Raw genomic sequence first — 115343 nt, 5'->3', positions numbered from 1 at the left:
CGCACTAACAAGTTCTGGCCAACCGTGAATCGTATCGATGATGTTTACGGCGACCGGAACCTAATGTGTTCGTGTGCACCATTATCAGACTACGAGTAATAATTGCTGCTTAGGCTAGCTACTGCGGCGCTGAATCTCAGCTTTCGTGCTCATTGACAGGAGTCAACTCCGCGCGAAAGCTTTCAATCCGCCTTGCATTAGCTTCGCCAGCAACGCAATTATGGTGTAGTTGGCTTCAGCGAATTTGAAGCAGGAAAAAGCGACCGAAAGGTCGCTTTTTTATTGCCTGCCGCAGGATTCTGCATGCTCTTGACGCTCTTGTATGAGCTACACCTGTGACACGCCGCCTAAGATTTAAATATTAGCGTCCTTGTAGGCTCCCATGTGTTAGAAGGTCACTGGTGCAACGGTTTAGTACAGAGTTATGCTTGTTCTGACATTCCCCAAATACGAGACGCTGGCTGATAAAACAGAGGTGTTACAAGCTTGCCAATAAGCTATTAACAAGCTCGAAACCATACACCTCCATTGAGGTATAGTTATTATACTCAGAGACAGGGATTCGTTTAATTTCTTCCTCTCCCTTATATAGTCCTCCTGCGTAATTAAAGATCCTTAACTCGTCTTTATCTTCGGTCAGGTCTGCATGTCCAATTATCTCCCAAGAACCATTTTTTACATTTTGATTTCCAGTAAATATAACTTTCATCTCTTTCCCCATATCCATGATAGGAAGAGGGCGAAGTACGTCATCACTTTTAAAAACTTTATTATCCTGTATAAATAGGACGCAGAAACCTATTACTTGCTTAAACTTCCCTTTCGGAGCAAAAACAATTTGGCAGATGACAAATTTACCCTCTGTAGGAATAATAAAAATATCACCTTCTTGATATCTCATTTTCAAAATCTTTTACCTCTTAGAATAGAAAGAGCATCACCCAGTATCTTATCACCCCAATCACAACTTTCTACTTTAGAAGGGTTAAATTGTGCCACCATCTTAAATGGTTGTTCGCTTTTTTATATCTGTGATTAATGGTTTGAATTTTATTTCTGCTGAGTTCAGTGGTGCGAAATAGCTTTATCATGGCTTTTGGCAAAGGCATTTCCCAATTGCCTGCCGCAGGCTTTCGCACTGTTACACCAGTGACTCGCCGTAGATACATCCTTGTAGGCTCTACTAAAACATCCATGTTTTAGAAGGTCACTGGTGCAACAATGCCAGTTCTGGTGTAACCATTGAGTGAAGAGTTATGCCTGTCGTGACATTTGTTTCCAACCCCGAGGTGACCATATATACCTTAGCATGTTGTTAACATTTGCTAACTTTTGATAGGTTAAACAGTATTATCACGATATGGGAGGTCATCCATTAGAGCTTGCCCAGGTGTTGCAAGCCAATGCCAAAGCTGTTCCTGTGTTATTACTCCTATTGCTAAACGAAGTAATGCCTCTCCAAGATCATGGCTTTCGACAACGCTTAATCGCCCGCAGTTTGTTATGACAGGAGCAACGCTCGGATCAACTCCTGGATGGCATAAGGTGCAGCAGAATGCATCTCCATGCCCATGAATTTCTGAAGCTGCAAGAACTTCGGTAGCACCATTATAATCAACAAGTTTATCTCCTTTTTTAGATTTTAATTCTAAAACTAATTTTGGAGAGTTTTTTATTTTTAACAAATAATCAGGTGCACCTGTTTTTTGTTTATCATCAATTTTTTCGAATAATATACCTAAAGCTTTTAAAAGGTTTTCTAATGAAACTTCAAAATTATCACCTAGAGAAGAATAGTAACTTTCAAATAGTAAGCCTAAACCACACTGTTTAGCCTTATTTATATGGCGAGTTGCAGCGTCTTTTCTTTGTAATGTTTTCCATTGTCTGCATGCATCCCTTAGCCAGTTTGCTTTCTGGTGAGGAGAAGGTTTAATTTTGTTGAAAACAGATAATCTAATTGCGTCTAATTCTGAGCTTCCTAAACATAATATTTCAGAGGAAGTTATGTTTAACTCTTTAAACTTTAATATTTCATTTCTATTGATTTTAAAATTTTGAGTGCTTTTTACTTTAGATATTGCAGTCATCCAGAGAACATCATCGGGAAGTCCCTCGTTTAGTCTGTAACTTAAACGTCTAATTGTCCTTGGTAACTTCCTAAGCTTTTTCAATAAATCATCATTATTTTGTAAAAAAGAAGGCCTACTAGAAATCGGAACTCTTGTATCAACAGCAGACATTATAATTGTAGATAGTCCTTGCATGACCCATATAAGATTTCTAAACATTTCACTTAGCATTCCAGCTGTTAGATTAGGTAAATATTGCTCTAGTGCTCTAATTTCAAACCCTGAAATCCAATCTAATGAAATTTTAGCTCCATTTATTGCTGGAATATTTGCTTGCCATACTGGCTCATATAGATTTGGGGCATGGTTAGATGGATCGAATAAATACGTTCCCAATGGGTATGGTAGAAATCTAGTAGGCTGTTTACCATCTTGGGCTGTAAACTCTTGACTTGAAAAACATGCTGAGAAAATAAGGAAAGCCAAAGTTTTTTCATCTCTATTATTCAGGCAGTCAATAAAAACATCAATCTTTTTTGTACAATATTCTAATAAGTTAATACCAGTATTAGGTTGAAGGCCACTAAACGCTGTCGCTTTACCTATTTCTGTTGTTATTAATAAACCTGAACCAGTTTTTATAAGCATTCCTTTTGTAGCTAGTTGATCTACAGCTGTTTGGATACAAGATGGCCAATTTTTAAAATTATTTAAATTATTATCAGCTTCCCTTAAGCCGCTTAAAGTGCCACAAATTAAATCTGAAATTGTTGCTACAGAATTGCATAAGCCAGATGCAATTAGTTGAAGTGAAAGTTGCTCGAAACCAGAGGGATAAACTCTACTTTGCAGTGCTGGTAGTGTCGATAAATTCAAGTAATGTCCAGCCAACATTTTGTCAATTGGAGTAATAGCCGTAAAAATTACCCTACCTACTTCATGTTCAAAACCCATTCGGCCAACGCGGCCTGACATGTTATGGAATTCCGCAGCATCAATTGGAATATGCTGTCTTTTATCACCATCCCAGCGTTTCCAAGAAGAGAATACTGCAGCACCGAGTGGAAAGTTAACACCTGCACCAAGTGTAGATGTAGCAAAGACGACATCTAATTTATTTTCTATTAGTTGAGTCTCTATAATATTTCGCTCTTCATCTGTCAAATCAGCACTATGTGAACCTATTCTATGTTCAATTATTCCTGATAGAAACTGATTTGCACTTGTCTCAGGTAACTCCTCAAAAGCCAGGGAAAGCTGTGGACTTGAAGGTGATATATATTTTTCAACAAATAGTTTTGCTAAATCATATGTATCTTGCTTTTTCATACAAAAAACAATAATTGGTGTAGGAGGGGATTCATGTTTTAGTAAATGTGAAACGATTGAAAGTGCATTTGATTCAGTATTTGGTGGTAAAGGCCTGTTTTCCACAATCTCATCAGGTAATGCTGTGCTGCATGAAGCAATAGAGTTTTGCCCCCAACATTCGTAGTTAAGGTGTTTTTCTCGTATAACCTGTTTAACTAATTTAATCCCAAGCCAATTAGCTAGCATTTCAGCGTCACTACTTTGGAGTACCGCAGAAAGTCCAACAAATTGACGCCAGCCTGCAGTTTTTAATAACGTTAGGAGAACCTCAACACTTTGACCTCGATACTTGTCTCCAATTAATTGTATTTCATCACAGACTATAACTGTGTTGCTCATATCTTTAGGAATGCCTGATGCAGATAACATAGCTAGGTACTTTTCGTAAGTAGCAACTAGGAGCCTCGAGTTTAGAGGATCACTTGGTAATTCATTATTTGCATCTTCAATGAGATCCCCAGTCGCAATAACGAGTGAGCTTTGATCATTCTCTAAGAGGGTTGGAAGTAATTGAACTTTGAAATCTGCAAATTTTTGCTTAGCTAACGCTCTATGAGTGACAAGATATACAGTTGTGCAGCCAGCTTGAATGCCATTTGCTAGTCCCCATGTTGCGATTTGGGTTTTACCTGTTGATGTTGGTGAAACAACTAAAATGCTTTCTCCACCACCCACACCAGCTTCAAGTGCTGCAAACTGTACATCGCTAATTGAATAGTTATCGCCCTCTTTATGTACTAAGTTATTTAAGACTACTTCTGTGAGTGAGTGATTTATAGGTAGGTAATTTTTCATAACAGAATCCTTATTTCTTTTATTCAATTTCCTCGATGTAGTTCATGTAATTCAGTTAGCTAAATAACTTTAATTTCCCATCATTTCCCAACCTCGCTTTTACTTAGGCACCTTTGGGCGACTTGGTAGATGATGGTGTCGACCTTTTGCTGGGTAAGGGCTTGGGTTTTAAGTGTTGGGATAGTGCCGACTAATTGTTTGTGGTTCAGCTCTTTATAACAAAGATGTGGGAACGGTGGTTTTGATTGACTTGTGACATACCAGCCGGGGAATACTAGGGCTGGGGTGGCGGCGACGGGGGAGCCTGTGGCCTTGGTTAACCATTGGCTGACCCGTTCTCTTAACAAGAGTGCTTGGCGCTGCGCTTGTTCTATGGGTTTGGTTTCTGTCCACGAGGGGAAGTTTAATCGCCCGTGTTTGTTCTGCGCGCACATCACTCCAATAGTGACAAACATGCTGGAGAGGATGATCACTACCGATAAAAAATTGTTAGTAAAATCTGCCATTTACATCCTTGAAATCAAAAGGTTTAGCATTAATTCCATTACTTACACAGGCTTCCCCTGTGCTGATTTAGCTGGGTGACAGAGGTGGCTGTTAAGAGGGGTGAGGCAGATAACTGATTTGCTTCTTCTTCCCTAAATGGCGTGCTCGATGATTGAGTTCGAGTTTGCCCTGCATTTTCCTGAGTGGTCACACTTTTTACTTTGTGGTCACACTTTAACCCGCTCAATACGGTTTAATCAATGCGCTTTATCACAAAAATGTATTTTAAATAACAACTTGTATACAAGTTACTCTGGGGAAAAGATCTGATAGGTATCATTTGTCGCGTCGCGTTTTTAGATTCTGATATTTTTCCTTACTAAACTTGCCGATCTACACAAGTGTTAAACAAGATTAAGCACTTCATGTAAATAACTACCCGTAGTAAGGATATTTTATATTGCCTCATCGGACCAGTTTTAAGCGTCAACATACTAATTATAATATTTTTTTGAGTTTTTTATCATTATTCTCCCATACTTAATATTTATTCTGATATTGGCTGTGAAAAAACTTATTAGTCTATTGAATTACTAGGTTTCTCAATTTTAATTTTATGGCCAATTTATATGTGTTGATTTTATTTTTGTTAAGGAAATGTATGAATAAGGCTTTATTATTTTTTTCATTAACCCTACCTTTTTCAGCTGCTTGGGCTGCTAATGAAACGTTTAGGGATGATATGGAGAGCCAAACTAGCATATTGGAAACGCTTAGAACTGCGGATATCGATGAGATAGATGATATAGATGAGACAGATGGTCCAGATAACCATTTGGAAGCTGGTCACAGTCATACTTATATTCGTTGTTGGTATAGATTAGATCAAACGCATAATAATCCTGCAACTGAACATAGATGGGCAAAGCAAAAGGACAGTGATGAATATTATTCTATTCAAGGCGCTTGGAGACATAAGCTTTCGGGTAAAAATATGTTTTATACAGAGACGTCACAAGATGAAATCATGCAACGGTGTGTCGATACATTAGGGGTTTCAAGCAACGAAGTCGCAGACATTACCTTCTTTGCTGCTAATGAAAAATTGTCATTTAATCAGACTGTCTGGACGCAAGATAAGGCGGAACAAGGGAATAAAATTAACAAAATTATCGCATTTGGTGATAGTTTGTCTGATACGGGAAATCTATTTAATGGTTCTGAGTGGCGATTTCCAAATCCTAACTCTTGGTTTTTAGGGCATTTTTCTAATGGATTTGTATGGCCGGAATATTTAGCTAAATCGCAGAATATTCCTCTGTATAATTGGTCTGTTGGCGGGGCCGCAGGTATTGATGAATATAAGATTATTCCCGGTTTAGGTCATCAAATACAATCCTATTTTCATTATTTAAAAAAGGCTGAAAATTACCAGCCTGCAAATACGTTATTTACACTTGAAATTGGCCTTAATGATTTCATGAATTATGATCGTGAGGTTAAAGATGTGAGTCAGAACTTAAGTGATGGGTTAAAGCGTTTAGTTGATGAAGGCGGGGCTCAGCATATTATTTTATTCACATTGCCCGATGCTACGCGCGCACCACAGTTCAAGTATTCTACTCAAGAAAACATTGTAAAAATAAAATCAAAAATTGAAGAGTTCAATGGTTTTATTAAACAGCAGGCTCTGTTGTATCAAGCAAAAGGTATAGATCTAGTGTTGTTTGATGCTCATTCTATCTTCGATGAAATTATTCAAAACCCTAAAGAGTATGGTTTTGTTAATGTCACAGATGCTTGCTTAGATATCAATAGAGATAGTAGTAAGGATTATTTGTTGTCACACAGCTTAACAAAAGATTGCGCCTACTATGGCTCTGATAAGTATCTGTTTTGGGGGATCACTCATCCAACGACTGCCGTGCATAAAGTTTTTGCGGATAAGATTATTGAAACAGGTTTTTTTAATCGTCATTAACAGAAGAATAGTCGGTGAGTAAGATATTTTGGTTAAATATATCTCTAAATAATCAATAATATGGAGGTAAGCCAGTCAAAGCTGCTTTACCTCCATGAGTCAATTGAGTCAGTTATAATTTAAGCCAGTAAAGCCACATCTTTTTGTATTTTTTAGCACCGCTGTTAAATTGCCCGAATAATGCTGATACTTTGAACAGTGGTGAAATCATGTTACTTGACGTGTTGCTCGCCGAGTAGAATGAGCTGCTAAGTAGTATTAGCTAGCTTATGCTTTGTTTTATTGAAGAAATTGCTCGCACGGCCAATCGTGAAGACAAGTATTAAAGGTGCGTTTGGGGAAGGCCGCTTTAAATCTCAAGCGCTGTTAGACGAGTAAGCGCTGCTCGCTTACATGATGTACATGAATTCAAAAAGCAGCATAAGGGTAAAAAATCGACTCAAGCTTAACATCCTTAAACTCAGGATGTGTAGTGTTCATGGATTTAGTTTATGTTTAGTCCGCGGTCAGTATGATTGGCGACTCTTCAGCAGCGTGAGTTTTTGCAGGTAAGGCTGCATGTATAGTGCTGCGAATAAGCTCTAGCTGATAGCTGCGTTTGGCATCGAAGCGGATTAATGGCAGTTTGGCGTTTTCGCAGGCTTGCTCGATGAGGAGGTCGCGTTGCTGAGTACGTGTTTGCTTATGGCTTTTATCGTCGAGTTCGATGGCGGCGATAACTTCAAGTGTATTTTTGTCGCAGAGTAAGTAATCGAAGTGCTTGGCTGAAATTCTATTAAAGGCAATTTGCCAGTGTTTGCGGTTCATGCCTTTTTCTGGGGTGATAACGTCGGCGATACGCACTTTGCCCAGAACTCGGTATTGTTCGCCTACAGCTTGATCTAATATCCCGAGAAAGGAGCGTTCAGCACTGGAAAATAGGGCATCTTGTTTACGGTAGCGATAGTTATTATCTGAAGATGGGATAAGCAGATTAGTGAAAATGCGTAAGAGTAGCGGCACGAAAATGATAATCGCCAAACCCAGCCCGATAAGTATTAATTGATTCGAATTCATCATTACATCCTTGTTTAGTATTGTCATTGTAACTTGCTAAGTACATATCCGTTAGTTACTAGTATTTTTATGCCAAAAATAATGAGTCTTTGAGTGTAGTGATTACATCTTGTTAGCCACTACATCAACAGTCGTACCGATATTATCAGTACGCATACGTCTTAACGATAAAACGCTTCAACTGTGCCTTTTACTGCGAGTAAAAGAGGTTGGCCGCGACGGTCTAAGATTCATTATTGATGGCCATTTATTTTAATGTTTTATGCACTTTAGTTTTCGATTTTTTGAGTTATGCTAAATGCAACATATAAATTTGCGGGTATCTCTATGTATTTTAAAAGTATCCTTGTTTCGTTGCCTTCTGTCTACGCAATTTTGTGTGTGCTTGGTTGTGGTTTTTTCGCGGGCATCTTCGCGGGCATCATTGTCGCCGCTGAGCTGCAATCGGCTACTTTTTCTAACGTGTTGCGTGCCGATTTTCGGCATCGTCCTCCTGAGATGGTGCTTGATGAGCGAACTAATACTATGACGAGTCCGTTAAAGGATATTCTTGAGGAAGCGGCGGCTAAGGTCGGTTATCGCGTCGAATGGAGCGCGCGTCCTTTTGCTCGCAGCATTCATGAGTTGCGGGTAGGCACGGTCGACATTGTGCCGCGCACGATACGAGACTAAGAGCGAGAGGCATTTGTACGGTTTCTTGGTCCTATCGGCACTCAGACTCGCGATATTTTGTTTCTCGTAAAAGCCGGCGAGGAAGGACGGATTAAGTCCTATGAGGATTTGTATCAGGTTACTGTAGGGGTTAAACGGGGCACAGTTTATTTTGAGCGTTTTAATACAGATCCCGCGCTACGTAAAATTGAGTCTACCGATGATGAAAACATGGCTCGCATGTTTATCATGGGGCGTTTTGACACTATGGTGGTGCTCGATCGTGCCGCCATTGAGAATGCCTTCAAGCAGCTCGGTTACGATCGTTTTAGCTATGCCGATTACCGTCAGTCAAATCGGATCGAACATTATTTTGGTATGTCCCGTAACTCTACCCATGCTGCTATTTTCGATGAACTTAATCGGGCGCTGCTTGATATGGCTGCATCGGGCCGTGTAAAACAGATTTACCAGGCCTATGGTTTAGCCGCAGAAGTAGAATAGGCAAACAAAAACGGCCAATATTAATTGGCCGTTTTTATGATCCAGCTCTTTGCGCTAAAGCTTAACGATAAAAGGCTTCAACTGTGCCTTTTACTGTGAGCAAAAGAGGTTGGCCGCGACGGTCTAATAATTCATTATGGATGGCCATTTATTTTGTTTTTATTTTGTCTGCCATTTATTTTTTTTATAAACAAAATGCTTGCTGCGATAGGGATGATTTGTTATTACTGGCGCATGAAAAAAATATACGTAAGCGCAATTAACACCACCACTACCACCACGAGAATTCTCGGGGGGTAGTTTTTTGCGTCTTTAAAAAAACCCTCTGAGCGAAATCGCCAGAGGGTTTTTTTATACCTTGGTTTTGTATTTCGCTCAGATTTTACTTAGGAGAGAATGATGAAAACACATCGCGAAATTGCAGAACAACTTGACCTATTTCACTCTGAACCACAGGCGCCGGGTATGATTTTTTGGCACCCGAATGGCTGGGCGTTATTCCGAGACATTCAAGAGCACATGAGGCGCGTGTATCGCCGAAATGGTTTTGAGGAAGTGAACACGCCTGTTTTTATGAAGAAGGAGTTATGGCAAACGTCTGGGCATATGGACATGTTTGCAGAGAACATGTTTTTCGGTGGCGGAAAGGAAAACATGGATGAATATGTGTTAAAACCCATGTCTTGTCCTGCCCATATTTTGCTGTTTAAGCGCGGGGTACATAGCCATAGAGATTTGCCACTGCGACTATTTGAGTTTGGCTTAGTGCACCGTAATGAATCCTCAGGCTCGTTAAATGGTTGCCTGCGCGCACGCCAGTTCACTCAGGATGATGCCCATGTTTTTTGCTGTTGGTCTCAGGCAGAGGAGGAGATACGTGGTTTTCTCCAGCGTGCAAAGCAGGTTTATGGTGATTACGGCTACCATAATTTAGACGTAAAAATATCGACTAAACCTGAGAAGGCATTAGGCAGCGATGAACAATGGTGCCGAGCACAAAAGCTACTGGATTCAGCCTGTCAGATTGAGGGCTTTGATGCCGAGTATCAAGCTGGCGAAGGGGCTTTTTATGGTCCCAAAATTGAATTGTCACTGACAGATTCTATGGGAAGACGCTGGCAGTGTGGAACTATCCAGTTTGATTTCAATTTGCCTGAAAGATTCGATGTTCACTACACAAATGAGCAAGGTGAATTCGAACGGCCAGTGATTATGCACCAAGCTATGTATGGTTCTATCGAGCGTTGGTTGGGGATTCTCTTGGAAGTCTCACAGGGTAACCTGCCGGATTGGTTGCATCCCGTGCCTGTTGCTATCGCTTCAGTGAATGAGTCAAACAGCCAATTTGTCCGTCAGTTAGCCGCACTATGTTTAGCACGAGACATGCGAGTGTTGATTGATATCAGTCAACACTCAGTTGCCCGCAAAATGAAACGTTTTCACAAGCAAAAAGTGCCTTATATCTTAACGGTTGGGGATAAGGAGGAGGCTGAAAATAGGGTTTCAGTTAAGTGCCGCAAAGACGGTGTGATGACACACATCCCTCTTTTTGAATTAGCTGACTACCTCGCGGATAAACTAGAATGCAAGCTATAACGTAAGGAAGACTGTGTTTGTTATCTAAGGCTAGCTAGGGTTCCCACGGCTAGCCTTTACTCATTTTATGATCCCGCTCTTTGCGCTAAAGCTTAACGATAAAAGGCTTCAACTGTGCCTTTTACTGCGAGTAGCAGTGGTTGGCCGTGGCGGTCCATGATTTATTGCGGATGACCATTTATTTTTTGTTTAAATTTTTTCAAAGGTAACATTTTTAGGAGGGAAACTATTAGGTAATGATCCTGATCTTATTTTTCTTAACAATAAACCAGTCAATAGAGAGGTTATATTTTCATCAAAATATTCTACATCTGGCGATCTAGATGCGATTATTGCAGTGCCCCATGTCTCACTGTCTTTTAGATCGGAAACAACCCAAAATATGCAATCACCATTATCCGTTACGCCTATTGGTAAAAGGCCATTAATTTCTGGATAGAGGTTATATTTAAAATACTCTGGGTCTTCATTATTAAGGTAATTGAAATCCTCAATGATTGATTTCTTCTGCTCAAAAAAATCAAGGTCACAATTCGTAGTAAATGGATTGAATATCGCTATAAAATCGGCAATTCTTCCTGTGCCATAACGATTAATAAACGCAATGTAATCCCGGGGAAAACTAAGACCTTCATCTATAGAAGGCCAAACGTTACCAATCCCAGATTCATTAGGGAAGTTAGGGGGAACTAAAATGCTATTTAATACAGATAGGGTCATGATCTACATTCCACGAGGATTAAGAAGAGTAATGTTTTCAAAGAAACCACCACTACCTTGAGCATTCACTGTTATACCTGCCGGTATTCTGGAAGGACCTTTATATATTGGAGTTACCGAGACATCAACTATTTCTCCTCTCTCTCTAACGCTTTTCTCTAGCGAATCCCCAAATAAACTTAATGATATTCAAATAAGTAGGCATGCATAATGCTATTTGATTTAATCCATTTCGCCAAAAACCGACTAGATAGCTGTTCCGAATAGTCGTTCACTGCACTGGTGCAGTTTCAGCAAGTAGTATTGAATTAGTATCATTTGCTGCTGGGCAAACAAAAACGGCCAATTAGATTGGCCGTTTTTATGATCCAGCTCTTTGCACTAAAGCTTAACGATAAAAGGCTTCCACTGTGCCTTTTACTGTGAGCAAAAGAGGTTGGCCGCGACGGTCTAAGGATTTGCTTGGCACTTTTACCCAACCTTCACTGATGCAATATTCTTCGACATCAAAACGCTCTTTGCCGTTGAGCTTAATACCGATATCGTGCTCGAAAATTTCTGCCACATGGTGTGGGCTGCGTGGGTTAACGGAAAGGCGATCCGGTAAAGCAGGTAATGATGTTGTGTCGGTCATGGTCGTGATCTGTCGTTGTCTATAGTGAAAAAGCGTGCGCTATTGTAGGCAATCCCAGCGCAACGCTCAAGACTTTAACTGTGACTGATTACGCGCCTTGCGTTACAAGGTTAGGTTGTCCTGTTAGGACACCGCTGTTAGGACACTGCTGTTAAGACACTGTGCCGCAGCTGGAAAAGGCTTTCAGCACTCGGCCGTTTTCTCTGCCCATGACTGAGCGCAAATAAACCTTGGCTAATGTGTCGGCATTGATTGCACTAAAACCGGAAAAATAGTCCAGATAGCTCGCTAACGATTCGCTTAATACCGTTGGGCTGACAATGTTTATTCGCTGCTGCGCAGGTAATTCTCCCGCGACGGCGGTAACAAAATGCTCAAGTGCGCCATTGATTGTGGCGGCACTGATGCCATCTTTTACTGGGACATCGGCAATAATGCCACTGGTCAGTGTAAAACTCCCCCCAGCGTTGAGGTATTGGCTACCTATTTGCACTAACTGTATTTGCCCCAATAACTTACTTTGGAGCCCTGTATACCAGTCTGCTTGGGTCATAGCGTTGAAGGGTTTAAACACGACATCACCCATGGCCGAAATCATTGCATCGACTTTACCGATTTTTTCTAGCCCTTGATGGAGTGAATGTTCATTCCGAATGTCTATCAGGACATCCCCCGTTGTTCGCCCTACCTGAATAACTTCATGCTGAGTTGAATGAAATAAGCGGACTATGGCTTGTCCGATTGTGCCTGATGCACCCACTACGACTATTTTCATGACATGCTCCTAAATTGAATACGAATTAAGGATAGTCTGGTTAATTAAATAGAAAAAGCGCATATAATCACCACATTGTCTCGTTAATGGGTTTAATTGATGAATCTCACTCATCTGCAGTCATTTATGCTGGTTGCCAAAATGCACAGTTTTAGCGCTGCGTCTGAACAACTCGGCGCTTCTAAAGGCTTAGTGTCGCGGCATGTTAAATCCCTTGAAGATGAAATGGGTTGTCAATTACTCCACCGAACCACTCGGCGAGTATCAATGACCGAAGCAGGGCAAGCGTTATATGGTAAAGCCTGCGAAATCGAGAGGCTGGCCAATGAAGCTGGACATTTAGTGCAGGATTTAACGCAGGACTCCTGTGGCACTTTAAAATTTACCGCCCCAACGGAACTGGGCAAAAAATTGCTGAGTCCTATGCTGCTCCAGTTTATTGCTACGTATCCTCAAGTGAAACTCGAACTGTGTTTTGAGCAGAATATTCAAGATGTTGAGTTCGGCAAGTTTGATCTCGCCTTAAGAACAAGCATTGCGCACAGCGATAATCTGATCGCCAAATATCTTGGCAGAATTCGCCATGTTTTAGTGGTTTCGCCCGCACATCCCGCAGCCGCAGAGGTTCGTCACCCTGATGATTTACGCCATTATCGTCTATTGTCTTCGGGCGAAACTCAGTGGGTGTTTGAACCGCTCGCAGGGGACAGTCTCACACTCACTTTTGAGCCTGCACTGTGCAGTTCAAACTATGCCACTACGCATTTGCTTACTTTGAGTGGTATAGGTATCGCTAGCCTGCCTTATTATTTGGTAGAGGAGGATATCGTTCAGCACAAACTCACTTTGCTCGTTCCCCAATGGCTATGCTATCCACATGAGTTGTATATGGTTTATGCCAAGCAGAGCCATTACCCAAAGAAGCTGCGCGATTTACAACATAAGCTACAAACTTGGTGCGAAATTCACTCAAAATATGTGGGTTAATGAGTCATACCAATCACATTAAATATCTAATCAGTTCAGAGCCTCACAGGCATTTCAATCCAAGGCGCATTGACGCAGAAATGGTCATTCCCTTTTAAGTCAATGCAACACGGGAGTGGGATGCCTGTGAGGCTCCCGAAGGGCGGGTTTCAACACGCTTTATACTGCGTTTAAGGCTTTCGACAGAGCACCACTATGCCTTCAAGCCTTCGCCTTGTCTAAAGCGCGTTGAACTCCCGCTGAATGAACAGATATTTAATACGATTGGTATCAAAGCGTAATCGCATCAAATCTTATCCGGCGGAGGGCGGAGCTTTTAGAATAAAGTGAGGCAGAGTACACTGCCGCGCATTGAATTTTTGTATTTGAATGTAAAGTCGAGCATGCTTTTACCCATGCAGGCATAAAAGAGCGGCGATGAACCAAGCGTTATGAACGACGACATTAGTATCTCGCTGCCCTCGCTGATTCATCGAATTGGGCGGGAGGCGGTTAAACAAGCTCAAGCGATTGCAATCCAATATGATTGCGAGCTTAAGCGTGTGCGCCGTTCGAGAAATTGGTGCATTGTTGGCGCGGCGATCAAGATCCAATCCTGCACCGCTCGTTTACAAGCCGAGCAGCTACTGATGAACGATGGAAAATTTCGTTATATTATTCAAAAACTTGAGTCAGCTTTGCTACAGCATGCAGACAAACTTGAACCATTAGACGCTAAGCTGATTCGGCTTATCACAGACAATCCTGCGATTACCTTAGGTGAGTTGATGCAATTGACTCAATGCACAGTCACAGAGGCCAGATTGGCACGTTTTCAAGCTGACTCTTGGTAGTTTGTCTGCTGAGTGTTTTTGCTTTGAAGGTTTATTTATGGTTTGTTGTTTCTAACACTTTTATTTGATTTTCAATTTGCTCGGCTTCAGCGGTCAGCATTGAGTAGGATCTAATATCGCCTTTTCTCTGGGCATGCATAGCTTGTTCAAGCTTGGCGTTATATTGCTGAGTTAATTTTTTTAAGGGATTTTTCTTAAATATTGAGAACATGGCCATTTCTATTGGATTTGGTATTTGGACTTATATACGTAGGCAATGGGATTTAAGTTTTACTTTTTGAAATTAAAAATCCCACAATCTCACAATCCTTCAATTCCACTGCCATCGGCCTCAGCAAGGCTGAGACCTTATCTTACATTTGCAGCAAACTAATGGGTTGCTATGTCTTATTTAGCTTACAACCCATTGAAAATATTTTAAATCTTAAACTGACCGACGAGCTTACCTAAGTTAATTCCTTCCTGCGACACGGTTTGGCTGACTCTGGCAGCATCTTCGCTGGAATGGAGTAACTCATTCACAATCTCTTGGATGGCGAACACATTACGGTTGATTTCTTCGGTCACAGAGCTTTGTTCCGTGGCCGCCGTCGCAATTTGGGTGCTCATGTCGTTAATTGCCGTGACCGCCGATGTCACTGAGCCTAGGCTTTCAGAAATTGCACGGGAAGAGTCTACCGAGCGCACGCAGCTTTGCTGACTTTCTTCCATCGTTTTTACTGCCAGTGCGACAAGCTTGTGCAGTTCAGTTAGCATCTCATTGATTTCCAAAGTGCTTGATTGCGTTCTGCTCGCTAAGTTACGCACTTCATCGGCCACCACGGCAAAGCCTCGGCCCTGTTCTCCGGCGCGGGCCGCTTCGATGGCGGCATTTAATGCTAATAGGTTAGTTTGCTCAGCAATACCGCCAATCACTGATAGCACGTTGTTGATTTTTTTAGACTGTTCGCTCAAGGATTGAATACTGCCCGCCGCATTGTTGATTTGCGCCATGAGTGCCGAAATTTCTTCTAAAGAAGCATCGACGCAGCGCTGGGCATTGGCTACATCGCCAGTGGCAGCGTGAGTCGCTTCAGCCACTTGCGTGGTATTTTGCGCTACTTCGCTGGCGGTGGCTGACATTTCAGTGATGGCGGTAACCACTTGATCAGTTTCATTGTTATGACTGATGAGTTGGCTCGACATGACTTTGGTTTGATCGTGAATCGCGTTGGCGGCGGTTTTAACTTTAGCCGTCGCGTTTGCCACATCGCCTATGATGGTTTGGAGTTTATCGACAAACAGATTAAAGGATTGACCTAGTTGTGCAATTTCATCTTCACCTTTCACTGTGAGGCGTTTAGTTAAATCGCCTTCGCCTTTGGCGATATCGTTTAAGTTGTCCGCCATATTTTTAATTGGCGCGACCATACGTTGGGCAGTGATCAGAATAACAACGGTAGTAATCGCGGCGAGTAACAGCGCAATTAACAGAATGGCATAGGATTTTTCGATCATCTGCTCAGTGACCGTCGCACGATAATCCTCAACGACAGTGTCGATATCATCGATATAGACTCCCGTGCCTAGCATCCAGTCTGTGCCAGGGATCATCATGGAGTAACCGATTTTTTCAATTTGCTCATTGGTATTGGGTTTTTGAAAGTAGAACGAGAAGTTACCGTCCCCTTTTTTAGCGGCATCGAGTAAACCGACAATGATTTTAGTGCCGCGGGGATCTGTCATATCAATTTTATTTTGCCCTTCGAGGTTGGGCATGACGGCATGGAACAGGTTTTTACCTTGGGAGTCGTAAATAAAGAAGTAACCAGAACTGCCAAAACGGATATCACGTAGCGCTTGGTTTACATTGCCATTTTCTTTTAAAGACAACTGATACTGCACTATTCCTGCGGCAATTTCGGTGGCTTCTTTTATTTGTGTTTTACGTTCACCGATGAGCTTAGTTCTAAAGGTCGTCACTTCATCTGCAAGGGCGTCTTTTTCGACATAGTAAGAAACTGTCATGAGTACGAACAAAGTAAAAATTAAAGGGAATAACGACAACAGCAGTAATTTATTACGTAGGCTGAAATTAGACATGCTTGACGACTCCATGATGAACATCTCTTTTATTGCAGGGCAGTATAGCTAATTTCCCGCATTCTTAAGTGTTTAAGTTAACAAAAATGTAATGGAAATCGATAAAATGCGCGCTGTTGATTTATTCCAAAATCGTTAACTATGCTGTGAATCTAGGCCTTTCTTTTGATCTTTATCAACACTATATGGGCCCAATGCGTTCACTATATTAGCTAAAATTGATGCAAAATTAGCTAGAGCTGGTGCAGGCTGGTGCAAGTAGTGGCGAACAGTAAGGGCTGGGTTGTGACAAATGAAAAGTTGATCCTAACGCTGAAAATCTGCATTAGTGTGGGTATTTGTCTTATTGCGCTGGGCATCTACTTGCATAACTTTAATGAAACTGTTGAAGCGATGGGTGTGCAGGGGATTATTATCAGCGCTATGTGTGTCGCCTTTGGCATGGCGTTGTCATTACCGACTAAGATGTATTTAACCTTTCTGTTGGTTAAGCGTGAAACTGAAAAACATCCATAATGTGTTTTTGCACAGAGTGTTACTCTGCGACTCATTGGTTTCCTCGCCTTCTTGATACTCAATCTAAGTACTCGCTTAACCCTGCTATTCAACCCACCAAGCTCAGCCGCAAATGGCCTGATTATGGTTTTTAACATAATTAACCCAAGACTAATGGGCCAAAAACACCGATAATTCCCCCTTAATGACTCATTACCAATGACGCGACTTGGTCGATGGGCTGCTACAGACTCGCATATTTAGTGGAAATCATATTCAATGGAAATCAAAGTTAATTTTCTCGACAATCTTAGACTTGAAGCCAAGTTTGATGATTTTACCGTGACCGCCGATCAGCCAATCCGCTACAAAGGGGATGGTTCTGCCCCTAGTCCGTTTGACTATTTCTTAGCGTCGTCAGCTCTGTGTGCGGCCTATTTCGTGAAGGTATATTGCAAAGCCCGTGATATTCCAACGGATAACATTAGACTGTCGCAGAATAATATTGTTGATCCAGAAGATCGCTACAATCAGATTTTCCAAATTCAAGTTGAGTTACCCGAAGATATTTCGGAGAAAGATCGCGAAGGTATTTTGCGCTCGATTGACCGTTGTACGGTTAAAAAAGTGGTGCAAACTGGCCCAGAATTTAAAATTGAAACCGTTGAGAACCTAGATTCAGACGCCAATGCCATGTTAATGGGTCAGCCTAATGGCGCATCGAGCACCTTTATTCTGGGTAAAGATCTGCCGCTGGAGCAGACTATTGCCAATATGACGGGCATGCTCGCCGATCTTGGAATGAAGATTGAGATCTCATCATGGCGCAATATCGTGCCGAACGTGTGGTCACTGCACATTCGTGATGCGGCTTCGCCAATGTGTTTCACCAATGGTAAAGGCGCGACCAAAGAAAGCGCGCTGTGCTCGGCACTCGGCGAGTTTATTGAGCGTCTGAATAACAACTTTTTTTATAATGATCAATTCTTCGGGACTGAAATCGCCAATAGCGAATTTGTGCATTATCCCAATGAAAAGTGGTTTGCGTTAGAGGAAGATGATGCGCTGCCAGCGGGTATTCTCGATGACTATTGTCTAGAGATTTATAACCCAGACGACGAGCTGTGCGGCTCGCACTTGATTGATACTAACTCAGGGAATATTAAGCGCGGTATCTGTGCGATTCCTTACACCCGTAAATCTGACGGTGAAACGGTTTACTTCCCGTCGAACCTGATTGAAAACCTGTTCTTAAGCAATGGTATGAGTGCGGGTAATAACCTGCAAGAAGCCCATGTGCAGTGCTTGTCAGAGATTTTTGAGCGTGCTGTAAAACGCCAAATCATTGAGCAAGAAATTGTCCTGCCCGATGTGCCTATGTCTGTACTAGAAAAGTACCCAAGCATCCTCGCGGGCATTAACGGCTTAGAAGAGCAAGGTTTCCCAGTTGTGGTTAAAGATGCCTCACTCGGCGGCCAGTTCCCAGTGATGTGCGTCACCCTGATGAACCCGAAAACCGGCGGAGTATTCGCCTCCTTTGGCGCGCACCCAAGCTTTGAAGTGGCATTAGAGCGCAGCCTAACTGAATTACTGCAAGGTCGTAGCTTCGAAGGCTTAAACGATGTGCCAAAACCGACCTTTAACAGCATGGCGGTCAGCGAGCCAGAAAACTTTGTTGAACACTTTATTGATTCAACAGGAGTGATTTCATGGCGCTTCTTTAGCAGTAAATTTGATTATGAATTTTGCGAATGGGATTTTTCTGGCACCAGCGAAGAAGAAGCCAGCGGCCTGTTTGGGATCTTAGAAGCGTTAGGTAAAGAGGTGTATATCGCCGAGTTTACCGATTTAGGCGCATCGGCGTGTCGTATTTTAGTTCCTGATTATTCTGAGATTTATCCAGTTGATGACTTGATTTGGGATAACACCAACAAGGCGCTGGCGTACCGTGAAGATATCTTAAATCTACATTCGTTAAGCACTAAGCAATTGGCTAATTTGGTCAACCGTTTAGAAGAAAGCCAACTCGATAACTACACGGATATTCGCACCTTAATCGGCATTGTATTTGATGAAAATACTGTGTGGGGAAAACTGACGATTATTGAGCTTAAGATCCTGATTTATTTGGCACTCGGTGCACACGAAGACGCAATTGAGCTCGTGGGTGAGTTCCTGCAGTTTAACGACAATACCGTTAAACGTGGCCTGTTCTACCAAGCCATGAATGCTGTGCTGGAAGTGACCTTAGATGAAGAGTTAGAACTTGATGATTTTATCCATAACTTCAACCGTATGTTCGGTAAAGAAGTGATGGACAACGTCGTTGGCTCAGTCACAGGAAAAGTGCGTTTTTATGGCTTAACTAAGACCAGCATGCAGCTCGAAGGTATTGAGCCGCATTTAAGATTGATTGAAAGCTATAAGAAGTTGCATCAAGCCCGTAAAGCTGCGAAAGACCTGAATTAATTCTGTTATTTGGCATTAGCTTAATGTGTTTAAAAGCGAACCTTTTGGTTCGCTTTTTTGTTTGTTGCTCTTTTGATTCGCGCTTCTTATGAGCACTTGTGGCTATCACTTATTAAGGGCGCTTGTTATTGCTATGTGTGGTTTGAAATGTTCAGCCCGCTTAGGCTGTATTTGATATAACTCGATTTTTGCCGTTACGTTTAGCTTGATACAAGGCGGCATCGGCCCGCTTAAGCGTTTCTTCATATGACTTATCCAATGGTTCGATAGAAGCGACTCCAATGCTTACGGTGGCAAACAAGCCATTGACCGCATATTTTTGCAGCTCAGTGTAAAAGCAATCGCAGAGGTATTCTGCAAATTCAACCGCTTGCGAATGCTCTACCCCAGGTAGGGCAATCACAAATTCATCGCCACCAAAACGATACGCGCTATCGGTTTTTCTAAATTGAGTTCGGCAGGTTTCAGCAACTGCGATGATGATTTGATCGCCAGCATAGTGACCCAACTGATCATTGATGGACTTTAAGTGGTCTAAATCGAGGATCAAGATTGAGGTGGGAATACGGTGGCGCTGAAATATATCGAATTGAAAGGTTAAATCACGTTCTAAACGGCGACGGTTATACAACCCTGTCAGTTGATCGGTATCGCTTAGTTGACGAAGTTGCAGTTCAAGCTCATGCCGCTTGGAAATATTACTGGCGACCCAAAGCACCACAGGCTCATCATCAACCAGAAAGTCTAGTGCTTGAATGCGTCCCTCAAACCAAATGGGTTGTTCAGGGCCTATATCGGGTAAGCCTTTGACATCTTTATTGCTCAATTCATATTCTTCGATCAGTAATTTTCGGCTGGTTAATGCACTTTCGATAACCTGTAAAAAGTATTTGAGTTTATCAGTCTTTAACACATCGCTAAGATACAAGCCGATTAGGCCACTACCATCGTGGTAATAACGGTCATCTTTACCACCGAAGACGGCAATGTATTTACCACTTTTTGACAGAACAAAAGTAGGATCAGGAAGTGCATCAAGGACTAAAGCCATTTCTTCTATTTTGATCATCGATTAAAATCCCTGTGGAAAATCACCCAACCTTAAGTCCGCGTGTCCAAGTTATCATAGATAAACTACTCTTTGGCGCTTTAGCCGCGAATGCATCCTGCGAACTCATTACAATTTAGCCGCTTTTGTGGGTAACAACAAACCATAACAATATGCCGTACAATTTATTTGTCGTCGCGATTTTACCAAGGCATCAGAGCGTTCGATGGCGCAGAGTTGTATCCCTGTTGAGGCTTAAAACCTAAGCCTTGCAATCGTATCGAGTCAGTCGTGATGTCTTGAACTTTAGCGTTTGTGCTTATGTTCAAAAAGCTTCATTGCGGTGTTTAGTGGACAGATAATTTTCGAGTAGAATCTAGGGCCTTAATTGTGGTTTTAATTTTACAAAGGGATTTATAATGCATACTGCAGATGATTTTATTGAACATTTAGCGCTAGAGCAGCATGTTGAAGGCGGTTATTACCGCTCATCCTATCGTTCAGAAACGGCATTTGATCAGACTCGGGCATTATGGAGCAGTATCTATTTTTTGCTGCGTACGGGAGAGGTTTCCCATTTCCATCGTCTGACAGCTGATGAAATGTGGTATTTCCATGCGGGGCAATCACTGACGATTTACATGATTGATCCTGATGGGGTGCTAACGACGGCGCAATTAGGGCTTAATTTAGCTGCGGGCGAGCGGCCACAGTTTTTAGTCCCTAAGGGCTGTGTCTTTGGTTCAGCCATCAATCAAGATGGTTTTTCATTAGTGGGCTGCATGGTATCGCCCGGTTTTACCTTTGATGATTTTGAGCTGTTTAGCCAACAAACTTTGTTAGCTCAATATCCACAGCATAGTGACATCATCCAACGTCTGAGCCGTTAGGGAAGCGCCAAAGTCAGTTAAATTTAGCTAGTTGATTTGTTAAATGGTAACTTGGTTGACATTGCCTCATTCGGCTAAACCAAGGTCGCTCTGAGTCATTAAATTTGACTCAATAGTAAGATATCCCCGCGACAAGGCTTGTCTATTGGCGTTTAACCACGTAAAACATGCTTTTTGGCGTACCTCTATGTACCAAGTGTTATGGAGTAATTGAATTTGGAACACTTAGTGTGGGAGCTCGATCCTGTATTAATCTCGTTTATGGGACTAAAAATACATTGGTATGGAGTCCTGTTTGCTGTTGCTATTACTGCTGGTTTTCAGGTGATGAAGCGGATTTATATCAAGGAAAATCTCGATCTTGAGTCCCTTGATAATTTACTGATTTATTGTGTGGTTGGCATTATTGTGGGTGCGCGTTTGGCCCATTGTATGTTCTACGATCCGACTTATTACTTTGCTCATCCGCTTAAGATCTTGGCGATTTGGGAAGGCGGACTCGCCAGCCACGGTGGTGGTTTAGGCGCGATTCTGGCCTTGTATTATTACCAACGTAAAGTGAAGCTACCATTTCTGTTTTTGTTGGACAGACTCGCGATCGCCACCGCCATTTTTGGCTTTTTTGTGCGTATGGCAAACTTCGCCAACTCAGAAATTTTAGGCGATCCTACGACTCAACCTTGGGGCATTATATTTGCCCGTGTCGACATGTTGCCAAGACATCCAGCACAGCTCTATGAGGCTTTCGCTTATTTAGCTATCTTTATTGGTCTGTATGCTTTGTATCAATACACGCAGATTAAACAAAGACATGGGGCTATTTTCGGCCTGTTTCTGGTATCGGTGTTTAGTGCGCGAATTGCGATTGAGTCGATTAAAGTTAGCCAAGCGGCTTACTCTGAAACTTTCTTAAGTGCGGGACAACTTCTGAGCTTACCGTTTTTAGCCGTAGGTATAGTTTTGTTGTTCTTGGCGTATCGAAAGAAAACCGTTTAAATCTGAATATCAAACGGTTAAAAAAGGCTTTCTATCTAGATAGAAAGCCTTTTTTATGAATGAATTAATCATCAAGGATGACGTTAGGCTGTCTTCACTATATTAGTCACCTGCACCATGGCATCCCGAGCGGAACGGCTCACGCCCGAGAGTTGGAAGAAGCCATGGATGACGCCAAGATAACGACGGCAGTGGGCATTGACGCCAGCCTCTAATAGATTCTTAAATAGCTGTTCACCTTCATCGACGAGTGGATCGAATTCGGCGGTGATGATATGGGTTTCGGGTAAGCCTGCTAAGTCATCACGGCGTAGTGGACTGGCTTCGGCATCGGTTCTGGGGTGCCAATCTAAATACAGATCGAAACCTGTTAGCAAGGTGTCGCGGGTGATGATGTATTTCTCGCCATTGTCGCTATAGCTTTGGCTCTTCGCGGTGGCATCGAGCATAGGATAGATAAGCACTTGTTTCTGTGGCAACCATTGCCCTTTGGCTTTTAAACGCAGGCAAGTGACTAGGGCTAAATGGCCGCCGGCGCTGTCGCCCATTAGGGTGATCTTAGTGTTATCACCGCCCCATTGGTGACAATGTTGATAGATGACTTCTGCGGCATGGCAGGCATCGTCGTGGGCAGCGGGATAAACATGTTCTGGGGCGAGGCGATAGCGAACGGCGATCACCAGTGCGCCAGAATCATTGGCGAGTTTTCGCAGTTGTTGATTATGGGTTTCAACGCCGCCACTGACAAAACAGCCACCATGGTAGTAAATGACGATAGGTAAATTGTTTGCCGCCGAGGGTTTGAACAGAGTTAATTCTGCGCCATCGATGGAAATAGATCTAACCTCGAACACCTCTTCAGGCTCACCCGCGAGTACAGTGCTGGCAATATAACCTTGTCTACGTTGCTCAATACTTTGCTCTCGCACCGATGGGCAGCCCGCCGCGATAAACTCGCTAACCAATTGTTTAATTCCCTCTTCTAAATAGAGTTGGCTCATTTAATACTCCCTCAATTTTTAGTGCGCTCGGCTGTTCTGCAATGGGCTGAGTTTATCGGCAGCTTAATTGAATTGGTAGCCTAGATTCACACTCAGCCATGAGCTCTATCATGATTGCGGAAATTAACTTTGGTATTAACTTAGTAATGAATACGGTTGCAGTCGGCATCTTTTTCACTATTACAGATTGAGTTGTAGGGTGTCTTGTAAGAAAATTACCAACTTAATTGACTGTCAGGCTTAATGCGCTTAAATGTCCGCCTGATTGTGCGTTCGATAGCACTTTGATGTCTATTTGTGAAAGTGGGTTTCAGTCTCTTGGCTAAAATATAGGTTGCCAAGATGCTGTTTGAGCGACACATTGAGCCAGCGATCACACTCGTTATTCGTTCTCTATTTGCAGGAATCTTTCGTGGCCAAAGCACCCAAAACATTGCAACAGCGCATGGGCATAGTTGCCCTGACGTGGCCGATTTTTATCGAGACCTTGCTGCAATCTCTGCTTGGGATCAGCGATATCTTTATGCTGAGCCATTATTCCGATAATGCGGTTGCCGCAGTGGGACTCACGACTCAGCTGATGTTCTTCATGATGGTCATGTCCATGATGGTGAGTACGGGCGCGAGTATTTTGATTAGCCAAAGCAATGGGGCAGGCCAACCGCAGCAGGCTGTCGATATCGGGGTGGCGAGTGTCGTATTGAGTTTGGTATTAGCCTTGGTCATGGGTGCATCTATGTTCTTTGGTGCTAAGGGCATTATCGGCTTATTTGCACTTGAGCACGATGTGGCTGGTTTTGGATATGACTATTTGGTGATTTGCGGCAGCTTGAGCATAGGGCTAGTGATGAACATTGCCTTCGCCGCTATTTTGCGTAGTTACGGTTTTACCCGCTCGGCCATGTTAGTGACCTCGAGCACGGGCTTAATGAACGTGATCGGTAATTATATTGCCCTGTATTCACCCTTTGGTTTACCTGTTTATGGGGTAACAGGAGTGGCGATATCGACAGTGACCAGCCAGATCATCGGTGCGTTTATCATGCTGATGGTGATCCGGCATAAGCAAATCCCGCTGCCACTGCAACGACTTAAGCTTTTACCGCGTAGCACTTATTGGAGTGTGATGCGTATTGGCCTGCTCAATGCTGGCGAGATGCTGTCTTACAATGTGGCTCAGATGACCATCATCTACTTTATCAGCCAGATGGGCACTTTATCGCTCACGGCCTACACCTATGGCTTGAACATTAGCCGTTTTATCTATTGTTTTGCAGTCGCACTCGGGCAGGCGACGCAAATCCAGACTGGATATTATGTGGGTAAACAATGGTTCGATGAAATCACCACTCGGGTGCAGCGTTACTGTTTGGTGGGCTTTGTCGCTTCACTGACCATAGTATTAGTCTTCTACTGGCAGCGATTCGTTATTGTCGGCTGGTTGAGTGAAAACGAAGAAGTTATCCAACTGACGGCGTTATTACTGGCAGGTTCAATCGCGCTCGAAACGGGGCGGGTGTTTAATCTGGTGATTATCTCGGCGCTCAAGGGCGCGGGTGATGTGGCATTCCCCGTGCGTATAGGTCTTTTTAGCATGTGGGGTATTGGGGTATTTTTTGCTTGGTTCTTTGGCTTGCGTTTAGGTTATGGCGTGTTGGCTGCTTGGCTTGCCGTTGCGGCAGATGAGTGGGTGCGTGGATTGATTATGGTGCAGCGTTGGCGCTCGGGTCGCTGGCAGCGTTTTACGCGTATTCCGCCAGTAACCCCAGCTTAAACTGTTCTGATATCAAAAGGTCAACGCTTATTGGTTGCCCCATTTGCCCGATTTCAGTAGTTCATTTTTAAATTGTAGATACCTTGGGTGCCCTTCATCGGTTTCGATTTCCATAGTGCTATAAGGGGCAAAAATAGCCCCAGGAATTTGGCATCCTCTAGTAAGAACGTCTTCTAATGAGGGCATAAAACATTCTTTAATCGGGTCAAAATGGATTTTATAACTGGCATAGCCGCGCTCAACAAATCTATCGGTTATGGTTTTGAATAGCTGTCCAAAAGGCGTGTCGAGCGTCTCTGGCGTGGAGTAATAAAAGCCTTGTCCGTACCAGTAGAGTAATAAGGCGGTACCTGCGTCGCAGAGTGGATGTTCAATAATCGCCCTGACCATGTTTGGGTCATGATCGTCCCAATTCAAGTTCCCCGCGACAAAATGCAATTCCTCCATACTTTGTAAGTCACTGATACAGGTGATTTGCGTCGCTGCTTTGCCAAAGTAGGCGCTGTATTCATGTAAAGCGTCATAATCGGGATCGGCGAGTAATTTGGCGAGTAGTTGTTGATTGGCAATACAGCCTAATTCTGCGCATTCATAGGCGCGAATAAATTGTTCTTGTGAGAGTAATTTAGCCAAGGGAATCCTTTCTTTTTATAGAAAACACAGTTTATAAAAAAGACAGTGTCAGCCTTGCGTAGCAAAAGGCTGACATGGCAGAAAGGGAGCGTAAAACGTTACGCTTGCTGTTGCAGTAGGGTACGGCACAGCTTAATAAAGTCCGATGAAGTGACGATACCGAGTACCTTTTTATCGACATCGACGACGGGCAAGCAGCCGAGTTTGTTTTCAATAAAATATTCCACCACCACAGTTAAGGGCTCGTCGGCGGTAAGATGCTGAAAGTCTTGGTCCATCACGGTTGTGATTGGCGTGTATCGCTCTTTACGTTCGAGTGCGCCTTGGCCGTATTTGTTTAGCATAGACATCACGCTGGCGATCATTTTTTTATGGGTGAGTACGCCAACGAGGGTGCCATCAATTTCAGAAATCACGGGTAAGTGGCGTACGCCACGGGTTTGCATCAGATGGTGGGCATCTTTCAAACTGGCGCCATCGCTGATGCAGATGACTTGATCACTCATAATATCGCTGACTTTCATTATATAAATTCCTTTTCTTGCCATTCTCTGGCGTGCATTTCACACGCTGCGTTAGCCTGCACCGATGTTAGCAGCTTCTCTGTAACCTACGCCAGTCCTGCACAAATAAAGTACGCTATCCAGTATAAGTGTTTGAATTGATAGATATCATAAAAGGCTGACAAAGATGTCACAAATATGTAACAGTGATATCTCACAATCGTGGTCTTATTAGACCTCATACCAGTGAAGCCTTTTCTAACAAGGAATAATAATGAATCGTACCGTAACTCGTCGTGATTTTTTGGCTATGTCGGCCAAAGGTGTTGGTGTTGCTGTGATCTCTTACGGCTTGATGGGCTGTAGTGATAGTAATGATGATAATTCTGTACCCGCTCAATTTTTACATGGAATTGCCAGTGGCGATCCGGCAGTCGATGCCGTGATCCTCTGGACCCGTGTCACGCCTGAGTCTGAGGGCGATGTAAAAGTGAGTTGGCAAGTGGCAAGTGATTCGGCCTTTAGTCAATTAGTGACCACAGGTGAGACTGTCACTAATGCGAGCCGTGACTACACGGTTAAGATTGATGCCCGTGGTTTACGTGCCGGGCAAACCTACTTTTATCGCTTTATGACGGGTGATAAAACCTCTGTTGTGGGTAAAACCCGCACTCTGCCTGAGGGTGACGTAAGCTCAGTCAAATTAGCCGTGATGTCCTGTGCTAACTTTCCTGCCGGTTATTTTAACGTCTATGAGTTAGCGGCGGCGCAGGATGATTTAGATGCTGTGGTGCATTTAGGCGATTACATCTATGAATATGCCCGCGGTGGTTATGCCAGTGAGCATGCTGCCGAATTGGGGCGTGAAGTGTTACCCGCCAATGAGTTGCTGACGTTGAGTGATTACCGCACTCGCCATGGTCAGTACCATACCGATGCGAGTCTGCAAAAGTTACACGCGAAAGTGCCTTTTATCACAGTGTGGGATGATCATGAAGTGGCCAATGATACTTGGCGTGATAGTGCCGAGAATCACAACGAAGGCGAAGGGGATTTTGCCGTTCGTAAAGAAGCGGCACTACAAGCTTATTTCGAGTGGTTACCGATTCGCCCATGGCGTGAAGGGAACCATGAAGAGATTTACCGCAGCTTCAGTTACGGCAATCTCGTCGATCTGCATATGTTGGATACTCGCGTATTAGCCCGTGATAAACAGCTCGATTATGCCGATTATATGGATCCTACCACGGGTTCGTTTGCGGGAGAGCGTTTCCTTGCCGATGTCACTTCGACCACTCGCACTATGCTGGGGCTGACGCAATTATTATGGCTGCAGGGCACATTGCTACAGTCGACAGGCAAGTGGCAAGTACTGGGACAGCAGGTATTAATGGGTAAGATGTCATTGCCTGCGGCGATTGCCACTCAGCAGATGAGCATTCCTCAATTTGCCATGTTAGGGGCTTTAGCTAAGTTAGCGGCCCGTGCGGCGGCAAATGATCCCACGCTTACTGCCCAAGAGCTGCAATATCTTCAAGCCAATCAAGCCTTACTCACGCCAGAAGTTATCGGACTGCTGCAATTACCTGCCATTCCATACAACTTAGATGCTTGGGATGGTTATGCCTATGAGCGTGAAGTGATTTTAGGTACGGCTAAATCGAAAAATCTCAACCTAGTTGTGATCGCGGGTGACACCCATAATGCATGGGCAAACGAGCTTAAAGACGTGCAAGGCGATACAGTGGGTGTTGAGTTTGCGACTAGCTCAGTATCATCGCCAGGCCTTGAATATTACTTGAATCTGCCAGCGGAACAGATCCCCGCGACCGAGGCGGCAATCGTCGAGTTAGTGCCAGATCTTAAGTACGCTAACTTAAAAGACCGAGGCTTTATGACGCTCACCTTTACCGCTGATGAGGTGCGCAGCGACTGGCATTATGTGGATACCATTTTGTCGAAGGATTTCCAAGTCGCAACGGCCCGTGGTTATAGTGCTAAGACAAAAGTAGGCGAGCATGTGATTACGCCTATCGTTTAATGCGGTATTGTTCGCTTGTTTATCGGCCACCTTAGGGTGGCCTTTTTGTTGCTTTTGGCTTTAAAAGGCAAAATAAATGTCTGTTGTCACGCAAGTTCTTACTATTACTGCAGCACATCGCATTTTTTTGGTATAAAATTCGCTCCCAAAATTCGGCGGCTGCCTACACTTGCTAAGGCAAAGCTGTTCTAGTGTTTTGGGAACCTTTACCCGCCGAACAGACCTTACAGGGGTCATAAGCTTTAACGACCTAAGAATAAAATCAATGTGATGGGGACTGTGTCATGTCAGAAAAGTATTTTGTTACCGCGCAGCAATTGCTGGAAGATTCATTTTTATTAGCTTCGCAAGTGTATGAGAGTGGCTTTCGTCCGCAATTTATCGTGGGTATTTGGCGTGGCGGTGCTCCAATCGGGATCGCGGTACAGGAGTTTTTCGATTTTAAACAAGTTGAAACTGATCACATTGCCGTGCGTACCTCTTCTTATTATGGGATTGGCACCGACAAACAAAGCAAAGAAATCAAAGTTCATGGCCTGCATTACATCGTTGAAAATGCGAACGCGAGTGACGGTTTGTTGATTGTGGATGACGTGTTTGACTCTGGCCGTAGTATTCATGCATTAAAAGAAAAACTCAGCCAACTGATGCGCCTAAATATGCCAACCGATATCCGTATCGCTTGCCCTTATTACAAGCCAAAAAATACCGCAGTGCCTTTAAAACCCGACTATTACATTCATGCCTCTGAAGACTGGTTAGTTTTCCCGCACGAAGTCACAGGTTTAACGCCTGAAGAAATTGCCGAAGGTAAGGGCGATTTAAAGAATATTCAGCACCTGTTTAAATAGCTTGCTCGCGGCGAGACAAAGACTATTTTCGCAATAAAAAAACGCGTTAACGATGAATCGTTAACGCATTTTTTTTTCTGTTTTAAAACTTATAAATCCATACAGTTAGCATAGTAAGTCACTGTGGCGGGCCAGTCGGAGAACACTCCAATCACGCCAACATCTTTCGCCAGTACATCAAGTAATTCAAAGGTATCGCCTTCGTTATCTATCGCTTCGGTAATGCTTTGATAGTAAAAGCCGCCGCCATTTTTTAATAAACCAGATCGCTCCAGCGACCAAGTGATGATCTTAAGCCCTGCGCCTTTGGCGGCCTTAGCGTATTCCGAAGGAATGATCTTTTTGTCCGCATCTAAGGCGACTAATACCCAGAGTGGCGGCGCAATAATTTCGACGCCTTGGGTCTTTAAATCCGCCATTGATGGCGACCAAGTGGCAGAGTTCTGCGGATCAAAGGCGCTGTTATAATCGTATCTGTCATCGAGAAACACAGCTTGCTTCGCAAATTCAGGTGCGTTGGCGACCCAATATTTGATGTCATCCAAAATAAATGACTGGGGGAATACTTGCGAAACATCGACGCCCGCCGCCGTGTATTCATCCAACATTTTTTGCGCGTAATCCTGCTGAGTAAAACCATCGAAGGGCATAGATACGCTGGCGGCTTTTAGCTCAGGCGTCATCTTCACACCGGCTTTTTTAAACATTTCAATACTTTCAGCGTGGGTCATCAAGGTGCCATTGCCAGCATAAAGATCGGTGCGCCAGCTTGGGGTACCATTGATGAATTCGGCCGCAGTGGTCGCTTTCGGATTGTTGCCTTCCATCTTACCCTTGAGAGTTTTAAATTCGGCGAGGGTGATATCGCTAGTGCAACAGGTTGCCGATGCGCTGACGCCATTGGCGGCATCAGCAGGAGTGAATGGGCTCGAACATTTATTGGCAAGTTCGGGTATGGCTAAAATGTTGGTCGTGCTAGCAAGATCGCACTGTGAGTGGCGGCAAACTAAAGCTTTATCGGCGGTGAATGTGACATCACATTCGACTATGCCTGCGCCCGAATCGATAGCCGCTTGGTAGGATTCCTTTGTATGCTCAGGGAATTTCATTGGCGCGCCACGGTGACCTATGGAAAATTCGCTGCGATAAAAATTGTCAGTGGTGCATTGTTCTAAGCGGGTTTTAAGTGTGCTGTCTTGCATCTGACGTACGAGGAATAAGGGTCTTTCTCCCACTTGAGCTGGAACGGGTTTGCTGGTGGATGGCGTGACTGCGGCGTTATCATCGTCATTATTGCAACCGGCTAATAAAGCGCTCGTGGCAATTAACAGGCCGAGTGAGAGCGACGAAATAGGGTGTAGTTTCATCAGATTTACCTATGAGTAATGATGTAAATTATTAATATTAATCAGAAACTCTAAAGTGTTAATGTGACTGAAAAAGCCTATTTGTATGACATAAACAAGAATATATACCGTTTGCACGACGATTATCTAAGGCACGCTAGCTTGCGATAAACTGCCTTAGACAGAGGGCGGTCGGGATATATGCACAGTGTTGCTTTAGATGTGAGCATTGACTCCACTGAGCGAGTCGATGAAACTGGCATGAATATTTTCATCTGGGCGATCTTTCTGGGCCGAAATCAAGTACACTGCGCTCCTTTTGTTTTATGATGAGCGTTTGGTTCGCTTGATAAGACAAACGTGACAAGCATCATTTAGGAAATAGAGCAGAATGAGCAAGGGCAAAAAATACGATTTTCGCGTGACACAGGGCGACAACGGTTGGAAAACTGAAATCACTCGTCGCATGACATCAACTAAAACAGTTGTGTCTAAGAGCCACGATGGCTTTGCGACTGAAGCCGAAGCGCAAGCTTGGGGCTTAACTGAATTACAAGTGTTTTTAGGCACGTTAACTGAGCGCAATAAACGTCGCTCAGAGAAACAAGCTAAAGCAAAATTAGCCGCAGCATTAGCGGCTGAAGCGGCTACTGATGCCGAAGATCTTGATGAAGATGATTTCGACGAAGAGTAACACTCATTCGTTTAACCTTGTCTTATCAAGCCAGTGTGATCGTAAGGGAGCGTTCAAAGCGTTCTGAAACGTCACTCTGGCGATGAACAGCAAAAGGCAGATCTTAAGATCTGCCTTTTGTGTTTTTGTCGCTCGCGAAACTGTGCATATCAATTCATTTCATCCTATTTCCTCGTTTATCTTCATACACACTGTTCGGCTGGACTGATCTGTTGATGCTGTCATTAGCATGTTTTTATCGTATTTAGCCGAGATTACGTACTCTATACCATTAATAATTAACGATAACTATTATCATTTGATTTACTTAGATGCTGCTCTGTGCTCATATGTAAGTAATTCGAACGCACGTTTAACTTTATCAAGGTAAGGGAACTCCTATGAAACTACTTCAATCCAGTTTATTGCTGTGTTTGTCGGCTTCGGCAACCCTGAGTTATGGCCAAGCCTTAGATGGAGAGGCGTTACGCTTACTACAAGCGTCGCTAAAGGATTCGACTTTGGATGCACAAGCTCAGTTAACCAATACAAAGCGGGCATTGGCGTTAGATTTAAGCCATCAATATGCGCAGCTCGCGCCTATCTTACAGACTGAAATAAACCAGTATCAGTTGGCAGTAAATGCCGATGACATTCTGTCTCAGCATAGGCTCAATGATAATGTGATCACCAAAGCCGATGCATCAATTCGCCGAGTGAAGGGCTTAAGTGCCAAAGCGGATTCTCTGGTGCAAGTGCGTCTAGCGGATGAAGCCATGCTGACCTCATGGCAGCAAGGTGAGTCTCCTTTATTTGCCTATGAGCCCGATGGTGACGAGCGTCAGTGGGATTACATTGAAGCCTTTGATATTCATGGGCAAGTGCATCAATTAGACGTGTATAACCTACCTCAACAGCCGGTATTTGTGGTCGGTATCGATAGTAAAAAAGCCTTTGTGGCTGGCTTAGAGGTGATGCGGGCGACATTTGCCGAGGCGCAGTCAGCGAAAAAAGAGGGCGCACTACTGAGCCGTGCGCAAACACAGGCGGTGGCAGACAAGCCGATTTCAACCACAGTGATCAAACAGATATCCTTGAAGGATGACCATGAGCCGTGGATTTCTGGTCGTGCCGAAATTTACGGCATAGTGACTGGGGTTGATCCAAGCCGTGAAGAGCCTGTGCTCGATATCGTCGAAATGCCCTATTTAGATTATGCGGATACGACCTATTATCCGAATCAAATCATCATACATTGGGAGCGTTATCGTTGTGCGGCTGCGGACATGATCTTAATGGAGCATGACGATGGTACTAACTATAAAGTGTTGGCCACTAAGCTGTTGGAAGCGGCGGAGCAGATCTTAAAGTCGATCCCCGATCCTGAAGCTCAGGGTTATGCGCTGATCCCGCAAATCACCAATGGTATTTTAAGTGTAATGCCGGATGCTTGGTTCACCAATGACGATGACTTTGTCGATGTGTATTACACCTTACAGGAAGGGGTTGAATATCCTAACTTGAACGGAGTTAACGGTAATGCGATGACGAGCTTTGCGCCATTAGTCATCCAACCAAGACCATGATGGATTAGTGCGGCTAAATGCAATGGCTGAAATGTAAAAGCGGATCCTAAGATCCGCTTTTTATTGGCTAACTTAAGGTGAGGCTAAGCCATTCCTTTAAGCTTTTAACTTGAAACTGCCTTGCATAATCGCCCAGTGACCTGGGAAGCTGCAGAAGAATTGGTAGGCTTCGGTGGCGCTCATACCGGCAGTGCTAAAGGTGATCGACGTTGATTCGCCACCGCCCACTAAATCTGTGTGTGCGATAACGCGCGTATCACCGGCTTTGACATAGGCTGCATCAGGACCGGCACTCATGCCTTCAGTTGCTACTGCTGACATATCGGCTGCCTTAGTTAATACCCAGTTATGGCCCATGGCTGCTTTTGGCAAGGTGCCTGAGTGGGTTAAGGTTAAGGTCACTTCTTTACAGCTTGCAGGTACAGACAGCTCTTTAGTGTCAAATTGCATTGCATCAGTGGCGGCAATTTTCAGTTCACATTCGTTGGCACTCGCTTGGCTAGCGAATAATAATCCTAGGCCGATTAGGCTAGTGCTGGTCACGTTACGTAAAGCTGTGCTTTTTGCTTTCATCTGGTACTTCCTTATTTGAACAAGGGTAGCCGAGCCGTTTTGACTCGGACATGCACCTGCCAGCATAAGCAATCTTCATTAAATGGGAATGAAATCAGCGTGTAAATTATGTATATGCAACTTTAGGTTGAAAGCTTGCATCGTTATTGGCGGCAAAATTGTTAGCGGTAAACATAGGTGAGTACTTAGCTTTAGTGAACTAAGTACTCAGGAATTATTATTTATGTGTTTGATTTATAAATGATAATTTATTGATTCTAACGCAGGGCGTCTAATTCAGAACGTCTTACGTTTTAGTACGAAAGCTCCTGTCGATAGGGAATCGCACGTTGCGCACCAGGGCGAGTGACAGTAATGGCACTGGCTGCATTGGCAAATCCAACGGCTGCAGCAATTGACATGCCCTCGCTTAAGCCCACAACTAAGGCGCCATTGAAGGTATCTCCTGCGGCGACAGTGTCTATGGCCTGCACTTCAAACGCAGGTATTAGCCCATTAAAACCTGGGCTGCTGATAAATGCGCCACGGCTACCTAAGGTAATGACCACAATCTTTACTCCCTGCTGGTGGAGAAGTTGCGCTGCCATGTGTGCATCATCAATATGGTTGATCTCAACTCCCGTTAAGGCTTCTGCTTCGGTTTCATTGGGGGTAATAATATCTACCCACTTGAGTACATCTTGGCCAAGTGCCGTCGCTGGAGCAGGATTTAGTACAGTCGTCACGCCAAGATTCTTGGCTATTTGCAGCGCCTTTGCCACTGTGGCAGCGGGCGTTTCCAATTGTGTTAACAAGTACTCCGCATTAGCAAACAGGGCGTAATGAGCTTCTAAGTCATCGGGTGAAAGGCTGGCGTTGGCACCTGCGGCAACGCCAATCGTATTCTCACCGTTATCACCGATAAAAATCATGGCAGTGCCTGTGCTCAGTCCGGCTATTTGGCGGATCCCTTCCACACTGATGCCATCTCTCATCCAGCTTTGACGCATATTATCGCCGATACTGTCTTGGCCGAGATGGCAGATAAAATCAGTGCGTGAACCTGATTTGGCTAAGCGTGCGCAGGCGACGGCTTGATTGGCCCCTTTGCCGCCCTGTTCGAGGCGGTAATCTCGGCTCATTAAGGTTTGCCCTGCAGCGGGCAGGTACTCAAATTTCATCACATGGTCGGCATTTGCACTGCCGATAACGAGTATCTGGCTCATAGAAGACTCACTGTTATTTTTATCTGCGATTGAGATAAGTTGCATCATAGATACGTAAACTGTCTACCAGTAAATCGACAAAGCCTTGCCTATCGATCCCAAACAGCACAGTCGCATTGGCGGCTTTACCTGTGAGCTGATAGCGATCGACCACTGTCATGCCTAAGGTCAACTCACTTTGGGTTTCAATACTTACCCAGCAATCTTGCGCCTCAAATAGCTCAGGTTTAAGCAACCAAGCGATAGTGCAGGGGTCGTGCAATGGCGCACCAATAAAGCCCCATTTAGGATCTCTGTGGTAAATCATAAAGAAATCCAATAATTCGGCGACGCACTGAGCAATTGGATTCTGAATCGCGCGAATGCGTTCTATGTCTTCATCCATGATTTGCGCCTGATGAGTCACATCGAGCCCACACATAGTGATGGGAATACCGGATTTAAAGACGATATCGGCAGCTTCCGGGTCGACAAAAATATTAAACTCGGCGGCTGGTGTCCAATTGCCGACACCGGCTGCACCGCCCATTAGCACTATGCGTTCGATCTTGGCGTGTAATTCGCGGTGGCTGGCGAGCAAAAGCGCGATATTGGTGAGTGGTCCTGTGGGAATTAAGGTTACTGGCTGATGACTTTGGCGAATTTGCTGCGCCATTAATTCAACTGCGGTAATGGCTTGAGGACTAAAACTTGGATTAGGCAATGCAGGGCCGTCGAGTCCGGTTTCACCATGGACATTGTCGGCAATGATTAATTCGCGAGCTAATGGCTTGACTGCACCGCCAGCGACAGGAATATCACTGCGATTTAATAAGGTTAAGATCCGCAGGGCATTATTGAGCGTTTTATCCGGCGTTTGGTTACCGGCGCTGGTGGTGACGGCCAGTGGAACCAGCTCTGGATGGGCGAGAGCTAAAATGAGCGCAATAGCGTCGTCATGGCCGGGATCGCAATCCAGAATAATAGGGCGAGTCATACTGTTACTCCTTTAAACAGCGGTGATGGGGGCTTAGAATAGCATGTTCAAGCGGGGGGGCGATGAGTGTGATGGTGTCTTTACAGTAAACTGTGAGCTTTTTCTGATTTTTATCAATAAGCTGCTAAAATTGCGCCCCGCTGTAGGCACAAACAAAATTCATTTAATGCTTAAGCATCATGGAATGATAAGGACGTTTTGGCGTGTTGATTAATCGCAGTAAGTTAACCTCTAGCGCACCCGAGCGAGGTTGGGGGGGGCTCGAAGTACTCTTGTTTACCTTACCTCCCATTTTAATCTTGAGTCTTGCGGCCTTTTTTATCACTGAAGGATGGCAAAAGTGGTATTTGGTCAATCAGCTTGAAGTGCGTGGCGATGTTGCCATTGGCCGGGTGATTGAAACTGAGTATCGGAGTGAACGAGGTTCGAACGGCATTTCTCGCCAAAGATTGGTTTGCTTAGTGGAATATCACACCGCCGAGGGCGAGGTGATTCGTCAGTGGGGGCTTGATGGTGTTGATTGCCGTGCGACTTATCAATTAGCTCCGCCGCAGGGTGATACGCCGTGGGCATTAGGGCCCCATTATGCGCAAAGTGCTGTGAGCTACCTTCCTGATGCACCAACCCGTGCAAGTGCAGACCTTAAATTAACCCGCGATCTCGCCAAGTGGGACTTTGCCTTTGGTACTGCAAGCTTATTATTGGGTTTGCTGGTGGGCTATTTCTGTTCGACTCCTTTAAGAATTTGCTGGGCTGAGTCTCGTTATATCCCAATACTCAAGCGTTTAGGGGATCAGCAAGATTACGTTGGAATTATCAATTTGCTTGAAACCTACAGGCGCCACCCAGCCGCTAATATTCTGGTATGGGAAGCGGCCGACCATATTGGCCATTGCCCTGAGTTATACCCAAGTTTTGTTGCCTTATTTGCCCAAATGCAATCTGCACCAAGCAAAAAACAGCTGGAATCGATAGATGAAACTATTGTGATGATTAGCTTTTGTCGCTTGATTTCATTAGGGTTTCACGACTTAGCGCTCGCGATGTTAGCCCGTTGCAATCAAGCCTTAACAGCAAGAACCTTGGCAACCTTTGTGCTGATGACTCGCACTGCGCAGCTCCCTTTTGCACTGACATTATCGGCAGAAAAGCTCAAGGCATTGGAGGCACTTTGTTATGCCAAGGAGCTCAGTTTTGGCTTGGAGGATGAAAAAAAATGCAGTGTCGACCTTGCAGCCCGTATCGAATATTTACTTTGGTTAGTTAAATGGGTGCTCGATGATACGCGTAGCGCGCCGGAGCCAAGTGTTAGCCCTGTGCAAGCGGTGATTTTAGCGGCATTTGGCCAGACGATGGCGCTTCAAACCCTCAGCCTTGATAGCGCGCAGACCACTGATAAACATGCACAAGCACTATTGTCTCGGTTAGATATGAATCATGGTTTTCAGCGCGCATTGAGGCCGATAATCGAGTCATTATCGGATAAAGTAGCGCAACATATTCAGCAACTCACGTTTTCAGCAACGACAAGGAAATAAGTTATGCAGTCTTATTCAATTCCTCGCCCTTTGGCATTCGTGTCAGTTTTAATCGCCCTGCAATTAACGGCTTGTAGTCAGCCGAAACCCTTAACCGTGTTCGAAAATGATAAGGAATCCTTATTGCAGTTTGATAACGGCAAATTGCTCCAACTTAAGGAAAATCCGAGTCCACAGTATCGCCATATTCCCTGTGATTTATCCGCAGTCGAGACTGTAGTCACCAACAGTTCGGCCTTTGCGGCGTTAACACAATCTGGTGAGGTGATCACTTGGGGCGACAGTTATGCTGGTGGTGATAGCCGGGAAGTAACGGAGCAGCTTAAGCAAGTTAAGCAAATCGTCCCAGTTAAGGACGGGTTTGCCGCGCTACGTCAAGATGGCACTGTGGTGTACTGGGGCAATGCGGGGAAATATAGCCTCGACAAAGCCCTGCAAAACCGCATGACCAATATTACCAAGTTGTTCGCTAATCAAGAGGCCATTGCGGCCCTTGATGCCAATGGCAAGGTACACACTTGGGGTTATGGCCCCTACGGCGGCAGTAGCTTACATGTGCAGGATCAATTAGTTGATGTTGTCGATATCTTTGCCAGAGGTCGCAGTTTTGTCGCCCTCAAAAAAGAGGGCAGTGCTGTGATTTGGGGGCAGGTTGAAGAGTCGACCAATATGAAAAAGTTACTCCCGCAGCTTACGGAGGTAGCGAAGATCGAATATTTTCAACACACCTATGCCGCCTTGAAAAAGGACGGCACTGTGGTGAGTTGGGGCTGGCGCAGTGATGCTTACTCGATCCGCAGCGCCTTAAAGGATGTGGCGAGTATGACGGCAAACAATTGTGCCTTTGCGATTTTAAGCCCTACGGGGGATGCGCATTTTTGGGGCGACGGGATTAACTGTGGTGTCGATTGGATTAAAAAAACCAATATCACAGGGGTAAAAGAGATTATCAGCATTGGCTCAGGCTTTTTATTACTGCGGGATAAGGCCGTGCCGCAAATAGTGGCCGACGATACTGATTACGCTCATATGTTTGGGTTTCACTATGCCCAAGAGATTCTTGATAAATATTGGCAGGAAGGCAGCGTCATTACTCGAGGGCCTGCCTCCTTTGTGTTTACGCGTCCCGATGGCAAAGTGGTGCCTGTTGGTTATCGCGCCAACCGTGAAAATGTGGAGAAGTTGATTGCACGTATTCCACGTCTCACTTGGTTAGATGGCGCAAATGACGGTTATGTTGGCATCAGTGAAAAGGGGGAGCTGGTCTCTTGGTCGATGAATTTACCCATGTTCGACAAGTCGCCAGTGCAACCTGCTGACTCGTTAGTGATTAAACCGCTGGATTTTACCCCCGTTGCCCAATGCGAAACCCCTGAGCAGCGTCAGGCGATTTTGAGCAAAGACAGACCAAAACCTGCGGCAAAAAACTGGGATGGTGTTTTCTAGCTCATGTGAGTTTTCTCGCTCACTTGAGATTAATGGACTTTCATCCGTATAGACGTCTATAATGCGCGCGCTCAGGTCTGATATGCCCTGAGCCTTGTTGGGCGTTAACAGATTGTACGCCCTTTGAACCTAATTTTGAGTCAACCTTCTGTGGTGCTTACGATGATAGTGTCGTGAGATAATCGGGAAGCCAGTGAAATTCTGGCACTGCCCCCGCAACGGTAAAAGGTGAGAGAAGACCGCGTTTGATTGGTGTGTTCAAGACTGAACCCGAAAGTCAGAATGTGAAAGGTCAGTCTCGCGTTAATCTAACTTTAATGGATTAACATAGCCTAAGTCCGGAGACCGGCCCTAAAGGTGTTTTTGAGATTTCGGTGGGCAGATCTCAAAATGCGATAATCACCGTCAGTATTTACGACTGAATTAACGGTATCGTGGCGTCAATGCCCCGTTTTCCTTGCAGGAGTTAAAGGTAAAATGGGAACAAATCCAACAAAAATCGCGCTACTGATCGGCAGCCTATGCAGTTTTTCAATTATCGCACCCGTTATGGCGGCTGACGATACCAGCACAGCTAAAGTTGACGAGCATCTTGTCGTGATCGGCCGCTCTGATAAGACCCCGTTAAATATTGCCGCCAATGTGAATGTGATTGATGCCGCTGCGATAGAAATGAGTGGCGCGACTAATTTGACCGACGTCTTACGTGGTCAAAGCGGTATTCAAATTTCGGATAACAATATTGGCACTAGCTTTGCGATGCGCGGTTTTAGCGCCAGCACTGCCGTTAATAACACGCTGATTTTACTTGATGGTCGTCGTCTCAATAATATCGATATCGCCGCACCTAGCCTTAATGCCATTCCGCTTAATCAAGTGGATCGTATTGAAATTTTATCGGGTAGTGCAGGTGTACTTTATGGCGATCAAGCCGTGGGCGGGGTGATTAATATTGTCACTAAGTCCCCTGAAAATACTGGCGGCAGCGTGCAGTTATCTGGCGGTAGCTTTGATACCTATGAAGGTCGTGGTGATGTGTCTGGCGCGATCAACAAAGATTGGCGTTACTTTTTCACCGGTAGTTACAACCAAGGTGACAACTATCGCCAGCATAATGCCAACGAAACCGGCTCTATTCTTGGCCGCATTCAATATAAAACAGCCACAGACTCGTTCTTTGTTGAAACCAGCTACTACGATAACGATCGTGAAAATCCGGGCTCGCTTACTGAAAAGCAATTTAAAGACGATCCCCGTGCTTCATCAAATAAGGTAGAGTATGCCCACGAGATGACCACTGCGGCGCGAACGGGTTACCAGCATCAGCTTAATCAAAACTGGGCGCTGGCGGCGGATTTAGATTACAGCGATACCTTGGTGTCTTCTCTTAATTGGGGGGCGAACAGCCATAACACACGCTCACTGTTAATGTTTAGCCCTAAAGCGTTAGCGAATTACAGTACGCGTCAAGGCGAGCTAAACCTAGTCACAGGTTTAGACATCAGCCGTGGCAAGGCTGATTTTGACACTATGGCGCGCAGTAATGTGCAGCAAATGCAAAGCGCCTATCTACAAGCTACAGTGCCTTTAAGCCATACTTTAAGTTACGTTGTGGGTGGACGATATGCGCGGGTGACCGATGAGTTAGTCGATGGCAATGTTTATCCTAATGGCATGGATTTAGACGAAAATGCCCACGCATTCGAACTGGGTTTAAATTACCGCCCAACTGCGGAGCACAGACTCTATGTGCGCGCTGATGATAACTTCCGTTTTGCCAAAGTGGATGAGCAAGCTTATACATCGCCGGGCGTATTTGGCTTAAAGCCGCAAACAGGCCGTTCCTATGAGGCGGGTTGGGATTGGGCTGTCGCTAGTCAAACCCTGCGAGTCAGCCTATATCGTCTCGATTTAGAGGATGAAATTGTTTATGACTCGAGTGCAGTTAAACCCATAGGTGGAAATTTCAACGGTGCAAACGTTAATGCCGACGCTTCTCGTCGTTATGGCGCGGGTGCCGATTGGGATTGGCAGATCACTAAAGCGCTGCAGCTAGGGCTGGAATATAACTATACCGACGCCGAATTTACCGATGGTGCTAACGATGGCAAAGAGCTTTCTTGGGTGGCAAAACACACTGGACGCGGTTATGTCAGCATGGATTTTGCTGAGCATTTCCAAGTATTTGCCGAAGCTATCTACACGGGGGATCGTTTTATCGAAGGCGATAACGCTAATCAAGGTGATAAGCTAGCAAGTTACGTGCTTGGTAATTTAGCCTTGAATTATAATCGTGATGCTTGGCTTGCCAGTCTGCGTATCGATAATGTATTCGATAAAGATTATGTCAGTGCAGGTTATTACGGTGGCGATTGGGGGGATAGTTACTATTCTGGTCGAGGCCGTGATATTCGTTTCACTGTGGGCTACCGCTTCTAAATATTAATGAGCTATTTAATAACAAAGCCAGACTCAGTCTGGCTTTTTATTTTTTACGCTGAGTTCAAAGAATAAATCTTAAAATAGGTATAGTCTTGAATATCGTTTTAGTAGAGTGGTTTAATTGTCGTTATCTATAGTGTTAGCGGGCAGTCATTACTAAATAGGAGTAATTTATATTTTACTCTGCTGTTTATGGCTGAAATTCTTAGTATTTTAGGTATGATGTGAGCTGTAACCGAATCATCTTATTGTTAATAAACAGGTGTAAAGTGTCTTATGACTGATCTTGAGCAACAGGTTTTTACTCAAGTTAGAGCTATCATAGCGAACGAAGAGCAAGTGATTGGCCGCCGAGGGATTCTAATTCCACTCAAAAAAGCGATCCTTGCTGAAGGCGACATTCGTAATGTGATTGACATTATCTCGAGCGATCCCGCATTGGCAGCGCACATGCTTATGCGCAGTAATTCCGCACAGGCTGCTGTAGTGGAAAATCACAAAACTCGCTCGTTGAAAGAAGCTTTGATCCGCTTAGGTCAAGTTAATATCTATCGCTACGCCTTTACGTTCTATTTAAAAGAACGCCTCGATGAACTGCCACAGCCCTATAAAAAGTTGGTCCAAGGTTATTGGAAGCTGACTGAAGATATTGCAACGGATGCGGTAGATAGCTTAGCGGATATGGAAGGTGTGGAGGTTGATGCTGACGAAGTACAAACCTTAGCTCTATTCAGTGTGTTCGGCCAAATTATCGCACTGACCGCATTTGCCTATTTAAATGCTAATGCCGAACAGTCATTTCCTTTAAGTGTGATTAAGTCATTGATTGATAATCAACAACAGACCTTAACCATCGAAGCGTTCGAGGCGTTAGATCTCGATCAGGATCTGCGTCAAGAATTTATGATCGCCCATAATTTGCGTCAGACCCGTAATCCTAATTCATCAGGGTTGATACTGCGCCGTGTCTTGTCTATGCGTGGATTGTTGATGAATCCGCTGTAATTTGTCGATGCTATGAAATAGTCATTTGACTCAATAAAAAGCCTGCATTCGCAGGCTTTTTACTCTATGTCACCCGCATTAATTCGTCTTCTGCTGGCGGGATAAACCTTCCCTCGCCACCAGTTGTAACCAATTTTGGATCAATGCAGAGTTAGCACTGTGGCGGCGATAGGCACCAAATAGCGGTCGTTTTAGACCTTCTTGGCCGAGTTTCACCGTAGCGAGACTCAGTCCATGTCCTTCATTAATCGACCAACTTGGCAGTGCGGCTATGCCGTCTTTACAGGCGATGCGTTGCAATAACATCATGGTTAAATCACAGGTTTTTTGCTCGCCCGCCTCTATGCCCGCAGGTTCTAAAAAGTGGCGATAAATGTCTAAACGCGTCAATGGCACTGGATAACTGATAATAGGCAAGTGTGCTAATTGCTTAGGGGTGACATAGGCTTCTTTTGCTAGAGGATGATCTTTTGCAACCACTAACTTCACTTCAAAATCAAATAAATGCTGGTAGGCGAGTGAATGCCCAGGCACAGGATCTGAGGTTAATACAATATCCAGTTCACCCATTTCTAAGGCATTGAGCGAGTCGAACAAGTGGCGGCTCGACAAGTCTAACTCGGCAGTTGGATGATCTTGCCTAAATTGCTCCATTACAGGCATTAACCAGCGAAAACAGCTATGACACTCAATGCCGACACGCAACTGATTAGTTTCGGTTTCCAGCCCATTCTTCAAATCTGTCTCGGTTTCTAACACCTTAGGCAAAATCTCTTCGGCCAGATGCAGCAGGCGTGCACCTTCTTGGGTGAATGACAGTGGCTTACTCTTACGCACAAAAATGGGCGAGTTAATCCTTTGCTCCAACTCCTTAATCTGGTGGGAGAGGGCGGATTGAGTGACAAAACGTTTTTTGGCTGCGCCCGCCAAACTGCCGCTTTCTTTCAGGGCCATTAAGGTTCGCAGGTGTCTTAGTTCGATCATGTTCACTCCAAGTGAATTTCGCTCATGTTGTGCTTGAAATCAATTCGGTTGCTGGAATAGAGACTAACACAATAAACTTCTAGACGTCCAGACGCCCATTGTTATTTATCAAGGCTGAAGTGCTGAAAAGTGCTAAGAGAAAACAATCTGGTGGGTGCAAGTGCCGAATGTGGCTTATCTCAAATAAAGGAAGATAGAGTATGCAATTAAATAGTCTTGGGTTTCCCCGTATTGGGCGTCGTCGTGAATTGAAATTTGCCTTAGAAAAATACTGGCGTGGTGAGAGCACTCAGGCGGAATTACGTGAAGTGGCGAGTGAACTTCGCCGCACCCATTGGCAGTGGCAAGCTGCTGCTGGCATTGAGCAAGTTCCCGTAGGTGATTTTGCCTTTTATGATCAAGTGCTGACCTTAAGCGCGACTTTAAATGCCATTCCTGATCGTCATCGTGGTGAAGGGGCAATCGATCTCGATACTTTATTCCGTGTTGCCCGCGGCAGAGCGCCAACGGGCCAAGATGCGCCAGCCTCTGAAATGACCAAGTATTTCAATACTAACTATCACTATCTGGTACCTGAGCTCAGCCAAAACCAAGAGTTTTCGATTGCCTATGAGCAGTTTTTTGATGAAGTCAGCGAAGCGCAAGCACTAGGCTATAAAGCCAAACCTGTGCTACTCGGTCCTGTTAGCTACTTGTACCTAGCTAAAACTGTGGGCCAAGAGTTTGATAAGTTAAGCTTATTACCCAATTTATTAACTGCTTATGCTGACATTTTGGCGCGTTTTGCTGCTCAGGGAGTGCAATGGGTACAGCTCGATGAGCCCATTCTCGCATTGGAATTGGATGGCGAATGGCAAGCGGCGATCACTGAGGCGTATCAAGCCCTCAGCATTACGAAGGTGAAGATCCTTCTTACCAGTTATTACGGCGGTATCGCACACCATCAAGCGCTGGTATCGGCCTTGCCGGTCGCGGGTTTGCATGTCGATTTAGTCACAGCGCCGGATCAATTGGCAGTCTTTGCCAATGCGCTTGGTCAAGATCAAATTTTGTCGGTGGGTGTGGTCAATGGCCGCAACGTGTGGGCGGCAGAGGCGGATTTAATTGCCGAACGCATAGGCGCGGTTGCCCGTGATCTCGGAGATCGCTTGTGGATCGGTACTTCTTGCTCACTCCTGCACAGCCCTGTGGATTTAGAGGTGGAAGCCACACTTGAGCCTGCGCTGCGTCAACAACTCGCGTTTGCGAAGCAAAAATTACTCGAACTGGCCAATGTGCGCCAATTGCTACTGGCACCTGAATCGGCCGCGGTAAAAGAGATTGTGCAAACCTGTTTGGCACGCCGTGAGGCGAAAGCGCAGGCTGCCGACAGTCAAGTGATTGCCCGCGTTGCCGCGTTGACATCTGCCGATTATGAGCGCGTCAGTGATTTCACCGTACGCCAAGCAGTGCAGCAGCAGAAATACCGTTTACCTCTGTTGCCGACCACCACCATTGGCTCCTTCCCACAAACACCAGCAATCCGTGGACTACGCAGTCGTTGGCGCAAGGGCGATCTGAGTGATGCACAATATACAGAGCAATTGCAGCAAGTCACCCGCGATACTATCGACCGCCAGCTTAAACTCGGTATCGATGTACTGGTTCATGGTGAGGCCGAGCGCAACGATATGGTGGAATACTTTGGTGAGCAGCTTGCGGGCGTTGGCTTTACCAAAAATGGTTGGGTGCAAAGTTATGGTTCACGCTGTGTTAAGCCACCGTTGATCTATGGTGATGTTAGTCGTCCAAAGGCGATGACGGTTGATTGGGCCGAGTTTGCCCAAAGTCTCACCGACAAGCCTGTAAAAGGCATGCTGACTGGCCCTGTGACGATTCTGCATTGGTCATTCGCCCGTGAAGATATCGGCCGCGATGTGATTGCGACTCAGCTGGCGCTGGCGATTCGTGATGAAGTGGTGGACTTACAAAATGCCGGTATTGGCATTATACAAATCGATGAGCCCGCCTTCCGTGAAGGTCTGCCATTAAAACAAAGTGAGTGGCAAACCTATTTAGATTGGGCGGTTAATGCCTTTAAACTCAGCGCTGCTGGCGTGACTGATGAGACTCAAATCCACACCCACATGTGTTACAGCGAGTTTAACGACACGATTGCTGCGATTGCCGCCATGGATGCCGATGTGATCACTATCGAGACTTCGCGTTCACGGATGGAGTTACTCAATGCCTTCGAAGATTTTGAATATCCAAATGAAATTGGCCCCGGTGTGTATGACATTCATTCGCCAAACACCCCAAGTGTGGAGGCCATGGTGCACTTAATCGAGAAAGCGGCGCAAAAAGTGCCCGTACGTCAGCTGTGGGTCAACCCAGATTGTGGCCTAAAAACCCGTACTTGGGATGAAGTTGAACCCGCACTGAAAAACATGGTCGATGCTACCCGTGAACTACGTCGCCGCCTTGGTTAATATTATGCTTGAGTGAAATATTTTTTTACTGAGTTTATTGAGTTAGTAACAGCGGATGCTTATGCATCCGTTGTTGTTTATTGCTTGCCGGCTAACTTAAGCATCTCGCGGTAAGCCTTTTTCGATAATGCGCACCATGCGCTCAGTTTTGCGGCGGGCTTTTTGTTGTTCAGTTGCAGCGCTTTCAGCAAGGCGCGATTGCTGGGCATTAAGCGCCCATTCAATATGCTCACGCACTATCCCATCGATATCTTCGCTGTGATTGCGGGCGTTAAGTGCGGCAATAATGCTTGTGCTTGCGGGAGCGTTACCCAGTGCTACTGCAATATTACGTAGCCAACGTTTATGCCCAATGCGGCGAATGGCGCTGCCTTCAGTTTGTTTAAGAAACTCGGCCTCGCTCCAAGCAAAAAGGCTGAGAAGGTCAGGCTGCTTTAACTGCGGACGAATATGAAAGTCAGTTTCTTCAGTCAGCGGCGCTTGGCGATTGATGGGACACGCGAGTTGGCAATCATCGCAGCCATAGATGCGATTGCCCATGAGTGGCCTAAATTCTTCAGGAATAGCGCCCTGCAGTTCAATGGTGAGATAGGAAATACAGCGTCTGCCATCGACCACATAAGGTTCTACGATTGCACCCGTTGGGCAGGAGGTGATGCAGGCGACACAAGTGTTACATCCTTCTTGAATGGGAATATCCACAGGTAGAGGCAAATTGATCAGTAGCTCACCTAAAAAGAACCAACTGCCAGCCTCATGGTTGAGTATGAGTGAGTGTTTACCTGTCCAGCCTATACCGGCTTTTTCGGCTAGGGGGCGCTCAAGTACAGGGGCTGAGTCAACAAAGGGGCGAAAGTCAGCAGCATCGAAACCGAGAGAAACTAACTCTGCACTGATTTGATCTCCCAGCTTTTTAAGTCGAGCGCGGATCAACTTGTGATAGTCGCGACCTCCGGCATAACGGGAAATATAACCTAAGTTGGGATCGGTGAGATTCGTTGCAAAGCCAGCTTCGGGTGGTAAATAGTCCATCCGTACGGAGATCACCCGCACTGTGCCCGGATGCAGTTCTTGCGGGCGAGCGCGCATCATGCCATGGGTAGCCATATAGGCCATTTCGCCATGAAAACCTTTGTCTAGCCATGCTTGGAGTTTGGCTTCTTCAGCGGTTAAATCCGTATCGCAAATGCCAACCTGCGCAAATCCGAGTGCTTTTCCCCACGTTTTAATTTGCAGAGCGAGCCGCGACAGCATGCTGGCATAGGATTGGCTTGGGGTTTGATTGGCTAAAGTTGACATGAATTGATGGCAGCGAGGCTCTTGGCTAGGTGGCAATATGATAGCAGTTTTCACTTATTGAGGACGAGTTTACTCAGAAGGGGGCGTGAGGCGATATTTTCTTTGGGGTATTTGTTTATTTGCTGTTGGGATTGAGTCTATGATTAGGTCTAATGTTTATCGTTTGGTATTCGTATGCTGAGTGCGTTTCCCCTTAGGGCGTGTTTTCTTGCGATGAGCTTATTAGGCCTGATGCCTAATCTTGTTTTTGCGGCGCCTGACAAGTTGAAATTGGTGACCGAAGCTTGGCCTCCCATGAGTTACGAGCAAAATGGTGTGCCGCAAGGTTTTGCGGTGGACTTAGTCAATACCTTGCAATCGAGACTGGGTCAGAGTGAAAAAATCGATGTGCTACCTTGGGCTCGGGCGTATTCGATTGCCAATACCTCTGCGAACGTTTTACTTTTTGCTACGTCAATTAATGATGAGCGAGCTGAGCAGTTTGATTTTATCGGTCCTATTGCGACCAGCAAAATTGCATTGTACGCAAGGGCGGCAGATCCTATCGCTCTCGATCAACTTGCTGAACTTCAATCGACAGATATTGTGGGGGTTTATCGGGAATCGGCGGGTGCGCAGTTGCTACAACAAGCGGGCGTGGATAATTTGCTGGTGGCGAGTTTTCCGCAGCAATCGGCGAAACAGTTGCTGTTTTCTCGAATTCGTTTTTGGTGCCAGGCGGATCTTGCGGTAAAGCAGATACTCGAAGAAGTGGGTGCGAGTGAGACAGATATCCGCCAAGTGTTTGTAGTATCGGAGATTAATCTCTATTTAGCTTTTTCTAAAGGGACGTCGGCGGCAACCGTTATCAGTTGGCAAACAGAGCTTGAGAAAATGAAAGATTCAGGTGAATTTAGTCGTTTGTATCAGACATGGTTTGGCACTTTGCCACCGCCATTACAACATCAAGTGTTTTGGCATAAGGCCGTTTAAACCTCTCTTAAAGCCTCATTCTTGGCTGATTTCACACAATTTCTGCCCGCATTTTTAGCCTCATAAAGAGCATTGTCGGCCCGCTTTAGCAAGGTGGCAAAATCTTTATCTTGATATGCATCTTCCGTATTATTTTGTGGTTCTAAAGTGGCGACACCAGCGCTAACGGTCAATTTGAGTTCTGCTGGTAAATTCTGTGCGCTAAGGCGGCTAATATGGTTCTGCAATTGATGCGCCAGCGCTAACGCACCTGTGGCATCTGTGTTAGGCAATAGGATTAAAAACTCTTCACCACCGATGCGGCCAACGAGGTCTTTATTACCCGATAAGGTTCGGCCTGCATTTGCAATGGTCATAAGGGCGCGATCGCCTAATTCATGGCCGAAGTTATCGTTGATTTTTTTGAAGTGATCCGCATCAAAAATAATCACTGAAAAAGGGCTTTGATGTTTTAAGGCTTGCTGAAAATATTTCGCGGCTTGGGCATAAATATGCCGACGATTAGGGAGTTTGGTAAGGTAATCCGTGAGGGCAATAACTTGCAGTTGGCGATTTCTATGTACTTGTTTATAAGCGAATATAGACACTATCGTCAGGATAAAGCCCGCTAGTAATAGGATAATGTGTTGCAGTGATTTGTTCTTTTCGAGTAGCGCGAGCTCTTGTTCTTTAAGGTTTTGGTTTTCAATCAAGCGTTGATTTTCAGATTCAATCCGACTGGTATCAAACTTGACCTTTAATTCTGTCGTATGATGGGAGAGAGAATTGCCATCGACTTTTTTTGTTAGGGTAACAAATTCTTGCAGTGCTCCGTAGGCGGCAGATAAATCATTCATAGCCACATATATGTTACTTTTAAGCTGCAGCAGTTGAGTGAGTCCCCGATTATTCTGCAGAGTGCGAAAGGCTTTTTCCCCTTGCTCCAGTTCGGTAAGCGCCTCTTTATAGCGAGCTTGTTGAAACTTTATATCGGCCATAAATAGCTTCATGAAGCTGTAATCGGTCAGATCTTTTTCATTAATAACAGTATCGGCTTCGATTAAATACTTTTCGGCTTCGGTTAGACGATTGAGTTTTATTAAGCTGTAGGCAATATTCGTTGCCATAGTTGCTACCACTTTTTCCTGCTGATGTTCCTTGAAGTATTGATAACTTACTAAGAAATTATCTACGGCCTGTTGATGTTCACCGAGTTCATCTAAGGCAAGGCCAATGTCTGAGTTGACATACATTGCCTGTTCTTGGTTATTGTTTTTTAGATAGAGAGCTTTGAGTTTGGTGTAATAGCGGATTGCACTTTGGGGATCGCCATAACGTCTAAAACTGGTAGCAACATCGGCAAGGTTAATGTTAGCCCAACCGCTTAAATTGAGTGATTCATAGAGATCTTGCGCTGTGACGAGATCGTCTAATGCCGCAGAAAAATCGCCAATATAAGAGTAAAGTGCGCCGCGAATGCTGCGCGAGTCGGCGATTAGCTTAAGGTCTTCATGCTCATAGGCACGTTTAACACTGAGATTATAGCCTTCCATCGCGCCATCCATGTCACCACTTAATTGCAGAAACCAAGAGCGGCAGAGCGTAAGGTCGGTAATGAAATGGGGAGAGGCGGTTGGCGGAATATTGCTCAGTGTTTGGTTAGTATTTTTAAGTGCCAGTGCAATAGCGGTGTCGTTTTCTGTATTCTGATCCCAGCATTTAAGCAGTTGCAGCTTTTCATGACGGGTGACATCGTCAGTCGAAATTAGTTTGCTTAATAACACTAGATTGCTTTCGATTTCTTCACGGGTCATAGGGACGCCGCTTTCAAATCTTGCAAATATTTTATCAACCTGAGTCTTTTCTTCTGCCATAGCGTTGCTGAGCGGCAGTAGAAGCAGCAATAAGGAGAATGATAAATACCTAAGTTGATGTAGCAAAAAAGATTCCTGTTCGAATTAAAATCAATAGCTAATTATTAGCTTAGCATAACTTGTTTGCTCATTTTTAATATAGATGTATAGCAATTTTGCATTCGGTTAATGATCAAGGTATAAACTCCGCCTTGGTTATTATCCCACAAAGGAATCACCCTTGAAGAAATTACTCTGTGCTGCATTATTCATGATGAGTGGCACTAGTTGGGCAGGCTCAGATTTAGAAACCTCTGGCGATGTATTGCATTTATTATTACCCGCTACTGCGATGGGTGCGACCTTGTTTTATGAAGAGGGTTATGATGGTAGTTGGCAGTTAATTCAGGCAGCGGTGTCGAGTCGGTTAATTGTTGAAGGTCTTAAGTATGGTGTGAGTAAAGACAGGCCAGACGATAGTGGCGATGATTCGTTTCCATCGGGTCATACCTCAGACAGCTTTATGGCGGCGACGTTTATTCAGCAGCGCTATGGTTGGCAATATGGTTTACCTGCCTATGTTGCCGCATCTTATGTGGGCTATACCCGAGTGGCGAGCGACCAGCATTACCTCGAGGATGTGTTAGCTGGCGCGGCGATTGGAGCGCTGGCGGGTTGGTATTTTACTCAACCCTATGAGGGGATTACAGTTACGCCGATTGCGGGTAACGGCGTTTATGGTTTATATGTGAGTGGTCAGTTTTAAGACTATTTTTGGGATGCGAATCGAGATTTTTATGAGCGAATTATCAGCTGTTTACCGCGAAACTGCCGAGCAGATTTCTTACAATGTTGCGAATAAAGTGTTACCAATGGCGAAATTACCGGGTGACTTATTAGCAGCGTACCAAGGTTTGTGTGCCGAACTATTGGAAGACAGGGAAGGTAAATTTAGCCAAGCTTGGACATCTTTACCTGCCAGTGCGCGTAATCTAATGGAACAAGCCGCATTCCACGGTTTCTATATTGCTAATGCTTGGTTACAATTGAGTCGTGTCGCCCAAGAAATTTCTGAGCAAGCCGATACCGATAGTGCAATCCAAGAGCAAGAATATAATGGCATTTTTACGCGCTTAGCCGATGAATCGCTCAAAGAAAGTCTACGCAAATTGAAAAAAGCACGTACCGATCGCGCTTTGCTTAATAGCTTTAAACAGGTAATGGCGCCTTAGTTTTTATTGAAATAAGCGCTGAGTCTGAAAATCAAAAAGCCCGTCACTTTGCAGTGACGGGCTTTTTGTTGGCACAAACGCTTAGCTAAAGCTGCTTTGCAACGCTATGCTTAGAACGAAGTGCGTTTGTAGCGGCGATATTCTGGATTCCAGAAATTGCCTTCAATCGACTGCTGTAAGATCTCATCGCTCATTGGCAGCGTTAACCCTTGTTCAACTGCGACTTTACCTACGGCGAAAGCAATATGCTTACTCACCGCATGGATATCTTCGAGTTTAGGCAGTAGTGGACCTGTACCATCGATTGCCAGTGGCGAACATTCGGCAAGTGCGCGACTTGAAGCCATCAACATGGCATCGGATACGTGGCGTGCGCCTGAAGCTAATACGCCTAAGCCAATACCTGGGAAGATAAAGCTGTTGTTGCACTGGGCTATTTCATAGGTTTCACCATCGACAACCACAGGTTCGAATGGGCTGCCCGTAGCGACGAGTGCTTGACCTGAGGTCCAATGCAAAATGTCCTTCGGTGTCGCTTCTACGCGACTGGTGGGGTTCGACATAGGGAAAATAATCGGCCGAGCACAATGGCTGTGCATAGCACGGATGATTTCTTCGGTGAAGAGTCCTGGAACGCCAGATACCCCAATCAGCACTGTCGGCTTGGCGTTGTTAACCACATCGAGCAGTGAAATATTGTCGCTGAAATTGCTCCAATTTTGGATGTTGGTGCATTTCTGCGCCAATTTTTGCTGGAATGGCAACAGGTTAGGCATGTTGTCGAGCAATAAGCCCCAACGGTCAACCATACACACTTGAGTGCGAGCTTGCTCGTCGCTGATCCCTTCAGACACCATTTGTGCCACGATAGCTTCGGCAATACCGCAACCGGCACTACCAGCACCAAGGAAGGCGATACGTTGTTGATTCAATTCAGTGCCCGCAGCCTTACACGCGGCGAGCAAGCAACCAACGGCAACCGCAGCAGTACCTTGAATATCATCGTTAAAGCAGCAATAGCGATCCTTATAACGCTCTAGGATCGGCATGGCATTCTTTTGGGCAAAGTCTTCGAACTGGATCAAAGTATCCGGCCAACGCACGTGGACGGCTTGCATAAAGGCTTCGATAAACTCGGCGTATTCTTCGCCACCGATACGCGGATGGCGCCAGCCCATATACATAGGATCTTCTAACAACTGCGGATTATCTGTGCCTACGTCTAAGGTGATAGGCAGGGTATAAGCTGGACTGATACCGCCACAGCTAGTGTAGAGTGACAGCTTACCGATAGGGATCCCCATGCCGCCAATACCTTGATCGCCAAGACCTAAAATACGTTCACCATCAGTGACTACGATAATTTTAACTTTTTGACGAGTCGAGTTATTGAGGATGTCATCGATCCTATCTTTGTTCGGATAGGAGATAAACAAACCACGGTTGCGGCGATAGTTTTTCGAGAAACGTTCACAAGCTAAACCTACAGTCGGCGTATAGATGATGGGCATCATCTCGCTGATGTTATTTTGCACTAAACGATAAAATAAGGTCTCGTTTGTGTCTTGGATATTACGTAGGTAAATGTGCTTATCTAAGTCGTTATTGAAACTTCTAAATTGATCGTAGGCGCGAGAAGCCTGCTCCTCAATCGTTTCAATGGCATAGGGGACTAAGCCTTCGAGGTTAAAGAAAATACGCTCTTCTTCAGAAAATGCACTGCCCTTGTTAATCAGTGGGGCTTCAAGAATGGCAGGTCCTGCAAACGGAAGATAGAGGGGGCGTTTATTATCGTCCATGGGTAACCTTTTGAGTTATTGTTTAAGTGGTCAATACGTGCTGTAAGTCACGTAAGGTTATCATGAAATGTGATCTTTGTTGTCCGTGGAACGAGGTATTTGTGGTTTTTTTTGCAGCAGTAAAAAAGTCAGCTGTTTTAAACAGGATTTCTGAGGTTGTTGAGATGGAATTGTTAAGGTCTTGTTTATATCCAAACAAGCTCAGGTGTAGATAAAAACGGATATAAAAAAACGCAGCCTAAGCTGCGTTTTATGTCATAAGTTTAGCGTTATACGCCGCGATACTTAAGTGATAAGCCGCGGATAAAGTTACGCAGTATTTGATCGCCACACTCTTTAAAATTCTTGTGGTCTGGATTGCGGAACAGGGCGCTTAGCTCTGATTTTGACATTTGCACTTCGGCTAAAGCCAAAGCTGCTACTATGTCTTCTTCACGCATTTCGAGGGCAACTCTCAGCTTTTTAAAGATGAGGTTGTTGTTTAAACGTGAAACGGGCGCTGGAATTTCTGCACCTTCACGTAGACCGCGCTTCTCTATGATAAGACCATCTAAAAACTGACATAAGGTCGTGTCGTTACAAGCTTTATAACCTTCTTCCTCTTCTTTACGTAGAAGATCAATCATCTCTTCGACAGGCACTTCTCTTCCAGCTTTAGCAAAAATTTTAATCATTTTTGCATTGCTAAAATCAAACACGAAGCGCAAACGGCGCAAAATATCATTATTAATCATGGTCATCTCTTGGCGCGGCTGCGCTATCTGGTTTAAGAGCCCGCATTATATACCCAAACCACCTTAATTGCAGAATTCAGCGGGAATTTAATGGCAGTTAGTTAAGGCCATTTATTGCTCCGGCATAAACATTCTGGCAATTAACCTTTAATGATGTTGTACCAATAGATAAACAGTGCTGCGAAAATCAGTAGATAAATCAGGCCAAACCAAGAGAGGAGTTTCATCTTAGTGCCGTATCTATCGGCCTCGGGGAGCTGTTTGCTGGTCATTAAGCGGTAATTTAACCAAGCAAAAATGACTGTGGTCATGAAGGCCAAGATCATCACAAACTCGAGTAACGGTAAGAGTGCACCTTTAAAGAAGAGGATCAGTAATAAGCCAAAGGCACTGATGGCGAGCATGATCCCTGTGAGGCGTTTGTCTGAACTGGTCTTTGAGGTGAGTAACTGCCAGCCCATATCTAAGGTACGGCTATAGCCATCAATCACTGTAACTGTTGTGCTGAAAATACACAGAAATGCCACAATACCAATAAGATAACGACTCTCGCCGCCCATCACTTGGCTGTAAAGATTAATCAATTGATTAGCAAACTGCGCGCCGGAATCTGAAAAGTGTTCGCCACTGCCATGCATCACTAAAGCGCCCAAGGACAAAAACACGATCGCGAGGATCGCAGTGATGATATAGCCTAAGTTAAAGTCGAGCAGCGCCTGCGCTTTCGTCACTGTCTGGCTTTTTTGTTTTTCGAGCAACCAGAGAGAATTCCAAGCGCTGACTTCAATCGGGGCTGGCATCCAACCCATCATGGCGACCAGAAATCCCACATGGGCCCATTGCCAAGGTGAAGGAGAGGCAAAATTGCTCGCTAATGGTTGAGTGTGATCCCAAGCTAAGGCCACGGCAATTAAGGTGGTTAAGGTTAGGGCGAACATGATGATCTTAGTGAGTCTATCAAGGAGTTGATAATGGCCTAAAATCAGTAAAGCCAATGAACTTAGCAATACCAGCAGGGCTAACCAATCGATGGGCAGCGGAATAAATTGGGTCAACATAGCGGCGGTTAACATGCATACCCCTGCAGTACTGGCAATGGCGGCGATCACATTGAGCCCAGTAAACAGCAGTAAGTAACCTCGGCCCTGTTTTTGGTAGCCGTGCAGTAGACTCTCCCCTGTGGCAGCTGTGTAGCGTGCGCCAGCTGCAAAGAAGGGATACTTAAGTAAATTCACCCCAAGAATAACCCAAGCTAGTTGCCAACCAAATTCGGCGCCCGCCCGAGTCGAGGCGACTAAATGGGATGCGCCAATCGCCGCGGCGGCCATAAGAACACCTGGGCCCATGGCTTTAATGCCGAGAGTTAGGTGTGTCATCCAAGAGGATGAAGGAGAAGTTACTGAAGATTCTGTCATGTCGTTATTAAAAATGCCTGTTGAAAATTAATCTGGGGAATCGAACACTCCCTCATGTTAAGGCTGCGCTCATGTTAAAGCCGCGCTAACGCTAAGTGAGTGGCTCAACATTAAAGGTAAAGTGATTGAACTAAAAGTCGTTTTATTCAATTTATCTGTTTAATTTTTGACTGAGTAAAGTTTCAATGCGTTTTAAGCTTGCAGCCATTTCGACTACGATTTGTAACAGCGTATTATCTGGCTGTGCCGATGGGCTTATTGGGTGCAAGGGCTGGGTAAGCCGTTCTTTTTGTTCTAATACGCGGGCTCTAAATCGAGGCGCATCGACTATGCCGACTAAGCTTATCAATGCGCCTGCGCCCGATTGCCCTGCGGTTTCTACCGTGAGTTTATGCAGACCAAATAGGCGCATAATTGGGCCTTGGATCAATGCCATATCGGTAATTTTGTCCAAAGGCACAGTGTTTTCAGTACGAGTTAATATGCCCCTCCTGACAATAAGTTTATTGCTGGTGAGCTCGGCACTCATGTTGTTAATATAGCGGCGAGTCCCCCACAGCCCTATTGGAAACCAAAGTAATAACAAGGGAATACCTATTATGCTTAGGCTGAAATAGGCGGCCCCTGAAAGCAACCAATACCAACCTAAATGGGTTTCAAACTCTGCTTGATAAATAATCTTGTCTTCCATATTTCTTCCTTTAATTCTGATATTCAAATACTGCGACTTGTCTTGTAGGTTGAATTTTTAGTGCTTAGACCTTCTTTGATTCTCGTATGAGGAAAATACACTGCCTCAAATGTAACAAAAGCTTAACTTTTATTTCTCTGCCATTGACTTTGGTTTGTAACTCATTACCTTGTGTATTGTTAATTTAGGGTTTTCTTATTGTTAAAATAATTTTAATGAGATAAATAAAACAAGGGAAATGTATGAACAGACCTCAGATTCTACCCAGTGCTTGTGCAATCGCAATTGCTATGGCATATGCGCCAACAGTGGCCCATGCTGCCGATAAAGGTGCAGAAAAAGTTGAACGTATTGAAGTAACGGGTTCCCGTATTAAACGTACCGATATTGAAGGCCCTTCCCCTATTCAATCGATCAGTAAAGACGATATTGCCAATATGGGATTTGATAACCTGCAGCAATTACTTGAACGCATGCCTGCCAATGGTGCTGGCGCGTTTTCTACCCGAGGAAACAGCCAAGATTCAACCGCCAACGGCGGCGCATCTATCAGTCTACGTGGTTTAGGCCCAGACGCGACCTTAGTGTTAATTAACGGTCGTCGTGTTGCGGCGAGTGCTTTTGCCGAAGGTATCACTAATTCCTTTGTTGATATCAATAATATTCCGGTATCAGCTATTGAACGTATCGACATACTGAAGGACGGTGCATCGGCTATTTATGGTTCTGATGCGATCGCGGGTGTGGTTAACATAGTTCTGAAAAAAGATATTGAAGGTATTGAGGTCAATCTTGGCTACGGTGATGCTTCAGGCACTGGCTACGATGAAACTACAGCGAATATGGTGTGGGGGATGAAGTCCGATAAGGGTAGCGCATCGGTTATCCTCGACTATTTCAAAAATGATACTTTAGCTGCGACTGATTTAGGACGTTTTGGTGTTTCAAATCAATCACCTTATGGTGGTGAAGATTTTCGTTCTTCCCGTGGTTTTCCTGGGTATTTCTATGTTGATGGTGTTAAAACTATCGACCCTGCTTGTCCTGCTGATAGTGCAACCGCGAGTGGAAGTTGTTTATTTGAGTACGGCTCATACAATTTTGTTGCGCCGGCTGCGGAGCGCGTAGGGGCTATTGGCCAATTTGACTATCATTTTAATGATGATTTAACAGCATTTTTAGAGTTAGCGGCGCAGCACAATACCTCAATCGCAGGTGGAGCACCGACACCACTTGACGAGGATGCTGGTTTAACTGTACCTGGATCTCACCCGAATAATCCTTGGGGGAAAGATATTGAAATTGGTCGCTTCCGTACGGTTGATGCGGGGGCGCGACGTTGGGATATTGAATCCGATAGTTTACGTTTAGTTGCTGGTTTACGCGGTGTAGTAAAAGAGTGGGATTGGGAAGCTTCTGTTCAAAAAGGTCGCAGTGAGTCGACTCAAACGGGTGATCGCAGCCAAGGCTGGGTAAGAACAGATTATTTGCAACGTGAAATTGATGCGGGTCGTTACAATCCTTTCGGCGGCACGATGAACTCACAAGAGGTCATTGACGCTATTACCACCAGTTTAGTACGCCAAGGTTTGTCAAACATGACATCTTATGCGGCTAACATATCTGGTCAAGCATTTACCTTGGCTGGTCGCGACATCATGATGGCGGCGGGAGCTGAATATCGCGAAGAAGATGTCAGTGATGTGCCCGATGAGCAATTCCAACGTGGATTGATTTTTGGTACTGAAGCTGTCTCTGCGGCGGCATCCCGTGAGCAATATGCCGCTTATATGGAATTATCTATTCCAGTCACGGATAACTTCGAGTTGCAACTCGCTGGTCGATATGATCATTACAGCGATTTTGGTTCAACGACTAACCCTAAAGTCGCCTTTCAATGGGGAGTGACTGACGAGCTAACGGCGCGCGCGTCTTGGTCTACGGGCTTCCGTGCACCCTCGTTAGCGCAAATCGGTCTTGGTCCATCTCGCGAAAGTAGTTTCTTTGTCGATACTTACCGTTGCGCTGCCGATAATGTTGACTGTGAAGCCTTAGATTACAACACTGAATTTGAAGGTAACTCTGAGCTGGATGCTGAAGAATCCGAAACTTGGAACGTCGGTATGATCTGGGCGCCGAGTCAGACGTTTGATGTGGGTTTTGATATCTTTAGCATCACGCAAGACAACAAAATTGATAAACAGCCATTAGGCGATATCTATACTGCAAATTGTAACGATCAAAATAGCACTGTGTGCGAGCGCTTAACGCCACAGCTAGGTCAAACTTTAGGACCGATCAGTATTATCCATTCAAGCTTTATCAACTTAAGCTCTCAAGATGTACAAGGGATGGATGTCTCTAGTCATTATGGTTTTGAGTTAGATAGCTATGGGGATTTGAAGTTTGGCTTAGAGTACAGCTACTTACATAATTTTGAGAAAGATGGTCTGGATTACACGGGTGAGTATAAGTTTCCTCAACATCGCTGGTTACTCACCACTAACTGGACTATGGATAATTTTGCCGCCAATATTAATTTGAGTTACATCGGTGAATTTGAAGATACCCCAGATATCAATTTCGATGGTGTACTTGATTTTGAAAGTAATAAGTCTCGTATGATCGACTCTCAATTATTGGTCGACATGTCTGGTACTTATCGCTTCAATGAAATGTTCAAGCTGACACTAGGCGTGAACAACGTATTTGATGAAGAGCCACCATTTGCTATCGGTGACGGTGATACGGATCTCTACGGCTATGTTATTTCAGTACATAATCCTATGGGCCGCTACATTTACACTAAATTCACGATGAACTTCTAACTACCGCTTAGCGTCATTTATGATGGGTGGCGTGATCTCTAATAAAAAAGGCCAATAATGATATTGGCCTTTATTTTTATAGGGTTAAACTTGTGACGGTTGAGTTTATAACTGAGTCGCTGCCCACTTTGCGCGACTTTCGCGGCTTTCACTCATTTTGGTTGGTTCACGGAAGGCTTTGTAGGCCTCCACGTCGAGAGCCACTAGGCTGACGTCGACTTCTAGGACCAGTTTGCACTCTTTCTTAATGCGCCAAGCGGCCGTGTTGTACAGCTCAGTAAAAGGCAGTGAACTTAAGAATTCGGGGTTGTATTGTGTGTAAACCGCTTGAGTGGGGTAGACCACGAAGGCTAAGTGACGCTTAGGTTCTTTCTTAAATAGTTCTTCGATACCATCGCAGGTGTTGAGCACTTGCATCTCAATGATGTCATCAATATCAAGCAGTTTCTTTTGCGCCAGCTCAGGTGCCAGTTGTTCACCGCTTTCCCAGGCGAGTACATCGGCTTCGCTATGGTTAGTCAGAGCACCAACTTGAGCCGCGCTTAAGCTGAGTGACTGGCGTAAGTAGCTCATTTCGATGGCATTCAAGCCAATGTTCTTAGACATAATCGTGTTCTCGATGCAATAAAAGTAAAATTAGTATTTGATCTTTAACCAGATTTCTTCAACCCATTCCCAAAACGACTCCCAATAGATATCGGTAAAGTCGCCGTTTTTCCAGAAATGTACTTGACCATCTTGGTCGATACAGTAAAAAGCGTCACCTTGCTGACAAATGGCAATCATGTCCCTTGGCATACCGATGGACCAAGCATAGCAAGTCACTTCGGGCAGGTAGGTGTGCGAGTAGGGATCCGATGCAGTTACTGGCTCTATCGTGCCGTAAATCACATCACTGGCATACAGCAGGTATTCTTTTAGCTCCCTTGGCAATGAAATCAGGATTTGCTCTTCGACTTCGACGAGCTGCTCAAATGTAGGTAATTCGAGTGGTACAGGAACAGTTTCGCTGCGTTCTTGGAGTTGCTCAATAATGTCGTGCATGGCATTTCCTGCTGATAGGGCTATGGCGCGGGATTATATACTCAAATGGCACTTTGATGCGAGAGAGTGCTTTTTTACACCTTATTAAGATGATGTTTCAGGCGTTGTAAAATATAAAAAAAGGCGCTGGTACCTTTACAGATAACCAGCGCAAGAGTGGAAGCTTTTTAGTTAAGCGACTGATGCTCTTAATAAACTGGCTTCATCAACCCGTTTATAGTTAAGCCATGCCTTGTGGTACAACTTATGTGATTCTTGACGTAATTGGGCAATCTGCGCGAGTTCAAACTCACTTAGTGAACGTTGTTGTTTACGAGCATTGGCCTCAATCCTCTGTACTTTTTCATATACCTTGTGTTCAGGACCATTTTTGATATCAGCGATATCCTGTAGGTGTAATTGCACTTCAGCAATCATGCCTGATTGGGGTAAGCGTACCAGTAGATTGAGATCGCGATAGCCGGAGGCTTTAGGTTCAGCAAAGCGGTTTTTTTGTTTCACAACTTGGGTGTGCTCATTCAAAGTTTGGTAGGCCTGCATCAGATCTTGAATGCTGTCGGTCACAATACTTGCCCTTGCAAGGTCGGTAATTTGGCTGGCATCACCGTTAAATTTTGTCGCTACTTTATCGGCTGCTCTTTGGTAACTCTTTACTGGCGGAACAATCACTTGTGCCTGTGAATAATGGGCAATATTGGTGAGTAATTGAGCGAGCTCAGCTTGTGCATCATAGGCTTGGTGATGGAGCACTGATAAGTCATTCGAGGATTGATGAGGCGCATCGAAGGTCTGACTGCTGAGTGCATATAGACCTTGTAGGTCATGGCTTGATGCCTGTCTTGCACTGTAATTACCACGTTCTGCTTTACTGTCACTGATGTCGAGAGGATTTGCTACACCAGCGCGGCTCGATAATAAGAGTAGAAAAATAAAAAAGGTACGAAATAACTTAGTCATGCGGCCTACTTCCTTATGGGTGAGTTATTCAGGTCACGCATCCACCATAGGCTTCTATTGCTTAATTAAAGCTGAACCAACCATGAAGACTTGTTCATCTTGCGCATGGGTTCACATTCATAACTCAGTGGTTTAAGGAAATAAAAATGGCGCCCCTGTAACAGTGAGCGCCATTGTTGGCCAGCTTATACCGCTGAACAGTGATTTAAATTTGGCTTACCAAATTTTTACGCGTTTCTCTGGTGCGATATACATGGCATCGCCAGGTTTTACATCATACGTAGTGTAGAACTCAGGCATGTTAGATAGTGCACCCAGTGCGCGGAATTCCGCAGGTGAGTGTGGATCGGTCGCTACGCGGTTACGCATGGCTTCTTCTTTGGCTTTTGCGCGCCAAATTTGCGTGAAGCCGATGAAGAAACGTTGATCGCCCGTTAAGCCATCGATAACGGGTGCATCTTTACCGTTAAGCGATTTCTTATAAGCACGATAAGCGATAGTCACACCTGACAAGTCACCAATGTTTTCGCCTAAGGTTAAGCTGCCGTTGACATGCAGATCATCAAACACTGCATAACCATCGTACTGTGCGATTAGTGCTTTGCCGCGAGCAGAGAACTCTTTCAAGTCTTGCTCTGTCCACCAATCACGCATGTTGCCTTCGCCGTCGAATTTAGCGCCTTGATCGTCAAAACCATGGCCCATTTCGTGGCCGATTACCGCACCAATACCACCGTAGTTGACTGCATCGTCAGCTGCCAAATTGAAGAAGGGTGGTTGCAGAATAGCTGCAGGGAACACGATTTCATTCATGGTTGGGTTGTAGTAAGCGTTAACCGTTTGTGGCGTCATGTGCCATTCGTCTTTATCGATTGGCGCGCCCAGTTTGGCTAATGATTTAGCATGTTCAACTTCGCTGGCACGCATAGCGTTACCGACTAAGTCGTCTGCCTTGATGGTCAGCTTACTGTAATCTTCCCATTTGTTCGGGTAACCGATTTTCGGGTTGAATTTTGCTAATTTATCCGCAGCAGCCACTTTAGTGCTGTCGCTCATCCAAGTTAATTCTTTGATGCTGTCGCCGTAAGCACCACGCAGGTTTTCAACCAGTGCTTGCATACGGTCTTTGGCTTCTGGAGTGAAGTGACGTTTGACATACACTTTACCCACAACTTCACCAAGAACGCCATTGACGGCTGCAACGCCACGCTTCCAACGAGGTTCTTGTTCTTCTTGACCATTTAAGGTTTTAGAGAAGAAAGCGAAGTTTTCATTGTCTAACGCTTCACTTAGATTGCTCGCCGCGTGCGTCAGCACTTGCCATTGCATATAGGTTTTCCAAGTGGCTAACTCAGTCGTTTTTAAAACTTCGTTTAACCCTTGGATATAGCTAGGTTGGTTAACTATGATATCGGTTTGCTTGTCAGCGCCAAGAGCGGCTAAGTAGCCTGCCCAATCGATATCCGGTGCCAGTGTTGGCAGATCTTTGACTTGATATAGATTGTAGGTCTTAGTGCTGTCGCGGTTTTCAACCACATCCCAGTGCTTGGCAGCAATGGCCGTTTCTAAGGCTAAAATAGCTTCAGCACTGGCTTTAGGGTTAGCAAGACCCGCAAGGGTAAACATTTTTTCGATATGGGCGACATATGCCTTACGGATATTAACGAAGCGTTCTGATTCGTTAAAGTAGTAGTCTTTCTCTGGCAGGCTTAGGCCATATTGATAGAGATGCGTTGCGTAACGGCTAGAGTTTTTCGCATCGATATCAATATAAAATGCTATTGGGGTACCCGCGCCAGCGATTTGGCTGTGGGCGAAGTATTTCACTAATTCATTCTTATCTTTTAAGGCATTAATAGTATCGAATTCGCCTTGGATTGGTGTGACTCCCAGTTTGTTGAGTGTCTCTGTATCCATAAATGAACGATATAAATCGGCCACTTTTTGCTCGTCTGTACCTGCGGCGAGATTGGGCGTTGCAGCCACTTCTTCGATAATGGCTTTTACGTCGTCACGTGATTTTTCACGTAAATCGTAGAAAGCGCCAATGCTAGTGCGATCGGATGGGATCTCAGTGTTTTTTAGCCAAGTGCCGTTAACGTATTTATAGAAATCGTCTTGTGGACGAATCGCTTTATCAAAATTAGCAAATTCAATTCCAGAACCTAGTGCTTGAGTCACTGCCGCTGCGGTGGCTGTTTTAGCAGTTTCAGGTGCTTTAACTTCGGCAGCCTTGTCATTACAGGCAGTCAGGCCTGCGATAAGTGAGGCACACAGTCCCCCAATGAGTACTTTTCTCATGTTGTTTCCTTCGAGTTTATTATTGTGCCCATTATTGGGGCTGTTATTTTGGCAAAATGGGATTGCTTCAGGCGCAATGAACTATGTTAATGCCTTACTAGGAATCGAAACAAGGTCATTACACTGTTTATCGTGGATTTATCTTGAGTGATATGTAACTAAAGGTTACCAGTGAGCATATTTAAGTCAGTAGCTGCAAAGTTACCGTATGCAGGCCTTTTCAGGTAAGTGAGCACTTCGATTTATCATTTTAAAATAGGGTTAATTCAGTTGCCTAATTAGTTTTGCAGGGTTACCTGCAACCACTGTTTTGGCTGCGACATTTTTAGTCACTACGGCGCCAGCACCGATGACGGCATCATCACCAATATTGATTCCTGGCATTATGATTGCGCCGCCGCCAATCCATACCCGTTTACCGATGTGAATCGCTTTAGCGGTTTCCAAACCTGAGCAACGTAGCTCGGCATCAAGTGGGTGACTTGAGGTATAAAACTGTACATTGGGGCCGACCATAGTCTGTTCATCAATAAAAATGGGGGCATTATCCTGCAAGGTGACATTGACATTGATGAACACTCTGTCAGCAAGAGTGAGATTGATGCCATAACTGATAAAAATCGGCGTGGAGATAGTTGCGACTGGCGATTTAAGGGGCAGAAGTTGTTGGCAGAGTTGGGTGTACTCAGTGCTATTTTGAGCAATCGTTTGATTTAATTGTCGATTCAGTCGCTGCTGTTGTGTTCTTAAACTTAAGAGTTCGCTGTCAAGACAATCATATTCTTGGCCTGTGATCATCTTTTGGAATTCAGTCATAGCATCTTTCCCTATGGTGATTACTGTCAATGCGTAAGGGCTAATATAGAAACACAGCTCGCGTTGAGCAGCAATTCTTTGCCCTTTGAACTGGTCGGCTTCATAATACGGCAGTTTTCTTTATTGAAGTTGAGTATTAACGTGCGTTTAGACAAATTTATCTGTGAGAGTACCTCACTGACTCGCTCATTAGCGAAAAAAGCCCTGCATCGCGGTGATATTACTTGTGATGGCTTAGTCGTTAAAGACTCGGGTTTTAAAGTGACTGAAGGTATGTGTGTTTGCCTTGAAGGCGAGCCGATTGTCTTAGTGGGCGAGCGTTATTTAATGCTTAACAAACCGGTAGACACTATTTGCTCGACGATAGATGAAACCTACCCTTCGGTATTGAGCTTAGTGGATGTGCCTAAGCCAGAAACTCTTCACATTGCTGGTCGTTTAGATGCCGATACTACAGGGCTCGTGTTGATTACCAGTGATGGCCAATGGTCGCATAAGATTACCTCACCGAAGAAAGAGTGTGGCAAACGCTATTTAGTGCAACTCGCTGAGCCTGTGGATGCTAGTTTGATTGCGATATTTGCCGCTGGCGTTGAATTGCGCGGTGAAGATGGTCTAACTAAGCCGGCGTTACTGGAGATTATTGATCCACAATTAGTGCGATTAACCATCACCGAAGGTAAGTATCATCAAGTGAAGCGTATGTTTGCCGCTGTGGGCAATCATGTGCAAGGGTTGCACCGTGAAAGTGTTGGGCAAATTGAATTAGACCCCTCCTTAGCACTGGGTGAATGGCGATATTTGACTCCTGAAGAGATAGCTTCAGTCTAACGAGTTTGAGATAAAAAATGCCGCCTGAGTTTTGCTTGGGCGGCATTTTTATTTGTGCTAAATAGCTTTTATTACTGTTTCTTTAAAATCAGATGACCGCTGATGGTATTCATCTTCACGTTGGCAGCGCCAGAGCCTGTTTGGAATGATAACTCTGTGCTTGGTACATATTTTTGTTTTTGCGGTACATCTTGGGTTAAACCGTTGTTGATTTTTCCACCAGGACCCCCATCTAAGTTGAAGCTTGCATCGGGAACATCATTAAAGATCACGGTAATATCGCCACTCACACTTTCAAAATTTGCTTTGTTGAAGTTTTTAGCGAGTGATACTTGTGAATCTCCGCTGACGGTTCTGAGCTCGATTTCCTTGGTGACGCTAAAGTTAGCATTCACTTCACCTGAGACTTGTTCAATCGTGACTTTTTCTGCTTGAGTGTGGCTTTTTAAGTCACCGCTAACGAGGCGATAATTCATTTCTCCTTTACTGTCAGTGTCCTGAATCGTGCCGGATACGGTTTCTAATTTGATTTTTCCATCAAGTGCTTTGGTCGTGATATCACCAGAGACTGTATGTAACTCAGGTTTACCACTTAAGTTGTTGGCGTTGATATTGCCGCTTACCGTATTCAAATCTAGTTCACCTTGAGTTTCGGCAACTTGCAGATTGGCAGATATGGTATCTGCACTGAGTTTAACCGTTTTTGGGACTTTAATGGTGAGCTGTGATCCTTTGTCATTATTGCCATTATAGTGGCGAGGCATCTTGTCTTCGATATTGAGACTATTTCCCTGTTGCTCAAACACAAAGCCTTCGCTCAATTCATCTAATGTGCCAGTGACACTCACTTCACTCTTATCCCATGTTTGAATGGTCACATCACCGCGTTGGACTTTGATCTGCAGTTGAGTGTCGCTGCTGACACTTAACTGTTTATCAACGCTTTGTGCTGCTAACACATTGCCCATTAAGCCTAAATAGAGTGTCGAAACCAATAGGCTAGCTTTAGTGAGATTGAGGTTACTCATAGGGTGTTTCCTTGTGTCGAGTTTCTAATGGGTAATTTTTGGCCCTGTTGTAATAGGTCGAGCTCACGCTGCTGCACCCAAAGCCACAGTTGCCAAAGTTGTTTATCGGTTGGATTCGCTTGTAAAGCTTGGTAAATCTGTGTTGCAGCGAGCCTTAGCTCAGTTAAACCTTGCTCAACGGGTGCGCTGAAGATGCTCGTTTGCCACATTAGCGCATTTGGCGCCTGTTCTAGGTTGTCCACTTGCGCTTGGTGTAATGTTGCAATTTGGGTGAGTAATAAATGTAAGGCCACATCCTCTGGTTGCTCTGGCATAGCTTGGTTCTGGGCAAGCTCTGTCTGCTGCATTATGAATGAGTTGAAATAGGGCAATTGGGTATATCCCAATGCCGCTAGAATAATAAACGAAGCCGCTATCGCCCAAGCGTGACTCTTCTGGGATTTGTACGTTTGGGGTATCAGCGTTTTATCCATGCGTTTTTCAATGCCTTGCCACAGATCATGTGTAGGCGACATCTCTTTGGGCGCGCTATTAATCAATTGCTCAAGCTGTTGTTCACGGGAAAGCGGCGTTAACGTCATTACAGCATCTCCTGTAGTAGTTGCTTAGCTCTATGGTATTGGGTCTTACTGGTGCCGACGGCAATGCCAAGTAAGTCAGCGATTTCATCATGTTGATAACCTTCGATTGCACAGAGTACGAAAACCATGCGAGCGCGTTCTGGCAGTTTGAAAATTAACTTATCTAATCCGCTATAGCTGCTATCAGAGCTTAAGGGTTCAGTTTCTTGTTCCAGCGGAATAAATCGTGACCAAAAGGACTTTTGTTTACGAATGCTGCTCAATGCCTGATTGACACAAATACTGTGTAACCAAGTGGAAAACTGACTCTCACCTCTAAATTGTGGCAACTTCTGCCACACTAAAATAAAACACTCTTGGGTAATTTCTTCAGCCATAGCGCTATGGCCGCAAAGGCGCAGTGATAGGGCGTAAATACGTTGGTAATGGCTTTGATACAGCAACTTGAAGGCAGTTCTGTCTCCTTGGCTCGCTAAGGTGACCAGTTCAAAGTCAGACATTGAGCCATTGAGTGGGAGGATCCCTGCTGTCACTGTAATTTCCTGCCATAATGATTGAGTGTTGTAGTTTTGACGCAGTGGGCGCTACAAAAGGTTTGGAACCTTAAAAAATATATTTTATTTAGATCAATTATCCAGCGTAACATTTTTGTAATTTGTAGTAGAATTCGCCCGAAAAAGTACTGCTAAGCTAATGAAGTAATTCATTTTATATCAATTGATATTATGACACTTACATCTGCTTTGAGACGGTATATTTAACGTAATTAAAACGAAATACTTTGTAGTAACGGTAGGGTATCACCCTGAAGAACTAAGTTAAAAATAATGCGGTACTCACAGTATGGGAGCTTAAATCGACAAGCTATCAAAGTATTTGATGTGAACTTTTAATGTATTGCTATGTTTGCGCTGTTAAAGGCTTAATTTCCAGCTATCTTTTTAAGATAGATTATATATTCGGGGACTTTCTATGCTAATCCGCTCAAAGTTGTTACTCAGTGCTGCAGTGTCTATTTCGGCACTAATTGCCATGTTTGGATTACAACTCTATTCAAATTCGGTGAAATCGGAACTTTCTAACGCGGCTCAAAGTGTGCTTGATTTAGAGCGCGACGTCTTAATTTTGCGTAAAAATGAAAAGGACTTTTTCGCTCGCAAGGATTTGAAATATGTCGAGCTGCATAAGCAAAGCCACATGGCAATCGACAGTATTGTCCCTGAGTTAGAGAAAGTCTTTAAAGAATATGGGGTATCGACTGCCTCACTTGAAAGTTTTGACCGTAATTTAAATCAGTATCAAGCCGCTTTTTCTGAAGTGGTGCAGCTACAACAAGAGATTGGCTTAACACCTAAAACAGGTTTGTACGGTACGTTACGAGCTGCGGTGCATAACGTTGAAACGCTACTCAAAGAATTTGATCAGCCCGCACTCGAAGCCGCAATGCTGCAACTTAGGCGTAACGAAAAGGATTTTATGCTGCGTCGTGAGCTAAGTTATGTCGAAACCTTCGATACTAATATTAGTAAGTTTAATGACAAGCTTCATGCCTCGAGTATCGATATTGATACTCAACGAAAAATTGAAGAGCTTATTACTCAATATCAAAAGGATTTCAAAAGCTTAATTAATAAGGAACAGCAGCTTGGTTTGACCGAAAATGACGGTACTATGGCGCGAGTTTTAGCTGCAAACCAGCAAACTGAGAGCAGTACGAGTGACTTGAAAAATTTGGCTCTTAAGGCCATTGATGATGCTGAGAGTAGTAGTGTTAATGTCGGTATTACTGTGTTTATCTTTATTGCGTTACTACTATCAATCATTACCTACTTGATTATCCGCAGTATTATCGCGCCTGTTGAGCGTATCACGCAGATCATTTCTCGCATCGAGGTGAGTAAAGATCTGACATTGAGGTGCGATGCCTCCACCCAAGATGAACTCGGTGAAATTGCACAGCATTTCAATAGCATGGTGAGTAGCTTCCAACAGCTGATTGAGCAAGTGATTGAGTCGGTCGCAACGATTAACACTTCCTGTAAACGTGTTTCAGCAAATGCCATGCTCGCCTCCGAAGGTGTGGGCCAACAACTTAATGAGACCGACATGGTCGCAACAGCAATCACTGAGATGGGCGCAACGATTGAGGAAATTGCTAAAACAACCGAATTAGCGGCATCAAAAGCGGGTCAGACCCACGATAATGCCCAAAGTGGTCAATTAGAGGTTGAGCAAACGATACATAAAATCCAGTCACTTGCTGAGCAGTTGAATAGCTCAGCAGCGGTCGTTAACGAATTGGAACGTGACAGCGAGACTATCGGTAGCGTGTTAGATGTGATCCGCGGCATTGCTGAGCAGACTAACCTTTTAGCCTTGAATGCCGCGATTGAAGCGGCGCGTGCGGGTGAGCAGGGCCGTGGTTTTGCTGTGGTTGCCGATGAAGTGCGTAACTTAGCGATGCGGACGCAATCGTCAACCCAAGAGATTGCTAACATCATTCAAACGCTGCAGACGCGTACCCGATCGATTGTGCAATTGATGGAATCTAGCCAAAAACAAGGCGTTGAAAGCGCTGAACAAGCGGCAAGTGCTGGCGCTTTATTGAAGCTTATCAATAACGACGTGCGTAATATTATGGACATGAGTACTCAAATTGCGGCGGCTATTGAAGAACAAAGTATGGTGGCGGCTGAAGTGAACAAGAACGTGGTGGTGATCCGCGATATCGCTGAGGAGTCATCCCATGCGGCAGATGCAAATGCGTCCGCATCGGATGAGCTTAAGGCGCAGGCTGAGTTCTTATTCCGTGCGGTGAGTAATTTTAAAATCTAATGCGTAGAAGCCAGTTTACATCTGATGATCAGAAGCTGGCTTAAAAAATACACTAACAAAAACGCACTCCGAGGAGTGCGTTTTTATGTCTGAGTAATTAGCTCTGCAAGCTTAGTGATTCGTTAAAACAGCAAGCTGTGCATTGGAACCGCTCAGATTAGTCAGAACGTTCAGTGACCGAACTGTTAGCGACGGAACTATTAGTGACGGAACATGGCAGAAATAGACTCTTCGTTGCTTACGCGACGAATTGCCTCAGCCAGTACCGCAGACATAGTTAACTGAGTTACTTTAGCCACTTTCAACATTTCTGGGCTTAAAGGAACAGTGTCAGTCACAATCACTTCATCAATCACTGAGTTAGCGATATTTTCAGCCGCTTTGCCAGAGAACACTGGGTGAGTTGCGTAAGCAAATACGCGGTTCGCACCATGTTCTTTTAAGGCTTCAGCCGCTTTACACAGAGTGCCGCCTGTGTCGATCATATCGTCAACGATAATGCAGTCACGACCTTGAACATCACCAATGATGTGCATAACTTGCGCAACGTTCGCTTGTGGGCGACGTTTATCAATGATCGCTAAATCAGAATCATCCAACAGTTTTGCTACTGCGCGAGCGCGAACAACACCACCGATGTCTGGAGAAACAACGACTGGATTATCTAAGTTCTTCGCTAACATATCCTCTAGTAGCACTGGGCTACCAAATACGTTATCAACAGGAACGTCGAAGAAACCTTGGATTTGCTCAGCGTGCAGGTCACAGGTCAGAACGCGGTCAACACCCACGCTAGACAGGAAATCGGCAACCACTTTTGCAGTAATAGGTACACGGGCGCTACGAACGCGACGGTCTTGACGTGCATAACCAAAGTAAGGAATAACAGCTGTGATACGGCCAGCAGATGCACGGCGTAGCGCGTCAACCATCACGATGAGTTCCATCAGGTTGTCGTTTGTCGGCGCACAAGTGGATTGGATGATGAACACATCGGCCCCACGTACATTTTCGTTAATTTGGACACTGATTTCACCATCGCTGAAACGACCAACCACTGCGTCTCCGAGTTTGCAAAATAGACGATCGGCTATCTTTTTAGCGAGACTGGGGGTGGCGTTCCCAGCAAAGAGCTTGATGTCGGGCACTGTATGAACCTCAGGCGTTTGCTTTATATTTTAGTGGCTAGAGTAACGACGATGTAGGGACGGGAGGAACCCGAGGCGTTATCGTTAAGTGGTTACTCTAGAAGAAAGTAGTTTAAGGGTGACTGAGTCGCGTGATGAGCGGCGAAAGATTCATCCCTTGTGCAACAAATCCTTGCATTTCAGACGGTAATTTCGCCAAGGCTGCGAGAGCTTGTTGCTTTTGTGTGAATTCCCCGAACACGCATGCGCCTGTTCCTGTCATTCTCGACGGCGCATATTCTAGCAGCCAGCCTAATGCCTTGGCAACTTGAGGGTATTTAGAAACGACTAGTTTTTGACAATCATTTGCCCAAGGTTGGTTCATTAAGGTATCTATGGCCAGTTTCGGGGTATCACGTGGTAAAAGTGGATCTTGGAATACTTCAGCGGTGGATACATGGGCATCGGGTGCGATGATTAAGTACCAAGGCTCACTCGGATTTACCGCTTGTAAGCGTTCACCTACACCTTCGGCAAAAGCGGCGAAACCATGAATAAAAACAGGAATATCGGCACCAAGTTTAAGGCCGATTTTAGCCAGTTCTTCGGTCGATAATTGGGTGTTCCATAATGTGTTCAGTGCCACTAAGGTGGTGGCAGCATCTGACGAGCCGCCACCTAAACCTCCGCCCATGGGTAGACGTTTATCCAACCAGATTTCGGCGCCGCCACTAAAGCCTGTGGTTTGTTGTAATGATTTTGCGGCTCGCAGAATTAAGTTATCGCTATCGGCGACAACATTAGAGATATTGGAGTGCAAAATCAGTTCTGCGGTTTCAGTGACCTTAAAATCGAGCATGTCACAGTAATCAATAAACTGAAACAAGGTTTGCAGTTCATGATAACCATCTGCGCGGCGACCATTCACGTGTAAGAATAAGTTAAGCTTTGCTGGTGCTGGCCAATGGCGTGAAATTGCTGCGGGCATGCTAAGGTTTCTCTTCGAGTATGATTGCAGGCTTGCCGAGGGCTTGCCATTGATTCAATTGCAATTTGAGTTGTAAGTCACCACGCTCAAGCTTTAATTGATGGGGCACGTTGGCGCCGCTCTGGGATTGCCAACTTAAAAATGTGACCTGCCAAGGCGGTGGGGTTTGAGTGTTCGTGAGCTGTTTGGGTTTGCCTTGGCTATCGCTTTCCAGTACTTGGTCATTCGGGCCAACTTGGCCGGTGATCCATAAAGGTAAATCGGCCAAGGGGATGGACCAACCGCTGACGCGCTCGAGTAAACGCTGGGCATTATCGTCGCGAAAATCTTTGCCATCGATATGTAAATGGGCAGAGTTTGAGGTTGAATTAAGCGTCAACACCGTTGTACCTAGCATAGTCGTGAGTGTGAGTTCATCGCGATCTTCACTGTGGCGCCAGTAGATATTGGCACTGAGTTTATCGTCGGGAGTTTTTATCGCTAGTTTTCCCTGTAATTCCCAAGCTTTGGCTTGGCGCGCATCATTGACTGTGATTGGGCTTAAGTCAGTCATCGGCGGCAAGGTTTCACACCCCGCCAGTAAGAGTAGGGCGCTTAAGGTAAAACAAGAGAAAATGGTTTTTGTGAGGCGCTTCAAATTATTCATCTATGACTGATATACCAAAGTCCTTATGATACGAGGGCTTGGAAAGAATACCAATGCCAAACGTAAAATTTCCATCGGCGGTCACTTAGATTTGCTCCCTTGGGGCAAATTTTGCCTTACCTATTATTGATAGAAAATTTAGGTAAGAAGTTAGACCTTTATTCGGTTTTGTTAAGCGTATTCTGTTTTTAGTTGGGCCAATTCAGTAGAATGCCCTTATTAAGAGAGTCGCCAAGAATCTAGAAAGAGTCAGATGAGCCTTGTAGCAATCGGTATTAACCATAAAACAGCCACGGTAGACCTGCGTGAGAAAGTCGCCTTCTCTCCGGACAAAATTCATGACGCTATGAAGAGTCTGGCCAGTCGTACACGCTCAGGTGAAGCCGTTATTGTCTCGACCTGTAATCGCACTGAGTTGTATTGCAACAACGGCGATGAGGCCGACATTATTGCGTGGCTTGAAGAATATCACGGCCTAGATCATGAGGATGTAGCACCTTGTCTCTATAACTATCACGGTCAAGATGCCGTAAGGCATTTGATGCGCGTAGCCTCTGGGCTCGATTCTTTGATCCTTGGTGAGCCGCAGATTCTCGGTCAAGTAAAGCAAGCGTTCGTTAAGGCCAAAGAGGCTGGTACGGTTGCGCTAACCATAGATAGACTCTTTCAGAATACTTTTTCAGTCGCTAAGAAAGTCCGCACCGACACTGAAATTGGCGCCGCCGCAGTTTCTGTGGCATTTGCCGCGGTAAGCATGGCGAAACATATTTTCTCATCGATATCGACCACTAAAGTACTGTTGATTGGTGCAGGTGAAACCATAGAATTGGTTGCGAAGCATCTTAAAGACAACGGCGTGGCTTCAATGGTCGTAGCAAATCGGACGTTAGAACGTGCCCAAGGCATGTGCGAGGAGTTTGGCGCAACAGCAATTACACTGGCGCAGATACCAGATTATCTCCCAAAAGCCGATATCGTGATATCCTCTACCGCCAGCCCTCTGCCTATCCTAGGTAAAGGCATGGTCGAAAAAGCGCTAAAGCAGCGTCGCCATCAACCTATGTTATTGGTTGATATAGCAGTTCCCCGGGATATTGAGCCGGAAGTCGCCGATTTGGATGACGCGTTTCTGTATACAGTGGACGACCTGCATAGCATTATTGAACAGAATATGGCTTCTCGAAAAGAAGCCGCCGAGCAAGCTGAAGTAATTACTGAAGAACAATCTTTCCTATTTATGGATTGGATCCGTTCTTTAGAGTCGGTCGACAGTATTCGCGAGTATCGCAGCCAGAGCATGGCGGTAAAAGATGAGTTAGTGGAACGCGCCTTGAATAAATTAGCTCAGGGCTCAGACACTGAGCAGGTATTGATTGAACTAGCCAATCGCCTGACCAACAAACTTATCCACGCACCGACACAGGCCCTCACGGCAGCGAGTCGTCAGGGCGATTTGAATACTCTCGGTCAGTTAAGATCAGCGCTTGGATTAGATAAAAACTAAGGTTAGCGAGTTAAATGAAGGAATCCGTTATCCGCAAGCTGGAAGGCTTGCTCGAGCGCAATGAAGAAGTCATGGCTTTGCTGGGTGATGCTAGCGTCATTTCTGATCAAGACAGGTTTCGTGCGTTATCGAAAGAATATGCCCAGTTAGAAGACGTTGTTGCTGGCTTTAAAGCCTATCAGCAAGCGCAGGCCGATCTCGATTCTGCCAAAGAAATGCTGGAAGAAGACGATGCTGAAATGCGTGAAATGGCGCAGGAAGAGATGAAAGCCGCTAAGGCCAAACTCGAGCAGCTCGAAGACGAATTGCAAATTCTATTATTGCCAAAAGATCCTGACGACGATAAAAATGCCTTCGTTGAGATCCGCGCTGGTGCAGGCGGTGACGAAGCGGCTATTTTTGCCGGTGATTTATTCCGCATGTACAGCCGTTATGCTGAAGCGAATCGCTGGCAGATTGAAATCATGAGCTGTAACGAAGGTGAACATGGTGGCTTTAAAGAAGTGATCATGAAGGTCAGCGGTGACGGCGTATACGGCAAACTTAAGTTTGAATCCGGCGGCCACCGTGTACAGCGTGTGCCAGAAACCGAATCCCAAGGACGTGTGCATACTTCAGCGGTTACTGTTGTGGTACTTCACGAAGTGCCTGAAGCGGAAGCGATTTCAATCAATCCAGCCGATCTGAAAGTCGATACTTATCGTTCATCAGGTGCAGGTGGTCAGCACGTTAACAAAACTGACTCAGCTATTCGAATCACCCATATTCCTACTGGGATCGTGGTGGAATGCCAAGATCAACGTTCGCAACACAAGAACCGTGCCCAAGCCATGAGTGTACTGGCCGCACGTATTCAAGCTGTTGAAGACGAAAAACGCCGTAGCGCTGAAGAATCGACCCGTCGTAGTCTGGTTGCCAGTGGCGATCGCTCCGAACGTGTACGTACTTACAACTTCCCGCAAGGCCGCGTGAGCGAACACCGCATCAACTTGACCTTATATCGCTTGAACGAAGTAATGGAAGGCGATCTCGATGCTATTTTATTGCCTCTGATGCAAGAGCATCAAGCCGATCAGTTAGCCGCACTGGCTGACGAGCAGGGGTAATTTTGTCAGATCAATCTAGCATAGCCGAAGCCCTGCAATGGGCTTATGTGCAGTTAGCATCAACCTCTGAATCCGCTCATTTGGATGCAGAGGTTTTGTTGTTATATTGCCTCAATAAAAGCCGAAGCTATTTGTATACTTGGCCTGAAAAATCCCTAACGGTTGAACAGTGGAAACGCTTCCAGCAAATGGTACAGAAACGCCAAAAAGGCGTACCTGTGGCACATATTGTCGGTGAGCGCGAATTTTGGTCGTTGCCTTTTATCGTCAACGACACCACTTTGATCCCGCGTCCTGATACGGAAATTCTGGTTGAAACCGCCTTGAACATGCCGCTTTCCACCTACGCCAAAGTGCTCGATTTAGGCACAGGCACTGGGGCGATTGCGCTGGCGTTGGCGTCTGAGCGTGAGTCATGGCAAATCACCGCGGTCGATAAAGTCGATGATGCCGTGGCTTTGGCTATCGCGAACCGCGAGAACTTAAAGCTGCCACAGGTCGAAATTCTCCAGAGTGACTGGTTCAGTGCCGTAAAGTCACGGGACTTTGATTTAATCGTTTCAAATCCGCCCTATATTGATGAATCAGACGAACACTTGCACCAAGGTGACGTGCGTTTCGAGCCCCAAAGCGCGTTAACCGCCGCCGAGGAAGGCTTTGCCGATCTTTATTATATTGCCAACACTGCCCGAGATTACTTAAAGCCTAACGGCTATATCCTGCTCGAACATGGTTTTGAGCAAGCTGTAAAACTCAGAGCTAAGCTTATCGAACTCGGCTACGAGAATGTCGCCACAGTGCGAGACTTTGGCAGTAATGATAGATGCACTATGGGCAAATGGGCGGAGTAAGTTACTAAAAATAAATTCGATGACCCAGAGAATAATGATGAGACTTTAGACTTATTAACTTGTCATCTTAAATATAACGCTATTGCCAATCTGCAATAGCGTTTTTTATGTGTAGGTATTTTCTTAAAATAGTGTCTTCAGTGAATATAAGATGACTATTCTTAGGAGATATAGTTATAGGATATAGTTTAATCAGCTGTGGAATGGGAAGTTTTTCTTCAGCATTTGCTATAAATTTTATATAGCGTTAATAGAAATAACGTAATTAATTATGATGAAAATGGATTTTTTCTAGAATTCTAAATTAAATTTTTATTGGAAACATAATGCCAGTATTTACTGGCATTAAGGTTTTAAATTTATAGCCTTAGAAGCTGTAGCCTATTCCTACAGTGAAGCTCGTCATTTCAAATACTCCAGAATCCTGGTAGGCTAATGTTGTCATAATTTCGAAGCCATTATAAAAACGACAACGCCAACCTAATGCGGCATATAAGCCATATCCATCGTCTGAATACTCATCTATAGTAATAACATCATCACCACTATTTCCGTAGTCATTCAATTGATAATTAGCTTTAGATTGAGATAATCCGGCCTTAAATATCGCATTATGTCTTGCTGATATTTGGTATGTATATGTGCCAGCAAGCCGAGAGGAATAAGAGTTCTCCAACACGTAATCGTCAAAAACACCATGTATTGCTGCGGTAAAAGGCTCACTTTGAAATGGTGTGTAACCTACTTCTACTCCCCAATCTGGGGTGAATTGATAGCGATAGGCAAAATCATAATGGGTAATGCCCCCATAGTCTTCTGTTGCGCCTAAACCCAAGCCTGCAGAGAAACCATGGGTTTCGTCTGCGCTAGATGCTGTAGTGGAAATGAGTAAAGCTAAAAGTATAAATAAGCGTTTCATTGTACTTCCTGTAATCACATTAATCCATGAACGCTAAAAGTAACAGATTTGGTTGCTAATTGTAAATGTTTTGATTTTTATTTATTTCGTATGGTCTCCCGATAAGTAGACAGATGTCAGTAAGTTTATATTGAAACAAATGTAATAATTTATTATTTTTTCTTAGACTTCAGTAATTCGCTATGTATTTTGCTTGGTAAGCAGTAATTATTGTTAAATCCTCATTGTTTCTAAATGAACTAAATTAGATTTTTATAGTATTTTTTGTGTTGGTTGTATTTGTATACAGTGTGCGGAAATACATTTTTAATGAATGGAAGTTATTTCATTCAGATTTAAGGTTTGATTTTTATGTACCATAATAATTTAAATTTTTTTGTTAACGCTATTTTTGATAGCCACTATTTCAAATCCGAAGTGCAAGATTTGGCAACTAAACCACTATTTTATTATCCAGTTAGAACACTAGGTTACTCGCTCCTTCCTGCATACCGTTCTATTTTTTCGAATGTTTAGGTCGTGATTTCGCGTTATTCTTTTGTAAACTTCCTTGTTATTCTGCCTCCATCAGCAAAGCGTTTGCGTCTTGTGTTAGCCGTACGGTCTTGGCGTTTCACGTATCGCTTTGCTCAACCGATAGGAGAGCAGCAATGAAAGTATTAAGTCAGTTTTCCGCCAAAGCCGCGATGGATGGCGATGGGGTCAATATTCGCCGTGTCGCCGATTTTGTGACGACTAAATTTGATCCTTTCTTGATGATCGACGAAATAAAATCCGATGATGAACAAGACTTTATCGGTGGCTTCCCCGCACATCCTCATCGCGGAATGGAGACCTTCACTTATATTCGTAAGGGCGGTTTTGAGCATCGCGACCAAATGGGTAATGTGAAGGCGATTCGTGCCGGCGATGTGCAGTGGATGAGCACCGGGTTCGGAGTAGTACACTCTGAAATGCCGCTGGCCGATGCGATTGATGGTCTGCATGGATTCCAAATTTGGGTCAACATGCCCGCCAAAGACAAGCTGCGTCCAGCTAAGTATCAAGATACTGCGGGTAGCGCAAGCGTTGAAGCGACTAATAACACTGGCGCTAACTTAAAAGCCTTAGCGGGTGATTGGGGCTTTAAAGATCAACCACTGATTAGTGCGGCTATCCAAGGATTAGCGGGCGAAGCTGCCATTGCTGATTTGAGCCTAGCGCCAAACGCTGAGGCCACACTTGATTTGTCTCAACACGAGTTTGTCGCCTTGTACTTGTACCAAGGTGACTTAAGCAAGGGTGAAGATTCACAGTGGTCATATCATGAGGGCGAGTTTTTAGTGCTCGATAGCCAAAGTGTGCTTAAGCTTAAGGCCGATGAGCGCGGCGCTGGGATGTTACTATTTGCGGGTAAACCTATCTGTGAAAAAATCGTCCAGATGGGTCCCTTTGTGATGAACACCCAAGCGGAAATTCAGCAGGCGATTCGCGATTATCAAGAAGGGCGTTTCGGCCAGATCGCGTAATTTGTTAAATCTGTCGCACTGAGCTAATTCTAAATCCAAGCCAATTTAAGTTTAAGCCCTGTATTCCTACAGGGCTTTTTTGTTGCTGTTCACGCAAGCTATGTCTATTGCTTAAGGACTTGAGGCAAAAGCCGCGCTTTGTTGCTACAATAGCCGTGCTTTTGGGTTGAGCGAGCCTAGAGCTTAAATCTAAACTCAAGCTAGCCTAAAACTAACCTGAATCTTGATAGACCAGTTTAATCGATAAGTAACGCAATTTCAGTAACCTAGCAGCCGCTTCGTTACCCACCACAGGATATTCACCTTGAGCAACTCTGATACTAAGCCTAATCCATCAATGGCTTTTTCGACTCTTAAGCTAAAACCCGAACTGCTTGAGAACCTTTCTTCTATGGGCTACAACGAGATGACGCCAATTCAGGCGCAAAGTTTGCCACCCATTTTAGCGGGGCAGGATGTGATAGGTCAGGGTAAAACTGGCTCGGGTAAAACGGCCGCCTTTGGCTTAGGGTTACTGAACAAGTTAGACGTTAAACGCTTTCGCATTCAAACCTTAGTGTTATGCCCAACCCGCGAGTTGGCCGACCAAGTGGCACAGGAAATCCGTACCCTTGCCCGTGGTATTCATAACGTTAAAGTACTGACACTTTGCGGCGGTGTGCCTATGGGGCCACAAGTTGGCTCGCTGGAACACGGCGCGCACATTATTGTGGGTACGCCGGGTCGTATCGTTGATCACTTAGATCGCAATCGCTTAGATTTAAGCAATCTCAACATGTTAGTGCTCGATGAAGCCGATCGCATGTTAGAAATGGGTTTCCAACCAGCCCTCGATGCGATTATCGAACAAGCGCCTCGTGAGCGTCAGACGCTGCTATTCAGCGCGACGTTCCCAGAGCAAATTCAATCGATTGCTAAGCAAATCATGTATGACCCAAGCATGGTTAAAGTTGAAGGTAATCACGACAGCTTAAGCATAGCCCAGCATTTTTATCACTTAGACGATGACAAGGCGCGCATGCAAGCGCTGCAATTATTGTTGTTAGAACATAAGCCTGAAAGCGCTGTGGTGTTTTGTAACACTAAACGCGAAACCCAAAAAGTGGCCGATGAGCTTGAAGGTTTAGGCTTTAGCGTATTGGCTTTGCACGGTGATTTAGAGCAAAGAGACAGGGACGAAACCCTGCTGCAATTTGCTAATAAGAGTGCCTGTGTATTAGTGGCGACCGATGTTGCCGCCCGTGGTTTAGATATCGATGCACTGGATGCCGTGTTTAACTATCACGTTGCCTACGACACCGAAGTCCATATTCACCGTATCGGTCGTACTGGCCGCGCGGGCAGTAAAGGCGCCGCCTATACCTTCTATAACGACCAAGACGGTTACAAAATTGCCTTGTTAGAAGAGTATTTAGAGCGCGAAATCACCAGCGAATCACTACCATCAGAAAGTCTGCTCGGCAACACGCCTTTAGCGCCAACCATGATCACTCTGCAGATCGATGGTGGTAAGAAGGAAAAGCTGCGTCCAGGGGATATCTTAGGCGCGCTGACAGGCGAAAACGGTATCGAAGGCTCACAGGTGGGTAAAATCCAAGTGACCGATTATCGCGCCTATGTGGCCGTTAATCGTAAGGCTGCCAAGAAAGCACTGAACAAAATTACTGGCGGGCGTATTAAAGGTAAATCTTACCGCGCTTGGCCAATGAAGTAAGTTTGGCCTAGCTTGAGTTGAATCGTACCTCGATTTAATTCGCTCTATTTTTAAAGGGAATAAACTCAGGTTTATTCCCTTTTTTGTTGGGTTTTATAGTGGTAGTCATTACACCTTTGTGTCTACTTCACCGCGAATCTTATTGGGCGATTAAGTAACACTTTGTATTTGTCTGCTTAATTGATATGGCCCTCAGCTTGCCTGTGTTAGAAGTGATTCTGAGTAAAAAATAAATGAGCGGATTAACGGCTTTGTCAGGTGATAAGGCTGCATCGGTTTGGAGTATTTATGTTTCGATGGACTATTTTACTAAGCATCTTTTTGAGCGCAGCGAGCGCTGCATCAATTCTGCCAGAGCCGCAACCGGAGTCTAAGTCAGAGCCGCAACCGTTACAGCACTTCATCTACATTAACCATCGTGAGGCTAACGGAGAAAACATTCGTGCCGACAAGGCGTTGCGCGATCCCCGTTTTGGCGGTGCGCAGATTGTTTATACTTGGCGCAGTTTAGAGCCTAAGCAGGGCGAATATGATTTCAGTGCGATTAGGGCCGATATTGCGTATCTCGATTCGATAGGCAAAAAATTGTGGATCCAGCTGCAAGAGAAATCCTTTACGCCCAGAGTCAATGTGCCGCGTTATTTGCTCGATGATCCTATTTATCAAGGCGGCGTGTTGAAGCAAAGCATGTTGAGTGCACCAGAGCGTGATCCCAATAAACAGGTGACGGATGATGAGTATGGCTGGTCAGCCAAAATGTGGGAGCCCTCAGTGCGTGCACGTTATCAACAATTGGTGCGTCAGCTTGGCCAAGAGTTTGATGGGAAAATTGCGGGCATTAACTTCAGTGAAAGCTCAATTGATGTGGGGACTGAAAACGCCGATGGAACGACCACCTTTCCCAGTGATTTTAATCCTAAAGCCTATATCGATGCGATTGGCGAGAATATGCAGGTATTAGCTGAGTCATTTCAGCATTCAACCGCTATGGTGTATTTGAACTTTTTGCCAGACGAATGGCTGCCATGGAATGACAAAGGCTATATGCGAGGCTTATTTGCGCAAGCCAAATCGCTCAACATGGGTGTGGGTGGCCCAGATTTGATGCCTTACCGTAAAAGTCATATGGCACAAAGTTATGCCTTTCTTAAAGATTACCCAGCGACACTGGTGAAAGGTATGGCGGTGCAAGACGGTAATTTGCGGCAGATTAATCCTAAAACGGGTAAAAAGAATACTGTGCCTGAGCTGTTGGATTTTGCGCAAAACTACCTAGGCTTAGACTACATTTTTTGGGTTGAAGATGAACCCTATTTTACGGATGAAGTCCTGCAGCAGTTGCCAGATACAAAGGCGAATTAACTTAGGTTGCCGTTTTAGGCTGTTTTTAAGGCAGTGATTGTTCAAAGCGTAGATAACGAGCTAAGCATCGATAAAGACAAACTAAGACAAACTAAGACAAACTAAGACAAACTAAGACAAACTAAGACAAACTAAGACAAACTAAGACAAACAAAAACGCCCAATTCCATACGGAGTTGGGCGTTTCTGTTTAGGACTTAATACGGCTAAATCGCTAAGCAAGTTCGCTTAGCTTTTGCATTAATCCTGTGAGTGTCTTGGACGACTCGCACCATTATTTGGGCGACGGGTGTTTTTCTTTGGGCCATTGGCGTAAGGATTCTCACCCGCTTGGCCACGATTCTCGCCAGCACCTGAACGGCTTTCAGTTGGACGACTAGCGCCTGCGCTATTTGCTCGGCCATCGTTTGAACGTGGTGGACGAGGTTTGGCATCGGCACGGGGTGCGCTACTGGCTTCGCCGCTGTGTCTTGGGTTCTTGTCGTTTGGCTTGTGACCGCGCGCGACGTCACCGCTGCGTTGACCGTCTTTATGCTCGGCGCTTCTTGGAGCTCCATCGCGTGAGCTAGGTTGGTTTGAGCTACGGGTATTTCTACGACTTGGTACTGATTTACCGCTGCTTTTCCCGCCTCCACCCAAACGTGATTCTGGCAATTCATGGTTAAAGCCTTCAACCATTTCTCGGTCTAATACGCGATTGATCAAACGCTCGATATCGTTCAGCAGTTTGATTTCTTCGTTGCTCACCAGTGACACGGCTTGACCCGATGCGCCAGCGCGGCCAGTACGGCCGATACGATGCACATAATCTTCTGGCACGTTCGGTAAGTCGAAGTTAACCACTTGTGGCAATTGGTCTATGTCCAAACCACGGGCAGCGATATCGGTTGCAACCAGTACGCGAGCTTGACCATTTTTAAAGTCGGCCAAGGCTTTAGTACGGGCGGTTTGGCTCTTGTTACCGTGGATAGCGGCGGCTTTGATACCTGCCTCTTCAAGGCTTTTCGCCAGACGGTTAGCGCCATGTTTAGTGCGCGAGAATACCAACACTTGTTGCCAATCGTTTTGCTTGATGAGTTGGATCAAGAGTGCCGATTTTTGGCTCTTATCAACAGGGCAAACCCATTGTTTTACTGTGGTCGCTGCCGCGTTACGTGGCGTGACCGAAATTTCGACTGGATCATTGACTAGGCCTTTGGCCAGCTCACGAATTTCATCGGAGAAGGTGGCCGAAAACATCAGGTTTTGACGTTGCTTAGGTAAAATGGCCAAAATTTTACGGATGTCGCGGATAAAACCCATGTCGAGCATGCGATCGGCTTCATCTAACACTAAGATTTCAAGCTGGCTGAATTTCACCGCTTTTTGATTATATAGATCCATCAATCGACCAGGCGTCGCGACTAATACATCGACACCGTGGCGCAATTTCGCGATTTGTGGATTTATGGGCACGCCACCAAATATCACCGCTGAGCGCAGTGGTAAATTCTTACCATAGGTTTCAACACTTTCTGCAACCTGAGCTGCCAATTCGCGTGTCGGAGTTAACACTAATGCGCGCACTTGGCCTGCTTGGGCACGGTTACCTTTACTCAGGAGTTCGAGCATAGGTAGGGTGAAACCTGCTGTTTTACCTGTTCCTGTTTGGGCGGCCGCCATCACATCTTTGCCTTGAAGCACAGCGGGAATTGCTTGAGCTTGGATTGGCGAAGGTGTGTCGTAGCCTTGTTCGGCAACGGCTTTAAGTATCGGGGCTGATAAGCCCAGGGAGGTAAAACTCATAGATTGGTCTCTTGTGGCAACACTGTGCTGCATTTATGGTCAATAGCCAGGTCTGCTGGCGGGCGTGCAGCTTACAGGATCAGGGCTTTAAGTGCCATCTAATAAAGGTTTTTGGGCTGGGTTTCATTCATATTGGCACATAAATCGCTTGTCGGCGGCTTTCACTCGGCCTCGCTTATCTTTTAGGCGCAAGTTTAGATGGCAGAGTTTGAGGTTATGGAAGTTAATTGATTTCAAGGAATAAGATGACTATTAGGCTTATTTCATAATATCAATTGAAGTCATAGGCATTTTTTATCTAGAGTTAGAATGAGTTAGCGGTAGATCACGCTACAATAATGAGAGTGGTATAAACTAAAGTCGATTGGAGTAGAATTGATCAATGACGCAATTGGTTTAGCTATTTGTTCAGTTCGTGATTGATGTTATTTGCTGAATTTTTAACAATGAACCGAGCGAAAGAATTATTGAGTGTTTTCACCGTCACGTTTAACTGAGTCATTCATGTTTAACTTAGTCATTTAGATGGAGTGGCTTAAGAGCAGTTCTCTGCATGCTTGCGATTTATCTCACGTTTATTTTAGGATGAGGCATTGTGGGAACGGTTAAACGCCTCTCATTTATAGGTGGATTATGACAGCGATACAGCATATTGAACGCCTTGCACGAGGACGCAGTGAACAAGCCGTTGCTGTGATTAAAAATGTGCAGCAGATGTCAAATATCCCCATGCATGAGATGCAACTCGCGCTTAAACAATTGCTCAACTGTGGCCGAATTGCGCTGCATTTTCATCCCGATAGAATCGATAGTCGTGGTATGACTGTGGCTGAAGGTTTACTGCGCGATGGTCAATACCGCAGCCAGTTTGAGACCCATATTTCCAATGGTCAGTTGTCACCTGAGTTAGGTGGCCCACGTGATCATTGGGAAAATCAGCTTTTTGGTGATGTATACAAGGGCACTAAATCTCGGCCTAAATACGGTGCACTCGATCTGGGCATGTGGCAGGACGGTCCCGCCCCACGTTTTGGAAGCTGTTATTTTTTGACTCATACGAGTGCGATGGCGCGTTCAACCTTTAGTTATCTTGACTCGTATCGTAATCCGAAAGAGAAAGGCACGCTGTCATGTTTCGATGATATTTTAGCGGCGCTGCTGACTGAGAGTTTTGAGCGTCACTATGCCTTAGGCAAGTCCGACTTTAAGCCGCTGAATGTGATCCATTATTTGGGGCATCAGCTCAATGTTTCCTTGCTGTCACGTTTCGAGCGGCCGCTATCGAATAATCTTGACCATTATATAGAGGCGCAGATCCATGGAGATGTTTCCCTCGATGAAGATATCGCCATGCTGGTGGCGGACCCCAGTTTTAAGGGGACTGATATTGGCGCAAGCTTAAGTAAAATTTGCGATAAATATGATATTGAGCTGCAATATCATGGTGGCTTTAGCCTGCATACGGCGCAGATCCCCAGTGATTTCCGTGGGCCGACTATGCCATCGCTGGCTAATCGGATTGCCATAGAAGACAGAGTCGATGCCTATGCCATAGGCGTGGCGGCGCGGGATTTATACCATTCCCCCCAGCATTGGCGTGACCGCGGTAATCGTGCGCAAGTCGCCCATGAACTTAAGTTGCTCTGGCATGTGCTAGTGAAATACGGTGGAGTGCAATAAGCGCGAACTCTTTAAAAATGCTTAATTTTAAACGTAAGCATTAACAACAAAATGAGTTTAGATCGTAAATAAAACAGCGAGATAACCTCAGGTTAACTCGCTGTTTTTATATAGATATTTTATCGTTAAGGTCGCCTAGCAACCAGTGTCGACTTTTTTATAAGTGGGAACGCCCGTTGTCTCCCATTTATAGTCGATATAGCAATTTGTCGCTTCGACTTGCGCTTCTGTGGGCGTGGCAAGGTTCAGTTTTTGCTTTGGTGTGGCGATAACTTCATAGGTACCGTTAGTGGTGTAAATTCGGTAGGACCACTCATTCACATTTAGCCCTGCCGCTTTAAAAATTTCTGGCGGAGTCGTGTAAGCCGTACTTGGCGTTATACCGCTGGTACTGGCTGCCCAAGGCTGATAGTTTTCGCCACGGATTTCGTCGTAAACGACTCTATTCGTGGTGCCGCTGTTAGCAATTTCCGACTTTGCCTTGAATAAAGTGACGGCGGATTTCATCGAAGCCAGTGCACCTGAGAGCTGACTCTTATAGGCATCTGATTGTAAATTAATGAATTTAGGTGCAGCTACTACGGCTAATACGCCAAGAATAATAATAACCACAACGAGTTCAATCAGGGTGAAACCAGCATTTTTATTTGGCATAGATAGATAGAGGACATTCAATACAAAGAGCTTCATGCTACCTAAGTTTTTTAAATCAGGCTAGTACTAGGTAAAGTTCCGTTAACTCTTAGATTTATTTATCTTTAGCTTGTTTTTGTGAGTCCGCTAGCAAAAGTCTGTGATAGGGTTTCATCTGTTGTAGATGCCTGCGATACTGCGTCCCTATCGGAACTTTTTAGCTGTTGCAAGCCCCTTAAACTGAATTGTTATCGATAGTCGATCCCCGCTACGAGTCGCTTAATTGTTTTCTTGTTGGAGCACCATGGATAAGTCGTTAGAAAAATCCCTTCTTGTTTGGCTTAAAGCCCAGAAAAAAGCCTGTGGCCTGTTCCTTAAATTGTCGTTATGGCTTGGGATGATAAGCGCCGTCGCTATGGTGGCGCAGGCTTATATTATCGCGACGATTCTGGATGGCGTGATCATAGGGCAAGTTATACCGCTAACTGACAATGCCCAAACGATCAGTTCCAGCGTGAATATTGATACCTATACACCTCATTTTATTGCGCTAATTGCCTTAATGTTACTGCGTGCCTTGCTAGCTTATGGGCGTGAGCGCGCCAGTTTTGAGGCGGGTAAGCGTCTACGTGGCCATATTCGCGCGGCAGTGATGGACAAGTTGACTAAGCTAGGTCCTGCATTTATTAAAGGTAAACCCGCAGGGAGTTGGGCAAGCATAGTCTTAGAGCAAGTTGAAGATTTACAAGATTTTTATGCCAGATACCTTCCGCAAATCAGCCTTGCTGGTTTTATTCCCATCCTCATTTTAGCGGCGGTATTCCCGATTAACTGGGCTGCAGGCTTAATCCTGTTACTCACAGCGCCATTAATCCCTATGTTTATGATCTTAGTTGGCATGGGCGCTGCCGATGCGAATCGCAAAAATTTCAGTGCGCTAGCAAGATTGAGCGGCCATTTTATGGATAGATTAAAAGGCTTAAGCACGTTGAAACTTTTTCACCGTGGTGATGCCGAGCTTAAGGTGATCGCGAGTGCTTCAGAAGAGTTTCGTAGCCGCACTATGTCGGTGCTACGCATGGCCTTTTTAAGCTCAGCAGTCTTAGAGTTTTTTGCCGCGGTTTCGATTGCTGTGCTGGCGGTTTACTTTGGTTTCAGTTACTTAGGTCACTTAGATTTTGGCTATTATGGCGCCCATGCCAATATTAGTTCAAGTACAGATCCTGACATGGGCGGTATTCCTTTCAGCTTATTTACTGGGCTATTTATTCTGATTTTAGCTCCTGAGTTTTATCAACCGTTGCGCGACATGGGGACTCATTACCATGCTAAGGCGCAGGCTATAGGCGCGGCAGAAGCTTTGATTACCTTGCTCGAACATCCGGAACCTGAATTTGCCGGCCACGTCCGTATCAATAGCATAGAGACGCTGAGTGCCGACAATTTTGAGGTGTTCAGTGTCGATGGCACGCGTTTGCTTGGCCCGCTGAGTTTTGAGTTAAAAGAGGGTGAACGCTTAGCTTTAGTTGGTCCGAGCGGAGCGGGTAAAACCAGTTTACTCAACGCCTTATTGGGATTTTTACCCTACAAGGGCCATTTGTTGATTAATGGCCATGAGTTATCCGCATTAGACTTAGCCCATCGGCGACAGCACTTAGCTTGGCTTGGACAGGAACCGCAGTTATTTCATGGCACAGTGCGGGATAACGTGGCCTTAGCCGACCCCACTCTGCCCGACGATACGCTGTGGCACTTACTGGCTGAGGCCAATATCAGTGACTTCGTTAAGGCGCAACCACTGGGTTTAGATGCGCTGGTCGGTGAGCAATCTTCCGGTTTATCCGTCGGCCAAGCTCAACGTATTGCTTTAGCAAGGGCGCTTGGGCAGCAGGCGAGTTTGTTTGTCCTCGATGAACCCACAGCCAGTTTAGATAGCCAGAGTGAGCAGGCGGTGAGTTCTGCGCTGAATCGCGCCATGGCGGGTAAGATGTGCATCATGGTGACCCACAGATTAGATCAGTTAGATCAAATGGATACTATTCTTGTGCTCGATAAAGGCTTGATAGTGCAGCGGGGCGATTACACCACTTTGTCTAACACAAACGGCTTATTCCAAACTTTACTGCGCGAGAATATTGAGTCCGTGGCGGATATTGAACTTGTACCGTTATCGGCCAGCGCAAGTGAGACGCAGCTTGATAGTGACGCTCCACTCGACATTGCCGCCGAGTCCACTAAAGGAGATGCCCAATGAAAGTGCTGATCCCCTTTATTCGATTGTTCTCGCGTCAATGGCTGATGATGTCCGTGGGCTTGCTGCTGACCATTATTACTTTGATGGCTGGCATAGGTTTACTGTCACTTTCGGGCTGGTTTCTTTCCGCTACCGCGGTCGCGGGTTTGACAATAGTCACGGCGCAGTCCTTTAACTTTTTCACTCCCGCTGGCGGGGTACGTTTCTTATCAATTGCCCGAACCGCTAGTCGTTATGGCGAGCGTTTAGCGACCCATGAGGCAACCTTTAAGTTGTTGACTGAACTTCGTGTTTGGGCGTGGCGTAAACTCTTGCCGCTAAGTGCTAAAAATCTGCAAGGTCTGCGCCGTGGCGACATGCTCAATCGCTTGGTTGCCGATATCGATACCCTAGATCATCTTTACCTGCGACTGCTAACGCCTATGGCGGCATCCCTTCTGATGACGGGGCTCTTGTATCTGTTTCTTGCTTGGTTCGATGCCAAGCTGGCCCTGAGTCTTTGCCTATTTTTAGTCGCTGTTTGGCTGGTGATGCCACTGCTATTTTATCGCCTTGGACACGCGCCGAGCCGGACTATGCTCGAAACCAAGCGTCATTATCGGGTGCAGTTGCTGGATATGTTGCAAGGCCAAGCCGAACTTAGCCTATTTGGCGCGAACGACAGATTCAGGCAAAAACTGAATGATGCTGAAATTGCACTTTTTCGTAGCCAAAGCGCGATGGCCAATATCACTGCTCTCAGCCAAGCCATGTTGATCCTCTCCACGGGCTCAGCCTTGATCATGATGCTTTATTTAGCCGCTCAAGGTGTGGGTGATGCCGTGCCGCCGGGGCCCATGTTTGCACTTATGGTGTTTGCGACTATGGCCTGCGTCGAGATGATGATGCCGATCGCGGGCGCGTTTCAGCATTTGTCAGGCTGCGTATTGGCCGCAACGCGAATTAATGAAATCACCGAACAAAAGGCCGATATTCAATTTGCTGTCGATACTGGCCTGAGGGCAAAATCTGGCGCATTACAGATTGAAGATATCCACTTTGGTTATCGAGACGATCAAAACGTGCTGCAAGGTTTGTCCCTTGAGATAAAAGCGGGGCAAAAAGTCGCGTTACTTGGGCCAACGGGTTGCGGTAAGTCGAGCTTATTGACGCTGATTACCCGAGAATGGCAAGCGCAGCAAGGGCACATCAAGCTCGATGGTCATGCACTTTCAGAGTACAGCGAGCGCGGTCTTAGGGATGCGATTACTGTGATTAGTCAACGCATCTATTTGTTTGCAGGTACTTTGCGGGAAAACTTAGTATTAGCCTTACCTGTTATCGAGGGCGAGAAACGCACGGCCCACGACGCACGCTTGATTGATGTGTTACAGCGGGTTGGACTTGGCGCTTTACTCACGGGTGATAAGCCGCTGGATATGTGGATTGGTGAAGGTGGACGTCAGCTTTCGGGTGGTGAGCAGCGCCGAATTGGTGTTGCTAGGGCGCTGCTGCGTGATGCGCCGCTGTTATTGCTCGATGAGCCAACAGAAGGGCTAGATAAACGCACCGAGCGGGAAATTTTAAGTTTACTGTTTGAATTTGCTCAGGATAAAACCTTGCTGATGATTAGCCATCGTTTAACGGCTATGGCGAAGATGGATCAAATTCATTTACTCGGTCAGGGGAAGATTATTGCGTCTGGTACTCACCAGAGCTTAATTGAAGACAGTGCAGAGTATCAGGCCTTGTACCAAAGACTCGCTTAAGGTTTTGGATTTAATCTTTTGGAATTAAGACGTTGGCGCTCAATATTATAAATAGCGATATATTTTACCCATTAAAAGCGGATATGAATCTATGAACCCTGCGATGCCGGAAGCATTAGCCCCACAAATTAATGCTCATTTTAATGGTAAGTTTGAGGTCGAGCTTAAATACCACTTACTGGATCGCCACGCTTTTTTCGCTGCCTTACAAATGAGAAATCCCGAGGTCATGCTCGAAGATAACCTTGAGCATGACTGTTACTTTGATCTGCCATCACAGTCACTTAAAGGTGAGCACAAGAGCTTGTGTATCCGTGAGATGCAGCCATCGGGGATAATGCTGTGGATAGTGAAAGGGCCAGAAAAAGACCGCTGTGAAGCCGTTAATATCACTGAAGCAACAAAAGCAAAAAGTATGCTGCAGACCTTAGGTTATGAATGCGTACTGGAAATTAAAAAGCGCCGCAGTATCTATTTTCTGGGTGAATTTCATCTAACAATCGATCATATCGAAGGTTTAGGGGATTTTGCTGAACTCGCGATTATGACCAATGATGAAACCCTGTTGCCTAAGTATGAAGTTCAATTGCAACAACTCGCCGTTGACTTAGGCCTAAGTGAAGTGCAGCGGGAGTGGTTATCCTATCGGCAGTTGCAGCAGGCTTTAAATAATAAGTAATGGTTCAATCTTTTGGATTAACAGCTTGAGGCTTAATAGCTTAAAGTTTCATCGCTTAAGTTTTATGGTTTACACCGCTAGATTTTGCCTAACCAATCCTTCGCAACAAACCGCTATGGCTAAGTTCAAATCCCTTTGAGCTTCACTGTCCATATCGCATTCACCGTTTGTTTTAACTCGCTATCGACGACTTAAACTTAAGCAGCGTACTTTAATTCGAGTATCACATTTCAATTCAAACCACCTTTACAAATTCAAATTCAAACGGCTTACATACTGATTATTCAGTTTTATTTGCCGTTAGTTACTTGATGCGTTTTAGCCTAAGCGTTGCGAAAAGGCGAGGTAGCGTTTAACTTCCGCTTCGGGGAATTTTAATTCGTCACCATCTTGAACACTTGAGAGTAAATTCTCCCGAGCGAAGCGTTTGATGGTCGCAGGTGTTTTATCTAGCATTTTGCACACTTCATCTAAGGTTAATAAGTTATCGCTCATGGCACTCTCCCAGTAATTCAATAGAAACACGACCCAAAGAGTATAGAACAATAATTCCAATCAAGATGACGCCAGCGGCCTAAACCGCCAAGGCTATGATTCTATTTTGTGGTTGCGGGCGGTTTCCCGCACTTGGCTCTCTATTTGGAGATGGCCTTTCGCTGCCGTGATCGCCAGAACGGCACGGGACTTGAATTCGCGGCGATATAAGGTTGCGACCACAAATAAGCTGGCCGAGATAAAGAGTATAGGGTGTACAAACCAGCACAATACCGCCATTGAAAAGTAATAGGCACGTAAACCATAGTTATAGGAGTGTGCCGCTTGATCTTGCACTGTCGCCATTTGTCTTGCATAGGCTTTGAGATTGTCATTTGAGCCATCGGTGTCCAGAGGGCCCGCGCCTATCATCACGTTCACAAAGCCGTATTGGCGCATTGACCAAGTAAACTGGAAGAAGGCCATCACAAAAATGCCGACTAGCAGAGCTAACTTGACTTGCACCAGCGCATGATTCGGTGGCGTAGCGAAGGGAATCGTCGCAATAACACTTTCTAGTCGTTCAACTTGCGCAAATAAGGTCAGTACACCCGCAAGCACAAACAGCGTGGTCGAGGCAAAAAAGGCAATATTGCGTTCTAAGTTGGCCAGTAGTGCCGCATCACCCACGCGCACACCGCGGGTCATCACCTCAAGCATCCAGTAAATTCTATGCTTATGCAGACCACGGGCAATACAGTCGGTATCTTTCGCCTTACGACGGGCAAAGGCGGTATAGCCAGCCCAAGAAACGATAAACCACACCAATGCAGAAATATCTAACAACGAAAATGTCATAGTTACCTTATGAAAGTGACCTTGATAAAATGAAAAATCAATCGATTGATTAAAGGCTGATTATGAAGGTTTTTATCTTCTAGGCGCAATCCCCTAACATCACTTTGAAATCCATCCTATTCACAATTTGAAGCCGCTCACATTGGTTTTGAAGCCTCTTGCTTAGTGAGACTCAGTTTTGGAGAAATTATTGTCAGGTAAGTTAGTTAGAAAAGTGCGTTTGTACTGGTCATATCTCGAAGCAAGCCACTTGGGCATTAAGCGTCCTTATGCTATTGCGTTAGACGCTTGACCCTGACCGTTGTGTTCCATCTTTTGATTGCGGCCTTTCGGCCGAGGTGAATCAAGGTCGTGGGGCTTCACCCCACACCTGACCAAGGAGGACTGCTCGTCCTATCCTCTTTGGATGCTCCAAGACGCCCTTAACGAAGTTACATGCATTGATTAGTGGCTTCGTGCTTATTCGAAAATCGCTAACGCTTCCTATGGGGTGTCCCTTCCCCCCGAAAGCCCCCCCCGAAAGCTACGCAGACGTCCTGTCTCTTTACCGCGCATTTAATTCAGTATTTTTCGTTGCAATTTTATCTGGATTCAATTAGATTCGACCCATACCTCGCGACTAGGAGCATCTCCAGTCATTAAGCAGGTCACTACGGGTCATGAACCATTTTACTGAATGCACTCGTATCTTGATTAAGTGCTATTACTTATTCAGATACAGTGCATGAAAGTAAGCCAATTCCTCGAACTATTCAGTGTAAACAGTCTGCATTGCGAAACGCTTGCATAACCTCTATTTGATAATGTCGTTATATTTAGTTTGATTATATTTCAATATACATAAACCTATTGCTAGATTATAACAGCGATTAATTATAATATAATTCCATAATTTCATCGTTAAGTTGGTCTTTCATTGTGGAAAAAAGAAGTTTAGATAAAGTCTTTTTGTCGATTTTTCATGATAAGTTTTCTTTCAACGACTTTATTGTTTTTGATCTGTCAAGTAATTATAAAAAGTTGATGGTTAACAACAGAGAAGTTTTTTCGGCATCAAAAGAGTTGAAGTATATCCATAAATTTATCAATAGTTCTATCCTTGCTTATGCTAAATATAATAAAGATGTTGTGTACTCGTACACGAAAGGTGTAAGTATAAGAGATGCTATCGAGAAACACTCTGGGAGTAAGTTTTTTCTTCAGACGGACATATCTAATTTCTATGGTAGTTTGAATAGGGATAATATTGAAATTTCATTACGCTATCAGATTGATAACTTCCCAATTTCAGATATAGAAGACTATATTGACTTGATAGTTTATCTTACTGTTGTTGAGGATAAGTTACCAGCTGGTTTTTCAACGTCTCCTCTTTTGAGTAATTTGTGTCTTTTAGATTTTGACACTGCACTGCTAAAATATGCAAATGAAAATAAATTAGTATACACTCGATATTCTGATGACCTTATCATATCAAGTGTGAACGATAGGCTTGATAATGACATTGTATTAAAAATAGAAAGTTTATTATGTGAGCATGTAAATGATAGTATTTCGTTAAATCAGTCTAAAACAAAATTTAACCACATTGGAAATTCATTTAAACTATTAGGATTGAATATATTGCCTAATGGTACAGTTACAATTCCTAGTTCAGAAAAGAAAAAGTTAGAAACACTAATATATCTTTATTTTACAGATAAAGATAAATTTATTGATTTCACAAATAATAACATTAAATATAACAAGGAAAGTAAAGAGAGAACTGTTGTAGAGGTAGGTACTAGATATATTACGAATAAATTAGTTGCATTTAACTCAATGGATCCTGAATATGTTAATAAGTTGAGGCGTAAGTACGGGAATACAGTGATTGAAATGTTTCTTAGACAGTCGGTAAATTAAGATGAAATTTACAGTAACACTTAAGGAAGTTCAGCATATTAGCAATTTGACTGTTGAGGTTGATTTAACTAAGAACAAAATAATTTGCATTGCAGGTAAGAATAGTGTTGGGAAAACTACATTAGTTCGTGCAATCAGAAATTTGTCTATAAATAATACTTTCCAGGAAACCGCTGCCCCTTACATTTTTAATCGCGACAGTTCAATTACTTATAGCTTCGATGATGGGCGTGAACCGATAGTTTTTTCGTATAGCAAATTTGTAAATTCGATCGATACGAAACAGAATATTCCTAGTGATATTAGAGGGTTAATTACTGTAGAGCTACCTATACCGCACGGGGAGAGATTTAACCACTTTCAGCGGCTTGCTGGAATGGATGAGCAGTTAAGAGCTAGGATTTCTGTTGGTGACTATAATACACCCAATGATCTGATTATATTTTTAAACTCGATTTATGGTGGGAATAGATTTGACAGTTTAAAAGAAATATTAATTGGAAGGGAGTTGTATTATTTCATTATTAAAGATGATGAGCAAAGGTATTATATTAGGGAGGATTATCTTAGCTCAGGTGAATATTTTTTGATAAATCTTTATAAACAGTTTAGGAAAAGAACAAAACTTATAGTTGTCGATGAAATTGACATATCTCTAGATGCAAGTGCACAAGTTAAATTAGTTGAAATGCTTAGGAAATATTGCCAACGATACCAGGTTAATATCCTTTTTACTACTCACTCTTTAGCTTTAATAAAAACTTTATTAGAGGAAGAGTTGTACTATGCTGAGGCAGAAGAGCTCGAGGTGAAAATATTTCAGAGGTCATACAATTATATAAAAAGCATAATGTATGGTTTTAAAGGGTGGGATAGATATATTCTTACTGAGGATGAATGCCTTCAAGATTATATTGAGTACCTAGTGTCAAATGAAACTTGTTTTTACAAGTTTCAAGTCATATACATTGGTGGGGCTACGCAAGTAATAGACCTTAAAAATAGAAATATAGAAATGAATTGTTTTGGTGAACAACAACATGTCTTAGCTGTTTTGGATGGAGATCAAGTCGGTAAAGGTTATCTTTCGGATATTGATAATGTAGTTTTTCTACCATTTGATAATATTGAGATGGAAATTTTTAGAGCCTATAATGAGTCGCCAGAATTTCCATTTTTAAAACCAATTGAGTTTCATGGTGGTTCTGATTCAAAACGAGCAAAAAGTCTATTCAAAATGTTGTTAAGAACTCAATATAATGGCAGGAACATAACATTTGGCGATATTTATTCTTATTTGGAAACTAGATCAGAAGATGGGGTTAGGCTTTTTAAAAATGAGCTTTTGACATTTCTAAATGTCCCTAAATAGAATTTATTTAATATTTACTAATGATTATAAATAGATAAGTCTATATTATCTAAGAAAAAGAAGATTCATAAGTGAAATCTATCAAGACACACATTGTTAAATTTTGCAATGAAAAGACAAAATTGAGGCATGTTCAGGCTAACAGGATACTCTGTGGTTAGCAGGATTAAGCGTCTACATGGAAGTGACCGTTAGTGACATGGATGTCACGGTCGTACTTGCTGCGAGTCACTGAAATGACGGTGCTTAATCATTGATTTGATAAGTTTATCGAGACATGTACGTAAGCAAAATATGGGCGTCACTCTTTTAGGATTAACTGCCGACACCAAGACCACGGAAGTTTAGAAGGTGCCACTGATTCCTGTGTTCATTTCTCGAATTGAATTTAGGTATAAGCATTCATTACCAAATAAAAAAGCCAGACTTAGTCTGGCTTTTTTTCAACTCTCACAGGTGAGCGATATTACTCTTCGCCATCACCCAGTGATAACAATGTCGCATTACCACCAATGGCGGTGATGTTGTTGGTGCGAGTCTTTTCAGTCACAAAACGGGTTAAGTAGTGTGGGCCACCGGCTTTAGGGCCTGTACCTGACAGGCCTTGACCACCGAAAGGCTGTACACCCACCACAGCGCCGATTTGGTTGCGGTTAATGTACACGTTACCCACGTTCACTTTATCTGCAACTTCAAGGGCATGGCCTTCGTTACGGCTGTGGATACCTAAGGTTAAACCAAAGCCTGTGCTGTTGATCTCATCGATCACTTTGCTAAGATCCGCTGCCTTGTAGCGGATAATGTGCAGGATTGGGCCAAAGTGCTCTTTCTCCAGCACTTTAATTGAGTCGATTTCCACGGCAGTTGGCGACACGAAGTGACCGTTCTCAGTGTCAGCAGGCAGCGGCATTTGCTTGATAAGCTTACCGACTTGCTTGATATGATCGATATGCGCATCTAAGTTGGCTTTGGCGGTGGCGTCAATCACGGGGCCTACGTCGGTTTTGATTGAACTCGGGTTGCCAATCACCAATTCATCCATGGCGCCTTGCAGGACTTCGATCACGCGATCGGCGATGTCTTCTTGGAGGAAGAGCACGCGCAGTGCGGAGCAGCGTTGGCCCGCGCTGGTGAATGACGATGAAACCACATCGTTAACCACTTGCTCAGGTTGAGAGGTTGAGTCCACTACCATGGCATTTTGACCACCGGTTTCGGCGATTAACGGAATGATTGCGCCTTCACGGTTGGCGAGTGTGCGGTTAATCAGTTTTGCTGTGCCGGTTGAACCGGTAAAGCACACGCCACCGATACGTTCATCGGCCGTGATTGCGCTACCCACAGTCGCACCAGTACCCGGTAGGAATTGCAGCACTTCGACAGGAATACCCGCTTGATGAGCGAGTTGCACCGCACGGTAACCAATAATCGAGGTTTGCTCCGCGGGTTTTGCGATGACTGTATTACCCGCCGCTAATGCCGCAGACACTTGACCGAGGAAGATGGCCAATGGGAAGTTCCATGGGCTGATACACACGAATACGCCGCGGCCTTGGAGGAACAGTTCGTTCAGTTCACCCGTTGGGCCTGGAAGCAGTTCAGGTTTTGCCATCATCTTCTTGGCTTGTACTGCGTAGTAACGACAGAAATCAACGGCTTCACGTACTTCATCGATACCGTCTTGAATGCTCTTGCCCGCTTCACGGGTGCACAGGGCGATCAATTCTTCGCGGTTTTCTTCTAATAAATCGGCTAACTTTTGTAGTGCAGAGGCACGGGTTTCTACTGGCGTACGTGCCCAAGAGGTAAATGCCGCTTCGGCAGATGCGACGGCGGCTTCGATCGCAGCTTGGTCGGCGAAGGCGACTTGACCTACGGTTTGGGTTGTGTCGTATGGGCTAACAATCGTTTTATGTTCGCCAGTTAAGGTTTTACCGTTAACCAGAGGGCCCGCTTGCCATTGGGTATTTTTAAACTGTTCTAGTGCCGCGAAAAATGGCTCAGATTCGGAAATGATGTTCATATTGAGTCCCTTGGAATTTTTGCGATCGCTACCGAAAATATCGGCAGGTAAAACGATTCTGTTGTTAGCCAGGGTTTTGTAACCCGTCAGTGTTGTTAGCGGATGTACCACTAATGACTCGATGGGGGTTTTAGGATCGACCAGTTTGTGGACGAACGAAGTATTCGCGCCGTTTTCCAGCAGACGACGGACTAAATAGGGCAGTAGATCTTTATGGGCACCGATGGGGGCATAAATACGTACCGCTTTAGCACCGGCTTCAGCCAGAATAGTGTCGTACAGCTCTTGTCCCATGCCGTGTAAGCGTTGGAACTCATGGTTACGATCGCCCGCCATATCGGAAATTGCCGCCACGGTTTGCGCATTGTGGCTAGCAAATTGTGGGTAGATAGCGCCGCGAGTCGCATCCGATAACAAGTAACGGGCGCAGGCGAGGTAAGAAACGTCAGTACCGGCTTTGCGAGTGTAGAGTGGATAAGCGGCTTCGCCAGCTTGTTGCGCCCACTTAAGTTCGCTATCCCAATAGGCACCTTTAACTAAGCGCACTGGGATTTCATCCCCTTGATCTTTCGCTAGACGCGTTAACCAAACCAGTACGGGCAGGGCACGCTTAGAGTAGGCTTGTACGACTATGCCGAGTAATCCCCAGCCTTTAGTTGCTTCAGCATTAAACAGTTTTTGGAACAGTTTTAGTGATAACTCGAGGCGATCGACTTCTTCAGCATCGATAGATATACCGATATTTAAGCCACGTGCCAGCTTAATCAGGCGAATCACTGTGTCGTACAGTTCAGTCAAGACGCGATCTTCATTGGCCACTTCGTAACGTGGGTGCAATGCCGACAGCTTGATGGAGATTGTTGGGCGCGGTGATTCATTTTCGTTATAGCTTTGAGCACCGAGCTCAGTGATCGCATTGGCATAATCGGTATAGTATTTCTCGGCATCTTTGCGAGTTAACGCCGCTTCGCCCAGCATGTCGTAGGAATGGGTATAACCTAACTTACGTTTGTCTTCACTGTTCTTTAGGGCTTCTTTCATGTTGCGGCCCAGTACGAACTGCTTACCCATGATCTTCATCGCTGCCATCATGGCTTGACGGATCACAGGCTCACCCAGACGATTCACTAAGCGGCTCAGCAAGTTGCTTGGGGTACCATCGAGTTTTTTATCAAGTTTAACGATTTTACCTGTGAGCATTAAGCCCCAGGTCGATGCGTTAACCAGCACTGAGTCACTCTTGCTCATGTGCTCATCCCACTTAGCGCCTGAAAGCTTATCTTCAATTAGCGCATCGGCAGTGGCCGCATCGGGAATTCGCAGTAAAGCTTCGGCTAAACACATCAGGATAATGCCTTCCTGTGTTTCTAAGCTGTACTGTTGCAGGAAGGCATCTATGCCGACCATCAAACCTTTTTTATCGAATTGACGAACCTTATTGACCAGTTCGTGGGCACGACGAGTGACGCGCTCTATGGCTTCATCACTTGAGGGAACTAGTTTGATCAGCTCTGACAAGTATTGTTCTTCATCGACAATGTAGTTGTCGCTGACTGCTTTGAACAGTTCGTCGAGATTGGCAGAATCGTAGCGGCCTGCCAGCACTTCACTCGCTTTGAACATAGTTATCGCTTCCATCTTGGCCGTTATTGGGGCGCTATTGTTGAAACAAATTGGGAGGCGCCAAACGCATTTGATATTTTGTATACAATATGAAGGTTTGCGCGCGCAGGATTATACAACCAAAATGTGACGGACAACACTATAGCGTGAAAGATTGTGAAGCTTGTTTGATTAGCTTGTTAATAAGTCGATGTAACGCTTGATTGACAAAAAAGCCAGTGTTTGAAAACACTGGCTTTTGGAAGGTAAATTAAGACTTGTTGTGTGTCAGACTCACATCCAACGTTTTTTATTGCGACGTTGTGGTCTAGGTAAATACACTAAAATAATGCCTAGGATTAAGCCCATGCCTGCGATCAATCCACCTTGGCGCCAAAGTTCAAAACGCTCGTCTTGAGCGGTGCGATCTACCGCATTTTTCAGTTGATCACGTTCTTGAGTCGTTTTAGCTAGGTTGGTTTCTAACTCGCTTAGTTTAGCCTTTAATTCGAGCAGTTCGCCGGCATGATTATCCGTTGAACTTGATACTTCTGCTAACTTAGCTTTGGCCTGTGCGAGTTCAGTTGTTAACGCAGGGACTTGCTCACGGAAACTTTGAGTCGAACTGATCAAGTTGGTTTGTACCCAACCTTCACGGCCTTTATGGTCGATTATTTTGGAGTAATCACCTTGAGTTTCGTTGAGCAGTGTCACAGGTTGACCCGCTTCAATTGATCCAACAATTCGAAACTCAGTACCAGGGCCACCTAAAAGATACAGAAACACGTTATCCGAGATGTAGCGGGATTGGCCTTCGGCCAGCAGGTTGGAAGACAGCAAGATCATTCCTACCAGAGTCAGGAGTCTAAACACTTTTGTATTCTCATCAACGAAATAGTCTGCACATGCTAGGGATTTGAGGCCTGTAATGCAAGAGGGAAGTCATAGACTTCCCTCAACTTTACGGCATCCATGCTATGACCATTCCAATTTAATTCAATCTTTCCTACGACCTTCTAGTCCTAGGCGCTAATACTGCTTAATGTCAGCAACACATTTAGCGAGACTTCTTAATTAAAAATACCTTTAATCATATAGAAGAAGATGATTGATAGGCCAGCACCTGCTGGTAGGGTCACAACCCAAGATACGACGATATTACGTACCACACCAATGTTAATCGCTGCGATACCACGGGCCATACCTACACCTAATACCGCACCCACTAAGGTTTGTGTGGTAGAAATAGGTAAACCAGTGCTAGAAGCAATAACTACAGTTGTTGCCGCGGCTAATTCTGCCGCAAAACCACGACTTGGAGTCAAGTGAGTGATGTTTTTTCCGATAGTTTGCATAACGCGCTGACCAAAAATCGCCAGACCCATCACAATACCTACGGCACCCAAAGGTAAAATCCACCAGACTAGAGGTGATTTCGCTGCAATCTCACCACCGCTATTGACGACTGAAACAACCGCCGCTAATGGACCAATCGCATTTGCTACATCGTTTGAACCATGGGCAAAAGCCATACAACAAGCTGTCAGAACCATCAGGATCGCAAACACTTTTTCAACGTTTTTGAACTGGGTTTGACGATCTGCTTTATCACTCATTTGTAAGCGTGAAATGGCGATTTTACCTAAGATACCAACTACAGCAGCAATAGCACCTGCGAGTAGGTAAGACTCGGTAACTGAGAAATGCAGACCAACATGGGATAAGCCTTTCATAATCGTCATTAATGACATGATGAAACCAGCAAATGCCATATAGAAAGGTACGAAACGCTTAGCATTACTCAATGGATCGTCAGTGTTGAAAATGAGTTTTTGAGTGCTTTGGAAGAGGATGAATGCCATAAAGCCCGAAATAGCGGGGGTTACGATCCAAGAGCCTACAATCCCGCCCACTTTATCCCATGAGACTGAATCTGCACCAACACCCACGGCGGCGAAACCAATAATGGCACCGACGATAGAGTGAGTCGTTGATACTGGCCAGCCAAGGGCCGATGCGACGACAAGCCAAATACCTGCTGCCAACAATGATCCTATCATGCCGTAAACCAGCAATTCAGGAGTCGCAGTGAAATAGCTAGAATCAATAATACCGCTACGAATTGTATTGGTAACTTCGCCCCCAGCTAAAAATGCGCCGGAAAACTCAAAGATCATTGCGATAATAATCGCTTGTTTAATTGTAATTGCGTTTGAACCTACAGAGGTTCCCATCGCATTGGCGACGTCATTCGCCCCAATACCCCATGCCATGAGAAAACCAAATGCAGCCGCAATGGCAATAAGCCACGGGCCATTGGTGACTAAGACGTTAGCCACCTCAATACCTGCATCAACCATATTGATACCTTGATAACCTTAATTTGTTAAACGCGAGCCAGCATAAGCTCAAGACGCGAACCGACGCGTTCGGCAAGATCTGCAAGACCACCGACCCATTCAATCGTTTTGTAGAGGAACATCACATCGACAGGATTCAATTCAGATTCCATAGCGAATAACTGACGGCGTAACTGAATTTGTAGATCGTCAGTATCTTCTTCGATGATATCGAGTTCATTGATCATTTTTGCCACTAAGTCGACTTCACGACCACGGAAACCTGTTTCTAACAGATCTTCGAGTTCATTAATGACTTGTTTTGCTAGTGCTACCGCATCGATACAGCGTTGTAGATAAGCAATAAATGGGACTTGCATGACCTGAGGGATTAACAGCTGACGGCCGATAACACGACCGGAAATATCTTTGGCTTTGTTGGCTATCTTGTCTTGTTGAGTTAAAAGTTCCAATAAATCTGTACGTTCTACTGGCATAAATAAACCGCTTGGCAGAGTCAGACGGATTTCACGCTTCAGTGAATCTGCTTGCTTCTCGGCTAAACTAATTTGCTTACGTAATTGAACTGCACTGTCCCAGTTACCTGTGATAGTGGCTTCGAAAAAGGGGACGAGTAACGATGCGCAATCGTGTACTTTGTCCATGTGCTCTTGAAGAGGCTTAATTGGCGATTTTGCAAACACGCCCAAAATAGAGTTTACTGGCATTGCCGTTTACCTATTTAGATTGTTCCATTATTGGAAAAAGCGGGCGCATGTTAACCTATGCGTCCGCGTATTGAAACTGTGTTTTTTCAGAAAAAACGACAGGTTTATTCTAACGGGTTATATACCAACTGCAAAACCAAATCCTACGGGATTTTTATGACACATTTGTGACATTATGAACTAAAGATGACGCATCGATGAATATTTGATGACAAAGTGAGCGGTTACGCAATGAATGCTGAGATTGAATTAAAACTGTTTTTCCTGCCGATATATCAAGAATCCCTGATAAATAAGTTAGATAGTCTCGATAATGCCGTACCTCAAGGTCAACGTCGTTTGGCGAATGGTTACTTCGACACCCCTGACTTGCAATTACGTCAGTGGGACATGGGATTGCGGGTGCGCGGTTACGATGCGCACCGAGAGCAGACCATAAAAACCGCAGGACAAGTCGTGGGCGGCATTCATTCGCGGCCCGAATACAATGTGACTATCCAATCCGATAGCCCAGATTTAAGTCTATTTCCTACCAGCATTTGGCCCACTGATGCCGATTTAGCGGCAACTCAAGCTCAGTTAACTTGTATATTTCACACCGATTTTCATCGTCGCGCTTGGCATGTTCAGATTGATAACAGCGTGGTCGAAGTTGCGTTAGACATAGGTGAAATCACCGCTAATGGCCAGCAAGAAGCCCTGTGTGAGCTCGAGTTTGAACTCCTCAGTGGCGATACTGAGGCGCTACTTAAGCTGGCGATGCAAGTGGCGAGCGTTGTGCCCGTGCGTTTAGGTAAGGCCAGTAAAGCGCAGCGGGGCTATCGATTGGCGGGTAAGGCTAAGCCGCTCGATTTAAAAGCATTGGAATTTCTACCACTGGCCGAGTCACACGATTCTTCACTGGATTTAAGTGCAAACTGCCAAATCCTGCTTGAAACCGCCCTTGAGCGCTGGCAATTATTAGAGAGCATGATCGCAGAGGAAAGCGACCCTGAAGCTTGTGTGGCGCTATGGTGGCGGATGCGCGCCTGTATTCGTTTGCTGCGCATGACCTTAAATCAGTTCGAATTATTGAATGTGACACTGTCTAGCCAATTTATGCTGATTGAAAAGCAGCTCGATTTTATTGAGCAGGCACAGGCGTTGACCGCCTTGCTTGGTAGCCAAAGAGGCTTATTTGCTAAACTTGGCCAACATGCCCAAGTTAAGGCGCGACTTCTGGCGCAACTGACAGAGATTAATCTGACGGAACGCTTACTATCTCTATGGCAACAGACCGAATATGGTCAATTACAGCTGGCTATTGTTGAACTGTTGCTAAAGATCAGTGCTGGTGAAGTGGACATCACCCATCAGCCTAGCTTACGCCAGCATGCCGATCGTGCTCAGCAAGCTTCTTGGATGGCGATAATTGAGGTCATGCCACTCAATAGCGTCATGACAGCGGCAAATTATCTACAAGTGGCCACAGTGTTGGATGCGAGCATTCTTGTGGGTCATGCCTACGGCAGTTTATATGAGGCGAAATCACGGGACGCATTTCGTGCACCTTGGCAAGATCTCGCGCTTGGGATTAAAACTTTGGCTTGTTATCGCGCCTTACAGGATGCGAGTCGGGAGTTAGATATCAATTTAGCTGAGTGGCTGGAAGACAAGCAGCAGAGTTTGTTGTTTGCTATGGAATCGACACGCCTTAACGCGATGCAACAGCAGGTCTACTGGTAGTATTACTTTTTATCGCTGATAAACGGCAAAGAGCTCAATCTAATATAGATTGAGCCTTTTCATTAGTCCGTTTTCGCAACAACGTCAGCTATTTTTTTGTTTCGATAGCCTGCTTAAGTTCCGCAATTTGAGCCAGCATTTGCGCTTGATTTTGTTCTATTTTTTGTTGGTTCTCTTCCATTCTCGCTAAGGCTAATTCAAGCTCTGATTTGATTTCGGCTTTATGCGCATCTTGGCGTTCTTGGCGTTCAGATTCATCTGGCGCGACAAATACCGACGCCATATAACCTGAAATCACACCAAAAAAACTCACACCGCTGACAATGACCACGCCACCTATGATGTGGCCTGCTGTGCTTACAGGATAATAATCGCCGTAGCCGACGGTAGAGATAGTGACTAATGCCCACCAAATCGCTTGCTCAGCGGTCTGGATATTGGCGCCTTCGGTGCCGCTTTCGACGATGAGCATAATGACGGAAGCTAATGTCAGAATCGTCACCATAGCAACCAGTAAACTGGCTAAGGTGGCTTGTTTACGTTGTTTTACCAGTGGGAGCAGCAGTGAGCGACTCATGCGGATCAGGCGTATTACCCGTAGGATTTGAAAAAGCCGTGCCATACGTAGGGCTTCAATCGCCGGAATACTGGCAATAAAATCAATCCAATGGTGTTTAATGAAAAAGCGTTTATCGCGAGCACGGATCAACCCAACAAAGAAGTTGATCATAAAAATCATGCAAATACTGGTATCGACAAAGAAGAGCAAGCGGTAGGTTTCGCTATCTAGGCGGCCGAAGGTCATGACAAGTACTATGATCACCGACAGCAAGGACAATAGCATCATCGCCATTTCGAATGGAGAAGGAGTGCCAAGGGTGCGAAGCGACCATGGTGTTTTATCTGTCATGCCAAACATGATCCCTGTTAAGTGCGGCGAATATCACTACTAAAGTAAAAGACTTTAGGCTGTGAGTAAATTGACTGAGTTAATAAAAGGGCTATATATCGATTAATCGCGCCAGCCAATGGTAAGAAGGGTTGGCGCTTGAGATCAGCGTTGCTTTAGGTTTCATCAACAAAGTGGACTAAATCGTCGAGTACGCGGCGTTTAATTTCTAGCTGTGAATCGGCACTTAAACCATATTTCTCTGCCAGTTGCACATAGTCATCTGCATTGAGTGACACGGTAAGACGCGGACGCGTTGGCCGTTTCGATACGCTAAGACCTAAAATAGTACGAATTTGATCAGAAGGGCTAACGCCTGCATCTAACGCGGCTTTACGAATAGAGTATTGAAATTTTTCATCGAGATCGAAGGCAACCTGTGTCGCCTTAGCGGCTTGTTGGTTCTTTAACCATTGCTCGGGCAGAGGGTGTTTGGTTTTACTCATGGCGTATTACCTATTGCTATCAACCGTTTCTAGCGCTTATCTGTGAGATTGTATTGGGATTATTGATAAAGTGCGAGCACGCACTTTATCTTATTTTCGTGTTATTTCGCCGGCCAGTATTCCCGAATATCCGTTAGCGGGCGATATAGGGTCAAGACAACATCGGTATCACCCCCTTCGTAGACTTCCACTTCGACGGCGCAGCTTTCATTGTCATCAAGTAATAAATAGTACTCAAAGGGCTCACCTGTGGCGCCATTGGCATCCTGTGGCGGCTTTTGGCCACGATAATCCTGACGATGAAAATAGCCAAAAGCGGCAAAAGTCACTTGGTGGTATTGTTTTCCAAGCCATTGTTCAAGTTGTTCAGCTAAGTCGGCCGGTAATACTTGCGTAGTTAACTCGGCATGACCCGGTTCCTCGAACAGGGCGCTGAATTGCTCGAGATCGAATAATTGCTCCACTTGGGCGCGGGAAACCTTAATCGAAAAGGCGAGATAGGTTTCGTCGTCTTCTTCAATGCTCAAAAAGAGAGTATCGCTACCATGTCCCTTGAGTAACCACTCGGAGTGTTGTTTACGTTCAGACTCGTAAGTATGTACGGCTTCGACTCTTAATTGTTGACCACGGAGTTGTGGTGGCAGGGCAAAACTATCATCGATTGAGATCATGTCGCCGACATTGAGCTGGGACGGGTGATTGAGCTCGCGCTGTGGCGGGGCTTTCTTACCAAAAATACTATTGAAAAATCCCATAGTGACTCCTGCTGACTATGCTCGCGTGCGGCCTCATATTGATTGGCTGCGGATATTCACGGGCAATAGTGGTCATTTTTATTTAATGAGGATGAAACAAAAAATGCCGAGGTCAGTAGGGGGTGATGATCCCACTGAGACTCGGCATTCGGTCAATCATTGCTTAGCTTTTACGTGCTTTGATTCGATCTAGCACTGCATTTGCGTTTGACTTTTGCTCACCAATACCCGCTTCGGCTAGTTTGGCTTGCAACGACTTATCACTGTTTTCATCGGCTAAGGTTTCAGCCGCTTTTAAACGGTCGTCAAATTGTTGCTGACGTGCCTTGATACGTTCTAGTGAATCTTTAGCGTTCAGCAGCTTAGAGTTGCTAGACGCGAACGAGTCAGTAATGGTTGCCGTCGCTTTTTGGACGCTTTCGGTGGTTTTAACCATGCTCAACTGACGTTGATAATCAGACAGTTGGCGTTCGGTTTTCTTCACTAAGTCTTTCAAGCGTGCAGCATGGGCGCTAAAGCTGTCGTTGGCGCTTTGTTGCTCAGACAACTCTTGGTCTAACTGAGCAATCTTTTCAGCAATTTCAATCGCTAAGGCTTCATTACCTTTGTCCAATGCTTGAGTCGCATAACCTTCGTGTTCTGCAATCGAACGTTTCAGACGGTCGATTTCACGGCTGGCTTGCATTTCTTTTGCCATGACATCGGTCAGTTCACGTTTAGCATTGGTTAAATGCTTTTCTGCATCACGGATTTCCTGTTCGAAAATACGGGTTGAGTTTGCGTCAACGATGCTTTGGCCAACTTCGGTGGCACCACCGCGAAACGCTGTTAAAATTTTATTCAGAATGCCCATTTTGTGGCTCCTTATTTCAGATAGTCGACCAATTCATCAATAACTTCTAAACAGTTATCAGATAAAACTGCTAATTCTTGCTCGATTTCGAGCATGCTAGATTGTAGTGATAGCGCACCGTAAACCACGTATTTGTCATCAATTTTTGCAAAAGCTGACAAGGGCATTGGAATGTTGAGCTCTAGCATGGTTTCAAACATTTCACTGCGACGTTCTTGATTTACTTCATTCTCGCCCCACAGGTAGCTGATGCAAAGTACTTGGTTGTCCGTTACCGATACAAATACCGGGATTTCTTCACGGCCGACCACATTCACTTGCAACACTTCGACTTCACCATCGATTGGATAACAATCAAATTGAAAGCCAGTTTGGCTGTTGTTGCCAAGACTGTTGAGGTGATTGGCAATGGTATGGATATTCATATTTGTCCTTATTGACATATTATGTCTGTATTCAAAGATAGCACCGAGACATAATATGTCAAGTACTATCTCATCCTATTAAAAAAGATCCAGTCCTTGATTCTCGGACCAATCTTGCAAATGGTAGTGATACAGCTGCAATGAACCCAATTCATTGGGTTTTATGTTGGCGGCATCTTGATAAAAATTGGCTGGAAACTCAAAGGCGCCATCCACTAAACCTAAAGTGAGCCAGTCATCTTTGATGGGCAACTCAGTTAACTTCGCTAATCTGTGTTGTGCATCGAGTCCGGCTAAGGTTGCAATACTCCAGCCCCATTCACCAAAACTGGGCACATTATGATGGTACTGCTTGACGTCAAATCCCGCCAATGCCAAGGTTTTTGCTACCGAAATAAAGGCCTTAGGGGCATGGTAAGGCGATGTTGACTGTACAGTCAGAGCGCCATCACTGCTCATAAGTTCCTTTAATTTACGGTAGAAATAGTCCGAATAGAGCTTATTAAGATCGGGATGGCTCGGATCGGGCAAGTCTACGATAATCGCATCGTATTTCACGCCTGTGGCAATCAGTTTATCGACACCATTAAATGCATCGTCGTTGATCACTGTGACACGGGGATCGTTCAGTGCGTTGCCATTGAGCGCCAACATAGCGCGACTGAGACTATCTGGCATATCTGTATCGGGCGATTTAAATAATTGCACTAGGCCCACATCGAGATCGAGCAGCGTGACTTGTTCAGGTTCCCAGCGGAGTACTTGTTTGAGACCGAGTCCATCACCGCCGCCAATGATTAGCACCTTGTTGTGACGGGCACTGGCCGCGAGCGTAGGATGAACGAGAAACGTATGGTAGATGTGCTCGTCTATGCTAGAAAATTGTAAGCGACCATTGATGTATAAAGCATAAACGGGCGGCAGACCGTTACCGCGCAACCGCTCGGTGAAGGTCAGCTGTTGGAAACGTGTCGCCTTGGCGTAAACCACTTTGTCTTTATAGAGCAAATTATTGAATTCTTGCTCCCAGCGTGGGCCGTGGATTGCTAATACTAGTAAGACGCCAGTCACGATAAAATGCCCACTCAAAAGCAGTTTAGGGCGGCGGATTTTAGGCCAGAATCGCCAGATAAACACAAAACCTGCCAATAGATTGAAACTGGCAGTTAAGGCGGCGGCGAGTTGGATATCGATGGCGAGCATAAAGCCAACCCAAATGGCGGCACCTATGCCTGCGCCTATGTAATCAGCTCCGTAAATGGTGCCCGCGTTATGCAGTAAATGCTCGTCGGAAAGGGATTGGCGAACCCTAGCAATCAGCGGGATTTCCATACCAATCATAAGGCCCAATAACACACCCCACACATAGGGTAAGTATTCGCTGAGTTTTTGCAGCGAGCCTATCATGCCACCTTCGGGCAGTTGATCTGGCGGTAAACCTAAGGTGTTAGCAATGATCAATGGTAGTTGTTGACCAAAACCAATCACCGCTGCTGTGATTAAAATGGCGAGTGAGCCACAGAGTGCAACTGTGAGTTCTAAGATCACAAAACCGGTAAAGGCATCACGGATCTTACGCGCGGCGAAGGCACCTAGTCCCATGGAGACAATCATTAAGCCTATCATGGTGTAAATGGCGGCTTCTAATGCGCCTAAAATGCGGCCCGCATAGTGGGATAAAAGATATTCGTAGATCAGGCCGCAACCTGCTAATACGGCCATAATGCCCAATAAGAGAACATCGTCGAACCAACCTAGGCGGCTAGGTTTAGCCGCCGAGGGAGTTAAGCTAATTTCTTGCATTCGATTAAGCCATCAGTGCCGTAAGAATAAGTGCGATAGCGATACTGATCGCCATTTCTACTGCGGCAATACCGATATTGTGTTGTCTTTCCACTTCATCGGCTAAATCGATACGGGCCAATACCAGTTTCTTCACGACGAACAGCAGTAAGGAGAGTGCGATCAGCATAATGACAGAGAACACTAACCAACCGATCACGTTAGTCACATAAGCCGTTGGATTATAAATAATAAAGTGACTGGCGGCATTAAAGCTCAGTGCCATAGCAATCATGTAACCCGCATGGCGTAGCGCTAACGCTGTATGACCTTGGGCTAAGGCTTGCTGCATAGACGAGTCTTGGTTGCGGCTTGCGAAACGGTTTTCACGCCAGCGCGTGAGTAGCACTAACATCAACTGTGAAATCGCAAAGGCGCTGAAGATGGCAATGAAGGTATCGACCGTTAAATCTTCTGCCCACAGCAAGACGGAGCGAATGATAATGGCGGTAGCAATAGCAACGCTGGCATCGACGATAGCGACGGACACATTACCTTTGATGATTTGCTCGTTCTTATCAAACTCATTTAGCGCTATTTTATCGTGGAGAAAACGGCCGAGTTTAATCAGTACTAAACCGAATAAACCATAGCAGCTCATGCCAATCGCTTCGGTAAGATAAGAGTGTGCCGCAGCGCCTGTGATAGCGCCTGTAAGCACTATGCCTAGGGCGGCAACTGCGCCAGCGGTACTTATGCCAAAGGCAAAGTTATCCCGCTCTGCCAGCTCCTTACTGCTATTGACCTTTACACTCCAACCTTGCAAATAACGCATTAGCGTTAGCAAAATCACGGCTATGGTGAGATCGATAGCCAGAATGATGGCTAGCTCTGGTGTGATACCGAAATCCTGAAATAATGTCATTGGAAATCCTTAGTTACTTGCCCCGGCGCACACTGCGGGTCGTGCGATTACTGGAATTGCGGAAACTGCTGTCTTTAGCATAGTTAGATCGAAACTTACTGTTCGAACTCTTGCTCACACTTGTCGTGCTGGCCTTCGGTGCGCTTGTACTTTCACGGGATAACGCCGTGCCACCAGTTCGCGGCTTAGCATAAGGGCTGTCAAAGCGCTTGCCTTGTGAGTCGAAACGTTTTTTCGTTTGTTCGAAAGTCTTATTTTGCGCATCCGCTTGTTTGGGTGAGGTATAGCGATAACGACCTACGTCATTGTAATAGCTATAACCACGGTTACCCGACCAACGATCGTAGGAAACTGGGCGATTGAAAACATTCGAAAACATCGAATACATGCCATACCAAGCCCAAAACGAAGTGCCGCTTGAGTCGGTTTGCCAGTTACCGTAAGAGGGATTGCCGACCAGTTGACTACCAGGGCCGAAATCTTCGCCGCCATTGGCTAATGTTGCGGCTTCACGGCTAATCGCATTCACGCGGGCCAGTTTGCCGTCGGACATATCGGCGACCACGTTGACAGGGTCGGACAACATATCGTTAAACAAACTGGGATCAGCGGCTTGATAAAGATTTTCCGCTTCGGCCAGCTGTTGATCGAGATCGGCAAAGTTACTCGCCACTTTCGACTCATCTAATCGACGTTTCAGCGAGGTATACATGGGGCCTTGGGTGCCAGAATCCTTTGCTAATTCATCAAGCAGAGGCGCTAAATCGGGTTTCTGCTGCTTTAACAGTGTGGTGTATTGTTTTAAGAGGTTAGCGTTACGCAACTGGCCGTCATCGATCATCGTCGTGAGCGTAGCGAGGCGTTGCTGCGTGAGTTGTTGATACTTCGCGATTTTATCCGGTCTGTCATCGCCACAACCCGTCAGCGATAGCGAAACGGCTAAAAAAAGTATCGATGTGAGAACACGGGTTAGCATTCCTGCCATGTTTTCTCCAAAAGGTAATGAAATAAAACTCAAATACTTGCAGGCAATAATAATCCGCTTGCCCAATATGCCTGCCGCGCAGGTTATAGTACCCTTAAATGCCACAGATAAAAGTGTAAACCTTTATTTGTGTGTTACATCAGGTAGCTGCAAGTCTCGTCGAACATAACATGATGTGGCGTCAATCTATATCATTTACGACATAATATGTCGATAGCTAAATTTGTTAGGGATTATTATGACCATGCAAAAAGACAGTAATAAGTCATTGTCTATTCTTATTAATCAAACCGCTGAACGCAATTGGCTGCGATTAGAGGAAGCATGGTCCGAAGGACTTGCGCAATTAACGCCTGCTCAGCAGCAAGAACTCAAAACGGTTTTGGGACTCAGTGATTATGTGGCGGCTCAACTATGCCGACATCCCGAGTGGATCGCTATGCTGTTTGCGGGCGATTTAAGCCTGATTGATCGTAAAAACTTTGATGTTGATTTACATGAAGAACTTGCTAGCACGACCACTGAGGAGATGGCTAAAACCACCCTGCGACGGTTTCGTAACTATCAAATGGTGCGTTTAGCTTGGCGTGACTTTTTAGACTATGCCAGTTTAGAGGAATCCTTGCTTGATCTGTCGGCGCTCGCCGAAGCGTTAGTGATCTGCGCCCGCGATTGGCTCTATAAAGATATGTGCGCTCAATATGGCACGCCGATGGACAGAGAAGGGAATCCGCAACCGCTACTGATTTTAGGCATGGGGAAGTTAGGTGGCCGCGAGCTTAATTTCTCCTCCGATATCGATTTGATTTTCACGTTTCCTGAGCATGGCGAAACCGTCGGCGGTCGTCGCAGTTTAGATAATCAACAATTCTTTATCCGCATGGGGCAAAGGCTAGTGAACTTGCTCGATCAAGTCACAGTCGATGGTTTCGTGTTCCGCGTGGATATGCGTTTGCGTCCCTACGGTGAAAGTGGCCCCTTGGTGGTGAGTTTTAGCGGTCTTGAGGATTATTACCAAGAACAAGGGCGAGATTGGGAGCGTTATGCCATGGTCAAGGCGCGTGCGCTCGGGCCTTGGAACCATTTCTCCGATGAACTACACAGCCTCCTGAGACCCTTTGTGTATCGCCGTTATATTGACTTTTCGGCAATAGAATCCCTGCGGAAAATGAAGCAACTCATAGCGCAAGAAGTGCGGCGCCGTCATTTGACCGACAATATTAAACTCGGTGCAGGCGGTATTCGTGAGGTCGAGTTCGTGGTGCAAAGTTTTCAATTGATCCGTGGCGGCCGTGAGCCTGCGTTGCGTCAGCAGAGTTTATTCGGTGCTATCGATACGCTTTACAGCTTAGGGCAGTTTGAATATTTGGCGGTCGATGAGCTTAAATATAGTTATTTACTGCTGCGCCGGGTTGAGAATCTGCTGCAAGCCATTGACGATAAACAAACCCAAACCTTACCGAATAATCCATTGGATTGGGCTCGATTGTGCCATGTACTCGATATGGCTAATGAGGTTGATTTACGCACTCATATTGAAGCGGCAATGAGCAAAATCCATCGTCATTTTAAAGCCACAGTGGGCGGCGAAGAAGGCGAAGAAAAAGCTGAACATTGGACGACGCAGCTGTGGAACATGCAAGACCTTGATGATGGCATCGCGTTGTTGGCCGAACAGCAAATTGATGATGACAAGCTGTGCCCTATGCTCAGCAGCTGGCGCGAAACAGTGACTAAGCGTTCCATTGGTCCACGCGGGCGGGAAACCTTAGATAAGTTAATGCCAAGATTATTGGAAGAATTGATTAATCAACAGAGTCCATCGTCAGCTTTTGAGCCCGTGTCTAAGGTGCTGGAGCAAATTTTAACTCGCACCACTTACCTTGAGCTTTTGTGTGAAAACCCCGGCGCGCGGCAGCAGTTGGTGAGCTTGTGCTGCGCCAGTCCTTGGATTGCCGCGCAGTTGGCTAAATTTCCCATGTTGCTCGATGAGCTTATCGATCCGTCGCAGCTCTATGACACGACCTCTATTGACGATTATCCGAGCGAGCTGCGTCAGTACATGATGCGCGTGCCCGAGGATGATATGGAGCAGCAGATGGAAGCGCTGCGACAATTTAAGCTGTCACAACAACTTAAAATCGCCGCCGCCGATGTCACGGGTGTTTTACCCGTGATGCAAGTGAGCGATCACTTAACTTTTTTAGCCGAAGCTATTATCGAACAAGTGGTGATGCAGGCGTGGCAACAGGTTTCAGTGCGCCACGGCGTGCCAGCATACCTTGAGGGCAGTGACACAGGCTTTGCCGTTGTCGGTTATGGCAAGCTCGGCGGGATTGAATTGGGTTACGGCTCCGATCTCGATTTAGTTTTCCTGTGTGAAAACAAAGCAGATAACAGCCAGACCAATGGTGAACGGCCGATTGAAGTCGGCCATTTCTACCTCAAACTCGCCCAGCGTATTCTGCATTTGTTCTCTACTCGTACCACTTCGGGTGAGTTGTATGAAGTAGATATGCGGCTGCGTCCTTCTGGCGCCTCGGGTTTGATGGTCAGTGAGATTGAACGCTTTGGCGAATACCAAGCTAACGAGGCGTGGACGTGGGAACATCAAGCCTTAGTGCGCTCGCGTTTTGTTTTCGGCGACAATAGCTTAGCGGTCAAATTTAGCCGAATTCGCGCCTCGGTATTGGAAAAACCACGGGATAAAGTTGAGCTGCAAAAAGCGGTACGAGAGATGCGTCAGAAGATGCGCGATCACTTGCTTAAAGTCAGTGATGGCATGTTTGATTTAAAGCAGAGTCCAGGCGGGATTGCCGATATTGAGTTTATTGCCCAGTACTTAGTGCTGGCTAATGCTCACGAGTATCCAGAGCTAACGATTTGGTCCGACAATGTGCGGATTTTTGGTGTGTTAGCTGAGCTTGAACTTTTGCCAATGATGAGTGCCCAGCATTTAACTCAGACCTATTGCTTACTACGAGATGAAAATCATCGACTTACTCTGCAACAAAAGGCGGGGCAGTTACCAGTGTCAGAGGTAGAAGACCATGCTCAGCGGGTGTTAAACATTTATCGTGCTGTGCTTGAATAGTGCAGTCTTTAAGTGGATTAAGGCTGATACGAATTTCAGCCTTAACACCGCAAGAATACACCATTTAAGCTAGAGTTTAATGAGAGAAGTTAGCTGAGAGTGCCATGCAATTACCTACAATTCCTGAAAACGAGCTGCAACGCTTGGCCACGTTACGCGCACTTAATGTGCTCGATACCGATGCCGAGGAACGTTTCGACCGTATTACTCGGCTTACGCGCAGAATTTTCTCCTTGCCCATCTGTGTTGTGACCTTAGTGGATGCCGAACGGCAATGGTTTAAATCTCGCCAAGGATTGGAGGTGACTGAAACACCTCGGGAAATTTCATTTTGTGGACATGCGATCAATCATGACGGCATTTTCATCGTGAACGACGCCCTCAAAGATCCCCGTTTTAGTGACAATCCTCTGGTGACTGAGCTGCCGCATATTCGCTTTTACGCCGGCTATCCCCTCACCATTCACGAGCAATATCGGGTGGGTACTTTGTGTTTAATCGGTACTGAACCGCGGGATTTTACGGCTGAAGACATTGAAACCTTAACAGATTTAGGACAAATGGTAGAGGCTGAATTACTCTCTATCGCGCAAAATACCTTAGATCCCTTGACAGCTATTTCGAATCGACGTGGTTTTGAATTACTGGCCCATCAGTCACTGGCGAGTTGTCGACGTACCGAATCTGAGGCGGCCTTAGTATTCTTCGATCTCGACTTTTTTAAGGAAGTGAATGACAGCTTTGGTCATCGCAAGGGCGATCAGGTGTTATATGATTTTGCCCATATCTTAATGACTGCTTTTAGGGAGTCGGATGTGATCGCAAGGCTTGGCGGCGATGAGTTTGTGGTGCTGCTAAGTTTTGTGCATAGAGATACCGTCAATCGGGTCATCGAGCGTTTTAAGCAGTTACTTGAGCAATATAATCAACAGCACCCTAAGCAACATAGATTGGCGACCAGCATAGGTATCGCCCATTGGACACCGGATTCAGATATGAGCTTAGAGGATCTGTTAGATTCCGCCGATAAAGCCATGTATCAGGATAAAGCCACACATCACAGTGATGCATCTTAAATTGTTTACGCTTATGCCAATGAAAAGGGAGACAATAATGTCTCCCTTTTCATTGGACTTTATTCGGCGAAGAAGTACTAAGCTGTAATGAGCGTTACCCAATGTTGATATAAGGGTAAGCCAATTAGCACGTTAACTGGAAATGTGATCCCGAGTGAGGCTAGCATAGCCAGACCTATATTGGCTTCGGGGATTGCGGCTCGAATGGCCGCTGGAGCTGCGATATAAGATGCGCTGGCACTTAATGCCGCTAACACTAAAATGCTGCCTGAAGGTAAGTCCAGCCAAACACCTACACCAATACCACACCAAGCCAATATAAAGGGCGTTACGGCGGCGAACACTAATAAGCGCCATTGTTTCAGTGGTAGCGGCAAACACACTTTAGCCGTTACTAAGCCCATTTCCAGTAAAAATAATGCCAGTAAGGTTTTGAATCCGCCTAGTAACACAGGTGTAAGCGGCGCAAGTCCCGTTGGGCCGTAAAGCCAACCTATCACCACACCGCCAAGGAGTAAGACAACGCCGCGGCTGGTTAAGGCTTCGTGCAACACGCTTGATTGATTTTCATTTTTGGGTGATGTTTCAATTGCTTTTTTGGCACTTAAGTATCTGTGTAACCAGAGCATTACGACAATAGCAGGTAGTTCCAGCAGCACGAGATACAGGGTCGTTTCTGGCCTTAAGATCAGCCCAGATTTTTCAACCATAGCCATCACCACCGCAAAGGTTCCCGCACTGACGGAGCCGTAATGGGCGGCAATACTAATGGCATCGGTATGGCCAATGCGAACCAGCTGGGTTAGTACAGGGTATAAGGCCAAGGGGATAATCAAACCTAAGGCAACAACCGCTAACAGCTCAGTGATCACTAAGTTTTGAGTGTGACCGTGGAGCGCCATTCCGCCCTTTAAACCTAAGGTAAGCATTAACAGTATGGATAGGGTTTCGTAGATCGCGGGTGGGACTTTAAGATCTGACTTAACTAGGCCAGCTAACAGGCCTAAGGCGAAAAAGGCAATGACAATATCGGGCATAGGTATCTCATTAAGTTTGACTTTTAAGCCGTACAAAACAGGCTTAATTGTCGGGTGATCCTGATTGCTGGTGATTTTGGACCTAATTAGTTATATTGAAAAATAAATTGTTTACCACCTAGGTATAGATAATTGTCTATGGATAAGCGTTCGTCATCGACTCAGCTTAAATTGCGGCATTTGAGTTTTCGGTTACTGCAGGTGTATGTGCAAGTGGTGCGGTTAGGTAATATTTCCGCAGCGGCGAGGGCATTGCATTTAACTCAACCCACAGTGTCATTACAGCTTAAAAAACTGGCCGATGTGTTGGGTGAGCCATTACTCGAGAGTCGTGATGGCCGCATGTTACCGACCTTGATTGGTAATGAGTTGTACCGCGCAGCCTGCGATACCTTGAGTCGTTTTGAGGATTTCGATGCTTTTATGCAGCAGGCTAAAGGTGGCAGTGTCGGTCACATCAATATCGGTATTGTCACTACCGCCAAATACGTGTTACCACGGATTTTAGGGGCATTTTATCGGCAGTTTCCACTGGTTAAAGTGACCTTAAACATTGGTAACCGTGCCCATGTATTAGGCCGATTTGAACGTCAAGAAGATGATTTATACCTGTTCAGTCATCCTCCAAGTGGCGATAACGTGTTATCTGCACGCATCATTAAAAATCCGCTGCAACTGATTGCACCAAAGGAGCATTGGGCTGTGGGTCGTGAGCAAGTGAATTTTAACGAGCTTAAGAATGAGCGTTTTATCGTGCGCGAACCGGGGTCAGCCACCCGCTTAATGTTCGAGTCTTGGTGCA

Annotated in this window: 95 protein-coding genes, 3 pseudogenes and 1 riboswitch (2 of these 99 only partly in view); of the genes and pseudogenes, 43 read left to right on the top strand and 55 right to left on the bottom strand. The window is 45.1% G+C overall.

Annotation, left to right across the window (positions count from 1 at the left end; translation table 11 throughout):
* Nucleotides 1-99, top strand: the 3' portion of a protein-coding gene (gene gcvP, locus GWI56_RS01195; protein ID WP_198571912.1) for an aminomethyl-transferring glycine dehydrogenase. The gene continues 2790 nt to the left of window position 1, outside the view; only the last 99 of its 2889 coding nucleotides appear in the window; its start codon lies beyond the left edge, outside the window; its stop codon occupies nucleotides 97-99.
* 379 nt (nucleotides 100-478) lie between these two features.
* Here the strand turns inward: gcvP and GWI56_RS01190 are convergent, their stop codons facing one another.
* From GWI56_RS01190 to GWI56_RS01180, 3 genes are all read right to left on the bottom strand, one after another.
* Nucleotides 479-901: an Imm26 family immunity protein gene (locus GWI56_RS01190; protein ID WP_242068327.1), complete on the bottom strand. Its 423-nt coding sequence runs from the start codon at nucleotides 899-901 to the stop codon at nucleotides 479-481.
* A gap of 439 nt (nucleotides 902-1340) precedes the next feature.
* Nucleotides 1341-4238, bottom strand: a complete 2898-nt coding sequence (locus tag GWI56_RS01185; RefSeq protein WP_198571910.1) for a DEAD/DEAH box helicase — start codon at nucleotides 4236-4238, stop codon at nucleotides 1341-1343.
* An 80-nt stretch (nucleotides 4239-4318) separates the two neighbouring features.
* Nucleotides 4319-4744, bottom strand: coding sequence for a hypothetical protein (locus GWI56_RS01180; RefSeq protein ID WP_198571909.1), 426 nt, complete (start codon nucleotides 4742-4744; stop codon nucleotides 4319-4321).
* Between the two features lie 641 nt (nucleotides 4745-5385).
* On the opposite strand from GWI56_RS01180, the gene GWI56_RS01175 reads away from it, so the two are divergent.
* Nucleotides 5386-6705: an SGNH/GDSL hydrolase family protein gene (locus GWI56_RS01175; RefSeq protein ID WP_198571908.1), complete on the top strand. Its 1320-nt coding sequence runs from the start codon at nucleotides 5386-5388 to the stop codon at nucleotides 6703-6705.
* A 495-nt stretch (nucleotides 6706-7200) separates the two neighbouring features.
* On the opposite strand, the gene GWI56_RS01170 is transcribed toward GWI56_RS01175, so the two are convergent.
* Nucleotides 7201-7761, bottom strand: a complete 561-nt coding sequence (locus tag GWI56_RS01170) for a DUF2726 domain-containing protein (RefSeq protein ID WP_198571907.1) — start codon at nucleotides 7759-7761, stop codon at nucleotides 7201-7203.
* Nucleotides 7762-7922: 161 nt separating this feature from the next.
* Nucleotides 7923-7988 (bottom strand): annotated as a pseudogene (locus GWI56_RS01165) (DUF3297 domain-containing protein); the annotation flags it as partial.
* Nucleotides 7989-8052: 64 nt separating this feature from the next.
* Here GWI56_RS01165 and GWI56_RS21650 point away from each other — a divergent pair.
* A complete protein-coding gene (locus GWI56_RS21650; protein WP_242068326.1) occupies nucleotides 8053-8433 on the top strand; it encodes a hypothetical protein in 381 nt (126 codons plus the stop codon).
* A 12-nt stretch (nucleotides 8434-8445) separates the two neighbouring features.
* A pseudogene (locus tag GWI56_RS21645) lies at nucleotides 8446-8916 on the top strand (ABC transporter substrate-binding protein); the annotation flags it as partial.
* A gap of 61 nt (nucleotides 8917-8977) precedes the next feature.
* On the opposite strand, the pseudogene GWI56_RS01155 reads toward GWI56_RS21645, so the two are convergent.
* A pseudogene (locus GWI56_RS01155) lies at nucleotides 8978-9064 on the bottom strand (DUF3297 family protein); the annotation flags it as partial.
* Between the two features lie 251 nt (nucleotides 9065-9315).
* Here GWI56_RS01155 and thrS point away from each other — a divergent pair.
* A complete protein-coding gene (gene thrS, locus GWI56_RS01150; protein ID WP_173496733.1) occupies nucleotides 9316-10512 on the top strand; it encodes a threonine--tRNA ligase in 1197 nt (398 codons plus the stop codon).
* 189 nt (nucleotides 10513-10701) lie between these two features.
* On the opposite strand, the gene GWI56_RS01140 is transcribed toward thrS, so the two are convergent.
* The 3 genes from GWI56_RS01140 to GWI56_RS01130 all read right to left on the bottom strand — a co-directional run bounded on the left by GWI56_RS01140 (nucleotide 10702) and on the right by GWI56_RS01130 (nucleotide 12641).
* The gene (locus tag GWI56_RS01140; protein WP_198571906.1) at nucleotides 10702-11232 is read right to left on the bottom strand and encodes an SMI1/KNR4 family protein; all 531 of its coding nucleotides are present in this window, start codon (nucleotides 11230-11232) and stop codon (nucleotides 10702-10704) included.
* A 388-nt stretch (nucleotides 11233-11620) separates the two neighbouring features.
* A complete protein-coding gene (locus GWI56_RS01135; protein WP_006080205.1) occupies nucleotides 11621-11866 on the bottom strand; it encodes a DUF3297 family protein in 246 nt (81 codons plus the stop codon).
* A 151-nt stretch (nucleotides 11867-12017) separates the two neighbouring features.
* A complete protein-coding gene (locus GWI56_RS01130; protein ID WP_198571905.1) occupies nucleotides 12018-12641 on the bottom strand; it encodes a short chain dehydrogenase in 624 nt (207 codons plus the stop codon).
* A gap of 99 nt (nucleotides 12642-12740) precedes the next feature.
* Here GWI56_RS01130 and GWI56_RS01125 point away from each other — a divergent pair, with 99 nt between their 5' ends.
* Nucleotides 12741-13628, top strand: coding sequence for a LysR family transcriptional regulator (locus GWI56_RS01125; protein ID WP_198571904.1), 888 nt, complete (start codon nucleotides 12741-12743; stop codon nucleotides 13626-13628).
* Between the two features lie 431 nt (nucleotides 13629-14059).
* Nucleotides 14060-14461: a ribosome recycling factor family protein gene (locus GWI56_RS01120; RefSeq protein WP_198571903.1), complete on the top strand. Its 402-nt coding sequence runs from the start codon at nucleotides 14060-14062 to the stop codon at nucleotides 14459-14461.
* A gap of 31 nt (nucleotides 14462-14492) precedes the next feature.
* On the opposite strand, the gene GWI56_RS01115 is transcribed toward GWI56_RS01120, so the two are convergent.
* Nucleotides 14493-14672 (bottom strand): DUF6435 family protein, encoded by a 180-nt coding sequence (locus GWI56_RS01115; protein WP_198571902.1) that lies wholly within the window; start codon nucleotides 14670-14672, stop codon nucleotides 14493-14495.
* Between the two features lie 206 nt (nucleotides 14673-14878).
* A complete protein-coding gene (locus GWI56_RS01110; RefSeq protein WP_198571901.1) occupies nucleotides 14879-16543 on the bottom strand; it encodes a methyl-accepting chemotaxis protein in 1665 nt (554 codons plus the stop codon).
* Nucleotides 16544-16828: 285 nt separating this feature from the next.
* Between GWI56_RS01110 and GWI56_RS01105 the strand changes: the two genes are divergently transcribed.
* Nucleotides 16829-17059: a hypothetical protein gene (locus GWI56_RS01105; protein ID WP_028759369.1), complete on the top strand. Its 231-nt coding sequence runs from the start codon at nucleotides 16829-16831 to the stop codon at nucleotides 17057-17059.
* Between the two features lie 258 nt (nucleotides 17060-17317).
* Nucleotides 17318-19507, top strand: coding sequence for an OsmC domain/YcaO domain-containing protein (locus GWI56_RS01100; protein WP_198571900.1), 2190 nt, complete (start codon nucleotides 17318-17320; stop codon nucleotides 19505-19507).
* Between the two features lie 160 nt (nucleotides 19508-19667).
* Here GWI56_RS01100 and GWI56_RS01095 read toward each other — a convergent pair whose 3' ends face one another.
* Nucleotides 19668-20576, bottom strand: coding sequence for a GGDEF domain-containing protein (locus GWI56_RS01095; RefSeq protein ID WP_173496741.1), 909 nt, complete (start codon nucleotides 20574-20576; stop codon nucleotides 19668-19670).
* A 398-nt stretch (nucleotides 20577-20974) separates the two neighbouring features.
* On the opposite strand from GWI56_RS01095, the gene GWI56_RS01090 reads away from it, so the two are divergent.
* The gene (locus GWI56_RS01090) at nucleotides 20975-21445 is read left to right on the top strand and encodes a cupin domain-containing protein (protein ID WP_198571899.1); all 471 of its coding nucleotides are present in this window, start codon (nucleotides 20975-20977) and stop codon (nucleotides 21443-21445) included.
* Nucleotides 21446-21661: 216 nt separating this feature from the next.
* A complete protein-coding gene (gene lgt, locus GWI56_RS01085) occupies nucleotides 21662-22441 on the top strand; it encodes a prolipoprotein diacylglyceryl transferase (protein ID WP_131523760.1) in 780 nt (259 codons plus the stop codon).
* 83 nt (nucleotides 22442-22524) lie between these two features.
* Here lgt and GWI56_RS01080 read toward each other — a convergent pair whose 3' ends face one another.
* Nucleotides 22525-23442: an alpha/beta hydrolase gene (locus tag GWI56_RS01080; protein ID WP_198571898.1), complete on the bottom strand. Its 918-nt coding sequence runs from the start codon at nucleotides 23440-23442 to the stop codon at nucleotides 22525-22527.
* Nucleotides 23443-23854: 412 nt separating this feature from the next.
* Here GWI56_RS01080 and GWI56_RS01075 point away from each other — a divergent pair, with 412 nt between their 5' ends.
* Nucleotides 23855-25216, top strand: coding sequence for an MATE family efflux transporter (locus GWI56_RS01075; protein ID WP_198571897.1), 1362 nt, complete (start codon nucleotides 23855-23857; stop codon nucleotides 25214-25216).
* Nucleotides 25217-25243: 27 nt separating this feature from the next.
* On the opposite strand, the gene GWI56_RS01070 is transcribed toward GWI56_RS01075, so the two are convergent.
* A complete protein-coding gene (locus GWI56_RS01070) occupies nucleotides 25244-25849 on the bottom strand; it encodes a DUF4274 domain-containing protein (protein ID WP_198571896.1) in 606 nt (201 codons plus the stop codon).
* 98 nt (nucleotides 25850-25947) lie between these two features.
* Complete coding sequence (locus tag GWI56_RS01065) at nucleotides 25948-26373, bottom strand: CBS domain-containing protein (protein ID WP_198571895.1); 426 nt, start codon at nucleotides 26371-26373, stop codon at nucleotides 25948-25950.
* A 253-nt stretch (nucleotides 26374-26626) separates the two neighbouring features.
* Between GWI56_RS01065 and GWI56_RS01060 the strand changes: the two genes are divergently transcribed.
* Nucleotides 26627-28393: an alkaline phosphatase D family protein gene (locus GWI56_RS01060; RefSeq protein WP_198571894.1), complete on the top strand. Its 1767-nt coding sequence runs from the start codon at nucleotides 26627-26629 to the stop codon at nucleotides 28391-28393.
* 284 nt (nucleotides 28394-28677) lie between these two features.
* Complete coding sequence (locus GWI56_RS01055; protein ID WP_028759331.1) at nucleotides 28678-29244, top strand: phosphoribosyltransferase family protein; 567 nt, start codon at nucleotides 28678-28680, stop codon at nucleotides 29242-29244.
* Nucleotides 29245-29333: 89 nt separating this feature from the next.
* Here the strand turns inward: GWI56_RS01055 and GWI56_RS01050 are convergent, their stop codons facing one another.
* The gene (locus GWI56_RS01050; RefSeq protein WP_198571893.1) at nucleotides 29334-30611 is read right to left on the bottom strand and encodes a glycerophosphodiester phosphodiesterase family protein; all 1278 of its coding nucleotides are present in this window, start codon (nucleotides 30609-30611) and stop codon (nucleotides 29334-29336) included.
* Between the two features lie 370 nt (nucleotides 30612-30981).
* On the opposite strand from GWI56_RS01050, the gene GWI56_RS01045 reads away from it, so the two are divergent.
* Together GWI56_RS01045 and GWI56_RS01040 are read left to right on the top strand one after the other, a co-directional pair.
* Complete coding sequence (locus tag GWI56_RS01045) at nucleotides 30982-31284, top strand: DUF3622 domain-containing protein (protein ID WP_105250177.1); 303 nt, start codon at nucleotides 30982-30984, stop codon at nucleotides 31282-31284.
* Nucleotides 31285-31664: 380 nt separating this feature from the next.
* Nucleotides 31665-32849, top strand: coding sequence for a DUF3103 domain-containing protein (locus GWI56_RS01040; protein WP_198571892.1), 1185 nt, complete (start codon nucleotides 31665-31667; stop codon nucleotides 32847-32849).
* A gap of 96 nt (nucleotides 32850-32945) precedes the next feature.
* Here the strand turns inward: GWI56_RS01040 and azu are convergent, their stop codons facing one another.
* The 3 genes from azu to rihA all read right to left on the bottom strand — a co-directional run bounded on the left by azu (nucleotide 32946) and on the right by rihA (nucleotide 35603).
* On the bottom strand, nucleotides 32946-33422 hold the full coding sequence (gene azu, locus GWI56_RS01035) for an azurin (RefSeq protein WP_028759449.1): 477 nt from the start codon (nucleotides 33420-33422) through the stop codon (nucleotides 32946-32948).
* Between the two features lie 293 nt (nucleotides 33423-33715).
* On the bottom strand, nucleotides 33716-34627 hold the full coding sequence (gene rbsK, locus GWI56_RS01030) for a ribokinase (protein ID WP_198571891.1): 912 nt from the start codon (nucleotides 34625-34627) through the stop codon (nucleotides 33716-33718).
* Between the two features lie 19 nt (nucleotides 34628-34646).
* Nucleotides 34647-35603 carry a pyrimidine-specific ribonucleoside hydrolase RihA gene (gene rihA, locus GWI56_RS01025; RefSeq protein ID WP_198571890.1) on the bottom strand — a complete coding sequence of 319 codons (957 nt, stop codon included), beginning with the start codon at nucleotides 35601-35603 and terminating at the stop codon, nucleotides 34647-34649.
* Nucleotides 35604-35806: 203 nt separating this feature from the next.
* On the opposite strand from rihA, the gene GWI56_RS01020 reads away from it, so the two are divergent.
* The 4 genes from GWI56_RS01020 to GWI56_RS01005 all read left to right on the top strand — a co-directional run bounded on the left by GWI56_RS01020 (nucleotide 35807) and on the right by GWI56_RS01005 (nucleotide 42034).
* The gene (locus GWI56_RS01020; RefSeq protein ID WP_198571889.1) at nucleotides 35807-37141 is read left to right on the top strand and encodes a hypothetical protein; all 1335 of its coding nucleotides are present in this window, start codon (nucleotides 35807-35809) and stop codon (nucleotides 37139-37141) included.
* A 3-nt stretch (nucleotides 37142-37144) separates the two neighbouring features.
* Nucleotides 37145-38587: a hypothetical protein gene (locus GWI56_RS01015; protein WP_198571888.1), complete on the top strand. Its 1443-nt coding sequence runs from the start codon at nucleotides 37145-37147 to the stop codon at nucleotides 38585-38587.
* 134 nt (nucleotides 38588-38721) lie between these two features.
* Nucleotides 38722-38956, top strand: a riboswitch (cobalamin riboswitch).
* A 108-nt stretch (nucleotides 38957-39064) separates the two neighbouring features.
* Nucleotides 39065-41026 (top strand): TonB-dependent receptor, encoded by a 1962-nt coding sequence (locus GWI56_RS01010; RefSeq protein ID WP_198571887.1) that lies wholly within the window; start codon nucleotides 39065-39067, stop codon nucleotides 41024-41026.
* Between the two features lie 279 nt (nucleotides 41027-41305).
* A complete protein-coding gene (locus GWI56_RS01005) occupies nucleotides 41306-42034 on the top strand; it encodes an HDOD domain-containing protein (protein WP_105250172.1) in 729 nt (242 codons plus the stop codon).
* Nucleotides 42035-42112: 78 nt separating this feature from the next.
* On the opposite strand, the gene GWI56_RS01000 is transcribed toward GWI56_RS01005, so the two are convergent.
* Nucleotides 42113-43018, bottom strand: coding sequence for a LysR family transcriptional regulator (locus tag GWI56_RS01000; RefSeq protein ID WP_028761667.1), 906 nt, complete (start codon nucleotides 43016-43018; stop codon nucleotides 42113-42115).
* A gap of 200 nt (nucleotides 43019-43218) precedes the next feature.
* Between GWI56_RS01000 and metE the strand changes: the two genes are divergently transcribed.
* On the top strand, nucleotides 43219-45489 hold the full coding sequence (gene metE, locus GWI56_RS00995; protein ID WP_198571886.1) for a 5-methyltetrahydropteroyltriglutamate--homocysteine S-methyltransferase: 2271 nt from the start codon (nucleotides 43219-43221) through the stop codon (nucleotides 45487-45489).
* Nucleotides 45490-45585: 96 nt separating this feature from the next.
* Here the strand turns inward: metE and queG are convergent, their stop codons facing one another.
* Nucleotides 45586-46788, bottom strand: a complete 1203-nt coding sequence (gene queG, locus GWI56_RS00990; protein ID WP_198571885.1) for a tRNA epoxyqueuosine(34) reductase QueG — start codon at nucleotides 46786-46788, stop codon at nucleotides 45586-45588.
* Between the two features lie 174 nt (nucleotides 46789-46962).
* Here queG and GWI56_RS00985 point away from each other — a divergent pair, with 174 nt between their 5' ends.
* On the top strand, nucleotides 46963-47760 hold the full coding sequence (locus GWI56_RS00985; RefSeq protein ID WP_028761670.1) for a transporter substrate-binding domain-containing protein: 798 nt from the start codon (nucleotides 46963-46965) through the stop codon (nucleotides 47758-47760).
* Here the strand turns inward: GWI56_RS00985 and GWI56_RS00980 are convergent.
* Nucleotides 47757-49679 carry a GGDEF domain-containing protein gene (locus GWI56_RS00980; RefSeq protein ID WP_198571884.1) on the bottom strand — a complete coding sequence of 641 codons (1923 nt, stop codon included), beginning with the start codon at nucleotides 49677-49679 and terminating at the stop codon, nucleotides 47757-47759. The genes GWI56_RS00985 and GWI56_RS00980 overlap by 4 nt on opposite strands.
* Nucleotides 49680-49833: 154 nt before the next feature.
* Between GWI56_RS00980 and GWI56_RS00975 the strand changes: the two genes are divergently transcribed.
* Nucleotides 49834-50358 carry a phosphatase PAP2 family protein gene (locus GWI56_RS00975; RefSeq protein WP_113939058.1) on the top strand — a complete coding sequence of 175 codons (525 nt, stop codon included), beginning with the start codon at nucleotides 49834-49836 and terminating at the stop codon, nucleotides 50356-50358.
* 31 nt (nucleotides 50359-50389) lie between these two features.
* Nucleotides 50390-50824 carry a DUF3069 domain-containing protein gene (locus GWI56_RS00970; RefSeq protein WP_198571883.1) on the top strand — a complete coding sequence of 145 codons (435 nt, stop codon included), beginning with the start codon at nucleotides 50390-50392 and terminating at the stop codon, nucleotides 50822-50824.
* 110 nt (nucleotides 50825-50934) lie between these two features.
* Here GWI56_RS00970 and GWI56_RS00965 read toward each other — a convergent pair whose 3' ends face one another.
* The 4 genes from GWI56_RS00965 to GWI56_RS00950 form a co-directional block, all read right to left on the bottom strand.
* Complete coding sequence (locus GWI56_RS00965) at nucleotides 50935-52623, bottom strand: NAD-dependent malic enzyme (RefSeq protein WP_198571882.1); 1689 nt, start codon at nucleotides 52621-52623, stop codon at nucleotides 50935-50937.
* 269 nt (nucleotides 52624-52892) lie between these two features.
* A complete protein-coding gene (locus GWI56_RS00960) occupies nucleotides 52893-53357 on the bottom strand; it encodes a DUF1456 family protein (protein ID WP_168824742.1) in 465 nt (154 codons plus the stop codon).
* Between the two features lie 140 nt (nucleotides 53358-53497).
* Entirely contained in the window at nucleotides 53498-54772 is a 1275-nt protein-coding gene (locus GWI56_RS00955) for an Nramp family divalent metal transporter (RefSeq protein WP_198571881.1), read from the bottom strand.
* 151 nt (nucleotides 54773-54923) lie between these two features.
* The gene (locus tag GWI56_RS00950; RefSeq protein ID WP_113939056.1) at nucleotides 54924-55463 is read right to left on the bottom strand and encodes a PH domain-containing protein; all 540 of its coding nucleotides are present in this window, start codon (nucleotides 55461-55463) and stop codon (nucleotides 54924-54926) included.
* Nucleotides 55464-55705: 242 nt separating this feature from the next.
* Between GWI56_RS00950 and GWI56_RS00945 the strand changes: the two genes are divergently transcribed.
* A complete protein-coding gene (locus GWI56_RS00945) occupies nucleotides 55706-58291 on the top strand; it encodes a TonB-dependent receptor (RefSeq protein WP_198571880.1) in 2586 nt (861 codons plus the stop codon).
* Nucleotides 58292-58396: 105 nt separating this feature from the next.
* On the opposite strand, the gene GWI56_RS00940 is transcribed toward GWI56_RS00945, so the two are convergent.
* From GWI56_RS00940 to GWI56_RS00920, 5 genes are all read right to left on the bottom strand, one after another.
* On the bottom strand, nucleotides 58397-58897 hold the full coding sequence (locus GWI56_RS00940) for a DUF4447 family protein (protein ID WP_198571879.1): 501 nt from the start codon (nucleotides 58895-58897) through the stop codon (nucleotides 58397-58399).
* Nucleotides 58898-58927: 30 nt separating this feature from the next.
* Nucleotides 58928-59335, bottom strand: coding sequence for an SMI1/KNR4 family protein (locus GWI56_RS00935; RefSeq protein WP_113939053.1), 408 nt, complete (start codon nucleotides 59333-59335; stop codon nucleotides 58928-58930).
* Nucleotides 59336-59506: 171 nt separating this feature from the next.
* Nucleotides 59507-60292 (bottom strand): RelA/SpoT domain-containing protein, encoded by a 786-nt coding sequence (locus tag GWI56_RS00930; protein ID WP_198571878.1) that lies wholly within the window; start codon nucleotides 60290-60292, stop codon nucleotides 59507-59509.
* 216 nt (nucleotides 60293-60508) lie between these two features.
* Nucleotides 60509-62593: a M13-type metalloendopeptidase gene (locus tag GWI56_RS00925; protein WP_198571877.1), complete on the bottom strand. Its 2085-nt coding sequence runs from the start codon at nucleotides 62591-62593 to the stop codon at nucleotides 60509-60511.
* A 261-nt stretch (nucleotides 62594-62854) separates the two neighbouring features.
* Entirely contained in the window at nucleotides 62855-63409 is a 555-nt protein-coding gene (locus tag GWI56_RS00920; RefSeq protein ID WP_198571876.1) for a sugar O-acetyltransferase, read from the bottom strand.
* A 78-nt stretch (nucleotides 63410-63487) separates the two neighbouring features.
* On the opposite strand from GWI56_RS00920, the gene rsuA reads away from it, so the two are divergent.
* Nucleotides 63488-64240, top strand: a complete 753-nt coding sequence (rsuA, locus tag GWI56_RS00915) for a 16S rRNA pseudouridine(516) synthase RsuA (protein WP_198571875.1) — start codon at nucleotides 63488-63490, stop codon at nucleotides 64238-64240.
* 71 nt (nucleotides 64241-64311) lie between these two features.
* On the opposite strand, the gene GWI56_RS00910 is transcribed toward rsuA, so the two are convergent.
* Genes GWI56_RS00910 through GWI56_RS00900 form a run of 3 tightly spaced genes read right to left on the bottom strand, consistent with a single transcriptional unit; the run spans nucleotide 64312 to nucleotide 66382 of the window.
* A complete protein-coding gene (locus GWI56_RS00910; protein WP_198571874.1) occupies nucleotides 64312-65268 on the bottom strand; it encodes a DUF4097 family beta strand repeat-containing protein in 957 nt (318 codons plus the stop codon).
* A complete protein-coding gene (locus tag GWI56_RS00905; protein ID WP_198571873.1) occupies nucleotides 65265-65849 on the bottom strand; it encodes an anti-sigma factor in 585 nt (194 codons plus the stop codon). Before GWI56_RS00905 ends, GWI56_RS00910 begins: the two co-directional genes overlap by 4 nt.
* A complete protein-coding gene (locus GWI56_RS00900) occupies nucleotides 65849-66382 on the bottom strand; it encodes an RNA polymerase sigma factor (protein WP_113939254.1) in 534 nt (177 codons plus the stop codon). Before GWI56_RS00900 ends, GWI56_RS00905 begins: the two co-directional genes overlap by 1 nt.
* Nucleotides 66383-66821: 439 nt before the next feature.
* Between GWI56_RS00900 and GWI56_RS00895 the strand changes: the two genes are divergently transcribed.
* The gene (locus GWI56_RS00895) at nucleotides 66822-68684 is read left to right on the top strand and encodes a methyl-accepting chemotaxis protein (RefSeq protein WP_198571872.1); all 1863 of its coding nucleotides are present in this window, start codon (nucleotides 66822-66824) and stop codon (nucleotides 68682-68684) included.
* A 200-nt stretch (nucleotides 68685-68884) separates the two neighbouring features.
* Here the strand turns inward: GWI56_RS00895 and GWI56_RS00890 are convergent, their stop codons facing one another.
* The 3 genes from GWI56_RS00890 to lolB all read right to left on the bottom strand — a co-directional run bounded on the left by GWI56_RS00890 (nucleotide 68885) and on the right by lolB (nucleotide 71445).
* Nucleotides 68885-69832: a ribose-phosphate pyrophosphokinase gene (locus GWI56_RS00890; protein ID WP_006080255.1), complete on the bottom strand. Its 948-nt coding sequence runs from the start codon at nucleotides 69830-69832 to the stop codon at nucleotides 68885-68887.
* A gap of 112 nt (nucleotides 69833-69944) precedes the next feature.
* Complete coding sequence (ispE, locus tag GWI56_RS00885; protein ID WP_198571871.1) at nucleotides 69945-70799, bottom strand: 4-(cytidine 5'-diphospho)-2-C-methyl-D-erythritol kinase; 855 nt, start codon at nucleotides 70797-70799, stop codon at nucleotides 69945-69947.
* A 1-nt stretch (nucleotide 70800) separates the two neighbouring features.
* The gene (gene lolB, locus GWI56_RS00880; RefSeq protein ID WP_113939046.1) at nucleotides 70801-71445 is read right to left on the bottom strand and encodes a lipoprotein insertase outer membrane protein LolB; all 645 of its coding nucleotides are present in this window, start codon (nucleotides 71443-71445) and stop codon (nucleotides 70801-70803) included.
* 253 nt (nucleotides 71446-71698) lie between these two features.
* Here lolB and hemA point away from each other — a divergent pair, with 253 nt between their 5' ends.
* The 3 genes from hemA to prmC are packed head-to-tail and all read left to right on the top strand — an operon-like array spanning nucleotide 71699 to nucleotide 74906.
* On the top strand, nucleotides 71699-72949 hold the full coding sequence (gene hemA, locus GWI56_RS00875) for a glutamyl-tRNA reductase (protein WP_028761678.1): 1251 nt from the start codon (nucleotides 71699-71701) through the stop codon (nucleotides 72947-72949).
* 14 nt (nucleotides 72950-72963) lie between these two features.
* Nucleotides 72964-74055 carry a peptide chain release factor 1 gene (gene prfA / locus GWI56_RS00870; RefSeq protein WP_131523734.1) on the top strand — a complete coding sequence of 364 codons (1092 nt, stop codon included), beginning with the start codon at nucleotides 72964-72966 and terminating at the stop codon, nucleotides 74053-74055.
* Between the two features lie 2 nt (nucleotides 74056-74057).
* Complete coding sequence (prmC, locus tag GWI56_RS00865; RefSeq protein WP_198571870.1) at nucleotides 74058-74906, top strand: peptide chain release factor N(5)-glutamine methyltransferase; 849 nt, start codon at nucleotides 74058-74060, stop codon at nucleotides 74904-74906.
* Nucleotides 74907-75273: 367 nt separating this feature from the next.
* On the opposite strand, the gene GWI56_RS00860 is transcribed toward prmC, so the two are convergent.
* Nucleotides 75274-75825 (bottom strand): outer membrane beta-barrel protein, encoded by a 552-nt coding sequence (locus tag GWI56_RS00860; RefSeq protein ID WP_198571869.1) that lies wholly within the window; start codon nucleotides 75823-75825, stop codon nucleotides 75274-75276.
* 650 nt (nucleotides 75826-76475) lie between these two features.
* Here GWI56_RS00860 and GWI56_RS00855 point away from each other — a divergent pair.
* The 3 genes from GWI56_RS00855 to GWI56_RS00845 all read left to right on the top strand — a co-directional run bounded on the left by GWI56_RS00855 (nucleotide 76476) and on the right by GWI56_RS00845 (nucleotide 80409).
* Nucleotides 76476-77333: a pirin family protein gene (locus GWI56_RS00855; RefSeq protein WP_198571868.1), complete on the top strand. Its 858-nt coding sequence runs from the start codon at nucleotides 76476-76478 to the stop codon at nucleotides 77331-77333.
* Nucleotides 77334-77670: 337 nt separating this feature from the next.
* Entirely contained in the window at nucleotides 77671-79047 is a 1377-nt protein-coding gene (dbpA, locus tag GWI56_RS00850; RefSeq protein ID WP_198572028.1) for an ATP-dependent RNA helicase DbpA, read from the top strand.
* Nucleotides 79048-79335: 288 nt separating this feature from the next.
* Nucleotides 79336-80409, top strand: coding sequence for a hypothetical protein (locus GWI56_RS00845; RefSeq protein ID WP_198571867.1), 1074 nt, complete (start codon nucleotides 79336-79338; stop codon nucleotides 80407-80409).
* Between the two features lie 240 nt (nucleotides 80410-80649).
* Here GWI56_RS00845 and GWI56_RS00840 read toward each other — a convergent pair whose 3' ends face one another.
* Entirely contained in the window at nucleotides 80650-82194 is a 1545-nt protein-coding gene (locus GWI56_RS00840; protein ID WP_198571866.1) for a DEAD/DEAH box helicase, read from the bottom strand.
* A gap of 633 nt (nucleotides 82195-82827) precedes the next feature.
* Here GWI56_RS00840 and GWI56_RS00835 point away from each other — a divergent pair.
* A complete protein-coding gene (locus GWI56_RS00835; RefSeq protein ID WP_198571865.1) occupies nucleotides 82828-83874 on the top strand; it encodes a DUF3626 domain-containing protein in 1047 nt (348 codons plus the stop codon).
* A gap of 135 nt (nucleotides 83875-84009) precedes the next feature.
* Here GWI56_RS00835 and GWI56_RS00830 read toward each other — a convergent pair whose 3' ends face one another.
* Nucleotides 84010-84528 (bottom strand): prepilin-type N-terminal cleavage/methylation domain-containing protein, encoded by a 519-nt coding sequence (locus tag GWI56_RS00830; protein WP_113939039.1) that lies wholly within the window; start codon nucleotides 84526-84528, stop codon nucleotides 84010-84012.
* Between the two features lie 283 nt (nucleotides 84529-84811).
* Between GWI56_RS00830 and cydD the strand changes: the two genes are divergently transcribed.
* The 3 genes from cydD (at nucleotide 84812) to cyaB (ending at nucleotide 89188) form a co-directional block, all read left to right on the top strand.
* Entirely contained in the window at nucleotides 84812-86761 is a 1950-nt protein-coding gene (gene cydD / locus GWI56_RS00825; protein WP_198571864.1) for a cysteine/glutathione ABC transporter permease/ATP-binding protein CydD, read from the top strand.
* Nucleotides 86758-88509, top strand: a complete 1752-nt coding sequence (gene cydC, locus GWI56_RS00820; RefSeq protein WP_168822540.1) for a cysteine/glutathione ABC transporter ATP-binding protein/permease CydC — start codon at nucleotides 86758-86760, stop codon at nucleotides 88507-88509. The genes cydD and cydC overlap by 4 nt, the downstream gene beginning before the upstream one ends.
* Nucleotides 88510-88600: 91 nt before the next feature.
* Nucleotides 88601-89188 (top strand): class IV adenylate cyclase, encoded by a 588-nt coding sequence (gene cyaB, locus GWI56_RS00815; protein ID WP_168822542.1) that lies wholly within the window; start codon nucleotides 88601-88603, stop codon nucleotides 89186-89188.
* A 318-nt stretch (nucleotides 89189-89506) separates the two neighbouring features.
* On the opposite strand, the gene GWI56_RS00810 is transcribed toward cyaB, so the two are convergent.
* On the bottom strand, nucleotides 89507-89683 hold the full coding sequence (locus tag GWI56_RS00810) for a helix-turn-helix domain-containing protein (RefSeq protein WP_006082937.1): 177 nt from the start codon (nucleotides 89681-89683) through the stop codon (nucleotides 89507-89509).
* A gap of 93 nt (nucleotides 89684-89776) precedes the next feature.
* On the bottom strand, nucleotides 89777-90520 hold the full coding sequence (locus GWI56_RS00805; RefSeq protein WP_113939035.1) for a DUF599 domain-containing protein: 744 nt from the start codon (nucleotides 90518-90520) through the stop codon (nucleotides 89777-89779).
* Nucleotides 90521-91438: 918 nt separating this feature from the next.
* On the opposite strand from GWI56_RS00805, the gene GWI56_RS00800 reads away from it, so the two are divergent.
* The gene (locus GWI56_RS00800; protein ID WP_198571863.1) at nucleotides 91439-92425 is read left to right on the top strand and encodes a reverse transcriptase family protein; all 987 of its coding nucleotides are present in this window, start codon (nucleotides 91439-91441) and stop codon (nucleotides 92423-92425) included.
* A 1-nt stretch (nucleotide 92426) separates the two neighbouring features.
* Nucleotides 92427-93797 (top strand): AAA family ATPase, encoded by a 1371-nt coding sequence (locus GWI56_RS00795; protein WP_198571862.1) that lies wholly within the window; start codon nucleotides 92427-92429, stop codon nucleotides 93795-93797.
* Nucleotides 93798-94263: 466 nt separating this feature from the next.
* Here GWI56_RS00795 and putA read toward each other — a convergent pair whose 3' ends face one another.
* The 4 genes from putA to GWI56_RS00775 all read right to left on the bottom strand — a co-directional run bounded on the left by putA (nucleotide 94264) and on the right by GWI56_RS00775 (nucleotide 100489).
* Nucleotides 94264-97458: a bifunctional proline dehydrogenase/L-glutamate gamma-semialdehyde dehydrogenase PutA gene (putA, locus tag GWI56_RS00790; RefSeq protein WP_198571861.1), complete on the bottom strand. Its 3195-nt coding sequence runs from the start codon at nucleotides 97456-97458 to the stop codon at nucleotides 94264-94266.
* A gap of 258 nt (nucleotides 97459-97716) precedes the next feature.
* Complete coding sequence (locus GWI56_RS00785) at nucleotides 97717-98268, bottom strand: TIGR04211 family SH3 domain-containing protein (RefSeq protein WP_105251551.1); 552 nt, start codon at nucleotides 98266-98268, stop codon at nucleotides 97717-97719.
* 224 nt (nucleotides 98269-98492) lie between these two features.
* Nucleotides 98493-99782, bottom strand: coding sequence for an inorganic phosphate transporter (locus GWI56_RS00780; protein ID WP_113939029.1), 1290 nt, complete (start codon nucleotides 99780-99782; stop codon nucleotides 98493-98495).
* A 26-nt stretch (nucleotides 99783-99808) separates the two neighbouring features.
* Entirely contained in the window at nucleotides 99809-100489 is a 681-nt protein-coding gene (locus GWI56_RS00775) for a TIGR00153 family protein (protein ID WP_105251552.1), read from the bottom strand.
* Between the two features lie 231 nt (nucleotides 100490-100720).
* Here GWI56_RS00775 and GWI56_RS00770 point away from each other — a divergent pair, with 231 nt between their 5' ends.
* Nucleotides 100721-102214, top strand: coding sequence for a CYTH and CHAD domain-containing protein (locus GWI56_RS00770; RefSeq protein WP_198571860.1), 1494 nt, complete (start codon nucleotides 100721-100723; stop codon nucleotides 102212-102214).
* A gap of 88 nt (nucleotides 102215-102302) precedes the next feature.
* Here the strand turns inward: GWI56_RS00770 and GWI56_RS00765 are convergent, their stop codons facing one another.
* The 8 genes from GWI56_RS00765 to GWI56_RS00730 form a co-directional block, all read right to left on the bottom strand.
* Nucleotides 102303-103124, bottom strand: coding sequence for an ion transporter (locus GWI56_RS00765; protein ID WP_198571859.1), 822 nt, complete (start codon nucleotides 103122-103124; stop codon nucleotides 102303-102305).
* 155 nt (nucleotides 103125-103279) lie between these two features.
* Complete coding sequence (locus GWI56_RS00760) at nucleotides 103280-103609, bottom strand: hypothetical protein (protein ID WP_028761837.1); 330 nt, start codon at nucleotides 103607-103609, stop codon at nucleotides 103280-103282.
* A 101-nt stretch (nucleotides 103610-103710) separates the two neighbouring features.
* Nucleotides 103711-104364, bottom strand: a complete 654-nt coding sequence (locus GWI56_RS00755; RefSeq protein WP_028761836.1) for a hypothetical protein — start codon at nucleotides 104362-104364, stop codon at nucleotides 103711-103713.
* Between the two features lie 163 nt (nucleotides 104365-104527).
* The gene (locus tag GWI56_RS00750) at nucleotides 104528-105217 is read right to left on the bottom strand and encodes a PspA/IM30 family protein (RefSeq protein WP_028761835.1); all 690 of its coding nucleotides are present in this window, start codon (nucleotides 105215-105217) and stop codon (nucleotides 104528-104530) included.
* Nucleotides 105218-105228: 11 nt separating this feature from the next.
* A complete protein-coding gene (locus GWI56_RS00745) occupies nucleotides 105229-105642 on the bottom strand; it encodes a DUF2170 family protein (protein ID WP_105251554.1) in 414 nt (137 codons plus the stop codon).
* Between the two features lie 78 nt (nucleotides 105643-105720).
* A complete protein-coding gene (locus GWI56_RS00740) occupies nucleotides 105721-107445 on the bottom strand; it encodes a polyamine aminopropyltransferase (RefSeq protein ID WP_198571858.1) in 1725 nt (574 codons plus the stop codon).
* A gap of 4 nt (nucleotides 107446-107449) precedes the next feature.
* Nucleotides 107450-108349 (bottom strand): DUF350 domain-containing protein, encoded by a 900-nt coding sequence (locus GWI56_RS00735; RefSeq protein WP_113939026.1) that lies wholly within the window; start codon nucleotides 108347-108349, stop codon nucleotides 107450-107452.
* Between the two features lie 13 nt (nucleotides 108350-108362).
* Nucleotides 108363-109334 (bottom strand): hypothetical protein, encoded by a 972-nt coding sequence (locus GWI56_RS00730; RefSeq protein ID WP_198571857.1) that lies wholly within the window; start codon nucleotides 109332-109334, stop codon nucleotides 108363-108365.
* Nucleotides 109335-109572: 238 nt separating this feature from the next.
* Here GWI56_RS00730 and glnE point away from each other — a divergent pair, with 238 nt between their 5' ends.
* Complete coding sequence (gene glnE / locus GWI56_RS00725) at nucleotides 109573-112428, top strand: bifunctional [glutamate--ammonia ligase]-adenylyl-L-tyrosine phosphorylase/[glutamate--ammonia-ligase] adenylyltransferase (protein WP_198571856.1); 2856 nt, start codon at nucleotides 109573-109575, stop codon at nucleotides 112426-112428.
* A 104-nt stretch (nucleotides 112429-112532) separates the two neighbouring features.
* Entirely contained in the window at nucleotides 112533-113504 is a 972-nt protein-coding gene (locus GWI56_RS00720) for a sensor domain-containing diguanylate cyclase (protein ID WP_198571855.1), read from the top strand.
* A gap of 77 nt (nucleotides 113505-113581) precedes the next feature.
* Here the strand turns inward: GWI56_RS00720 and GWI56_RS00715 are convergent, their stop codons facing one another.
* Nucleotides 113582-114541, bottom strand: coding sequence for a sodium-dependent bicarbonate transport family permease (locus tag GWI56_RS00715; RefSeq protein WP_198571854.1), 960 nt, complete (start codon nucleotides 114539-114541; stop codon nucleotides 113582-113584).
* A gap of 138 nt (nucleotides 114542-114679) precedes the next feature.
* Here GWI56_RS00715 and GWI56_RS00710 point away from each other — a divergent pair, with 138 nt between their 5' ends.
* Nucleotides 114680-115343, top strand: the 5' portion of a protein-coding gene (locus GWI56_RS00710; protein ID WP_198571853.1) for a LysR family transcriptional regulator. It continues 335 nt past the right edge of the window; only the first 664 of its 999 coding nucleotides appear in the window; it begins with the start codon at nucleotides 114680-114682; its stop codon lies beyond the right edge, outside the window.

Origin of the sequence: Shewanella sp. DW31, assembly GCF_015767295.1 — a bacterium.
Classification (GTDB): Bacteria; Pseudomonadota; Gammaproteobacteria; order Enterobacterales; family Shewanellaceae; genus Shewanella; species Shewanella oncorhynchi.
This window is presented reverse-complemented; position numbering and strand designations above follow the sequence as displayed.

What these genes read in the sequence shown, in the direction of transcription:
- cydD (WP_198571864.1), top strand. Translation starts at nt 84,812, where the DNA reads ATGGATAAGTCGTTAGAAAAATCCCTTCTTGTTTGGCTTAAAGCCCAG.
- GWI56_RS00765 (WP_198571859.1), bottom strand. Translation starts at nt 103,124, where the DNA reads ATGACAGATAAAACACCATGGTCGCTTCGCACCCTTGGCACTCCTTCT.
- GWI56_RS00745 (WP_105251554.1), bottom strand. Translation starts at nt 105,642, where the DNA reads ATGAATATCCATACCATTGCCAATCACCTCAACAGTCTTGGCAACAAC.
- GWI56_RS00960 (WP_168824742.1), bottom strand. Translation starts at nt 53,357, where the DNA reads ATGATTAATAATGATATTTTGCGCCGTTTGCGCTTCGTGTTTGATTTT.
- GWI56_RS00780 (WP_113939029.1), bottom strand. Translation starts at nt 99,782, where the DNA reads ATGGTTGATGCAGGTATTGAGGTGGCTAACGTCTTAGTCACCAATGGC.
- GWI56_RS00845 (WP_198571867.1), top strand. Translation starts at nt 79,336, where the DNA reads ATGTTTCGATGGACTATTTTACTAAGCATCTTTTTGAGCGCAGCGAGC.
- GWI56_RS00840 (WP_198571866.1), bottom strand. Translation starts at nt 82,194, where the DNA reads ATGAGTTTTACCTCCCTGGGCTTATCAGCCCCGATACTTAAAGCCGTT.
- GWI56_RS01175 (WP_198571908.1), top strand. Translation starts at nt 5,386, where the DNA reads ATGAATAAGGCTTTATTATTTTTTTCATTAACCCTACCTTTTTCAGCT.
- GWI56_RS00985 (WP_028761670.1), top strand. Translation starts at nt 46,963, where the DNA reads ATGCTGAGTGCGTTTCCCCTTAGGGCGTGTTTTCTTGCGATGAGCTTA.
- GWI56_RS01000 (WP_028761667.1), bottom strand. Translation starts at nt 43,018, where the DNA reads ATGATCGAACTAAGACACCTGCGAACCTTAATGGCCCTGAAAGAAAGC.
- GWI56_RS00935 (WP_113939053.1), bottom strand. Translation starts at nt 59,335, where the DNA reads ATGCACGACATTATTGAGCAACTCCAAGAACGCAGCGAAACTGTTCCT.
- queG (WP_198571885.1), bottom strand. Translation starts at nt 46,788, where the DNA reads ATGTCAACTTTAGCCAATCAAACCCCAAGCCAATCCTATGCCAGCATG.
- ispE (WP_198571871.1), bottom strand. Translation starts at nt 70,799, where the DNA reads ATGCCCGCAGCAATTTCACGCCATTGGCCAGCACCAGCAAAGCTTAAC.
- GWI56_RS01170 (WP_198571907.1), bottom strand. Translation starts at nt 7,761, where the DNA reads ATGAATTCGAATCAATTAATACTTATCGGGCTGGGTTTGGCGATTATC.
- GWI56_RS01115 (WP_198571902.1), bottom strand. Translation starts at nt 14,672, where the DNA reads ATGTTCTCAATATTTAAGAAAAATCCCTTAAAAAAATTAACTCAGCAA.
- GWI56_RS00770 (WP_198571860.1), top strand. Translation starts at nt 100,721, where the DNA reads ATGAATGCTGAGATTGAATTAAAACTGTTTTTCCTGCCGATATATCAA.
- prfA (WP_131523734.1), top strand. Translation starts at nt 72,964, where the DNA reads ATGAAGGAATCCGTTATCCGCAAGCTGGAAGGCTTGCTCGAGCGCAAT.
- GWI56_RS01080 (WP_198571898.1), bottom strand. Translation starts at nt 23,442, where the DNA reads ATGAGCCAACTCTATTTAGAAGAGGGAATTAAACAATTGGTTAGCGAG.
- metE (WP_198571886.1), top strand. Translation starts at nt 43,219, where the DNA reads ATGCAATTAAATAGTCTTGGGTTTCCCCGTATTGGGCGTCGTCGTGAA.
- GWI56_RS00730 (WP_198571857.1), bottom strand. Translation starts at nt 109,334, where the DNA reads ATGGCAGGAATGCTAACCCGTGTTCTCACATCGATACTTTTTTTAGCC.
- hemA (WP_028761678.1), top strand. Translation starts at nt 71,699, where the DNA reads ATGAGCCTTGTAGCAATCGGTATTAACCATAAAACAGCCACGGTAGAC.
- GWI56_RS00740 (WP_198571858.1), bottom strand. Translation starts at nt 107,445, where the DNA reads ATGCAAGAAATTAGCTTAACTCCCTCGGCGGCTAAACCTAGCCGCCTA.
- GWI56_RS00970 (WP_198571883.1), top strand. Translation starts at nt 50,390, where the DNA reads ATGAGCGAATTATCAGCTGTTTACCGCGAAACTGCCGAGCAGATTTCT.
- GWI56_RS00855 (WP_198571868.1), top strand. Translation starts at nt 76,476, where the DNA reads ATGAAAGTATTAAGTCAGTTTTCCGCCAAAGCCGCGATGGATGGCGAT.
- GWI56_RS00920 (WP_198571876.1), bottom strand. Translation starts at nt 63,409, where the DNA reads ATGACTGAATTCCAAAAGATGATCACAGGCCAAGAATATGATTGTCTT.
- GWI56_RS00930 (WP_198571878.1), bottom strand. Translation starts at nt 60,292, where the DNA reads ATGACTAAGTTATTTCGTACCTTTTTTATTTTTCTACTCTTATTATCG.
- GWI56_RS01120 (WP_198571903.1), top strand. Translation starts at nt 14,060, where the DNA reads ATGAACGACGACATTAGTATCTCGCTGCCCTCGCTGATTCATCGAATT.
- GWI56_RS00860 (WP_198571869.1), bottom strand. Translation starts at nt 75,825, where the DNA reads ATGAAACGCTTATTTATACTTTTAGCTTTACTCATTTCCACTACAGCA.
- GWI56_RS00760 (WP_028761837.1), bottom strand. Translation starts at nt 103,609, where the DNA reads ATGAGTAAAACCAAACACCCTCTGCCCGAGCAATGGTTAAAGAACCAA.
- glnE (WP_198571856.1), top strand. Translation starts at nt 109,573, where the DNA reads ATGACCATGCAAAAAGACAGTAATAAGTCATTGTCTATTCTTATTAAT.
- GWI56_RS01045 (WP_105250177.1), top strand. Translation starts at nt 30,982, where the DNA reads ATGAGCAAGGGCAAAAAATACGATTTTCGCGTGACACAGGGCGACAAC.
- GWI56_RS00950 (WP_113939056.1), bottom strand. Translation starts at nt 55,463, where the DNA reads ATGGAAGACAAGATTATTTATCAAGCAGAGTTTGAAACCCATTTAGGT.
- GWI56_RS01050 (WP_198571893.1), bottom strand. Translation starts at nt 30,611, where the DNA reads ATGAAACTACACCCTATTTCGTCGCTCTCACTCGGCCTGTTAATTGCC.
- cyaB (WP_168822542.1), top strand. Translation starts at nt 88,601, where the DNA reads ATGAACCCTGCGATGCCGGAAGCATTAGCCCCACAAATTAATGCTCAT.
- dbpA (WP_198572028.1), top strand. Translation starts at nt 77,671, where the DNA reads ATGGCTTTTTCGACTCTTAAGCTAAAACCCGAACTGCTTGAGAACCTT.
- GWI56_RS01090 (WP_198571899.1), top strand. Translation starts at nt 20,975, where the DNA reads ATGCATACTGCAGATGATTTTATTGAACATTTAGCGCTAGAGCAGCAT.
- rbsK (WP_198571891.1), bottom strand. Translation starts at nt 34,627, where the DNA reads ATGAGCCAGATACTCGTTATCGGCAGTGCAAATGCCGACCATGTGATG.
- GWI56_RS00910 (WP_198571874.1), bottom strand. Translation starts at nt 65,268, where the DNA reads ATGAGTAACCTCAATCTCACTAAAGCTAGCCTATTGGTTTCGACACTC.
- cydC (WP_168822540.1), top strand. Translation starts at nt 86,758, where the DNA reads ATGAAAGTGCTGATCCCCTTTATTCGATTGTTCTCGCGTCAATGGCTG.
- lolB (WP_113939046.1), bottom strand. Translation starts at nt 71,445, where the DNA reads ATGAATAATTTGAAGCGCCTCACAAAAACCATTTTCTCTTGTTTTACC.
- GWI56_RS01180 (WP_198571909.1), bottom strand. Translation starts at nt 4,744, where the DNA reads ATGGCAGATTTTACTAACAATTTTTTATCGGTAGTGATCATCCTCTCC.
- GWI56_RS01130 (WP_198571905.1), bottom strand. Translation starts at nt 12,641, where the DNA reads ATGAAAATAGTCGTAGTGGGTGCATCAGGCACAATCGGACAAGCCATA.
- GWI56_RS00945 (WP_198571880.1), top strand. Translation starts at nt 55,706, where the DNA reads ATGAACAGACCTCAGATTCTACCCAGTGCTTGTGCAATCGCAATTGCT.
- putA (WP_198571861.1), bottom strand. Translation starts at nt 97,458, where the DNA reads ATGGAAGCGATAACTATGTTCAAAGCGAGTGAAGTGCTGGCAGGCCGC.
- azu (WP_028759449.1), bottom strand. Translation starts at nt 33,422, where the DNA reads ATGAAAGCAAAAAGCACAGCTTTACGTAACGTGACCAGCACTAGCCTA.
- GWI56_RS01125 (WP_198571904.1), top strand. Translation starts at nt 12,741, where the DNA reads ATGAATCTCACTCATCTGCAGTCATTTATGCTGGTTGCCAAAATGCAC.
- GWI56_RS01010 (WP_198571887.1), top strand. Translation starts at nt 39,065, where the DNA reads ATGGGAACAAATCCAACAAAAATCGCGCTACTGATCGGCAGCCTATGC.
- GWI56_RS00720 (WP_198571855.1), top strand. Translation starts at nt 112,533, where the DNA reads ATGCAATTACCTACAATTCCTGAAAACGAGCTGCAACGCTTGGCCACG.
- GWI56_RS00955 (WP_198571881.1), bottom strand. Translation starts at nt 54,772, where the DNA reads ATGACAGAATCTTCAGTAACTTCTCCTTCATCCTCTTGGATGACACAC.
- GWI56_RS01005 (WP_105250172.1), top strand. Translation starts at nt 41,306, where the DNA reads ATGACTGATCTTGAGCAACAGGTTTTTACTCAAGTTAGAGCTATCATA.
- GWI56_RS00810 (WP_006082937.1), bottom strand. Translation starts at nt 89,683, where the DNA reads ATGAGCGATAACTTATTAACCTTAGATGAAGTGTGCAAAATGCTAGAT.
- GWI56_RS00895 (WP_198571872.1), top strand. Translation starts at nt 66,822, where the DNA reads ATGCTAATCCGCTCAAAGTTGTTACTCAGTGCTGCAGTGTCTATTTCG.
- GWI56_RS21650 (WP_242068326.1), top strand. Translation starts at nt 8,053, where the DNA reads ATGCTAAATGCAACATATAAATTTGCGGGTATCTCTATGTATTTTAAA.
- GWI56_RS00735 (WP_113939026.1), bottom strand. Translation starts at nt 108,349, where the DNA reads ATGACATTATTTCAGGATTTCGGTATCACACCAGAGCTAGCCATCATT.
- GWI56_RS01140 (WP_198571906.1), bottom strand. Translation starts at nt 11,232, where the DNA reads ATGACCCTATCTGTATTAAATAGCATTTTAGTTCCCCCTAACTTCCCT.
- GWI56_RS01135 (WP_006080205.1), bottom strand. Translation starts at nt 11,866, where the DNA reads ATGACCGACACAACATCATTACCTGCTTTACCGGATCGCCTTTCCGTT.
- GWI56_RS01055 (WP_028759331.1), top strand. Translation starts at nt 28,678, where the DNA reads ATGTCAGAAAAGTATTTTGTTACCGCGCAGCAATTGCTGGAAGATTCA.
- GWI56_RS00775 (WP_105251552.1), bottom strand. Translation starts at nt 100,489, where the DNA reads ATGCCAGTAAACTCTATTTTGGGCGTGTTTGCAAAATCGCCAATTAAG.
- GWI56_RS01190 (WP_242068327.1), bottom strand. Translation starts at nt 901, where the DNA reads ATGAGATATCAAGAAGGTGATATTTTTATTATTCCTACAGAGGGTAAA.
- GWI56_RS00830 (WP_113939039.1), bottom strand. Translation starts at nt 84,528, where the DNA reads ATGCCAAATAAAAATGCTGGTTTCACCCTGATTGAACTCGTTGTGGTT.
- GWI56_RS00805 (WP_113939035.1), bottom strand. Translation starts at nt 90,520, where the DNA reads ATGACATTTTCGTTGTTAGATATTTCTGCATTGGTGTGGTTTATCGTT.
- GWI56_RS00715 (WP_198571854.1), bottom strand. Translation starts at nt 114,541, where the DNA reads ATGCCCGATATTGTCATTGCCTTTTTCGCCTTAGGCCTGTTAGCTGGC.
- GWI56_RS00755 (WP_028761836.1), bottom strand. Translation starts at nt 104,364, where the DNA reads ATGGGATTTTTCAATAGTATTTTTGGTAAGAAAGCCCCGCCACAGCGC.
- GWI56_RS00940 (WP_198571879.1), bottom strand. Translation starts at nt 58,897, where the DNA reads ATGTCTAAGAACATTGGCTTGAATGCCATCGAAATGAGCTACTTACGC.
- GWI56_RS01040 (WP_198571892.1), top strand. Translation starts at nt 31,665, where the DNA reads ATGAAACTACTTCAATCCAGTTTATTGCTGTGTTTGTCGGCTTCGGCA.
- GWI56_RS01110 (WP_198571901.1), bottom strand. Translation starts at nt 16,543, where the DNA reads ATGTCTAATTTCAGCCTACGTAATAAATTACTGCTGTTGTCGTTATTC.
- rihA (WP_198571890.1), bottom strand. Translation starts at nt 35,603, where the DNA reads ATGACTCGCCCTATTATTCTGGATTGCGATCCCGGCCATGACGACGCT.
- GWI56_RS00905 (WP_198571873.1), bottom strand. Translation starts at nt 65,849, where the DNA reads ATGACGTTAACGCCGCTTTCCCGTGAACAACAGCTTGAGCAATTGATT.
- GWI56_RS01185 (WP_198571910.1), bottom strand. Translation starts at nt 4,238, where the DNA reads ATGAAAAATTACCTACCTATAAATCACTCACTCACAGAAGTAGTCTTA.
- GWI56_RS00750 (WP_028761835.1), bottom strand. Translation starts at nt 105,217, where the DNA reads ATGGGCATTCTGAATAAAATTTTAACAGCGTTTCGCGGTGGTGCCACC.
- GWI56_RS01095 (WP_173496741.1), bottom strand. Translation starts at nt 20,576, where the DNA reads ATGATCAAAATAGAAGAAATGGCTTTAGTCCTTGATGCACTTCCTGAT.
- GWI56_RS00965 (WP_198571882.1), bottom strand. Translation starts at nt 52,623, where the DNA reads ATGGACGATAATAAACGCCCCCTCTATCTTCCGTTTGCAGGACCTGCC.
- GWI56_RS01015 (WP_198571888.1), top strand. Translation starts at nt 37,145, where the DNA reads ATGCAGTCTTATTCAATTCCTCGCCCTTTGGCATTCGTGTCAGTTTTA.
- thrS (WP_173496733.1), top strand. Translation starts at nt 9,316, where the DNA reads ATGAAAACACATCGCGAAATTGCAGAACAACTTGACCTATTTCACTCT.
- GWI56_RS00785 (WP_105251551.1), bottom strand. Translation starts at nt 98,268, where the DNA reads ATGATCTTGCTGTCTTCCAACCTGCTGGCCGAAGGCCAATCCCGCTAC.
- GWI56_RS00925 (WP_198571877.1), bottom strand. Translation starts at nt 62,593, where the DNA reads ATGAGAAAAGTACTCATTGGGGGACTGTGTGCCTCACTTATCGCAGGC.
- GWI56_RS01065 (WP_198571895.1), bottom strand. Translation starts at nt 26,373, where the DNA reads ATGAAAGTCAGCGATATTATGAGTGATCAAGTCATCTGCATCAGCGAT.
- GWI56_RS01060 (WP_198571894.1), top strand. Translation starts at nt 26,627, where the DNA reads ATGAATCGTACCGTAACTCGTCGTGATTTTTTGGCTATGTCGGCCAAA.
- GWI56_RS00835 (WP_198571865.1), top strand. Translation starts at nt 82,828, where the DNA reads ATGACAGCGATACAGCATATTGAACGCCTTGCACGAGGACGCAGTGAA.
- GWI56_RS00795 (WP_198571862.1), top strand. Translation starts at nt 92,427, where the DNA reads ATGAAATTTACAGTAACACTTAAGGAAGTTCAGCATATTAGCAATTTG.
- GWI56_RS01100 (WP_198571900.1), top strand. Translation starts at nt 17,318, where the DNA reads ATGGAAATCAAAGTTAATTTTCTCGACAATCTTAGACTTGAAGCCAAG.